The sequence below is a fragment of the Cohnella terricola genome (assembly GCF_007786475.1).
GTDB classification, from domain to species: domain Bacteria; phylum Bacillota; class Bacilli; order Paenibacillales; family Paenibacillaceae; genus Cohnella; species Cohnella terricola.
Genome location: NZ_VNJJ01000004.1, coordinates 65,058 through 180,400, shown reverse-complemented (window position 1 = coordinate 180,400; position 115,343 = coordinate 65,058). Strand labels below are relative to the sequence as shown.

The window sequence follows — 115,343 nt, the reverse complement described above, 5'->3', positions numbered from 1 at the left end:
GTGTTCGTCAAGGCGGATCGCGAGAAGCTGAAGCGAGTGCTTATTAATATATTGGAGAACGCGATGAAATACATGGACAAAACCGACGGATTCATCGGCATGCAGGTCGTCCGCCAAGACGGCGACGTTGTGATCGGCATCGCCGACAACGGCCAAGGTATCGCCGAGGAGGAGCTTCCGCACGTCTTCGACCGGTTCTACCGTGCGGATCCCTCGCGCAATTCTTCGACCGGCGGCAGCGGACTCGGCCTCTCGATCGCGAAGCAGATCGTGGAGGAGCACGGCGGTCGCATCCGGGCGGAGAGCGAATACGGCAAGGGCACGACGATCTACGTGGCGCTGCCGGAATGGGGCAAGGGCAAAAGGGAGGAGACGCGGGCATGAAACGGATCCTGATTATTGAGGACGAGCAAAGTATCGCAGAGTTGGAACGGGATTACTTGGAGATCAACGGCTTTGCCGCGGATATCGAGAATAGCGGGGATAAAGGGCTGCAGCGGGCGCTCTATTCCGATTACGATCTGATCGTGCTCGATCTGATGCTGCCGAAGGTGGACGGCTTCGAGATTTGCCGCCGCATCCGCGCCGAGAAGGACATCCCGATTCTGATGGTCTCCGCCAAGAAGGAGGACATCGACAAGATCCGCGGCTTGGGGCTCGGCGCCGACGATTACGTCATCAAGCCCTTCAGCCCGGGAGAGCTTGTCGCTCGCGTGAAGGCGCACTTGGCCCGATACGAGCGGCTCAGCGGGCGGAGGGAAGCGCGCAACGACGAGATCCGCATTCGCGGCTTGCTCGTGGACAAGACGGCCCGCCGCGTATTCGTGAACGACAAGGAGGTCGCTTTTACGACTAAGGAATTCGACCTCCTGTGTTATCTGGCCATGAATCCGAATCGAGTGTTCAGCAAGGAGCAGCTATTCGATCAGATCTGGGGGATGGACGCGATGGGCGACATCGCCACCGTGACCGTGCATATCAGCAAGCTGCGCGAGAAGGTCGAGATGGATCCATCCAATCCTCAATACATCGAGACGATCTGGGGCGCCGGCTACCGTTTCCGGATGTGATGAAGCGGGGTACATATACGAGTACCGCCACGCGAACCTATTCCCCCCCCCCACCGTCCTTTTCCACGATATCGTACCCTCACGCGGCCTTATCTCCACATTCCGAAACAGTCACCTCCTCGCGAGAAGTCGGGTTTGTTCCGAAAAGAATACCTCATTTCCTCTTCCAGTACTTGTGCCTTGGAGGACAACGCCCTATACTTTCCGAAGAGAGAGGCCCGGCGGGCTGATAGAGGGGGATGCGAATGAAGCGTTTCATGCCGAGACAGAAGTACATTCGTATATTTTTGGCGCTTTGCATCCTGTTCGCGTTGGTGTCCATTCCCTTCGTGTATTTGATTACGCACCAGTTCTCGGCGTACGCTTTGAAGCAGATCGATAAAGTCAACCGCATCGAAGTCGAGCACGCCCAAGAGAACGCGGGTTTCGTTTTCAAAAAAATGATCGGTTACGGCCTGAACATGTACCAGGACAAAAGTATCCAGCTATGGCTGACCGACCGGACCGAGACGCCGGAGCATCAGGTCGACGCCATGACGGCGGCGGCCAATTATATGACGACCGAGCCGTTCATCGAAAATATTTATCTGTTCAACATGCGCACCGAGCATGCTATTAACTTGAAATACGGGCTGTCGACGTTCTCGGGCTTCTCGGATCGGGCCGCCTTGGATATCGCGAGACAGCCCCGCAAGTCCTATCTGAATTTCACGACGTACGAGACGAACGGTCGCCAGAAGTTGGCGCTGGTCATTCCGACGGTGCCTTCGGGCCAGCAGTCCTTCGGTTATCTCGTCATGGTGATGGAGAGCAAGTTGATTCAGCAATACTTGCTCAAGGAGAACCGCCAATCAGGGATGAGCTCCTTCATTCTCGATAGCGACGGCAGGGTTATGCTAGGCTCGGACGCGGAGGAGAGCTGGTACGCCGATCTGGCCGCGAAAGCTTCCCGGGAGGCGGGGAGCTTCACGCACCGGTACAAGGGGGAGCTCTGGTCCGTCCAATACGCGAGGATCGCGCCGCAGGGGTGGACGTTGTTCAGCACGGCGAAGGTGGAGGAAATCCGGGCGGATTTCGATTCCTTCCGGAACAACATGCTGCTATTCGCCGTCTCCTTCGCCGTTCTGATGCTCGCCATCCTGTTCTGGAACTCGCGGCGAACGTACAAGCCGTTTTCCCAGTTGGCCGACCAGTTGGAGACGAAGCTCGGCTCCCGGCTCAACCGCGAGCCGAGCGAAGGGCCAAGAGAAGAGTACAACGTGCTTCGGTCCGGCATCGAGATTTTGGCGGATCAAGTCGATAAGCTGGATATGTCGATGCGGGAGCATAAGAGCGTAATCAAGACGGAATATTTGCGCCAATGGATCCTCCAAGGCAAGCTGATCGCCCCGATCGAGCAGGTTCTGCGCGAGCATACCGCGTTGCTCCGGGAAGGCAATCTCCACGTGGGCGTCCTGCGTATCAACGAATACAGCTTGTTCGAGGAGCGCTACAACTTCGCGTCGAGGAAGCTGATCAAATACGCGATCGGCAACATCGCCGAAGAGATCCTGGGCCGGAATTGGTCCGCGGAAGCGGTCGATCTCGGCGGCGATCATCTGGCCGTGCTGCTATCTGGCCGCGATATCGCGATGGAAGAGCTAGTCGAAGCGATGGAGGAGGCCGGCAAACACATCTCCAGATGGACGCGGATCGGCGTGACGATCGCCGTAAGCGGACCAAACGCGTACACCGACGACTTGAAGGGGATCTACGGACACATTCATGAGCTAACGATGCTGAAGTTCATCTCCGGGGAAGATAAAGTGTATTTGGAGCAAGACTTTGAGGCTTATATGGCGCGCGTGCAGCCGTTACCGGACGATCACCTGCTGGATGAGTTGATCCGGCGGATCCGCATGGGAAAACCGGAGGAAGTCGGCGAGAGCTTGGACCGCATCTTCGGACCGATGCAGACAATGCGTTACGCGGACAGCAAGTTCCAACTCTCCTTAATCCTCTATACGCTGTTCAAGACGTTTAACAAATTGCCTTCGGTCGAATCGGTCGAACGGATAGAGAGCATCCTGGAGCGGTTCGATACGCTGGCGGGAATCAAGGGCTGGCTAGAGCAAGAGCTTCTCGAGATCATGGGCGATCTCAGCAACAAGAAGGGTTCGAGCCGTCGCGACGAGATCGTGGCGGAGATCGTGGAATACGTCGGAACGCATCTTCACGATCCGATGCTGACCATCGAGGAAATCTCCGATCACGTTTCCTTGTCCACCCGGTACATCCGTCAGCTGTTTAAGGAAGTGTTCGAGACGACGCTGTCCGATTACATTCTGGAGCAACGGATCGGACGGGTGAAGGAACTGCTGGAGACGACCGACTGGACCGTGACGGATATCGGGGAGCGCTCCGGCTTCCAGACGAAGAGCAATTTTTTTACGACATTCAAAAAAGCGACGGGCATGACGCCTAGCCAGTACCGGGACAACCGGCCCTCTCGGCCGTCTTGAGCCCGAGGAGAAGAGAAGCGTTTCCGGCTCCCGCGCCGGAGCGCTTTTTCTTTGTTCGCGGGATTCGGAAGGTTTAAGGATTGGAAGGGCGCCGGCCGAATAGGGGTTTCCGGGTGGAAGTTCCGTTTCGGCAACCTCGGTTCCGCCGTTAGAACCTGCCGTTTTTCCCGATTCAGAACCGATTAACCGGTATCGGAACTATACGGACCGGAGACGCGCGTCCTATGATGGAGCCATGAGAAACGCATACCACCCCCATCGGAAGCAGGTGATTCAACATGAGTTTTATCCGGGAAATCGCGAAGAACAAATATTTATACTTGCTCGCGCTGCCGGGCTTGGCCTTCCTGATTGTCTTCGCCTACATCCCGCTGAATGGCCACTTGATCGCTTTTAAGAAGTACAGGCTGGCGGACGGCTTATGGGGAAGCAAATTCGTCGGTTTCGACAATTTCAAGTTTTTCTTCATGAACGGCGATTGGTACAAGGTCACGTTGAACACGTTGTATTTGAACGGGCTGTTCCTCGTGTTCGGTCTAGGGCTCGCGCTCGTTCTGGCGCTGTTCCTGAACGAGATCCGCCAGGCGCTGTTCAAGAAGCTCGCCCAGTCGTTTATCTTCATGCCTTACTTCATCTCCTGGCTGGTCGTCAGCATGATGGCGTTCTCGTTCCTGAATACGACCGACGGCATGGTGAACCGGACGATTGAATCGCTCGGAGGAGAAAAAATCAATTGGTACTTAAAAGCGGAAGTATGGCCGGCTTTCCTGACGCTAATCTACGTGTGGAAATTCGCGGGATATTATTCGATTATTTTCCTCGCGGCGATTACCGGCATCTCCGGCGAATATTACGAGAGCGCTAAGATCGACGGCGCGACCCGGTTCCAGCAGATTTTCCATATTACGCTGCCGCTCATCCGAAGCGTCGCCATCGTGCTCGGTTTGCTTGGTGTCGGCCGGATTTTCTATGGAGACTTCGGCATGATCTACGGTATCATCGGCGACAACAGCGCTTTGTACGCCACGACGGACGTCATCGATACGTACACGTTCCGGGCGCTCCGGGTGTTGGGAGACTTCAGCAAGTCGTCCGCGGTCGTCCTCTACCAATCGGTGATGGGCCTGATTACAATCATCGTGTTTAACCAAATCGCCAGAAAACTCGACAAGGATTCGGCCTTGTTCTAGAGGAGGGACATCCCCTATGACTACTCGCTTGAAGGAAGACAGATCCCTGCCGGAAAAAGGCTTCCTGTTCGCAGTCTACGTCTTCGTCGGCCTGTTCGCGCTGGTCAGCATCCTGCCGTTCTGGCTCGTCGTCGTGAACTCGTTCGCCTCGGAAAGCAGCATCAAAGCCTACGGCATGCAGCTCATCCCGAAGGAATTTTCGCTATACGCCTACCAATTCACGATGGCGGGCAAACAGATCGCGAGCAGTTACCTGGTCACGATCACGGTGACGGTCGTCGGAACGTGCCTGGCCGTGCTGATCACTTCGATGTACGCTTACACGTTGGCCCACCCGCGAGTGAAATACCGCCGGATCCTATCGTTTATGACGTATTTCACGATGGTGTTCGGAGCGGGATTGGTCGGATTCTATATTTTAATCGCCAATACGCTCGGATTAAAAGATTCCCTATGGGCGCTCATTCTTCCGTACATGCTTAACCCGTTCTTCGCTTTTATCATGGTGTCGTTTTTCCGGACGTTGCCCTATGAAATCAACGAGGCCGCGACGATCGACGGGGCGAACGATCTGAGCATTTTCTTCCGGATCATCCTCCCGATCTCGACTCCGGTCATCGCGACGGTAAGCTTGTTCTACGCGCTTCAATACTGGAATGATTTCTATCTCGCGCTGCTGTTCATCGACAATTACAAGCTGCATCCGCTGCAGATGATGATTCGCCAGATCATCTCCAACGTGAACATCAGCTCGTACGTCGGAGGAAGTTCGACGTTGTATTCTCAAGCGGTGCCGACTTACGGCGTACAACTGGCCACGGTGTGCTTGACCATCGGCCCGATCGTGTTCCTGTACCCGTTTATCCAGAGGTTTTTCGTCAAAGGCATTACGATCGGCGCGTTAAAAGGATAGGCTTCTACCGGAGCGATCCGGTTAAGCATAGACATTATATCTTCGGGAGGTTAAGCATCATGATGAAAAAGAAGCTCTTAACGGGGTTATCGGTTCTCTTGCTTACGACCGCCGTACTTGGGTGCAGCTCCAAAGAGAAGAACGAACCCACGTCCGCGGGGACGGCCAGCGCCGGCTCTTCAACGGAAAGCCAGGCGGCGGGCGCCGGAGGGAAGCTCGATCCGGTGACGCTGAAGATCATTCTGCCGGGAGACCGTCCAGCGGACATGGATCTGATCATCGAAGAGGCGGAGAAGCGGATGGCCGATACGATCAACGTGAAGCTGGATCTCGTGTTCGTGCCTTGGTCCGATCTCGCTTCGAAGACGCAAGTCATGCTCGCGTCCGGCGAGAACGTGGACTTGATTTTCGATGCGCCTTGGCTGCACATGGAGCAAATGATCGCCGCGGGTTATTACGAGCCTTTGGAGGATCTGCTGGCTAAGTATGGCCAAGACGCCGTCGCGGTCCGTTCCCAGCAAATGTTCGACGCCAACAAGTTCCAAGGCCAGATCTATGCTCTGCCGCTCGGCAACTCCCATCTTGACGGAAGAACGTACCTGATCCGCAAGGACATCCGCGAGAAGCTGGGCGTACCGCCGATCGAGACGTACGAGGATCTCGTCGCCTTCGCCTACAAGGTCAAGGAAAACGAGAAAGGCATGATTCCGATCTTGGCTCCCGGCCAGCCCGGAGCGAGGGACCAGACTTGGGGCGCCTTCCGCGCCTTCATGACCTACGGACCGGAGATTCTCCGCTCCGACGCGCTCGGGCAGAGCATCGTCCTGAACTATAAGAACAACGACGGTAAAGTCTACAATCTGTTCGACGAGATGGACCCGACCGTCTGGTCTTGGATCGAGGAAGCGCGCAAGCTGTACACGGACGGACTGATCCATCCGGACGTTCTCGCCATCAAGGACGTGAACACCGTCTTCGAATCGGGCAACGTCGCCATTCTAGTGTCCAACGGGTTCGGCGTGCCGTCGAATATGTTGGCTTCCGTACCGGCGAACGTTCCGGGAGCCGAAGTCGAAGCTGTCACGTTCATGTCTTTGGAGAAGGGCGTCGTCACGACGAACTTCAAGCAGGCGAATTTCCAAGCCATCCCGAAAGTCAGCAAGAACAAGGAACGCGCCATGATGTTCCTGAACTGGACGGCGCAGAAAGACAACTACGACTTGCTCGCTTACGGAATCGAAGGGCGCAACTACGAGAAGATCGGAGACGACCAATACAAGTCGCTTCCTGACAGCAAGTACGGGTACTTCCCGTTCGCCTGGGTCTGGAACCCGACGCTCGACCGCTTGAACGCCGGTTTTGATCCGGTCTCGATCGAGCATTACAAGTTCAACGCGAACGCGGACAACCTCATCGCCAGCGTGCTGACCGGTTTCTCGTTTAATCCCGAGCCGGTGGCGAACGAGCTGTCGCTCTACAACGCGATCGAGGACAAGTACTACTCCGCCCTGTTCAACGGCGTTTCGGATCCGACCGAGACGTGGAACAGGCTGAAGGCCGAAGGCGAAGGATACTTGAAGAAAATCCAGAACGAATTGCAGAAGCAGATCGACGAGTTTCTGAAGAAATAAAGACCAAGACGGGCAGGCGCTCGGCGTAACCGGCCGGGAGCTTGCCCGTCTTCGCGAGAGGGGAGCAGCCGATGGAGAAGAAGAGAATATCGGGTCGCGTATTGTACGGGGCGGATTATAATCCCGAGCAATGGCCGGAGGAGATCGTGGAGGAAGACATCAGGCTGATGAAGGAAGCGGGAGTCAACACCGTTACGCTGAACGTGTTCGGTTGGGGGACGATCCAGCCCGCGGAGGACGTCTACGACTTCTCCGGGCTGGACCGGACGTTCGACCTGCTGGAGCGCGAAGATATCGGCGTCGTCTTAGCCACGCCGACCGCGGCGCCGCCGTCCTGGATGTTCGCCAAAGACGCGACCTTGCTCAGAGTCGACGAGAACGGGCGGAGAGTCGCGCATTGGAGTCGCCAGGCGTATTGCCCGAACCATCCTCTGTACCGCAAGGAAATACGCCGCATCGCCGGAAAGCTTGCGGAGCGCTACGGGAAAAGAAGCAACTTGCTTCTGTGGCACATCAATAACGAGTGCATCGTCCACTGTTATTGCGATTATTGCGCCGAAGCGTTCAGAGAGTGGCTGAAGGCGGAATACGGAACGCTCGAGAGGTTGAACGATTGCTGGCAGCTTCGCCAATGGAGCCTGACGAAGACCGACTGGGCGCAGATCGCTCCGCCGCTCGGAGGGATGTCCCATACGAGCGTCAGCCTGGATTACCAGCGTTTTCTGTCAGATAGCAACCTGGAAGGCTTCTTGGCGGAAAAAGAGGAGATCGTTCGGATTTCTCCGGACGTTCCCGTTACGACGAATTTTTACTCGATCGACTTTCTGGGGCAGATTCATCCCCGATGGGCCCAGCATTTAGACGTCATTTCCTGGGATTCTTACCCGCCGCATAAGGACCATGGGGTATGGGCGGCCTTCCAGCACGATTATTTCCGCGGCTTGAAGAAGGCTCCATTCTTGCTGATGGAGCAGGCATCCAGCAACGTGAACTGGAAGCCGTACAACCCGGCTAAGCGGCCGGGCATGATGCGTCTGCAAAGCTTCCAGGCGCTGGCCCGCGGGGCGGAATCGATCTTGTTCTTCCAGTTCCGCCAGAGCCGGGGAGGCGTGGAGAAATACCACAGCTCGCTCGTCAGCCATGGCACGGAATCCGATAACCGCGTATTCCGGGAGATCAGCGGGCTAGGCCGGGAGTTGGAGAAGCTGGGCGGCGTGCTTCGCGGCCAAACGCGGGCGAGGACGGCCGTACTGTTCGACCTGACGCTCTTATGGCTGGTCGGATGGAACAGGACGAGCCGGGACGTCGATTACCGCGAAGCGGTCACGGCGTTCTATAGGCCGTTATACGAAGCGAACGTACCCGTAGACGTCGTGCACCCGCTCGACGACTTGTCCGGCTACGACGTGGTCGTCGCGCCGATGCTCTATATGTTCGAAGAGGGCGTTCCGGACCGGCTGCGCGCCTACGTGGAACGCGGGGGCAAGCTGGTCATGAGCTACAACAGCGGCATGGCGAACGGTTGCGACGTCGTGGAACACGGAGGGTTCCTGCGTCCGATCGCCGACGTGTTCGGCATCGTCGTCGAGGAAGCGGACGCGCTGGAGCCGGACATGTCCAACCGGGTGAAGTGGACGGACGGCGCCTGCGCGGGCTCCGGGGATCGGCCGGACGGTTACCGGACCGGCAAATGGGGAGAGGTCGTTCGCCTGGAGGGAGCCGAGGCGATCGCCACGTTCGAGGAAGATTATTACGCCGGCAGTCCGGCGGTTACTCGCAATCGCTACGGCAAGGGAGAGGCGTATTACGTCGCCGCTCATCCTGAGCCGGCATTCATCCGGGAATTGCTTCTCGAAGTGTGCCAGTCCGCCGGTGTCGGGCCATTGGTTCCGAACGCGCCGCATGGCGTGGAGATTGCCGCGCGCGAGACGGATGACCGGCTTTTCCTGTTCCTGATGAATCACCGTTCCTCATCGGTCGAGATCGATTTGGCCCTATTATCGGCAGGCGCTTGGACGGATGCGATCCGCGGAACCCCGGTGACGGGTAAAATCGCGCTGGACGCTTACGATGTGCTCGTGCTGGAGAAGCCGATCCGGGAATAGGGGGAGAGTGAAAATGGGGAGATGCGGTTGCGAGGCCGAGGAAACGTTCGTAGAAGGGATCCGCGCGGTCCGGCTGGAGAACGAACGGCTGCGGGCGGTCGTCCTCGTCGGTAAAGGCACGGACGTCTGGGAACTAGTCTACAAGCCGCTGGAGACGGAGTTGCTGATGCGGACGGCCGCCGGGTTGAGCGGCTTGAGAGGAAGGGACTTGGCGCAAGACAGGCTCGTCCATTACGCCGAGGCTTATCCCGGCGGATGGCAGGAGATTATCCCGAACCGGGCTTTGTTCGATCGTGGCCAGGAAGAAGTAGGGGCGGACAAAGAAGGAGAGTCGGCCGGACTGCCCTGGGCGTATCGCGTCGATCACGCCGACGAGCGGGAGGTCGTCCTGCACTGCTGGGTCTCTCTTCCTTACGTTCCGCTTGCGGTAGAGAAAACGTTCGTTTTAAGGGCGGGGGAAAGCGCGTTGCGCATTACGGAACGGGTGGCGAACACGGGGGAACAAGCCGTTCGGTTCATCTGGACGCATCACCCGGCTTTCGGAAGTCCGCTCGTCGGCGAGAGGACGGAGGTGCTGCTTCCGGATGGATCCGTCGCATTTAACGTCCATCGTTACGAAGCGAATCGGGGCGATCCGCTTGCCGACTACGAAGAAGAAACTTCTTCCGTGACGCTGCCCGGCGGCGGCAATAAGGATCTCCGCCGCGTCGGTCCCATGGAGAAGGAAGGCGCGGGTTGTTATATGCCGATCAAATGTCCCGCCGTCGGGGAGGTCGGGCTTTACCAACCAGATCTAAATTTGAAGGTGCTGCTGGAATGGGATCGCGAGGCGTTTCCATGCGTACGGTACTGGTCGAATACCGGGGAAGGGATGTATACGGTGGCCTTGGAGCCGTCCAGCTCCTGGTTCTCCGATATCCGGGACTGCATTCGCCACGGGAACTGCATCGTTCTCGAGCCGGGGGAAGACCGGCGATTCTGGATCAACGTTCGTGCGGAACGGCCCTAGCGGGGGCCAAAGCGTAGGCAAGCCGCTAAGAGTTGCCTGAAACTCAACTATCCATCCCATCACGGAGGTATGAAAACGATGCTCGTCACAGCTCAATCTGTTCGTTATCTCTATCGATTATCCGGCTCCGACGGTCGCTTTCGCGCGACCCTAAGCGCGGAGTCGCCCGAAGAAGGCATCGACCTTGTGCGCGTCCGGATCGTAGCGGACTCCCCGGAGACTCCTCCAGCTCTCAAGTTAAGCTGGGAGCATCCGATCGTCGACGTCCAGGGCGTATGGCATCCGAACGCGTACCGCGAGCGCGGACTATCGCCGGATTGGGCAGGGGGTTATACGAGCCGCTCGACCCGTTCCGCGCCGGTCGTCTGCCTGTTCGGCGGCGACAATCACAGCCGGATGACGTTCGCGTTCTCGGATACGCTTCACACGATCGTCTGCAAAGCGGGGGTGAACGAAGAGGCGGCCGAATTCCATTGCTCGGTCTCATTGTTCGGGGAGCCGGAAGCTCCGCTGACGGAATACGAAGCGATCTTGCGGGTGGACTACCGCGACAGGGCTTATTACGATTGTCTGAACGATGTGCAAGCGTGGTGGAGCGGATTGCCGGGCTTGACGCCGTCGCCGGTTCCTCCCTCCGCCCGGGAACCGATGTATTCGACCTGGTACAGCTTTCACCAACGTCTGGATCCGGCCGCGATCGAAGAGCAGTGCCGCCTGGCCCGCGACCTGGGCTGCGCGGCCGTCATCGTGGACGACGGCTGGCAGACGGACGACAACGCACGAGGCTACGCCCATTGCGGGGACTGGGAAGCCAGTGCGGACAAAATCCCCGATATGAAAGCCCATGTTGAACGCGTTCATGCGCTCGGGATGAAGTATCTGCTCTGGTATTCCGTTCCGTATGTCGGCATGCACAGCAAAGCCTGGGACCGATTCCGCGACCGGATGCTATACGTCCTTCACGATAGGGGTTGGGGCGTCGTCGACCCGCGGTTCCCCGAAGTGCGGGAATACTTGATCGGCATTTACGAGCGGGCGATGCGCGACTGGAATCTGGACGGCTTCAAGCTGGATTTCGTCGACAGCTTTAATCTGCCCGACGGTACCGAGCCGAAGTTCGGAGAAGGTCGGGATTACGTCTCGGTGCCGGAAGCGGTCGACCGGCTGCTGTCCGACGTCATGGCCCGGCTCAGCGTTGCCAAGCCGGACGTGCTGATCGAATTCCGCCAGAGCTATAACGGGCCTTATATGCGCAAGTACGGGAACATGTTCAGAGCCGCGGATTGTCCGAACGATTCCGTGGAGAACCGGGTGCGTACTCTCGATATCCGGCTATTGAGCGGCCATACGGCAGCTCATTCGGACATGCTCATGTGGCATCCGAACGAGCCCGCGGAGAGCGCGGCGTTACAGCTGATCAATGTGCTGTTCTCGGTGCCGCAGATTTCCGTGCGGCTCGACCGGCTGCCCGCCGTCCACGCGAGGATGGCGGCTTATTGGCTCGGCTTCTGGAACGAGTGCAAGAGCACGCTTCTGGACGGCCGGCTGGAGCCCCATCATCCCGAGCTGCTCTATCCGCTCGTTATGGCGAGCGATGCGGACAGGCTGATCGCGGCGGTCTATCACCGGACGATCGTGCGGCTGGACCGCGAGTTGCCGACGGAAGTTCTATTGGTCAACGGAACCCGGGAAGAGGGAGCGTATATCGAATCGGACATGGACCGCGGAAGCCGGACGATGACGGTTCGGGATTGCCTGGGAACCGTCGTGCTTCGTTCGGAGCTGCGCTTGCTTCCGGGCGTTCATCGCCTTCCCGTTCCTCCATCTGGCACGGTTTCCCTCACAAGGTAAGGGATGGCCGGAGCTCGGGTTGTCTAGTAGCCGGTAGAACCGGACTTGCGCCTTCGGCGTCCGATAAGGACGCCGAAGGCTTATTCGTAAGCTGCTTCGAATTCGGTCCAAAGCGTCTCAGTGTGCCCGGATTTCGAAAAAAAAGCGATGCCGTAGTGCTTTGATATTTGAGCTAAATGTATTTTCTACACTTATTTTCCATCTGAATGCTCTCGATTTCGAGAGTAAATGCAAATATGCAGTTAATTCCTCCCTTGAATCCCCTCCATCGGCTTATGGGGCCGAAATAAATGTATTTATGCAGGTAATTTCCATTTTCGGGGCGACTAGAAAAAAATAGATGCACTTTTGCAGGTATTTCTTGTTCGGATGTAATGGGTCTATCTGGAGCGAAGTAGCTACGGATAGCGACCGCCAAAAGAGCGATTGACTTCGCTCATTCCGGTTTTGGCGACTGCTCCCATCCCGTTTTTATGTCCCCGCACATGCTGGGCTTAGCGACTGCACGTTTTCCCGTTTTCGCGACTTTTGCCGGGGATTATCGGACTTCGCTCCTGTTTTCGCTGATCTCGATTTCCGATAAGCTTAGTTTTGTAAGCACTTACAATTCGGAACAAAGAGAGAGGGCAATCGGAAGGAGAGAGAGAATGGAACTGATCGTCGGAAAAAAGAAGTCCGAGCGGGAGACGATGCCCGGGAGGACGATGCGGCGAATATGGAAGTTCAAATTACTGTACGTGCTGCTGCTGCCCGCATTCCTATGGGTGTTCCTGTTCGATTATCTCCCGCTCTATGGAATCAGTATCGCCTTTATGGATTACAACGTCATCAAGGGCTTCCCCGGAAGCGAGTGGGCGGGATTGAAGCATTTTCAAGCGCTGTTCGATTCGGAGATGTTCCGGAATGCCTTCCGGAATACGCTGATCATCAGCCTGTACAAAATGATCAGCGGTTTCCTCTGCCCGATCCTGTTGGCGCTCGCGCTGAACGAGATCCGCCGGGCATGGTTCAAGAAGACGCTGCAGACGGCCGTCTACTTGCCCAGATTCGTATCCTGGGTCGTCTACGGCGGCATCATTACGATCCTGCTCTCCCCGGAGACGGGACTCGTGAATAAAGTCGTCGAGCTGTTCGGCGGCAACCCGGCGTATTTGCTCGTCGAGCCGGCGTACTTCAGAACGATCCTCGTCGTCACTGACGCGATGAAAGAGATGGGCTGGGCCGCCATTATCTACATCGCGGCGATCGCGGGCCTTAATCCCGAAGTGTACGAGGCGGCTATCGTCGACGGAGCGACGCGATTTAAGCGGATTATTCACGTGACGCTGCCGGGCATCGCAGGCACGATTGTCGTTCTATTTATTCTGAGAGTCGGTTACGTCATGAGCGCCGGCTTGGATCAGGTCATCAATTTGTACAATCCAATGGTGTTCGAAGTGGGCGATATCCTCGACACCTACATCTACCGAGTCGGGATCGAGCAATTCAACTTGAGCCTGGCCGCCGCTGCGGACGTCATCAAAGGCGTGATCGGACTGGCGCTGGTACTGACCGCCAACCGCATCGCCAAACGGATCGATCCGGAATCCGGCATTTTCTGAGAAAGGACGGCGGAACATGAAGCTTACGAGAGGCGAGAACGTCTTCGTCACGACCAACTATATTGTGCTGACTCTGCTGACCTTGATCATTATTTTGCCGTTTTGGTACGTCATCTCGGTATCGATCACGCCTTACTCCATCTTCAGCGAGAAAAACGGGCTCGTGCTTTTCCCGTCTTCCGTCAGTTTTCAATATTACGATTATCTGCTGCAGAAAGGCTCGCTCATCTACGCCGCGTACGGCAATACCGTGCGGAATACGGTCGTGGGGGTGGTGCTGGCGCTGTTCCTGACAGCGACCGTCGCTTATGCGCTTTCCGAGAAGAAGCTCCCGGGCCGAAAAATCATCATTTTTTACTTCGTGTTCACGATGCTCTTCAAGGGAGGGCTCATACCGACCTATATTACGGTTAAGGAACTGGGCCTGCTGAATACGAACTACGTCCTTATCCTGATCATGGCGTTCAGCGCCTTTAATATGATCATCATGAAATCGTTCTTCGAGAGTCTTCCGGAAAGCTTGCGGGAATCGGCCGCCATCGACGGGGCGTCGGAAATCCGGGTTCTGATGAACATCGTCCTGCCGATCTCGATGCCGGTTATCGCTTCGGTCGGACTGCTCTATATGGTGGTGTATTGGAACGATTTCTTTAACGCTCTGCTCTATGTTACGGATTGGAATAAAGCGCCGGTACAGCTCGTGCTGCGCTCCATTATCGTCAGTTCCAGCCTTCCGCCGGAGCTGCTCGAGACGGCCGGGACGACTCCGCCGCCGACCATCGGTATCCAGATGGCCGCGATCGTGATTGTCGCCCTGCCGATGCTGATCGTATATCCGTTCGTGCAGAAGTTTTTCGACCAGGGTATGATGGTTGGCTCGGTGAAAGGGTAGCGACACCGTATTCCTTCAGGTTTATCCCCAAAAGGGTAAATATAGCAAGTCACTTAGAGGAGGTCATTCGTTCATGTCTCATCCGACAAAAAAACGGTCTTTCGGTTTGCTTGCGGCTTTCCTAGCCGGCAGCGTCGCGATCGCGGGTTGCGGCAACGGTAATAACGGCAATAACGGCAACGAGGCGTCGGGAAGTCCTTCGCCAAGCGTTTCGGCTTCGCCGAGTGCGTCGCCGGCTGAGTCTCCGTCCGTCGCGGCGGAGCCGTACGAGCTGAAATGGCTTAAAGCGCAAGATATTTCCGTACCGTTCGATCCGGCTAAAGACGTTGTCAAGCAAGCGATAGAGAACAAGCTGAACGTGAAAATCAGCCCTGAGATGGTCGACGTCCAGCAGTATAAGACGAAGCTGAACCTGAAGATGTCCAGCGGAGACATTCCCGACGTCGTGCGGATCGATTTCGCGGACGACTTCCAGAAGTACGCCCCACTCGGCGCGTTCGTCGACCTGACTGACCTGATCAACGAGAAGGACACGCCGAACATCATGAGAGAAGTGCCGAAGGAAGTGTTCGAGCAGGCTAAGGTGAACGGCAAAATCTACGGGATCCCCTATCAAGGCGGCCCGGGAGCTGGCTACCGGTGGGACCTAGTCATGCGAACCGACTATCTTCAGGAGATCAGCGCGGACGTTCCGCAGACGCTCGACGAGTACTATGAAGCACTCAAGAAGATCAAAGCGGCGAAACCGGGGGTCATTCCTCTTGGCGGTTACACGGCGCAGATCGGTCAGGTGAAGTACGCGAACAACTCCTTCGACAACGTGTTCGGAGCGTTCGGGGTTACGCCGGGATTTTTTACGGAAAATGACGGTAAGTTCAGCAATTACGATATAGACCCGAGAATGAAGGAAGCGCTGTTGTTCCTGCAAAAAATGTATAAGGAAGGCTTGATCGACAAGGAGTTTGCCACGATCAAGGAAGAGCAGCTTCGCGCCAAGCTGTTCAGCGGGAAGCTGTTCTCCTGGATGGGCTGGTGGTCGACGGCGAACGACTACGATACGCAAGTGGAGACGAACGAGCTGATCAAGGCCAAGAAGCTTGGCGCCGATGATAAGCTGGCAGATCAATCCAACGATCCGTTCAAATATTTGACGTTAACCGGCTCTATGGTTGGATCGGACGGAACGGCCGTCGCGCCGATGGGCGCCCCGTTCTCCCAAATGACTGCGATTAGCGCGAAGACGAAAGATCCGAAGAAAGTGCTGGCGATCATCGAGGAGTCCCTGTCCCCGGAAAATCAAATGCTTACCGTCTGGGGCATCGAAGGGGAGGATTACTCGCTGGAGAACGGCAAGATGACGGTCGCGACCGATCTGCTCGATCCGAAAACGAAGCAGGACAAGAACGGCAACTACCGTGGCGTACAAAGCTACCTGTTCGCGCCGGGGTTGAAGGGCTGGCCTCGTTATCTGGAATCTTTGCCACTTCGTTTCTCGCAAGCGCTGGATGTCGCGATTAATAATAAGTTCCAGATTACGGACGCGTCCAATTACTTGGATTCGCCGACGAAGGTCGCCAAGCTGGTCGAACTGAACACGATGCGCGATTCCGTCTTTACGCAGATCATTATGGGCGGCGACATCTCCAAGTTCGACGAATTCGTAGAGAAGTGGAAATCGCAAGGCGGCAATCAAATTCTGAGCGAGCTTGAGGAATCGTTCAAGGTGAAAGCCGGCCGATAATCGAAGTCTATCTATAAGCCCCCGCCTCCGAATCAGCCGAGGCGGGGGTTCGGGCCTATCGAGGGGAAGGAGCGGGAAGCATGATCGCGCGAGCACGCAAAAAAAAGGAAAGTTCAAGGCTGTTGACCCGGCTCAGCGTTCCGGTTTTCGCACTGATCGTTGCGATCGTCGTGTTATTCTCGGCGGCGGCCAGTTACCTTCTCATTCGGCTCCAGAACGACCATACGCTCAAGATGGCGGACCAATCGCTCAAATTCGTACACCGGAACATCCGCTACCAATTCGAAACGATGAACAACGTGGCCGCTTACGTAATGTCCAACCCGTCGATCGACGGACTGCTGGAAAGCAAAACCCGCGAAGCCTACGAAGGAGTCGACGATTTTTTCGCTTTGCGGACGAATCTGGAAAATCTGTCGCTGCTCTCGCTTCTTAACGATTTTGGATCGGGCAACGCGGTCGCGACTTCTTACGCGGTCTCACTCGCATTAAGGCCGGCAAGCGGCCTCTACGGCATGGCGACGAGCCGCTTCGATCCGATTCCCGGTATTTATAAGGACGACGATTTGCAACAAGAGGTTTGGTACCGGAATCTGATCCAGGGGGATCGGAAAACCGTCTGGTGGGGGCAGAAAACGGGCAGCTCCGGCACGGCGATGATTTACTCCGCAAGAATGAAAACCAGCATCAAGGACGGCCGGGACGTTGGAATCGTCATCGTCGGCGCCAATACAGGTAGCATTCGAAGTGTTTTCGACAATGCGCCGATCGAGAATGGCTACCATTTGCTTCTGGACGAGAATGATCAGGTCATTTACAGCGAGAAATACGGCTTCCTCGATTTCGTCGGCGATTTGCCTTACGTCGAGCAACTGCAAGGGCAGAGAGGTTCTTCGGTCGAGAAAATCGACGGAGAGAAGCACCGGGTCATGTTCGAAACGTTCGAGAACGGATGGAAGCTGTTGACTGTCGTCCCCGAAAGCCACTTCAGCCAGTACACGTTCGCGATCTCGGCCATCGGCGCGGCGACCGCCATCGTCGCTTTGATGATCGCGGGTTTCGTTTTCCGGAGAATCGTCGTTCGGGTCACCGTGCCGCTGACGAGGCTCGTCTCGGCGATGCATCGGCCGGAAGTGTTAGAGTTCAAGGAGGCGTTGCCGGAGCAGAGATCGGGTATATACGAAGTGGATGAGCTCGGACTGAAATTCTCGACGATGCTCGTCGCGATGCGCGATTTGATCGAGAAGTCTTTCGCTGAGGAGATGGACCGCAAGCAGCTTCAACTGGATCTGCTTCAAGCCCGGATCAATCCCCATTTTCTATACAATACGCTGGATCTGATCAACTGCCGCGCGATAATGGCCGGAGACCGCGAAGCAAGCCAGATCGTCCGCTCATTGGCGAACGTGTTTCGTTACAACCTGAACCGGGGGGAGACGTGGATTACGTTGGAGGACGAGATCAAGCAGGTCGAAGCGTATCTGGGCATTCAGCAGATGATGATGGACCGGCTGGGAATGGAATTCCGGATTCCGGAGCCGCTTTTGTCCGCCTCGATCGTACATTTCTCGCTTCAGCCGCTTGTAGAGAACGCCATCGTCCATGGGTTTTCCGACAGCAGCGGAGACTGCAAGATCGAGATCAGCGCCGAGCGGGAGGAAGACGTGCTCGTTCTTCGCGTGCGGGACAACGGCAAAGGCTGCGACGCTGCAGAGAGGAATCAATGGCTGAACGAACATAACGGAAGCGGCGGGGAGCGGACGGAGGACGGACGTCGTTCGGGGTATGGAACGCTGAACGTGCACCGGCGAATCCAGCTTCATTGCGGCGAGGCCTATGGATTGAAGTACATCGATTCGATTGAAGGCGCTTGCGTGGAGGTGCGGCTGCCTTATCGGCAGGAAATCGGACAACGAAGCAAGGAGGCAGCGGCCTATGTATAAAATGCTGATCGCGGAAGATGTAAGAACGGTGCGGGAAACGCTCGTTCATGCTATCCCTTGGGCGAAGATGGGCGTTTCGCTGATCGGCGCCGTCGGCAACGGCGAGGAAGCGCTCGCCCGGCTCAAAGACGAAGACGCGGACTTGCTGCTGACCGATATCGGAATGCCCAAGATGAATGGACTTGAGCTGATCGAAGCCGCCCAAGCGGGCAATCCGGACATCCGTTGCATCATTTTGTCCGGCTTAAGCGAGTTCGAGCACGCGAGGAAGGCGATTCGGCTGCAGGTGACGGATTACGTCCTAAAGCCGGTGGACCCCGCCGAGATCGAACGCGTCGTGTCGAACGCCGTTAAGGAGATCGGACAGGAACGGCAATCCGCCGGGAGAGAGGACCATCCGTCGAGTCAGAATGAGGAGAAGCTTCCCCATCTGGCCGACCTGCTACCGCCCGGGGAAGAGGGCGGCAACTTGAAGAAGAAAAAACTGGTCGATCAGGCCGTCGGATACGTGCGCCGGAATTACGCGCGGAGAGAGCTGTCGTTATCGGACGTCGCCGCCGAGGTCGGACTCAGCGAGAAGTATATGAACCTGCTCGTCAAGGAAGTGACCGGTTCGACGATTAACCATTTAATCATTCGGTTTCGCATGGAAGAAGCGGCGAGGCTGCTGAAGGACCCTGCGGTCCGGATTTACGAAATCTGCGATTCGGTCGGTTATGCGGATTTGGACCATTTTCGGGAGAGCTTCAAGAAGCAGCACGGATTAACGCCGACGGAATACCGCAACCGTTATTCATGAGTCGGCGATAGAGAGAAAGACAGTTAAATCGCGGGAAGAAGGGAAAGAGATTGAATCGTAGCGAAGCCGCCGAGACGGCGAAACGGGTATACCGATATATGATGCATAGCGAGTCTAATGAATGGGGTCGTCACGAATGGGCCGATTGGGCGATGAACGTCGACCGCTGGGATTGGAACGCAGGAGTTGGCCTAATCGCTGCTGGGGAATATGGAACCGCTGCAAGCGAGGACGGAATCATGAGGGAAATCGCGGAATGGGTCGACAGAAACCGGAAACGGTCCGAGGGCGTCGAAGTAATCAACGAGATGGCTCCGTTCGCCGTGTTCCCTTCATTATACCGCGCCACGGGATTGGCGTATTATCGAGATGAAGCGGAGAGCGTAGCGCTCCGGATGATGGAACGCTCTCCGCGAACGAGAAACGGGGCATTCGAGCATACGGTGACGGAGAACGCGATCTTCCGCGAGCAGATTTGGGCGGACACAGTGTTCGTGGCCGTGCTTTTCTTGGCTCGCACGGCTCGGCTGCTGTCGGATCGACGAATGGCGGAAGAGGCTTTAAGGCAAGTTCGTCTTCACCTGAACGTTCTGCAGGATGAAGATACGGGGCTGTTGTATCACGGCTGGAACTGCGAGACCGAAGATTGGATGTCGGCGGCAAGATGGAATCGGGCGAACGCTTGGAACGTCTGCGCCGTGCCGATGATCTTGGAGGAAACGAAAGGGCTGTGCGAAAGCTCCGAGACGCTAGAGGAGATCGCCCGTCGATACGTCAGGCTGATCGAAGCGGTCGCCACCCGCCAGAATCCAAGCGGCCTGTGGCCGACCGTGCTCGACCGGCCGGATTTCTACGAGGAGACGTCAGGCTCCGCAGGTCTGGCTTGCGGAATCTACAAAGCGGTCCGGCTCGGACTCGTTCCGGCCGGAATGAAAGCTTGCGCCGATCGGGCGGTGCCGGCCGTCATCCGGAAAATCGCGGCCACCGGCGCCGTGGACGGCGTGTCCGGCGGCACCCCCGTACTCGAGAGCGTCGAAGCCTACGATCGGGTGCCGGTGTTCCCGACATTATACGGCCAGGGCTTGACCCTGATGCTGCTGGCGGAAGCGGCGGTCTCCGCTTAGCCCGCGGGCTCCTTTAGCCGCTCCCTGAATTGCTTAGGGGAGCAGCCGTTCATGCGGCGGAACATCTCATAGAAGTGGCCGAGGTTGGAGATGCCGACCGAATCGGCAATCTCGGCGATGCTGATATCGCTTGTCAGCAGCTGCTGCTCGGCTTTCTTGATCCGCTTGTAGACGACGAAGTCCGTGAAGGACATGCCGACGGCTTTTTTGAACATTTTGATAAAGTGGGTATAGCTCATATTGAGAAGTCTGCTGGCGTCCGCGACGGACAATTTCTCGCCCAGGTTCCGTTCCACGTAATCCATGGCGGGTTGAATGCGGTCAAGCAGACGATTGTCGGTATAGTTCAGTTGCAGTCGCGAATCATTCCGCAGGAGAAGCAGCAATATGCTTTTGATCCGCGAAGAGACGGCAAGCTCGTATCCGAGTTTGCCGTCGTTCATTTCCCGATAGATTTCGCGAATGAGGACGGCGGTTTGTTCCCGAACTTCCCGGTTTTCATGATATATATAATTCAGCGAGCTTAACGGACGAATCACTTCCGAGAAATGCTGCATGCTGCTCACCGTGCTGAGATCCCAATATTTGCGCAGATCGATCTGGAAGACGATCCGGGTAGCGTCGCCCTCCAACGTCTGCATGGTCATATGGGGTTCAGAAGATCCGAACAAGGCGATGTCGTCAGCGCGCAGCACGAACTGATCGTCGGGGCAGAACGCGGTAATCTCGCCTTGGAGAACGAGCAGAAATTCCACTTCCTCGTGGTAATGCCAATCGTGGAATTCTTTTTGCTTCCAATTCTGCTCGGCTTTCTGCAGCAATTCTCTGGGAGCGTGGCTCTCCGAATCGATCTGCCAGATGCGTATCGCCAAGAAGGGATTCTGATAGAAAACCTGCTCGTGCAGTATTTCCGGGTACATGAATCTTGCTCCTCATGATAAAAGATTGCGACAGGATCGCGTAAGATTATATTAGCATAGCTGTATGATTGAATATACTAGATGACAGAATACCGTAAGAAATGAATTCAATTGGGAATCGATTACAGGGTTTCTGTAGAATAGAATGAAGAGGAATTCAATGTAAGGGAGAATCTGGGATGAGCCAATCGATCAACGTTACAATTTGGAATGAATACCGACATGAGAAAACGAATGAAAAGGTCGCTTCCGTCTATCCGCAGGGCATGCATGCGGCGATTGCCGAAGGTCTCGACGTCGACGGAAAAGTAACGGTGGCTACGCTGGACGATCCGGAGCACGGCCTTACGGAAGAAGTATTGAACGGCACCGACGTCCTGATCTGGTGGGGGCACATGGCTCACGGCGAAGTCCGGGACGAGATCGTGGAACGGGTACATCAACGCGTTCTGCGCGGCATGGGGCTGATCGTGCTGCATTCGGGCCATTTTTCGAAAATATTCAAAAAACTGATGGGCACCTCCTGCGACCTGAAATGGCGCGAGGCGGACGAGAAGGAACGGATCTGGGTCGTGAATCCGGGCCATCCGATCGCCGACGGCATCGGCGAGTACATCGAGCTTCCGAAGGAAGAAATGTACGGCGAGCATTTCGATATCCCGCAGCCGGACGAGCTTGTCATGGTCAGTTGGTTCGAAGGCGGCGAAGTGTTCCGCAGCGGCTGCTGCTACACGCGCGGCATGGGCAAAATCTTCTACTTCCGTCCGGGTCACGAGACTTACCCGACGTATTATAACCCGCAGGTTCGCAAGGTGATTTCCAACGCGGTAAAATGGGCCGCGCCTGTCGACCGTGACTATCCGCGGTATGGAAACGCGAAACCTCTGGAGACGATCAAGGAGAAACAACAATGACCTTAAAAGTAGGCGTCGTCGGCACCGGCGGCATATTCAAAAACGCGCATCTGCCCGGCTGGCTGTCCTCTAACGAAGTGGAAATCGTCGCTTTCTGCGATGCGTTCCGCGCTTCCGCCGAGGCAGCGGCCAAAGATTTTCCGGGCACGAAGGTATACGACGATTACCGCGAGCTGATCGCGGACCCGTCGGTCGATATCATCGGCATCAGCACGCCGAACCTGTACCATTCGGAGATCGCCATCGCCGCGCTGCGGCAAGGCAAGCACGTCTTCTGCGAGAAGCCGGATGCGATCAATCCGCTCGAAGCGCAGAAAATGGCGGACGCCGCCCGCGAGTCGGGCAAGCTGCTGATGACGATGCGCAACAACCGGTTCAGCGAAGAAGCGAAGTTCGCCAAGCGAATCATCGACAAAGGGGAGCTAGGCGACCTGTACATGGGCCGCTGCGGCTGGATTCGCCGCCGGGGCATCCCTGGCCGCGGCGGATGGTTTACGACGAAGGCGTTGTCAGGCGGCGGACCGCTGATCGATCTCGGCGTGCATATGATCGATATGGCGATGTGGCTGGCGGGCAATCCGAAGCCGGTTACCGTCTCGGGTTCGACTTACCGCAAGTTCGCCGACCGTCCGGACGCTTCGGGCCGAGTTCCGGAAGGCACGTTCGACGTGGAAGATTTGGCAGCGGGATTCATTCGTTTCGATAACGGAGCGTCTCTGCAGATCGAGTTCAGTTGGGCTTCCAACGTAGAGGAAGAGAAGAAGTTCCTTGAATGGCGAGGCACTGAGGGCGGCTTTAGTCTCGTGAACGATAAGCTAAGTCTGTTCACCGAGAACGAAGGCGCGCTGATCGACCAGAAGCCGCATTTCACGGCAGCGAAGATTCCGCAGCATACCGCGAACATTCAGCATTTTATCGGTTGCGTGCTCGGCCGCGAGAAGCCGATCATTACGCCGGAGCACGGCGTCGATATGATCAAGATTTTGTGCGCGATCTACGAGTCCGCCGAACGCGGCAGGGAGATCGTGTTGGAATAGAAGACGGGGATTCCCCGGATTAAAGATGAGAAACCTCCTGTATCGGGAGGTTTCTTGGCGTTGCCGCCCGAAACAGGGAGCGAATTTAGGCAGATCTATTGTCTCCTGGGCGCCGTAGGAGTATAAATGTACTATTGAAAGATTCAACAACGATAAAGCGCGGGTGACCTCTGTGGAAGTTAATTATTGTTCGTCCTGCGGCGGCGAGATGGAGACGCGGGATGTTGACGGGACTCCGAGAAGAGCCTGCACGCAATGCAGTTTCGTACATTGGGGCAATTACAGTATCGGAGTGGGCGCGCTTGTCGTCAGAGAGGACAAGGTGCTGCTCGTTCGCCGGGCGCAAGAGCCGGGCAAAGGATATTGGACGAATCCGGGCGGTTACATCGAACAGTTGGAACCGATCGAAGAGACGATCGTACGGGAAGTGGCGGAGGAGAGTGGAATCGAGGCCAAGGTGAAAGGAATTGTGGCTTTGCGCGATCAACCGCGAAGCGTTCATAATGTATATGTCGCTTTCGAGATGGATTACGTGGGCGGAGAACCGGTCCCGGACGATAACGAGGTGGACGCCGCGGGGTTCTACACCCTCGAAGAGATGGCGGCGATGAACGTTGCGCCGTTTACGACATGGTTGGTTGACGTAGCGCTGCGCGGCAAGTCGGCCGGGCTTGCAGCCGATCGTGATCCCGTTGTTCCGCTTAACGGATACGGACTGTTCAGAGCGTGAATGTGGAATAAGAAGCCGTCATCCCTTGTAGTAGGGTGTCGGCTTCTATCATTTAGATTACTTGTGACAAAATATCCGTTTTGAATCCGGCGATCGCTTCGTCCGTGTCGATCGTATACCCGCATTCCAGGCCGACGAATCCGGTAAATCCGGTGTTCTTAATGGCGCGCAAAATATGGACGTAGTTCAGTTCGCCCGTTCCAGGCTGCATGCGTCCCGGATTGTCCGCGATATGGTAATGGTTGATTCGGTCGGCGTAACCCGTCGCGTTGCGGATAACGTTGCCTTCCGTAATCTGCTGATGATAGACGTCGAACACGAGCTTGACGTTCGGGCTCCCGACCTGATCGATGACTTCAACGGATTCATCCGACCGCTGCAGGAAGTGACCGGCGTGATCGACCAGCCCGTTGAGCGGCTCCACTTCCAACACGATGCCGGCTTCCTCGAACAAAGGCGCGCATTGTTTGAGCGTCTCGACCATCGTCTGCCGCTGCTTGTCCCGGGACAAGCCTTCGATCTCGTTGCCCGTCTGGGAAATGACCGAGCGCACTCCGAGAATTCGGCAAGCCTCGATCGTCTGACGAGCGCCTTCCAGATAAGCGTCGCGCAGCGATTCGTCGACGAGGCTAATGAACTTCGTGCAGACCGCGCTCAGGCCGACGCCGATTCTTTCTTGCTCCGCAGCCAACTTTTTCAGATCGCCCAGATCCCACCAGGCGTAATATTCAAGTCCTTGGAAACCGTGCTCTTTTACTTTTTCCAGATGATAGATGACGTCCTTGCCCGGATAGGCTCCGATGCACAAAGAAAATTTCATGCGGAATCAAGCTCCTTTCAGGTCGTCCCCATTGTAGTCCAAGACGAGGAAAAAATACATAGCCAAAATACGCGGGGTAAATGTGAAGTAGTTTACAGTTTGGGGATTTCGTTTATGATAGTCTTTGAAAGGATTATTCCAATATTAGGAGATGAGTAAAGTGACGATCAAGGACGAATTGAGAGGCAAAAATATCATCATCCCCGATAATCCGGTATCGAACTTTCTGTTTAACAACACGAGGTCGGGATTGCTGTGGCTGGTCATACGACTTTATCTGGGATACGCTTGGTTAAACGCCGGTTGGCACAAGGTCACGAGCGATGCATGGGTCGGCGAAAATGCGGGAGCGGGCTTGAGCGGATTCGTGAAGGGCGCGATCGGCAAAGCGGAGAGCGGGAAGGACGTAACGGGCTGGTACGCGTCGTTCTTGGAAAATACCGTACTACCGAACGCCAAAGTGTTTTCTTATGTGGTCGCTTTCGGGGAAGTGTTGGTCGGACTCGGTCTTATTCTCGGCTTATTGACAGGTATTGCCGCATTTTTCGGCGCATTCATGAACGCGAGCTTCCTGTTCGCGGGAACGTTGAGCACGAATCCGCTGCTCTTCATTCTCGCCACTTGGATCGTTCTGGGCTGGAAGGTCGCAGGCTGGTACGGATTGGATAGATGGGCGCTGCCGCTTCTCGGGACGCCTTGGGGCAAACGCAAGAACTCGACGGACCAGCCGATCGCCGGCTAACGCCGTTATCATTATAATGAAGAGAGCTCACTTAACGGGCTCTCTTCTTCGTTTATTAGGGATGAATCGCCGGGAGAGTGGAGATCTCGGTCGGTTAAAAGAAGAAGATCCGGTCAAAGCTGTTCGCAGGAGGTGCGGGTATGGAATTATGGTTTATGGGAACGGGCGCGGGCATGCCGATAAAGGAAAGAAACGTTACATCCGTGGCGCTGAGCTTGCAGAGGAGAAGAGGAACGTTCTGGTTGTTCGACTGCGGAGAGGGGACGCAGCATCGGCTGCTTCATTCTCCGCTTCGACTAAGCCGAATGGAGAAATTGTTCGTAACTCATCTGCACGGGGATCACGTATACGGCATTCCGGGACTGCTGAGCAGCCGCTCTTCCCTCGGCGGGACCGATCCGCTTCAGGTCTACGGTCCTCCGGGGCTGCGGGAGCTGATCGAAAGCTCGCTGAGAATTACCGGAACGCATTTGGATTATCCGCTTGAGATTAAGGAAATCGAACCCGGGCCAATTGTCGTGGACGGCGATTTCACCGTCGAGGCGGCGCACCTCGATCACCGAATCGAGTGTTTCGGATATCGCGTGTCCGAGCGTCCGCGCGGGGGGAAGTTAAACGTCGAGCTGCTTGCGGAGCTGGGCGTTCCGGCGGGACCTGCCTATGGAGAATTGAAGAAGGGCCGCGACATCGTGCTCGAGGACGGCAGAACGATCCGCTCCGTGGATGTGCTTGGCGCACCGCTCCCGGGGAGAATCGTGGCGATTATGGGCGATACCCGGCCGACCGCTGGCGCCGTTGCTTTAGCAAGAGGGGCGGATCTTCTCGTGCACGAAGCGACGTTCGGGGACGATTTGGCCGGGAAGGCGGAGCTTTACGGCCACTCCACTTCGGTGCAAGCGGCAGAGATCGCGTTTGCGGCGGGAGTGGAGAGGCTGCTTCTTACCCACTTCAGCTCCAGGTACAAGACGGAGGATCTAGCGGAATTGGAAGCGCAGGCGAGAGCCATCTTCCCGCATACGGATGCCGCGGTAGAACTTGTTCCCTATACAGTCTTCGGATTGCCGCGATAGGAGTAGGCCGCTTATTACGCGACGAGAAACGAGGAAAGCAAGGAACCGTAACTTGTTCCTCTTCGGCGCTGAGCCGAGACGGTTTGCAGCCTTCCGGAGTGGAGGATGCCGATAGCGGAAGCGGGTGCGGATTCGATCCGCAGGGCAAGCTCGATCATAGCTGTGATGTCCCCGGCTTGATACGCGGCCGCGATCGTTCGCAGGTAAGCCTTCAGTCCGGGCTCGTCGTCGGCAGAGGAACCGCCGGTCTCCAGCTCTTCCTTCACGAGCGGAAGGCTTTTTCTCGCCCGATGCAAGGCGGCCTTCACGGCGCCTTCCGTCGTGCTCAGCAGCGCCGCAGCATCCGCGCTGGAGTAGCCCAGCACTTCTCTGAGCAGAAATATGGCTCGCTGCAATGGCGGAAGATGAATCGCAAGCGCGCGGAAAGCCGCCTCGATCCCGAGAAGGCCGTGATCGGGCTTGTCGGCTTCCGGCAGCGTGTCGTTTAAGATTTGCGAAAGCTTGCCGGAACGCCGCCTGCGATCGATCCAGGCGTTTTTGGCGATTCTCAGCAAATAGGCTTCCGGATTCGGATGTTGGGCGAACCGTGAGCCGTCTAAAGCTTTCAGCCAAGCATCCTGAACCAAATCGTCGGCATCCCAGGCAGATTCGGCAAGCGTTAAGCAATACTTGCGCAGCGCTGCTTGGAGCCGTTCGAAGCTCCCGGCCGTAACGCTGTCTGCTGACTCCAAAGTATCCGCATAGTTGCTCATTGTCGACTTTCCCTCCTTCGGGCAAGAGATCTCCCTGCTATCGTAAACGAACGAACCGGACGAAAAGATACGCAGTTAAGTGAATATCGGAAATCGTAATTCGGGGTGTTGCTTTCCCTCAGTGTATTCGATAAACCGTTCGGGGGCAAAGGCGGTTTTGCGGAGACGATCATGATCAGATCAAGATTCTCCGCAGCCTTAACTTATTGTTGCAAAATGCGACAATGGAGGATGGGAAGTGAAGCAATGTTCGCTCATTGTTGCAAAAAACGGCAATGGTGGGGCGGTAGAGCAGCAAGGCCCTCTCATTGTCGCAAAAAGCGACAATAGGAGAAGGAATGGGGATCAGAGTTCGCTCATTGTTGCAAAATGCGACAATGGAGGGAAGGAAGGGATGGCTTTTCTCGCCCGTATCGTTTGGCGGCTTTCGTTCGTTTACTACGGGAGTCACTTAAAAACGAACAAGGAAGCGAGGAATCCAAAATGAGCAATTACATTCCGTACGTCGTAGAGCAATCGAACCGGGGGGAGAGGTCCTACGATATTTATTCCCGTCTGCTTAAGGATCGCATTATTTTTTTGGGTACCGCTATCGACGATCAAGTCGCCAATAGCATCGTAGCTCAATTGTTGTTTCTTGCGGCGGAGGATCCCGACAAAGAAATCAGTCTGTACATCAACTCTCCCGGGGGATCGACCTCTGCGGCATTTGCTATGTACGATACGATGCGTTACATTAAGCCGCAAGTTCATACGATCTGCATGGGCATGGCCGCATCGGCCGGAGCGTTCCTGCTGCTAGCGGGAGCCAAGGGCAAGAGGTTCGCGTTGCCCAACAGCGAGATCATGATCCACCAGCCAAGCGGCGGCGCGCAAGGGCAGGCGAGCGATATTGCGATCAGAGCCAAGCTTATTCTGCAGACCCGCGACAAGCTGAATCGGATTTTCGCGGAACATACTGGCCAGCCGGTAGAGAAAATCGAGAAAGACGTCGATCGCGACTATTATATGTCCGCCCAAGAAGCGCTCGAATACGGGATTATCGACCAGATCATCTTTTCCCCGGACGAGGCAGCGCAGGCATAACAAACGAAGACCAAAAAAGTAACTTGAATAGACGAGTCCCGGGACGACGTGCAAACGAGGGCTAAAAGTACCTTGAATAGACGAATCCCGGGACGACGTGCGAACGAGGGCTAAAGTACCTTGAATAGACGAGTCCCGGGACGACGTGCAAACGAAGGTCAAAAAAGTACCTTGAACAGACGAGTCCTGGGACAGCGAGCAAACGAAGGTCAAAAAAGTACCTTGAATAGACGAGTCTTGGGACGACGTGCCGATCGTCTTGCTGCCGACCGAAAACTCCTTGACGAATGTCGATCCGAGTGCCATAATGTACGCGTGTACATTAATTGAGATGACAGGATGTAGAGCCTTTGACGAACCGTAAAGAAGTAGCGAAGCTTGCCGGAGTATCCGAAGCGACCGTCTCGCGTGTCCTTAACGGCATCGGGCCAATCAAAGAATCGACCCGCCAGCGGGTGCAGGAGGCGGCCAGACAACTGAACTACGAGTTGAATGCCGTCGCTTCGAGCTTCGCCAGAGGCCGGAGCGGAAATCTGGGCGTCGTGGTTCCCCATGTGCCTAAAGTGCATCTGTTCTCCACGTATTATTTTTCTGAGCTGCTCGGCGGAATCGGGGATGCCGTACATGCCAAAGGTTACGGATTGCTACTGTTATTCCGTGATCCATCGGTTACGTATGATTATGTGTCCTTGTACCGCACACAAAGGGTGGACGCCTGCATCATACTCGGTTCGAGCGCCATCCCCTCGGAGACGGAAGCGATCGTTCGGCTGGCGGAAGAAGATCTGCCCTACTGCGTCATGGACCAAAGATTCGATCACCCGAGGCTGAACATCGTAGCTGCGGATCACGAACGGGGCAGCTACGACGCGGTCAAACACTTGATCGGACAAGGTTGCAGGAGAATCGGATTCCTGAACGGAGCGCCTCAATATTCGAATAGTTGGGATCGCATGACAGGTTATCGCAAAGCGCTGATCGAAGCAGGGATCGAGCCTGACGAATCGTTGATATACGAGGGCAATTACAGCCGTACGAGCGGGAGAATGGCGGCAAGCAGCGTCTATGCGAACTTGGAACGATTGGATGCGATATTCGTTGGCAACGACCGCATGGCGATCGGTCTTATGCAAGGATTAAGAGAATTGGGGTGCCGTATGCCCGAGGATCTCAAAATTTTCGCGTACGACAATTCCGATGCCGCAAGCTTTACGGAACCGCCGCTTTCGACCGTTAAAGTTCCGTTCTACGAGATGGGAAGATTGGCGGCGGATCGATTGCTCGATCTTCTGGCGAATAAGGATCAAGGAAATCCGGTCATTAACGAGAAGCTGCTGACTGATCTGGTTATTAGAAGATCAACCGGAAGCTGACGAGAACTCGGAGGATACAACGATGAAAAAAGCATTGATCGTATGGGGCGGTTGGGAAGGACATCAGCCGAAGGAAGTAGCGGAGATTTTCAGAGGTCAATTGGTTGGGGAAGGCTTCGAAGTTGAAGTCTCGAATACGCTCGAATCTTTCGCGGATGGCGAAAAGCTGAAAGAACTCGATTTGATCGTTCCGGTATGGACGATGAGCCGGATCGAGCAAGCTTGGGTAAACAACGTTTCGGCGGCCGTGCAGAGCGGCGTCGGGCTGGCCGGTTGCCATGGGGGGATGTGCGACGCGTTCCGCGAAAATACGGATTGGCAGTTTATGACCGGAGGGCAATGGATCGCGCACCCGGGTAACGACGGCGTCGAGTACAAGGTGGAGATCAAGGCAAGCTCGAGTCCATTGGTGGCGGGCATCGAAGATTTTACGGTTTCGACGGAGCAGTACTACCTGCATGTCGATCCGGCGAACGAAGTGCTGGCGACGACGCGTTTTCCGCTCGTTCACGGTCCTCATTCATCCAATAAGTCGGTCGATATGCCGGTCATCTGGACGAAGCGCTGGGGGCATGGGCGCGTGTATTACAATTCGCTCGGCCATCAGGCGAACATTATGGAAATTCCGGTCGTGATGGAACTGATGCGCCGTGGTTTTAATTGGAGCGCGGAAGGAAAATCTCTCACGCCTGCGGGCGAGACGTTGGAAGCTTACACGGGCATGGCGGACAATCAACTTTAACTGGGGAGAAGGAACTGTCGTGGAGAAAATCAAAGTCGGTATTATCGGTACGGGGAATATAAGCGGCATTTATTTTCAGAACGGAAAACGTTTCGAATCGATGGAAGTCGTCGCTTGCGCCGATCTGGACGTAGAGCGGGCTAAGGAGAAGGCGGCCGAACACGGTATCCGGGGCTGTTCGGTGGAGGAATTGCTTGCCGATCCAGACATTCAGATGGTCATCAACCTGACGATTCCGGTCGCACACGCTTCAGTATGCTTGAAAGTGCTTGAAGCCGGGAAACACGTCTACGTGGAGAAGCCGCTTGCGGTAACCCGGGAGGAAGGACTGCAGGTTCTGGAACTTGCAAAACGCAAAGGGTTGCTTGTCGGAAGCGCGCCCGATACGTTCCTCGGAGGCGGTATCCAGACGTCGATCAAGCTGCTCGAGGACGGTTGGATCGGCACGCCGATCGGCGCGACGGCATTCATGATGAGCGGCGGCCACGAGTCCTGGCATCCGTCGCCGGAGTTCTACTACCAGAAGGGCGGCGGCCCGATGTTCGATATGGGGCCTTACTATTTGACCGCCCTGATCGCGTTGCTCGGGCCGATCTCCCGGGTAACGGGTTCGGCGCGCGCCTCGTTCTCGGAACGGACGATCACGAGTCAGCCGAAATTCGGACAAAAGGTCAAAGTCGAGACGCCGACGCACGTCGCCGGCATTATGGAATTCGCTTCGGGGCCGATCGGCACGCTGCTGACGAGCTTCGATGTGAAAGGCGGCTCGACGCTGCCGCGTATCGAAGTGTACGGCAGCGAGGGCACTTTGCTCGTGCCGGATCCGAACAACTTCGGAGGTCAGATTAGCATTTGCCGCGCGGGTTCCAAAGAGTGGTCTACCCTTCCGCTTACGCACGGGAAAGCCGAAAATGCACGGGGCGTAGGCGCGGCCGACATGGCGCGCGCGATCTTGACCGGACGCAAACACCGCGCGAACGGAGAGCTTGCTTTCCATGTGCTGGAGACGATGCACGGATTCCATGACGCCGCCGAGCAAGGCGCGCACTATGTCATGAAAAGCACTTGCGAGAGACCAGCACCGCTGCCGCTCGGGCTGGCGGAGTACCAGTTGGATTAAGACGGCGGATGCCGGCGTAAAGCAGCATGTTTCATAGAAGAGAAAATAGAAGCCGTCCCGATTATGATAAGGGACGGCTTCTATTTTATTTCTTGTCGCCGAGCGCGATCGTCGTCACGGGAACGGGATCGATGTACTCGCCGTTCTTAATAACCGAGTAATGAAGCTTAGGGCCGGTGGACCCTCCCGTGCTTCCCAGAAGACCGATCGCGTCGCCGGCTTTCACCTCGTCGCCTTCTTTGACGGAAAGCTTGTCCAAGTGCCGGTATTCCGTGCTCCATATCTCATTATGCTCGATCGTTACGGTATTCCCCTTGGTGCGATCATATCCGGCATGCACGACTTTACCTCCGGCCGCGGCGGTAATGCCGCTTCCTTTTTTACCGGTGATATCGATGCCGTCGTTTAATGTTTTCTCTGAGGTAACCGGGTGAATACGGTAACCATAACGCGAGGAAATCTTGCTTCCGGTAGGCATAGCGAGCTTGAGCTCTACGGGGCTGTTTTCGCTCTGCTTCTCGGCAGGCGTTGCCGCGAACGCGGATGGCAGCATCAAGACTGCCGTTAATATTAGAATCGTGATCCCTACGAAAGAAGCTCTTTTCCCGGCGGGCCGATAATCGCGAATCATAACCATCCTCCTCTTGAGTTGTTTCATATTGCCGTAAAATCCGACGCCGACCGGAGCAGCTTTGCGCGGAACGCCGATTTCCAGCAGCTTAACGATGCTTGCCGCGTACGTCATCTTGAGTTCGGCGCCGGTGGTTCTTAGCACGTTCGCGTCACAGGCGGTTTCCTGGGCGATTCGCATCCGGCGTAGTCCGTACCAGACAGCCGGATTAAACCAATGAACGGAAGCCAGCAAGTAAGCCGCCAGATTAACCGGGATATCCCTCCGTTGCAAATGGGCTAGCTCATGCCGAAGGATACATTCCCACTCGGCTGCGTTCAGTTGCCCTAGCAGATTTTGCGGAATGAGCACGACCGGAGACATCATGCCGAACAAGGCAGGCGCCGATGCGTGCCGCGTAAGGCGAAGGCTTATGCCCGAGCGAATGCCTTTGTCCTCGCGAATTCGGGCGAATAAATCGGCTATTTCTCCGGGGACGGGGAGTTCCGCTTCCCGCCGAAGAGCCAATACCATCCTCGCATGCCCGGACAATAGAACGAGCCAAACGACGACCATCCCTGAGAGCCACGCCATCGCGATGATCTTCAGGGCGTTGTCCTGAAGCCGCCATCCGTCAACCTTTGGAAGTGGGGAGTCGTTACCGGCGATGCCGGCGGCCGATGGCGAACTGATCATGCCATCATCCGTCGCAGAGATGAATGCCCCGTCCTTGAGGAATCCTCCCCCGTATCCGGCTGTCATTCGATTTTCGATCTTATCCGGGAGAGGAATCCAACGCAGATGGCCGTCCAGGTCGCCCGGCAGCAGGGGCAGCGCTATTTTGGCCAGAAGGAGTATCCAGATGGCGTATTGCCAAGCGGGGGACAGCCTTTTTCCCAGAAACCGCGTCAAAGCCGCGATCAACACGACCAGCGCTGCAACTTCCAAAGACGTGACCAGCGTATCCGAGAATAGGCGGACGATCAGTTCCATCGCTTACTTCTCCTTTTCTTGAAGCAGCGCTTTTAACTCCTGAATATCTTCGGAGGAGAGCTTGCCCGATTCCAGAAAATGCACCATCATCGGCTTAAGCGAACCCCCGTAGATCCGATCGAGAAACGTGCGTCCGGCTTCACTAACGCATTCGTCCTCGTTCACCAGTGGGTAGTAGGCATACTCCCGTCCATCCTTTTGGAAGTCGAGCGCTTTCTTCTGTACGAGCCTTCCGATCAGCGTCTTTACCGTCTTCGGCTTCCACGATCTGCTGTCGCTGAGCCGAGCGATAATGTTGGCCGCCGTCAAGGGCGACTCGTGCCATACAACTCGCATAATATCCCATTCCGCGTCCGAAATGTTGGGCGATTCGGGCATGTCCATTCCTCCATTTTCGACAAAAATCCGGTACCGGCCGGTACATGTTGCAATAGATTACAATTGTAGTCCATGAGCAAAGATTACATGTGTAATCGTATCCTGTCAAGAATAATCGATTTTTGAGAGGACGGGGCGGCGTTACGGAAGATTCCGAAGCGCCTTTCTGTAGTCGGAAGGAGACTGTCCGCTCCATGCGCGGAACTTCTTCGAGAAATATAAAGCATCAGCGAATCCGACGGAGGAGGCGACCTGCTCGATCGGCATAGAGCCGGAGAGGAGCAGCTCTGCCCGCTGCATGCGAATCTGAAGCAAATATTGCATGGGCGACGCGCCGACCGACTGCTTGAACAGCTTGCAGAGGTATGTTCGATGATAGCCCAGCATTGAGGCCATGCGGGAGATGGAGATCGGTTGGGCATACTGCAACGTCAGGAACTGCAGCGCCCGCTTGACGACTTGTTCGGCTTCCGTCGCCGGGCCGTCGGGCTCCGCGCCCTCCTTCGCGCGGCCCGCGCCAAGCTGCCGAAGCAGCAGGCGAACCCAACCTTCGGCTTCGAGGTTGGACAACTCCGCGCTTAACGGCTCCGCGAGGCTGTTTCGGAGCCGATCGTAGTAATGGCGCGTCTGCGGGTTCAAACTGCCTTTAACGACGGGATTGCCCGGGGAAGCGCCAACCGCGGCCAACGCCGCTGCCGCTCCCGACCCGACGAAGGCGAACCAGGCGTATCTCCAGGGCTCGTGCTCGTCGGCCTGGTAAGAAAACAGTTCTCCCGGAAAAATAATGAACGAATCGCCTACGCTGCACCTGTAGCTTGCGCCGCCGATCGTAAAATCGCCATAACCGGAGAGCACCGTATGAATGAGATAATAATCGTGGATCGCCGGTCCCATTTTATGCAAGGGGACTGGCAGCGCTTCGCCGCTGAATAGAACGGCAATTTCACCGTTCGAGGGCGAGGGGTTCAAGCTGATCGAAAATTCGTCATGGTCGGGCGTCATCTACGGGTCACCTGCCTGTATGATCTTCTCCTATTACTGTAACAAACAAACTACAAATGTCCATATAGATGTTCGAACCTTCCATAGTTTTTCGGAAGCGCATGCATTAAATTGGGGATAGCGATTCCAATCATCCCAACTGGAGGTTATGTACTTGTCTAAAATTACATTTATCGGCGCTGGAAGTACGGTTTTCGCGAAAAATGTGCTAGGGGACGTCATGCTTACGCCTGCATTGCAAGGCTTCGAAATCGCGCTTTTCGATATCGATCAAGAGCGTTTGAAAGATTCCGAGAACATTCTCAATAACATCAAAAAGACATCCGGAAGTACCTGTACAATCAAATCCTTCAGCGATCGCAAAGAAGCGCTTCGCGGAGCGAAATACGTGGTCAACGCCATCCAAGTCGGAGGTTACGACCCTTGCACGATTACCGATTTCGAGGTGCCGAAGAAGTACGGCTTGCGCCAGACGATCGCGGACACGGTCGGCATCGGCGGCATTTTCCGCAATTTGCGTACGATTCCGGTCATGCTCGACTTCGCGAAGGACATTCGCGAGGTATGCCCGGATGCCTTGTTCTTGAACTATACTAACCCGATGGCGGTGCTGACGAACGTCATGAATACTTACGGGGGCGTAAATACTGTCGGACTGTGCCACAGCGTACAGGGATGCGTTCCGGATTTGTTCAAGCACTTGGAGCTTGACCAGACGGGTGTCAAATGGAAGATCGCCGGCATTAACCACATGGCATGGCTGCTTGAAGTAACGAAGGATGGCGTCGATCTGTACCCGGAAATTAAACGGCGGGCGGCCGAGAAACAGAAAGAGAAGCATCACGACATGGTCCGTTACGAAATGATGCTGAAATTCGGCTACTACATTACGGAATCGTCCGAGCATAATGCCGAGTATCATCCTTATTTTATTAAGCGTAACTATCCGGAGCTCATCGAACGCTTCAACATTCCGCTGGACGAATATCCGCGCCGCTGCATCTCGCAAATCGCCGATTGGAAAAAAATGCGCGAAGAACTGCTGAACGAATCGAACCTGGAGCACCATCGTTCGCACGAGTACGCTTCGTACATCTTCGAGGCGATGGAGACGGACGTGCCGTTCAAGATCGGCGGCAACGTCATGAACACGGGCGGGCTGATCGCGAACTTGCCGCGCGAAGCTTGCGTAGAGGTTCCTTGCCTCGTGGATCGTTCCGGCATCAACCCGACATACGTCGGCAACTTGCCGCCGCAGCTCGCCGCGCTGAACCGGACGAACATCAACACGCAATTGCTGACGATCGAAGCTGCGATCACTGGCAAGAAAGAGCACATTTACCATGCGGCGATGCTCGATCCGCATACGTCCGCGGAGCTCTCCATGGACGATATCGTTTCTCTGTGCGATGATTTGATCGAAGCGCACGGAGATTGGCTGCCGAAGTTTTCTGTGGTGTAATTACCGACAGTTTCGAATGAGATAAAACAAAAACAGGCGCCGCCTCTCCATAGGCGGCGCCTGTTCGTTACTTCGGTTTACCGAACGAGTGGGTTTTGGTCCAATGCTTGCCGCCATCCAAGGAAGTATACATGACAGATGGCTCGGCGTTGTCGGTGTTGACCCACCAGATATGGTCGGAGTCCGCCACGGCGATCTGCTGCGTTCCGTAGCCGGCAAATTCGCTTGGCAGGTTCACCCACGTTTTGCCGCCGTCGACCGTCTTGCCCATTGTGTTCGGAAGATCGCAAGCCATGCATTGACCGCCCATGAAGGCCGTTTGGGTATTCGCGACATAGAGTGTACCCGGGCCTGCACCGTTATTGCGCGGGACTTTGGACTCCTCGTTCATCTTGTAGCCGGGAGCCGGGCCGGAACCCGCTTGATTGTTGGCGAGGACGGGAATCCAACTCTTTCCGCCGTCCTTCGTGTGGAATAAGGAGTAGGAAGTTTGCGACATTCCGGAATCTCCGATCAGTTCCACCCAGGCGTCGTCCTTGCCCGCGGATCGGATGACTGTGCCCGTAACCTGAGCGGCCGTATCCCGAGTCAGCGCGATCTTCCAGCTCTTGCCTCCGTCCGTCGTGCGCATGATATTGAATTTGTTGTTGCCCTGCGTGACCGCCCATCCGTTGCTGCGATCATGGAAATAAACGTCTCCGACCGCGGAAGCGGGCACCTGCAGCTTCGTCCAGGTCTTGCCCCCATCCGTCGTATGGACGTTGCCGCTAAACGCTTCTTTGGAGGAAACGAAATGGAGAAAAGCCCGATTCGGCACGTTTCCGGCTCCCGTCCATTTTTTGCCCCCATCCGTCGTGTGCATCAGCAATACACTCTTGGCATCGCCAGTATCGAGCGCGGCCCATGCCTCTTTGCCGTTCAAAGCAAATAATTGAAGAACGATATACTTATGCTTCAGTTGAGTTTGCCACGTTTTTCCGCCATCGTCCGTCCGGGCGATCCATCCTGCTCCACCAGCCCAACCGGTTTTGAAATCGGCGAGCCGTAATGCCGTAACTTTGCCTTGCGGCGATTCTTTGGATATGGAGATCGGAGAGGCGGATGCAGATGGCGATGGTGTCGCGGATTGTTCGGGTTCGGCGGATGATGATGCGGGCGGCGGCAATTCGGGGGACGATATGGCGGGCGGCTGCGAGGTCGTACCAGGAGGACCCGAGGAATTTCCTTGATTCGAGCATCCGGCGAGCGCAACCGCGAGCAGGGCGACAACAACGAAATAAGCTGTTTGGCGAAGGCTTTTCATAATGATCAGCTCCCTTTCTTGCCTGAATAGACGATTCCCGACCGGTGATGGTTCAGTCTCGATCAAGCCCAAATTTCGGGAAAGGCAATGTCTATTACTGTACCCCAAAAAGGGTTCAGCGAATAAGGGAGCATATACGACGCCGGGTCAGATCCGGCAAATTTCTTTCGGACAAGTTGGGCAACTGTTGCAATGGCAGATGCTCTGCAAAGCTTTTATGCTGCGGATAATGATCTTGCCGTACCGGAAATCGAGAATTTCTTTTTCCTTAAACTCGTTTAGCATCCGGTTCACGCTCTCGCGCGTCGCCCCGATAAAGTCGGCCAGCTCGGCATGCGTCAGCTTCATATCGATACGGATCCCGTAAGCCTCCATAACGCCGAACGAATTGCTCAGACGGATTAAAGTCGAAGCTAACGCTCCGGGTTTTCCGAACAGCAGCAAGTCCCGGAACTTCGATTGGGTGACCCGGTGTTCATAGGCCAACCAGTTCATGAAATTGAAAGCAAATTCCCCGTCTTGCCGAATCAGCGCCTCCAGATCTTGACGGCAGATGACCCCGATCTCCGCGTTCTCCGTCACTTCGGCCGTAAACCCGTATTGAAGCGCGCTGCCGCCGAATTCGCAGATCAGGTCTCCGGCTTGAAGAATCGAGAGGATGTATTCTTTACCTTCCTCCGTCGATTTCCTCAGCTTCACTCTACCGCTGCGAATATAATAGAAATGTTCCGTTTCGTCGCCTTCCCAGAACAGAAATCCGCCCGCTGCGGCGCGCATAGGGACCATGACGTTATCCAACCGCTTGAATTGCTGAGGTGTGCAGAAGCTTGCGACCCCTTTATTTCCCGTGTTCTGCTGATACATGCCTTCCCGTTCGGCGACATTGACGAGGCAATTCGTGCACATTGTTGCCATCCCCTTTCGTTCTGTTAAATCCATCGTAACTTGAGAAGGTAAATAATGTTATCGGGGAATTCGCTGAAATGGCGAGGGGAATTCCCCTATTTTAATGTGAGGAAAATCACACTTTCCCTTAAAGATAGGTGTTTCTCCCCGAGTCTTTCAGGGTTTTCCCTGAATTACAATCGCGAGTCTAATCGATAAAATAGAAGAAGATAAGGCTTTGAACGGGGGATGGCCTATATGGAAGCGCTCGAGTGTCGGGTTATGGATAAGTTAAGCGAACTGAGGGCGGCGGTTGGAAGTGATTTCGCCTCGCTTGCCGTCGTCGATCGCCGGGAACGATATACGCGCTGGAAATGGGCTTCCGGCAATCTAAACGAACGTTACTTGAATATTAGCGTCCGCCACGGCCAGGGAATAGAAGGCCAGATCATTAAAGTGGGACGCGGATTAGCATGGGATTACGAGGAATCACGCAAACGGACCGATTCGATCCTGCTGACGGAACGGCTGCTGTCGGCCTATGCCGAACCGGTCATGTCGGGGCAAGAGATCGTCGGAATCCTTCTTGCGGGCGACCGGACGAGACGGGTGTACGAAACAGCGGAGCGCGACGCTGTGGCACAGGCTGCATCGGAGATAGCCGAATTCATCGGGGGTTTGATATGATAGAAGCAGAAGGAGGCGGAAAAATGATCCGAATACTGCTAGTCGACGATCATGCCGTCGTTCGTTCCGGACTGGCGATGCTGCTAAGCGCCAAATCGGACATGGAAGTGGTCGGGGAAGCGGCGGAAGGCGAGGAAGCGATCGCCAAGGCGATGCAGTGCCGTCCGGACATTGTGCTGATGGATTTAAGCATGCCCCACGGCAAAGACGGATTGAGCACGACGGCCGAATTAAAGAAGGTTTTGCCGGATACAGCCGTATTGATCTTAACGATGCACGACGACGAAGAATATTTGTTCCGGGCCATTCATCTTGGGGCGTCCGGTTATATTTTGAAAAGTTCTCCCCACGAGGAAATGATCAGCGCCATCCGCCACGTTGCCGAAGGCAACGCATATTTGCATCCGACGGCGACGAAGCGGCTGATGGGCGAATATTTGGATAAGCTGAAGCACGGCGGCGGCGATTCCGGAACGTACGAATCATTGTCGGAACGGGAGAAGGAAATTCTCGCGAAGGTAGCTCAAGGATATACGAACAAGGATATCGCGGAGCAGTTAGTCATCAGCGTCAAAACGGTGGAATCCCACAAAAGCAACCTTATGGACAAGCTCAACTTAAAAACGAGACCTGACTTGGTCAAATTCGCGATGAAGAAGGGGCTGCTGAATTTTGACGCTTGATTACGGATATTACGGATCGGATATCGGCGGCTCGTTGGAGCAGACGATCAAGCAGCTTTCGGATTTGAAATACGCGTTGGACGAAGCTTCGATCGTCGCCGTAACCGACCGGACGGGGAAAATCCAATACGTCAACGACAGGTTCTGCGAGATCTCCCGTTACCCAAGGGACGAACTGATCGGTCAGGATCATCGGATCATAAATTCCGGGCAACACGACAAAGCGTTCATGAAGGAACTGTGGCGTACGATCGGAAGCGGTAAAGTATGGCGGGGAGAGATCAAAAACCGCAGCAAAGACGGCGACTTCTACTGGGTCGACACGACGATCGTTCCGTTCTTGAACGATGAAGGCAAGCCTTATCAGTATTTATCGATTCGGCATGAAGTGACCGCCCGTAAGCAAGCGGAGGAAGAGCTACAGCTGCTGCTCGCGCAAATGATGCGCATTCAGGAGGAAGAGAGAAGGCGCTTCTCCCGAGATCTGCACGACGGAATCGGACAAAGCTTGTTCTCTCTTCTCATCTCGGTCGATACGATTATTTCCGGAGAAGCTTACGACAAGCTGCCGATGATGAGAGAGCAGATCGCCAATCTGATGGCGGACGTCAGGGGACTTGCCTGGGAATTGCGGCCGTCGGTGCTGGACGATCTGGGCGTCATTCCGGCGCTCCGCACTTATTTGGATACGTACTCGAAGCATTACGGCATACAGGTGAGCTTCGCGTCGGACTTGCGAAGAAGGCTGAGCATTCAAGAAGAAACGACGATCTACAGGATCATTCAGGAGGCGCTGACGAACGCGGGCCGTTACGCAGACGTATCCGAAGCAGAGGTCGGCGTGCACGACTACGGTTCGCACGTAGAGGTCGCGATCGAAGATCGGGGCAAAGGGTTCTCCAGGGACGGCAGCAAAGAAGGCGTTGGCCTGTTCAGCATGGAGGAGCGCGCGAGGTCGATCGGCGGCCAGCTTCATATCCGATCCGCGCCGGGAGAAGGCACCCGCGTCGTTCTGACGATACCGCAGAAGCAGCAAGAATAGAAGGAAGACCCGCTCTATCGAGGGCGGGTCTTCTTGCGTTCCGTTGGGGTGTCGAGCGTACGTGGTTTTGGTGGTTGTAACGGTCTGCGGGACCGTTACAGAGCATGCGGACGTGGTTTTGGTGGTTGTAACGGTCTGCGGGACCGTTACAGAGCGTGCGGACGGAGTTTTGGTGGTTGTAACGGTCTGCGAGACCGTTACAGAGTGTGCGGACGTGGTTTTGGTGGTTGTAACGGTCTGCGAGACCGTTACAGAGTGTGCGGACGTGGTTTTGGTGGTTGTAACGGTCTGCGGGACCGTTACAGAGCATGCGGACGTGGTTTTGGTGGTTGTAACGGTCTGCGAGACCGTTACAGAGCGTGCGGACTTGGTTTTGGTGGTTGTAACGGTCTGCGAGACCGTTGGAGTGCTAGTGGAAAATTGGTATGGGGCATGTATCTCCTTTCCGGCAGAATCAATTCTCCGGGAGGTACATGCCCTTTATGGACTGTCGGCTACATCAGTTCCTTGATGCGCTGAGCGATCAGGTTGCCGTGATGGCGTCCGCTCTCGATGAAGATTTCATTTGCTTCGCGGCCTGCCGCGATGACGCCGGCGATGAACAGTCCGGGCACGTTCGTTTCCATCGTCTCGGGATGGAAGGAAGGGACTGTCGTCTCGGCGTTGACGATCGCGCCTGCGTCCGTAAGCAGCGTTCGCTCGGGACGGAAACCGGTTAGCGCGAGAACAAAATCGTTCTCGATCTCGTATGGCGCGGTGTTCTCACCCTCAGGCTGAACCGTGACGGTACGTTCGCCGATACCAACGACGCGCGAGGAGAACAGCATCTTAATCTGGCCATTCTTAACGCTGCCTTCGAATAGCGGTCTGACCCAAGGTTTGATGCTGGACGAATATTCCTCGCCCCGATAGACGACGGTAATGTCGGCTCCTACCCGAAGCAGTTCCATCGCCGCGTCGACGGCGGAGTTATTGCCGCCGATGATCGCGACTTTCATGCCGGTATACGGATGCGCTTCTCCGAAGAAGTGGGTTACTTTCGGCAAATCCTCGCCCGGTATGCCCAGCATGTTTGGATGGTCGAAATATCCAGTGGCGACGATTACGAAACGCGTCGCATATACGCTTATGCCGCCGAATCGGTCGGCGGTCTCGACCCGGAACGACCCGTCTGGCTGCGGGACAATGGCGGTCGCGGCCTCGTAAGCACGAATCCGCAGCTTCCGCCGCAGCGCGACGTCACGGTAATATTGCAGCGCCTCGCGGCGGGAAGGTTTGTCGTTCGGGCTCGTAAACGGAATTCCTCCGATTTCGAGTCGCTCCGCCGTGCTGAAAAAGTTCATATAAGTCGGATATTGATAGATGGAATGGACGACCGCGTTTTTCTCGATCAACAACGGTTCGATGCCGACGGCTTGAAGTTCGAGCGCCGCGGACAAACCGCACGGGCCGGCTCCGATGATGATGGCTTGCTCCTGCTGGACGTTGATGGGTTCAGTCATGGTTCCTCTCCAATTCATTCTTTTGCTTTCTATTGTAGCACGAATGAGCCATTGGGCCGTAATTTGGTCGATTATTTGTGATTTATTTCACATTCTTTTCGAGGAAACCGCGTCATACTGAAGATGCAACCAAAACATAAGCGATAAGAAGAATGGAGATGGCTGCTATGGTAGTCAAGTTTCTGAGAGAAAACGTCTGGGCAGCGGTGGCAATGACCTTTCTGCGCATATATCTGGGATGGCAATGGATCGAAGCCGGTTGGCACAAGCTGAGCGGGAGCGGTTTTGATGCCGGAGGATTCCTGAAAAATGCGATCAATAATCCGGTCGCGGACAAAACGACTCATGAAGCGATCTTTCCGACTTATACGGCTTTCCTCGAGCACTTCGCTTTGCCGAACGTCAAGCTGATCAACTTCCTCATCCCCTTAGGGGAATTCCTGGTCGGTCTCGGATTGATCGTCGGCGGATTAACCGCCGCGGCCGCCTTCTTCGGCGTCATGATGAACTTCCTGTTCCTGTTCGCCGGTACGGTATCGACTAACCCATGGCTGACGCTGCTCGGCGTGATCGTGTTCCTCGCCGGAGCGAATGCCGGCAAGTTCGGCCTCGACTATTACTTGCTTCCTTGGATTCGCAAAGGTTGGGCGAAGCTGACGGGAAGACGCAGAACGGAAAGCTTGGATCCCCGAATCGTATAGAAATGGTGTGAACGCGGCAACGGCCGGCTCTTCCCATGACGGGAACGGGCCGGCCGTTTGATATGCGGAACGTTATTCGACGGATGCTTCTTCGACGGGAATCACCGCTAGCACCCATTCGCACCACTCGATGTTCGTCCGGCAGCTCATAAGAGCTTTATTTAACATAATATATGCTCCGAAGTAGGGAGATTGATAAGAGGGCATTTGATCCTCTTCCAGTTCGTCCACTTGGCGAACACTTTTTATTTTCTGGCACAAGCGCTCGAGTTTGTTCCGATAATGCTCCAAGCGAGCCGCGAACAGCTCGCGGGAGACCGCAGGATCGACGTGCGACATGCAGAACGCCTTCAGCATGAGCTCGTCGCGCATGACCGGATCGGAAGCCGGGACCGTCAACCATTCCTGCAGGGCGGCGATGCCTTTGTCGTTGATGGAATAAACTTTCTTGTCGGGCTTGTCGCTTTGTTGAACCAACTCGCAGGAAACCATGCCGTTCCGCTCCAACCGCGCGAGCAGAGGATAGATTTGGCTGTGCTTGGCCGGCCAGAATGGTTGGATCCTCAGCATCAGATCGTAACCGGATAAGGACGAGTGGGATAACAAGCTTAATAAGCCGTACGCTAACGTATTCATTGCGAAGCCTCCAGATTGGATACTTTGACAGCCGGGGGATTAGACGGTATTATTTTTGTTGCCATTCTATATGTAAAAAAATACATAAATAAAAAGGACGTGGAGTAAGAACAAATGGGAGAGAACCACAATCAAGAAATACGTTTCGTTCCGGTAATGGTTGCAATATTTATCGGTTCGTTTCTATGCATTCTGGCGTCTAGTTCGATCAATATCGCGCTAGAGATTTTGAAGGATCATTTTCACACCAGCTTGGACTCTGTTACGTGGACGCTTACGGGATTCATGCTGGCTATGGGTACGACGGCACCGATCGTCGGCTACTTGGGAGAGAAGTTCAGCTACAAGAGGTTGTACTTATTCTCGCTTATCGGATTTACGTTTAGTTCGGCGCTGTGCGCGGCGGCCTGGGATGAAGCTTCCCTGATCGCGTTCCGCGTGCTGCAAGGAGCGTTCAGCGGACTGATCATTCCGGCTACGATGTCGATCATCTATCAGATCGTTCCTCGCGAGAAACAAGCGATGGCCGTTGCTTTATGGGGGCTTGCTTCCATGATGGCTCCGGCGTTCGGACCGACGCTGAGCGGGTGGCTGCTGGAAAATTACGATTGGCAGTGGTTGTTCCTCATGAACGTGCCGATCGGACTGATCGCCATCTGGTGCGTCGCGGCCTACATTCCTTATTATCGGCTTAGCGTACCTAAGAGTTTTGATCTGATCGGGTTCGTCACCGTTATCGTCAGCAGCTCGTCGCTGCTGCTCGCTCTCGGACAGGGACACAAATGGGGATGGGGTTCGTGGCAGACGTTGTCTCTGCTCATTGGAGGATCTATCGTTCTGCTTCTATTCATATGGAGAGAGCTGACGGCGCAAACCCCGCTGCTAAACCTGCGCGTATTTCGCAACGGCAGATATACGCTGAATCTGCTTATCGCCACGATTCTGACGATCAGCTTATACTCGGGGACATTCTTGACTCCGGTGTTCCTACAAAGAATCCAGCACGTGTCCGCGATGGATACGGGACTTATCCTGCTGCCGGCTTCCCTCGCCATGGCGCTCGTCATGCCGATTGTCGGCAAGCTGTACGGCATCGTCGGTCCGCGATGGCTCATGGCCGCGGGGATTGTCCTGCTCACGATCGGAACGCTCACGTTAAGCTGGCTGAGCATCGACGTGTCGCATAGCTATATTTTGTTCTGGATGATCGTCCGCAACCTCGGGATCGCGCTCGTCATGATGCCGTCGAGCAACGCCGGCATGGAGCTGGTGCCGCGCGAGCTGTCCGGCCACGCATCCGCGATCATGAACTGGACCCGCAACGTATTTGGCTCATTCGCCATCGCCGTCTTTACGACGCTGCTCGCGACGAGGACGACGCATCACGGCAAAGCGCTCGCCATGGCCGGAGATACCGACATGACGCATATTACCATGATGTCGTTCACGATGAGCGTGAACGATGTTTACCTGATCGCGACGTTCATCGCCGTAGCCGCGCTCCCGCTGAGCCTGCTTGTCGGCAAGGTGAACCATCCCAAGGAAGAGACCCCGAAGAGCGAAGCGGCGTAATCGGGAATTCCGAAGCCGGATGAAGAAACGGAAAAACATTCCGTCCTTCATCCGGTTTTTTCGTGTTATAATGAGTCGTTTGCTCCGAAGACGGGGCCGCGGTTCGTAACCATCCCGCGTTATCAAAACTAGGAGGATGATTCATATGTTTAATTTCGGTTGGGGCGCTTTATTCGTCCTGGTCAACTTCGCGCTGTTCCTGATCTGCTTCAGGCTGTTCGGGAAGCAAGGGCTGTACGCCTGGATCGCTGCTGCGGTCGTGCTCGCCAACATTCAGGTGGTCAAGACGATTGGCATGTTTGGCTTTGTCATGACGCTTGGCAATACGATGTACGGCACGATCTATCTCACGACGGATTTACTGAACGAGAAGTATGGGGAGAAGGAAGCCAAGAAGGCGGTATGGTTCGGGTTTTTCTTCCTGATCGCGTCGACAGCCATCATGCAGATGGTGCTGGTGTTCGAGCCGCAGGAGACGGATTTCGGAGATTCAGCCCTGCACGCGATATTCGGTTTGGCTCCACGGATCGCGCTAGGCAGCTTGACCGCCTACTTCGTAAGCCAATTTCTCGACGTGAAAATTTTCAGCAAGCTAAGGGCCAATTTCCCGTCACGCAACCAGCTTTGGATCCGCGTGAACGGAAGCATCGGGGTTAGCCAACTGGTGGATACGCTCGTCTTCTGCACGATCGCGTTCGCAGGAGAATACACATGGGACGTTTGGTGGGAGATTGCCATTACGACTTATTTGCTCAAATTCGTTATCTCTGTCGCGTCCACTCCCGTCATTTACTTGGCGCGTAATTTTAAGTTCAAGGATGAACCTGCGACGACGCCGACAAAAGCATAAACCGCAACTTTTCAAGCCATCCGGGGGCGCAACCTCGGGTGGTTTTTTGATTTTCCGGGCGCATGGGGAGAAAAAGATTGCAACCTGATCGATTCGGGGCGCATCTTAGTGTATAGGAGAGGAGGGGCCGATCTGGACGTCGTCGGAAAACTGATAGAGAAAGACGAAGCTGCGCTCCGGGAGCTCATGTCCCGGCACGGCGACGAGCTGTTACGAACCGCCTATTTGCTCTTGAAGGATCGGCAGGCGGCGGAGGAAGCGACGATGGACGCGTTCGTGCAAGCCTATCGTAAGATCCATCAATTGAAGGACCCGGGTAAGCTGAGGGGATGGCTGCTGACGATCGTCGCGAATCGCTGCCGCATGACAATAAGGACGCGGAGCTGGCGGAGTCTGCTGCCGTTCGCGAAGATGGAGAGTATGATCGAGGAGACCGAACCCGGTCCCGAAGAGCTGCTGCAGGCGCAGTGGCGCAATGAGCGGTTGAGCGAAGCTGTCCATAAGCTGGATTATCCCTATCGGGAAGCGATCGCTTTATATTATTACAACGAGTTGAGCGTGCAGGAAATCGCCGAGCAGTTGCGGTGCAACGAGAATACGATCAAAGCGAGATTATCCAGAGGGAGATCGAAGCTAAGGCAACTGTTGGAGGAAAAGGGGGATGAAAATGAATCGCGAACGTGAGCGGATTAAAAATAGATTGGACGAAGAGCTCGGCGGACTGCAGTTCGGCGGGCAGGAAGAGACGTTGCGGCGGACTCATCCCCGGTCTTGGCGCGATCGGCTGCGGGCGTTCTGGAACAAGGAAATCGAGGTGTCGCTTCTGCCGCTCGGAGCGAGCCTAGCGGTCATCCTGGCCGTAGCGGCTATCTATCAACTTAGCGATGCGAAGAACGATAGCGGCGATACGGATTGGCGGGACGGAAGGCAATTAGTCGAAGCCGGCGGAAATACGTACTGGAAGGACGATTACGAGAGGGCGGTGGCTTCAATTGAAGGTAACGATTAAAGTGAAGCATCTCGCGATCGGCGTGCTGGCGATCGGCCTCGCGTTGACGCTGCTGCAGTTCGTCGTTATCCCCAAGCTTCAGGTTCGCGCGGCGATAAAACATTTCGAAGCGGGCAACGTTGAAGGGAAAAGAGAAATGCTAGCATTGATCGACAACGCCGCCTCGCCGGGAAAGAGGTGGGAGTTGATTCGCCAATATATGATCGGGCCGGGCGGATTATCGATCGCTAACCGTTACGACGTATACGTGGGGCCTTCGTCGACGATGGGCGGCGGCTCCGGCTCCTCGGTGCGGGACTACCGGGAATGGGGCTGGGAAGAGAAGCTTCCTTATTTGCTGGAATATGTATCCGATGCGCCGGTAGGCATGGACTGGTTTGAAGCCGCCAAGCAAATAGCTGAGTATTACTTGAGCGAAGGCCGGACGAACGAGGCGCTTTCGATGCTGGAATTAGCCGAAGGTCGAAGGGGAGACGCTTGGGGAGCGAGGCTCAAGCTTGAGCGTGCGAAGATCTATGCCGCCCGGGGAGATACGGAGGCGGCAGGGCGGTTGGTCGACGAAATGGAAGCCGCAAAACCGTCGGAGAGTCTCGACCTAGACGGAGACATCGTTCAATTCAAGGCGCGGCTTCTTGTCGCGGAAGGCAAGGCACGGGACGCGCTGCAAGAGATCGACCGGGAGATCGAGACGACCCGCGAGTGGATGGAAGCGGAGAAAAAGAAATTTCCCGACATGCAAGAATTTACACCGGCCAAGCTGGAGCGCTTGAAGACGTTTAGGCAGCTATTAAGGCAGGCCGTGGATGATGGAGCGGACAAGGACGCTGCCGTCTCCGGAACCGTCAAGAGGAGCGACGGCACTCCATTGGCTCGCGTCGGCGTTTTCCTCAGAAGCGAGCAGGACGTCAATCATAGCGTCATCGATGGGGAACCCTATCAGACACTGACGGATGCCCAAGGACGTTATGAATTCAAGAATGTCATTCCCGGGAACTATCAACTGTATCTTGGGCTGCAATTCGACCAGATCGACGGCTGGACGTGGCCGACGATGTACGGCGATTGGATCGTTGTCGAAGGAGGCAAGGCGATCCATCAGGATGTCGCTCTCCAACGCCTTATCGAGATCCAGTCTCCGTCTGACGAAGAAGTCTTAGCCGATTCTAAAGTGAAATTTAGTTGGCAAGCGGTGGAAGGAGCAGTCCATTATTCGCTTTACGGTCAACTGCCGATCGAGCATGGCGTTTCAAGCGTTCTCATTCGGGATCGTATCCTGGGTCATTCGACGGAACTGCCCGTCGAGACGCTCTACGAAGCTTCGGGAGGAGGTTATTCCTACCAAGAAGTGAATGGAGAAATGGTACTTGAAACGAGGCAACTGCTCGGTTTCGCCGATCCGAACTCACGATATTCCTGGTATGTGGAAGCTTACGACGAGCGAGGCAGGCTAATTACGAGAAGCAACGGTTATAGGCTTAACGAGGACACGATGGGGCCATTGCCTTTTTTCTATCTGAAGGAAAGGTCGCTCAATGCCGCGGACGAATTGCTGCTGAGCGGTCGGTTGGACGAGGCGCTGGCGGAGTATAAAAAAAGCTTCGAGGCCGACCGTTCCGATCGATACAGCCTGAATCAGATCATACGAATCTTGGGCGGGCAGGCGGCAATGGCCAGACACAGCAAAACGTCTGACGAAGCGATTCCGTATCTTGAGAGGATGATGGAGCTAGCGCCCGGGAAGAGCGATACGTTATTTAACTTATTCGACTATTACGAAGGCAAAAGAGATTGGGCCAAAGTCGATACCTATTACCGGCAGTATTTGTCTGCTAGAGAAGGTGTTCTGGACGGCTACGCTCAATCCCGGTATGCAACCGCGTTAATGAAGCAGAAAAGATTGGACGAAGCGTCCGCACAGTTCCGCGAAGCGTTGGAGAACGATACGTCGCATCGGTTTGTTGGCAATTTTCTGGCGGTCGAGCTGTATAAGAGCGGTTCGATCGAGTTGGTGGCGAAGCTGGCGGAGACGTATCCGCAGCGGGCAAGTTATGATTATTCCGACTGGAGCAGGCTTATTCGGGGGCTTGCGCAGGAAAGCCGGAATTACGAAAGCGAAACTTACGGGAAAACGCTGAAGGAGGCGCTGGAGGCGTACTTCGACGGGAACGAGAGCGTCATGGACGGAATCCGGCAGCCGGCTTTGAAAGCTTTCGTGGAGGCATTGCGGAAAGTGAGCTAATACTTGGCGGAGGGGGCGACCCCTCCGCTTTAACGTTCTGCGAGACCGTTAAATCACCTCACCCCCGTCAATCCAGCGCTGTAACGGTCCGAGAGGCCGTTACAACACCTCACCCCTGCCAATCCGTCGCTGTAACGGTCCGAGAGACCGTTCCATCACCTCACCCCTGCCAATCCGTCGCTGTAACGGTCCGAGAGACCGTTCCATCACCTCACCCCCGCCAATCCGTCGCTGTAACGGTCCGGGAGACCGTTAAATCACCTCACCCCCGCCAAACCGCCTCTGTAACGGTCTGTGAGACCGTTAAATGAATTCTTGACTTCCCGAAAATGCAATTTTACACTTGATAGTCATAGTGCACGCGCATCGGAGGGGGAAAAATGGCTTCAATCGCAAGTCCGCAACGGGCGTCCAACCCGGGCACGAAGACGGTTATGCCCGTGCTGTTTGCCATCAGTCTCGTCCATATGCTGAACGACTCGATGCAGGCGGTCGTTCCGGCTTTGTACGCGATATTGGAAGAGTCGTTGAATTTGTCGATGGTGCAAGTTGGTCTTATCGGTTTCATGTTGAATATGACGTCGTCCGTCATGCAGCCCGTCGTTGGCGCTTATTCGGATAAAAGAACGTTACCTAACATGTTGCCGATGGGCATGGGGCTGAGCCTCATAGGTATGGTCGGCCTGGCGTTCGCGCCTCATTTTTGGGTACTGCTAGTGGCAGTCGTGTTTATCGGCCTGGGTTCGGCGATCTTCCACCCGGAAGGCTCGCGCGTCGTATATTTCGCGGCTGGAGAGCGGAGAGGCTTCGCGCAATCGGTCTACCAGGTCGGAGGAAACGCGGGCAGCACGCTCGGGCCGTTAATGACAGCGCTCGTGTTCGTCCATCTTGGGCAGATCGGCGCGATCTGGGGGACGCTGTTCGCGGGTCTTGCGATCGCGGTGCTGTTTGGCCTGCTGCCCTGGTATAAGCGCAAGCTCGCGGAATGGGAAGCCGAAAGATCCAGGACGGCTTCCAGCAGAGCAGGAGCTGCTTTCGTCGAGAAAGCGAGCCACCCGAGGGTTAAATTCGCAATGGGCATGCTCGTGTTTCTCGTATTCGCTCGTTCTTGGTACCACTCCGGGATCGGCAGCTTCTATCAATTCTACTTGAAGTACGATTACGGTCTGACAACGCAGCAAGCGCAAATTCCCGTGTTCGTTTTTCTGGCCGCGGGCGTGCTCGGAACGTTCTTCGGAGGCGTGCTAGCCGATAGGTTCGGGCTAAAGAACATGATCGTATTCTCGATCGCGGGGGCAGCGCCTCTGGCGCTGATTTTGCCGCATCTTTCGCTCTTCTGGGCTTATCCGGTTATTGCGTTGCTTGGTTTCGTCATCCTATCCGGCTTCTCGGTTACCGTCGTGTACGCGCAATTCCTGATGCCGTCGAACGTAGGCATGGCATCGGGCTTGACGACCGGTCTCGCCTTCGGGATGGGGGCTATCGGTGGCGTCGCTCTCGGGCAAGCCATCGACATGTTCGGCATCAGCAACGTGATGTTCGTCATAAGCTTCTTCCCGCTCGTAGGCCTGCTCGCCATCCTTCTGCCATCGGATCGCCCTTTGCGTCTCTCTAGGTATTGAAAGTGACGTATCGGCTAGACACTTTAAAACTTTTTCCAATTTACTCCCGTCTAGGAGGGCGAGGTGAATGGAAATGGGAAAAAGACGATATAGGACTGTACTCGGGGCGGCTTTGTTGCTCCTTGCCGGTTGTTCGGCAGCGGCGTCGGATAAGGAACGTTCGGCAGGTAACCCGGCAAGCTTCAGCGCGCAACCGGCAGATTCCGGGCAGACGCGAACGGTGGAGCCTCGCACATTCAAGGATACGGACGTCCAGATCGGGAAAAAAACGATAAAGCTCACGAAAGATTTGCTGAAGACGACGCTGGCAACAGAGACGGATAGTGAGGAAGTAAAGCTTCGCTTCTCTCTCGCGAACGTATCCGGTCGAGATTTGAAGATATCGCATGCTTCCGGGTACCGGTACGACTTTGTCGTCTACAATGGAAGCGACCAAGAAAATTACACGTGGTCGAACGGTAAAGCTTTTACAGAAGCTTTAATCATGAGAGTACTCCAAAACAACGAGTCCCTGGACTTCTCGGAAACATGGAACTTAACGGACAACGACGGAAATCCGGTTCCGAACGGGGAATATCGTATCGTGCTAACGATAATTGCGAAGGTCGAGCTAGCGGACGGGGAGCAAGCGGATCCCGAACAATTCTCGGCGGAAGCTATCGTGCGAATCGAAAGATAATTGGAGAAATGCAGAAGCCCCTGCCGGCAACCGCAACCGCTGGCAGGGGCTTCTATATGCAAGATTCGTGTTACAGATCCCGGCGTAACGCCCGAAGCACGTCTACGCGCGTGGCCCGCCTTGCCGGACGCGAGCCGGACAGCAAGGCGACCGCAAGGGAGATCAAAGCGGCCAGCGCGGCGAGATAAGCGGGAATCCAGGAGAAGCGGAATCCTTCGGGTACCTTCTCGTTCATGAAGCCTTGAACGACGAGCGGAAGGCCGGCATTGACGGCGAACGAGACGACATACGCGACGACCGTTCCAATCAGCGCGCCCAGTATGCCGATCATCGCGCTCTCTAGCAAGAAAATGCGTCTGATCGCCGAAGGGTGCGCGCCGATCGCTTTCATGATGCCGATATCTTGCGCCCGTTCGGTAACGGCCATCGTCATCGTGTTGTAGATGCCGATAGAGGCGATCAGAACGGCGATCGTCCCTACGAATACGAGACCGATCTTCATGATCAGGAAGACGAGATTGACTTGCTCCAATTCGTCGGCGATCGAGTGGATGAAATAACCTTGCTTGCGAATTACCTCGCCGATCCCTTTGACGCGGTTCGCTCCGTCCGCGATGACCTGAACTCCATTATAAAAGCGCGGATCCTGCAATCCGGGAGGCTCGTATCCTTCGGGATTCTTTTTATCAGGTACAATCCGCTGTTCTCCCCATTGCGTCTGGGTAAAATCCTCTATTTTGGCGATCAGGCCGTTTCCGATATAAATGTTCGTATCGATCCTCCATTCCCGGCTCGGTTTCTCGGCGACGCCCACGATCTTGACGGGAATCGTCGTTTTCCTCTCCGATCCGTCTGTCTGGGTCTGGCTGACCTCCAGATTGATCGTCTTGCCCAACCATTCATCGGCCGCAGGAGGTTCCTCGTTAGGTTTCGTACCCGGCGGGATGCGGATATGATAACCGATCACGACTTCGTCGTCCGCTTTCGGAAGCGTGCCGGCGCTCAGGGCGAAACCTGCTTTCGTCTCGGCCGCGAAATCGACGTTGACGGCGCCTTGGCTGTTGACGGCGCTGCCGTCTAAGGAAGGGCTCAGCTGTTGGCGCACTTGGTTCCGATAAGTAACCGCTTTGACATGGTCGACGGAACGCAAATATTCAATCTGGCTGAGTCCGAGCTGCCGCTCGATGGAATCATGGGCTTCGATCCCGTAGATGTCGATGGCGGTCACGAGCCGGTCGCCGACGATTTTGTCGACGATGCTCTTCTGCAAGCCGAAGCCGACGGAAGCAAGTACGATCAAGAACGAACAGCCCATCGCCGTCGCGAGCACGGTCATGAACAAACGGGTTTTGTTTTTCTTCATATTTTGCCGGACGAACCGGATTTGGTCTTTAAGCTTCATAGGAATATTCCGCCCCCTTCCCGTAAGCGTTCAACAAGTACCCGTCCTTCAGCGTTACCGTGCGGTGGGCGGTAGCAGCGACTTGATCGTCGTGAGTAATGAGGACGAAAGTAATACCAAGGTCCCGATTCAACTCTCGAATCAAAGCGAGCAACTGGCGCTCGTTGTCGGTGTCCAGGCTTCCGGTCGGCTCGTCCGCTAGCACGATAGGCGGGTTCAGCATAAGCGATCTCGCGATCGACACCCGCTGCTGCTGTCCGCCCGACAGCTCGCCCGGATAGTGGCCGGCGTATTCGGCGACACCCATCTGTTCGAGCAGCTCCATGACGCGTTTTTTGCGCTCCGATAGAGCGATGCCTTTCAGCACAAGCGGCAACTCGGCATTCTCGAAGGCGGTCATGCTCGGGATGAGTTGAAAGCTTTGGAATATAAACCCTAGATGGGCCAGACGGAAATTCGCCCAATCCCCCTCGCTCAGGCCGGTTACATCTTGTTCCGCGACCCGAATGGTCCCGGATGTCGGCCGGATATAACCAGAGATCAAATTCAGCAGCGTAGATTTGCCGGAACCGCTTCTCCCGACGATGGCGACGATCTCGCCTTTTTTGACATGCAGGTCGATATGGTGCAGCACGGGAACGACTCGTTCCTTGCCTTTTTTGCCGATGGCGAATTGGTGGTTCACCTGAATCAGTTCGATCATCATCGATTCCTCCGTTCTGGTTCGATTATACCGTTCCAAATCTTAACGAATCGGCAACAACATCTGAAGATTTTCTTAAGATTCGAGAAATGGAAAAGGAGAAAGGTTCTAGAAACGTTCAGCTATCTTTCAGCGCCCTCTTAGGTTTCATTAAGGTTGGCTTCATCCCTCTTTCAGGATGCGCGGCAATAATAGAAAAGGTAAGGCCAATCCAGGAAACAAGGAGGACATGCAATGAAGAACACGGTAAGGACGCTCGGTATCACGGCGGCGCTGGCGGTGATGATCCCGCTGTCGGCTTATGCGGCGGCAACTTCCGGGATTTCGTCCGGGAATGCGGACGCGAAGACGGAGGCGGTGGACAGAGTTTTCAAAGGCGGAGATCGGATGCATCGCGGAGGCTTCGAGTTCCGCGGCGGAGCGATCGTCGGAGATGATGTGCTCAAGTTACTTAAGCTAGATAAGGAAACATATAAAGAGAAGCTCGATGCGGGCCTGACGCTGGCACAAATCGCCGAGGAACAGGGCGTGAGCAGGGAGAGCCTGAAGAGCGCGATGACCGAGAGCTACAACAAGAAGCTGGAAGAGCAGAAACAGAAATTCGCCGACAATCTGGACAGCTTGATCGATTCCAAGCCGCAAGCGGACAAGCGCGGAGGTTTTATGGCGGGCGGAAAAGGATTGACGGCGGTCGCGGATACGCTCGGGCTGACCGAAGAGGAGCTCATGAAGCAGCTTAAAGCCGGGAAGACGCTTGCCGACTTGGCCGCCGACAAAGGCGTGGACGTTCAAAAGCTGATCGACGCCCAGAAGGCGGCGATCGAGAGCGACCTCAACGTGGCGGTGCAAGCGGGAACGCTGACGCAAGAACAAGCGGACAAGCGCCTGGGGGACGTGGAGAAAATGGCCCAAGACTTCGTGAACGGCAAAGGCTTCGGCTTCGGCGGAGAACGCCACCATGGCGGCTTCAAGGCTCCGCGCATAGACGGAGCAAAGCCGTCGGCGACCCCGGAAACGTCGGGATCGGCTGCGAAATAACAACGTAAACGCAAAAAGGCTTGCCCCAGTCTCCATGACGTGGGGCAAGCCTTTTTGATCAGCGCGCCGCACCTCCTGCCATCGTCGCAAAAAGCAACAATGGCGGACGGACTCGCGCGGCATCCTCTCTCATCGTCGCAAAAAGCAACAATGGCGGACGAACACGCGCCGCATCCTCTCTCATCGTCGCAAAATGCAACAATGGTGGAAGGACACGCGCCGCATCCTCTCTCATTGTCGCAAAAAGCGACAATGGCGGAAGGACACGCGCGGCATCCCCTCTCATTGTCGCAAAAAGCAACAATGGCGGACGGACACGCGCCGCATCCTCTCTCATTGTCGCAAAAAGCAACAATGGCGTATGAACACGCGCCGCATCCTCTCTCATTGTCGCAAAAGCAACAATGGCGTACGGACTCGCGCCGGATCCTCTCTCATTGTCGCAAAAAGCAACAATGGCGTACGGACTCGCGCGGCATCCTCTCTCATTGTCGCAAAAAGCAACAATGGCGGACGGACACGCGCCGCATCCTCTCTCATCGTCGCAAAAAGCGACAATGGCGGACGGACTCGCGCCATAAAGCTCCCCCACCATCGCCAAAACAAAAATACCCGCAAAGTCGCGAGGACTTGCGGGTAGTCATATGCGGATTATTGGCGCTGCGTAGCCTTGGCGAAACGTTCCTGAATGAAGGAATTGGTTAGTTTCCAAGCGGATAAATCCTCGTGAACGAGCTCAGCCGACGACTTCTTGGAAGGAGCGAACAGAAGCGCATCTTTCGGCTGCTCCCCGATTGCGAGGCTGATTTTGCCGTTTTTGGACACGTATACGCTCATCTCAGATAACCTCCCAATATCGTTTTGATCAAGACGACCAAGTAAGGATTTTTATTTATTATAGCATCGTTTACGCTTTCCTGGTAGAGCACGTACTTCCGGTTATCCCAGTCCGGATCGGCTGGAAAGTGCAAGGTGAGTACGAAGCTTCCGTACTTGAAGCAGCAGTAGAACATTTGCTTCGCTTGAGTATAATGAACGGTATCTTTGTCCAAATGGAAGGTCAGGGCAACGTACGAACTTTTATCGTCCAGCCGGAACGACCGGTTCCAGGCGACGTCCGCGTACTTGGCGACGAATTTCATTTTTTCGTTCTCGTGGACGTATAGCGTTGCCCCTATGCACGCTTTGTACGAGCCGATCGTTTCGGCCATATACTGTCCGTAGCGCTGCTCGATTATCCCTCCGCCCATTTTATGCATAATCGCCTTTAGAATTGCTTCGTAATCGATGCCCTCGGATGTCTGCATAAACGCCGAAAGCTCCGATAGCAATCGGAAAGCCTCTTCAGATTGCTCCAATCGTTTGCCGTTCTCGATTATCGAATACTGCAGCGGAAGGAGCATCGAACCCCGGCGCAGCAAGTCGCTGAAATACGATTTCCAATCGATCGTGACCCCTAGGGAGAGGTCGTCCAAATAGACGTTGCGAATACTCAGATCATGGAGCAGAAACCAGACGTAAGGGTCGATATGGCCGGGGATGCCGGGAATTTGCTTGAGCGCCGACATCATCGCGTCGGGAGACGGAGGATGGTTCGATTCGTCTATGTATTGCTCAAGAAACTCGTCCATCCATCGTTTAATTCCGCCGAAAAAAGCGGCTTTCACGTTCGTATCGACGAAAATCAGTATCGTTTTGCCTTTGTCGTACGCCTTGATGAATTCCATGTGGGTGACGGTTCGCTGTACGTTCTTGTAGTAGGTGCCTCCGCGCTGCCCGACGAAGAGCAGGAAAATATCGGCTTCGTCGACCGCCTCTAAGCATTTCACGACCGGGTCGGTGCCCGCCGGCCAGGGTCCGAGGTTTTCCTCCCACATCATCGGCTCGTGCCCGAGCGCCCGCAATTCGGAGAACGCTTCCTTGCGCAGGCGTTTAAGTCCGTCTTCGTTGACTGAACTAATAAAAATTTTCGCCTTGGCCAATCGTCAACACGCCCCCGTTTCGTTTGGGATATTCCCATTATAACCCAACCCCGCCCCGCTCGGTATTCATTTCGCAACCACAGCAATTTTGCATTTTCCGGAAAATCGAAATACACTAAAAAGAGGACTGGGTTTGCCTTGGATAGACTGCCCGGGCAATGAAGTGAAGGGAGACTGATTTATGTCATTCGTAAGCGACATCTTGGAATTCAACGAACGTTTCGTAGAGGAAAAACAGTACGAGCAATATTTAACGGACAAATTCCCGGAGAAAAAAGTGGCCATTCTGACCTGCATGGATACACGACTCGTCGAGCTGCTTCCCAAAGCGCTGAACCTGCGCAACGGAGACGCGAAGTTTATCAAGAATGCCGGCGCCATTCTGACCCAACCGTTCGGGAGCGCCATGCGAAGCATTTTAGTCGCGATTCACGAGTTGGGCGCCAAAGAAGTGCTCGTCATCGGCCACCATGGGTGCGGCATGACGAAGCTCGATTCCGACGCGCTCGTCGCGAAGTTCAAGAAAAACGGAATTTCCGATGCTGTGTTGACCACTCTGGAAAACTCCGGAATTCGTATGGAACGTTTTCTTAAAGGCTTCGACAAGCCCGAGGACGGGGTTAGACACAGCGCCGAGATGATTCGCAAGCATCCTCTGATCCCGTCGTTCGTGCCCGTGCATGGTTTCTTGATCCATCCTGAGACGGGCAAGCTGGAGTTGATTATTAACGGATACGATGAGTTAGAAGAGGAGAGATCCGAATGAAACGTTCTCTGATCCCATGGATAGTCGTATTGGCAATCGCGTTGATCGTGATTTTCTCGGCGGTGGGGTCCTACAACGGGCTTGTTTCGTCCGAGACGGCCGTAGACAATAAAGCGGCGCAGATCGATACGCAGCTTCAGCGACGGGAGGACGTGATTCCGAACCTCGTCAATACGGTCAAAGGTTATGCGGCTCACGAGAAGGAAGTATTCCAGGCCATCGCCGACGCGCGGAGCAAGCTTGCGGGAGCGGGGACAACGGCGGAGAAGTCGGCAGCCAACGCGGAGCTGGAGGGAGCGCTCTCCCGCTTGCTCGTCGTCGTGGAGAACTATCCGAACCTGAAGGCGGACGCGCAGTTCACTCGACTTATGGATGAGCTGTCCGGCACGGAGAACCGCATCGCGGTCGCCCGCCAGGATTACAATGACGCCGTAACCACCTATAACACGAAGATCAAGAAGTTTCCGGCGGCCCTATATGCTTCGATGTTCGGCTTCGAGAAAAAAGATTTGTTCAAGGCGGCGCCGGGCGCGGAAACCGTGCCTGAAGTCCAATTCTGACCATGGCTCGCCATCGCTGGAGAGCCGCGGTCGGATTATGGATGCTGTTGCTTGGCCTATTCGCCGTTTCCTCGGGGGCTTCGGCCCAGATGGACTACGGCGTTTACGTCCAAGACGGGGGCAACGTTCTTTCCTCGTCTACGAAAAACGAACTGTACAACCGGGCTGTCTGGCTGAAACAAGCGACGGGGACGGCGCAAGTCGGCATCGTCACCGTCGCCTCTCTGAAGGGCAGGACGATCGAAGAGACGGCGGTCGCTACGTTTCGCAAGCTGGGACTTGGTGGCAAGGAGCGGAACGACGGCGTACTGCTGCTATATTCCGCGGACGACGGGCATGTTCGCATCGAAGTCGGCTACGGGCTGGAAGGCCGAATTCCCGACGGCAAAGCGGGAGCGATTCTGGATCAATATTTCGTACCTAACCGGGATTCCGGAAGGCTTGGTCTGGCTTTCTCCCAGACGCAAAGCGCGATCGTTCAGCAGGTCGCCGACGAATATGGGGTTGATGCATCGGGCGTAACGGACGAGGATATGCCTCCTCTGTACGAAGAAGACGGCAACAATCTTTTCGCAAGCATTCCGGGCTATATGAAGGTTGCGATCGGACTCGTTATCGTGTTCCTGATCTTTCTCGACTTCAAGCTGACGGGCGGCGCCATCACCTTCGCGTTCCTTAATATGCTGGGACGAAGAGGCGGCGGATCGGGCGGCGGGTTCGGCGGCGGAAAAGGCGGGGGCGGATCGTCCGGCGGAGGCGGGGCAAGCAGATAAAGGCGGTCGGGACTGCCAGAGAACGTTGCGCGCGCGGTTCGCCGCGTTGTTCAGAATTTGTTTAGACGTCACGAGTATGATGTAAATGAAGCATTATGCTCGGGAGGTCTAGCGAATGGCAAAAATTATGGTAGTCGACGACGCCGCGTTTCTGAGAGCCATGCTGAAGGACATATTGATCAAAGCTGGTCACGAAGTCGTCTTCGAGGCGGAGAACGGCCTTGAAGCGGTTGAAAAATATAAGGCGGTCAGACCCGATCTGGTGACGATGGACATTACGATGCCCGTCATGGAAGGCGTCGAGGCCGTGAAGGAAATCCGCAAGCTCGATCCGGGTGCCAGTATCGTGATGTGCTCCGCGATGGGGCAGAAAAACCTGATTATCGAGGCGATCCAAAGCGGAGCCAAAGATTTTATCGTAAAGCCGTTTCAATCGAACCGCGTTCTGGAAGCGATCAATAAGGCGATCGGCTAAGCAGGAATTCGATAAGAGGACGCTGAAGGTATTCCTTCAGCGTTTTTTTGCATGCGATGTCGAAGTGCGTCTGGCGGGTGCCCGGATAGTCATAAGAGGAGGCGTTGGTTGACATGCAAGGAATCTACAAAACGAAGCTACCCGATAACCAGCTACGAGAGGTCGTCCGCGAGACGTTCGGTTGCGGGCTTCTCGGCAGCGCCGAGATGCACGATGGATGGGCGAACAGTGCATACGTCCTGGAACTGGATGACGGGCGGAAAACGGTACTGAAGGCGAGTCCGTCCTCGGAAGTGAAGCTCATGCGCTGCGAAATTGGATTGATGAAGTCCGAAGTGGAGGCCATGAGGCGGTTCGACAAGATGGAGGACGTTCCCGTTCCCCGTATTTACGCTTACGACACGTCCAAGGGACTGATCCCGGTCGATTATTTCATAATGGATTTTATCGAAGGTAAACCATTAAATCAGATCAGAGAAACGATGCCCGCCGAACAGCTGGACGGGATCTACCGTCGCCTGGGGGAGATCAACCGCCGCATCAACGAGGTTTCCGGCACCCTGTTCGGTTTCTATGCCCGGCCGTCGGACGGTTCTTGGCGGGACGCCTTCGCCGAGATGATCGGCGGCGTGATCGCAGACGGCCGCGACGCGGGTGTAGAATGGCCGATCGACCTTGCCGAGCTGGAGAGACGAATCGAGGCCCGGCTTGACGTCCTGAAGGAAGTCACCGAACCGCGGCTGCTTCATTGGGATCTATGGGACGGCAATATATTCGTGAAGGACGGACAAGTATCCGGTATTGTCGATTTCGAGCGGGCGATCTGGGGCGACCCGCTAATGGAGTTTTACTTCGGCCACTTCCACGGTTCGGACGCGTTCATGGCGGGTTACGGGATGCCGCCCTTCACCCCGGCGCAGATCGAGAGAAGGAAACTTTACGATCTCTACTTGGACCTCATCATGCATGTCGAGTGCACGTATCGGCAGTACGGAAACCAAGACCACGTTCGCTGGGCCCGCGACAATCTCGTCCAGAGCCTGGCTCGATTCGGCGAAGCCTGAGCGGAACGAAGGTCGCCAAGGATGCACTCGATTGTTTAAAATCGTCTCATTGTTCCCCGTCTTAGTGAAAGATAAGATAAAGTCTTGCAAGTATGGAATGGAGGGACGTACATAAGATGAATAAGATCGCGCTCACGGGAGGCAGCGGCAAGCTCGGGACATGGGTCGCCGAACAACTCCAGCGAAGGGGATACGAGGTAACGTCTCTGGATACGAGACGGTCGGATCGATTAAAGTGCAGGCAATTGCAAGTCGACCTGTCCGACCTTGGCCAAGTGACGGGAGCTCTTCGCGGGTCCGATGCGGTCGTCCATCTGGCGGCGATTCCCGCGCCGCTCGGCTACTCGTTCGATAGGATTTTCGCCAATAATACGATTTCGACCTATAACGTGTTGGAGGCGGCTTCACTGCTCGACATCGGCAAGGTCGTGACCGGATCGAGCGAATCGGCCTACGGCTTCGCATGGGCTCCCGCGCCCTCCTCTCCTCTTTATTTTCCATTGGACGAGAATCATCCTCTGCTGCCTCAAGAATGTTATGGCTTATCGAAGTCCGTCTGCGAGCAGACAGCCGCTATGTTCTCCAGAAGAAGCGGCCTTCAAGCCATCGCGCTCCGTTATTCCATGATCGTGGCTCCATCGGAGTATGAACGGCACGCCATCGGCAAACCTCAACAATACAAGCACATATTATGGAGCTATGTCGACATCCGGGACGCCGTCTCCGCGACGCTGGCCGCACTGGAGTCCGATAGCGGAGAATTCCGTGCGTTAAACGTGACGAGCGATGATACGTTTAGCGATATTCCCTCGGAGAGCTTGCTTGACCGGTTCTATCCCGACGTAGAGGATAGGCGCAAGACGTTCGCGGGAAGGGAAGCGATCGTCTCCAACGGTCTGGCCAAGAGCCTGCTCGGATGGGCGCCCGTCCACTCCTGGAAGCAAGTTATAAATTAACAAGAAAGTTTGCAATCGCCCCCGTGCAATCTTGTTCGTGATTCGGTTATGATGTGAATGTAAGCGGTTACTGATAACATAAAAACCGAGAGAAACGACTCGGGCATACCGGTGGACACTAACTCTGCGGACGGAAAGGCGATGGTCGCGTTGAGAGTGCTAATCGTGGACGATGAATTCGAGATTAGGGAAGGATTGCGCAAGCGGATTCCTTGGCAGGATTACGGAGTCGAGGAAGTGTTCGCGGCGGACGACGGGGACACGGCCTTATTGTTGGCATTAGACCGGAAGCCTGATCTCATCTTGACCGACATCAAGATGAGCCGGATGTCCGGCCTTGAGTTTCTGGCTTCTCTTTGCCATACGATCGACGATCCGTGGAAAGCGGTCGTCATCAGCGGATACGACGATTTCGAGCTCGTCAAGCAGGCCATGCGTCTGGGGGCGATGGATTATATCCTGAAGCCGATCAACACGGACGAACTTAACGGTATCGTACGCCGGGCGGCGGATCAGATTGCGCTGGAGAGAACGGAGAAGATGAACCAGTCGCAGATGCGAAGCCAGATGCAGCTAGCCGAGCCGAAGCTGCGCGAAGAGCTGCTGCGGGAGTTGGTCGAGCACGAATACGACCCTTACAAGGAGACGCGTTTCGCCCATCGGCTGCAAGCATTGAAGCTGGAATGGATGGGGGCGAACCCTCATCTGCTTATGATCGTAGAGGCCGACGATCTGAAAGCGATCGCGAACCGGCGAACTTTCGCCAACGAGAAGGAGCTCGTCCTGTTCGGCATCGGCAATGTCGTCAACCAGACGATCGGCGAGGAATTCGTCGAGCCGTTCGCGTTGTTCCGCGATTCTTTATCCCGTTGGGTCGCGGTCTTCTCTTGCGGGCAGCCGGACAGCGTACAACGGGTAAAATCGCTGGCGGACGTCATCTTGAGAAGGATCAACGAATTCGTCAAGGTCAAAGCCAGTATCGGCATCGCCAGTGCGCCCAAGATGCTTAAGTTGATCCATGAGTTGTACATGGAATCGGGGGAAATGCTGGAGCAGAAAATCATTTACGGAGGAAACCGGGTTTTCTCCAAACATGGAGGGGGAGCGGATAACGAACGCATGGAGCCGTCCCTATACGAGCCGGGCGAAGTGATCGACCTCGTCCGGTACGGCTCCGACGAGGAGATCGTCGCATCTATGAACGGTTTCGTCGACATGGTCCAGAGCTGGGGGTACGGACCATTGAAGGACATCCAACAGCAAATCTTCAAGTGGCTGATGGGTATTTTCCGTCAAGCCTCGGCGGCGGGGTGGCCGGACCGGAGCTGGGAGCGGAATCCGATTCTCATCTGGGATAGGCTGGAGCAATACGACCAGCTAGAGTCTCTCCGGGAGCAAGCGGAAGAGTACTTGCTCGCCATGGCCGCGGACTTTCGCAAGCTTCCGTCAACGCCGAGCCAGATCGTGCGTGTAGCTGAGAAGATCATCCGCGCCAGGTACGCGGAGAACCTTTCCCTGCAGATCGTCGCCGATGAGGTGCACGTCACGCCGGTATGGCTGAGCAAACTGTTCAAAAAAGAGAAAAAACGGACGTTCCTCGATGACTTGACCGACGTGCGAATCGCGAAAGCGAAGGAGATGCTGGGCGACATTCAGCACAAAATCTATCAAATTTCCTATTTGGTCGGCTATAAGGATCCCGTTCATTTCACGAAGCTGTTCAAGAAGCAAACCGGCATCACGCCGAAGGAATATCGGAGACAGAGGGGAATCACCGATGAATAAAGGTTCCTTGAATCTGGCTTCTTCTTTTCGGAACAAGATGATCCTCATCTTCTTCGCGATTACGATCGTTCCGTTTTTCGTCTTCGCGTATTACTCCTACATGAAATCGGTCGAAGGGATTCAGATCGCCAACGCTACGTTCTCGATGACTTATCTGCAGCAGACAAAAGAGAATTTCGAGACTTATCTCGGGCAGCTTAACGATCAGGTCAACGATGTCATTGGCAATAAATTCGTGCAGCAATGGCTCGAACGAGAGCCTCGCAACCCGGAAGAAGAAGAGACATTCGCGGAGAATATGCTTGCGCTTGTGTACATGAAAATCCCGCAAGTGGACGCGCTTCGTTTTCGGGTATTCCCGATGAAGCCGTCCCTCTATCCGACCTATATGAATACGATGGGAGAATCGACATCGATCGAGGACGAAAGTTGGTTCCGAAGGTCGAGCGCCAGCGTCGTGCCGACCTGGCACTTGACCATGCCGAAAGAGGGGCTGTACGGGAGGCCCCTTCTTTCTTATGTGAAGCGGTTTACGGGACTGTACGATAGAGTTCCGAGAGGATTGATCGTAACGGATCTGGCCGAAGACCATCTTCGCCGGTTTTTCTCGCCGTCCAAAAGGATGGAAGGACAGAAATTCTTGATCGTCGATCGCGACGGCACCGTGCTGTTCGATTCCAAGGAGAACGAATGGACAGGGAGGCTCATTCCGTCGGAGGACTACATGAAGCTGCGAAGCCGGGTGTCCGAAGGCGCGGAAACGCTCAAGATGGACGGCGAGAACAAGCTGGTGACCTTCATGAAAATGGATAACGAACCGTGGACGATCGTCAGCATGACTTCGCTGCATGCGTTAACGCAGCCGATCAAGGCCATGAACAACCTGCTTGTCGTGTTCATGGGCGTCTATCTCGTTTGCTCCGTCGGCGTCGTCATATATATTACCTTGAACTTCACGCAGCCGGTCGCTAGGCTCGTGCGGTTGATGCGCAAGCTCGAAAATGGGGATTTCGAGCATAAAGTCCCGCTCTCCGCGCGCAAGGACGAGATCGGCTGGCTGTATCGAGGGTATGAAAGCATGGTCCGGAAGATCGAAGCGTTGATCGAGCAGACCACCCGTTCCGAACGGAAAAAGAAGGAACTGGAGCTTCAGGTGCTCAGCCACCAGATCAACCCTCACTTCCTGTACAATACGCTGGAATCGATCCGCTGGAAAGCCGAAAATCACGGTCGCAGCGACATCGGTGAGATGGTGTCCGCGCTTGGCAACCTACTGCGGCTCAGCCTGAATCAAGGCAAGGACATTACGACGGTCGGGCGCGAGGTCGAGCAGGTCAAGGCATACATTCAAATCGAGCAGGCGCGGATGGGAATGCCGCTGCGTTTTCTGTATTTCTTCGACGACGAGATGCTGTCGCTGCCTTTTATGAGGCTTCTGCTGCAGCCGCTCGTGGAGAATGCGATCCAGCATAGCATTCGCGACAATTTTGAGAAAGGGAAAGTCATTATGTCCGGTTACGTCGAGGGCCAAGATATCGTCATCGAGATTACGGATAACGGCAAGGGCATCCCGGAGACCGTGCTGCGGCAGTTGAACGCGGAGAAGACTTCAGGGCAGGGCAACCGCCGCCAAGGTGTCGGACTGCGCAACGTCAATGAAAGACTTAAGCTGAATTTCGGCAACTCGTATAAGCTGCAGATCGAATCGGGGGCGGATATAGGAACGAAAATTACGCTCCGCCATCCGATTCTGGTGATGTCCGGAGAAGACGAGAGCGATGGCGAGGAGAGCCGGTCGATCGCCAAGTAAGCGCGGCAAGCGGATAAATATTTCATGGAAAATGACTAGATTGCCTCCTACTTTTCGGTCGTCCGGTGGTGTACGATTAGGGCGAGGCGGCGAACCGTGCATGGCAGTCGCGATCAAGACGGAGCCCCTCCATTCCAAAGATTAAAGGAGGAATTAATGATGTTTTATCGGTTTCAAGCGGGAAGAGGCGCCATCGCCATTCTCGCGCTTGTCGCGATTCTGATCGCCGGTTCCCTCTCGCTTGCCCCTGCCCGGGCGTTAGCGGCATCGGCTTTCACGCAGACCGCGGCTTCTGGCTTCACGAGCCAATCTGGCATTCAATTGGAAGCTTCCAGCGAAGGCGGCCAGAATGTCGCGTTTATCGACAACGGCGACTACATCGCCTTTGCCGGGATGGACTTCGGCAGTGGAGCGTCGTCGTTCCAGGCGCGGGTGGCCAGCAATGCCGGAGGCGGCAACATCGAGATCCGGTTGGACAGCTTGAATGGCACGCTAATAGGTACATGTGTCGTGCCGGGGACCGGCGGCTGGCAGAATTGGACGACCGTAAGCTGCGGAATAACCGGCAACCCGAGCGGAACGCATACGCTCTACCTGAAGTTTACGGGAGGCGCGGGCAATCTGTTTAACGTCCTCTGGTTCAAGTTCGGAGGAGCGTCGGGCCTATCCGCGTTCACGCAGATCGAAGCGGCGTCGTACAGCGCGCAATCGGGCATTCAGACGGAAGCTTCCAGCGAGGGAGGCCAGAACGTCGGTTTCATCGATAACGGCGACTACCTGGTATTCAACGGCGTCGATTTTGGCAGCGGCGCGTCTTCGATGCAAGCCCGAGTGGCGAGCAATGCGTCGGGCGGCAACATCGAGATTCGCTTGGACAGCCTGAACGGCACGCTTGCGGGCACGTGTGTCGTGCCGGGAACGGGCGGCTGGCAGAATTGGACGACGGTGACGTGCGCCGTGAGCAACGCGGCGGGTGTGCATGATCTTTACTTGAAATTTACGGGCGGCACGGGTAATCTATTTAACCTCAAATGGTTTAAGTTCGGCGCATCTGCCCCACCGACCGGAGGCGATGTCGTAGGCAAGCTATTTGCGGGCTACCAAGGCTGGTTCAATGCGAGCGGGGACGGTTCCCCTAACGGGGGATGGATACACTGGTCCAAGAACAGCAGCGCGCCGACCGCCGGGTCCAACGTCAACTTCGAGCTGTACCCCGATCTTCGGGAATATTCGAAGCTCTATCAGACGAATCTGGCGAATCTCGGCAACGGCACCCAGGCGAAGCTGTTCTCGTCCTACAATCAGGAGACGGTCAACAAGCACTTCGAATGGATGCGTACTTACAACATCGACGGTGCCGCGCTGCAGCGGTTTGGAGCAGATGAGAGCGACGCGCCGAACAACTGGAGGACGAACCGGGACAGCGTTGCTGTCAAGGTTAAGAACGCAGCCGAGGCGTACGACCGCAAATTCTACGTTATGTACGACATAACGGGCATGAACGCGAGCAATTGGGCGAAGGCCGTTAAGCACGACTGGACGACGAACGTCGTGAATGCCATGCATCTGACCTCTTCGTCCGCTTACGCCAAGCAGAACGGCAAGCTTGTCGTCTGCATCTGGGGAATCGGCTTCACCGACCGTCCGGGAACAGCGGCGGAGCATGCCGACCTCATCAGCTGGTTCAAAAATCAGGGCATCTACGTCATCGGCGGCGTTCCGACTTATTGGCGGACGGGGAATAACGACTCCAAGCCGGGATTCCAGAGCGTATACGATTCGCTCGATATGTTATCCCCGTGGTTCGTCGGCCGTTTCGGAAAACTCGCGGACGCCGATTCCTTTAAGACGAACCAATGGGCTCCGGATTTCGCGTATACGCAGCAGCGCAACATCGCCTACCAGCCGGTCATCTGGCCCGGCTTCGCGTGGTCGAACATGACCGGCGGACCGAAGAACGAGATTCCGCGAGTTCACGGGGATTTCATGTGGAGGCAAGCGTACAATATGAAGACGCTCGGCATCTCCACCGGTTACGTCGCGATGTTCGACGAATACGACGAAGGCACGGCCATCGCCAAGGCCGCCGAGAACAGTTCGATGATTCCGACGAACCAATACTTCCTCGCGTTGGATGCGGACGGCGTGGCCGTCTCGTCGGACTTCTATCTACGACTCACGGGCGACATCAATCGGATGTTCAAGGGGGAAATCCCGACGACGGCCAATCATCCGACGAGCCATCAATAGCCATTTTGCGGAAGGTGCAAGTTTGAAGGGGAGATCCCCCTCAGAGCTTGCACCTTTGCTTGATTTCTATTTTTCTCTGTCGAGTAGCCCAAGCCGAGAGTCTGGCAGACCGTAACAGCCGCCGGAATCCGCGTTAATGGGCGTTCTAAGGGTCTACCAGACCGTTACAGCGAGCCAAACCCGGTAACGCGCCTCTTTTGCGGTCTGCCAGACCGTTATAGCGCGCGAAACCCGGTAACGCGCCTCTCAAACGGTCTGCCAGACCGTTACAGCGTACCAAACCCGGCAACTCGCCTCTGTTACGGTCTGCCAGACCGTAACAGCGTGCGAAACCAAGTAACTCGGCTCTCTAACAGTCTGCCGGACCGTAACAGCGTGCCAAATCAAGTAACTTGCCTCTCTTACAGTCTGCCAGACCGTAACAGCGTGCCAAATCAAGTAACTTGCCTCTCTTACAGTCTGCCAGACCGTAACAGCGTGCCAAACCAGGTAACTCGCTTCTCTTACAGTCTGCCGGACCGTTACAGCGTACCAAACCCGGCAACTTGCCTCTCTTACAGTCTGCCAGACCGTTAGAGCGTGCCAAACCAAGTAACTCGCCTCTCATACGGTCTGCCAGACCGTTAGAGCGTGCCAAACCAGGTAACTTGCTTCTCTTACGGTCTGTCAGACCGTTAGAGCGTGCCAAACCAGGTAACTCGCTTCTCTTACAGTCTGCGAGACCGTTACAGCGAGCCCAACCCGTCAACTCGCCTCTCATACAGTCTGCCAGACCGTTAGAGCGTGCCAAACCCGGAAACCCGCCTCTCTTACAGTCTGCCAGACCGTAACAGCGTGCCAAACCCGGCAACTTGCCTCTCTTACAGTCTGCGAGACCGTTACAGCGTGCCAAACCCGGTAACTCGCCTCTCAAACGGTCTGCCAGACCGTTACAGTCACCGAATCCACGTTGGTGAGCAATAGAGGATAGCCACATACAGGAAAATTTAAGATCGCCTCATATGATTTTTATGTCGGAAAAGATAGGATTAAGAAATCAACAAGACGTTGGCGGATAAAGGAATTCTATTTTGTAAGCACTTACATTACGGCATGATAGTGACAGGAGGTGAAAATGAGTTCGAATAGGTTTCGGTATTCGGTTCGAAGACGGTCCAAATCCAAAGGAGGCATGTTTATGAACGCGGTTATGCAAAGAAGAGCGGCCCGCGCGGCTGCATCGTTCGTCCTGGCGGCGACGCTGGTCTTAAGCGCTTTGCCGGCAGGAATAGTGAAAGCCAGCCCGAATGGCCATTCCTTCAATACGGGCACCGGCACGTTAAACGTGGATTATGCTTCGTATCTTTCCCAGCACGACATCGTGTACAACGCTCCGACGACCGAGCCGAAAAGCGGGCTGACTGTAGGCAACGGACGGGTCGGGGCGATGGTCTGGAACCGAACGGGCGGGCTAACGATGCAGGTGTCGGGAGTCGACGCGTCGCAGGAAGGGTTCGCGTCCCAAGGCTTGATCGACCTGTATACGAATCCGGGGTTGGATGCGTCGTATTCGTCCTATCAACAGCGGCTTAACCTCTACGACGGCACGGTGACGACGAAATACGGCTCTGATCGTACCGTGACGATCATGGGATCGCCGAATTCCGAGGTAATCGGCATCCATGTCGAGGATTCCCGGTCCGGCGTATCGAGCGTCTCTCTCGATCTCAGCCTATGGGACGTAAGCAACTTCAGCGGCGGAGACGTGCCGGACATCAACACCTGGCGGACCGTCTCGACCTTCGCCGATCCGACCGTGGCCGGGTTCAGCCGGGGGCAGACCGACGCGAACAAGTTCGGCTATACGCTCGCGGCGACGGTCGAGGGAGCGAGCTTCACGACCCAGACCGTCGACTCTCGGAAAGTGCGGCTGAACATCGCGCCTTCGTCCGCGTATACGATCTGGATCGCCAGTGCCAGCAGGCTGAACGCGCCAGGCAACGACTCCGTCAATCGGGCGAAAGCGTTGCTGAACGATGTCAAGGGCACTGGATATAACTCCACGTTCACTCAATATAAAAATTGGTGGCACGACTTCTGGTCCAGATCGTTCGTCCGTTACTCCAATGCCGCGGGGGACGCGAATTATCTGGAAAACTTCTATTATCTCGGCACATATATGATCGCGGCGGGCGGGTTCGCCAACTATCCGTTCCATTTCATTAACGGAGCGTTCAGCGCGGTCCGCGACGACGACAGCAACAAGTGGAGCTATGCATACTGGTATTGGAATCAGCGTGACGTATACCACTCCTTCCTCGCGTCCAACCATGCAGAGATGGTCAACATCTTCAACAACTTGTACAGCCGCAATTTTAACGTCTTGAAATCTTACACGATGACCCGTTACGGGATCGACGGCATTTGGGTGCCCGAGACGATGGGATGGGACGGCAACGCGCGCGGCACAATCAACAGCGATTACACGAAAAATACGTTATCCACGGCGGCCGAAGCGGCCTTGAACATGTACGCGCAGTACAAATACACGAACGATTCGTCGTATTTGAGCGGTACAGCTTATCCGTTCATGAAGGAGGCCGCGAAGTTCTACGCGGGCATGCTGTCTTACGACTCGGGAACCGGGAAATATTTCATGGCCTCGTCCAACGTTCACGAGCAGCATTGGAACGTGAGGAACGCGATCACCGATCTCGCCGCGATCCGGGCGTTGTTCCCGGTGACGATCCAGACGAGCCAGGCGCTCGGGCTGGACGCTTCGTTGCGGACGCAATGGCAAAATATATTGAACAACCTCGTCGCTTATCCCGTCGATCCTGCTGATCCGGGCAAATATTATCCGCACTCCCCGCCACTGTCGCAGAACCGCAATAACGAGAACGTCATATTGGAGCTCGCCTGGCCTTATTCGGTCTCCGGAATCGGTGCGCCCGATCAACAAATGCTGGTCAATAACTACAATTCCCGTCCGTATCCGTACGGAGGCAACAATGTTTGGGACCCGGCGCCGATCCAGGCCGCCAGGCTCGGGCTCGGGAACGAAGCGAACCTCGGGATGAAAATGATGCTGCAACGGTATCAGGACTATCCGAACGGCAGAACGACCAATACGAACGGGGAGTTCGAATACGTCGGCGTTCACTTGCTTGCGATGAACGAATCGCTGCTGCAAAGCTATAACGACAAGATCCGGGTGTTCCCAGCCGTGCCGAGCGATTCGTCGTTCGACGGCAAGTTTACGCTGCTTGCGAGCGGCGGGTTCCTCGTCAGTTCGGAGAAGGAGAACGGCGAGATCAAATATGTCGGGGTCAAAAGCCTGTACGGCAACGCGGCCAAAGTCGTCAATCCGTGGGGGACGCAGGAAGCGCAAGTGCGCAGAGCGACCGACAACGCGATCGTGCTGACTTCGTCTGCAGGCGAGCTATCGTTCTCTACGACTCCGAACGCAACGTACGTCGTCGAGCGCACGGCGAAAAAGCTAAGCGCCTACGGATTCGAGACGTTAACCGGGACGAGGAACGAAGGACCGAAGACGGCGACGTTTAACGGCGCGGTCAGGACGCTCGGCAAGGCTGGTGCATATATCGGTCCGATGCCGACTTTCTACCCGGACGCCAACTACGGAGGAAAGGGCGTATCTCTGCCTCCCGGAAGCTACAACATAACGCAGATGCAGGCCGCGGGGATCGCCAACGATTCGATCTCCTCGATCCGGGTCCCAGCCGGCGTGACGGTCGTGGCGTACGCGGACGGCGCATTCGACGGGCAGTCCTGGACGTTCACGGCGGACAACCCGAACTTGGCGGCGACGGGCAATGACAAGGTGATCTCGTCGTTCATCATCACGGCGGGAGGCGGGGGCAACCCTCCTGGCGGATCGGCGCCGATCGGCTCGACGATTGTCTTTAAGGCGACGGTGAACGGACAGTTCGTGACCGCCGAGAACGCGGGAGCGTCCGCGCTGATCGCGAACCGGGCGGCCGCGGGCAGTTGGGAGCAGTTCGCGGTCGTGGACGCCGGGGGCGGAACGATTGCCTTGAAGGCGCAGATCAACGGGAAATACGTGTCGGCGGCGAACGCTGGCGCGGGCAGTCTGATCGCCCAGGCGAACGCGATCGGGCAATGGGAGAAGTTCCGCTGGATCGATAACGGAGACGGCACGTTCTCGCTGCAGGCGGTCGTCAACAATCAATACGTATGCTCGGAAAACGCGGGGGGCGCGGCTCTGATCGCCAATCGGAACGCGATCGGGCCGTGGGAGAAATTCCAGCGGTCTTGAAGGATCGTGAGTACCTCGCGTGAAGCTGCATCGACAACTAAAGCCGCCTTCGGGCGGCTTTTCCGCGTTTTGGACGGCCCAAGCGACACCGGGGCAACAGGCTAAAACAGCACGGTAAAGTTTAAGTTTGACTCATGGAAGCCCCCTAACCTCGACGATATGATTAAACCATCCGAAAGCGAGAAAGGAGATTCGCCATGAAACTCACGACCCGGGCGCCTTCGCGGCTGTACGGCGTCTACCGGGAGCTCGCGCGCAACTGGATGCTGCTTTTGATGTTTATGCCGGTCGCGACCTTGCTGCTTCTGTTCAACTATTTCCCGCTGGCGGGCCTGGTCATCGCCTTCAAAAATTTCGACTTCCAGGAAGGCATTCTCGGAAGCGGATGGGCGAAGCCGATTTTGAACAATTTCGACTACTTGCTATCCTCGGATTCGGCATATCGCGCGATGCGTAACACGATTCTGTTGAATGCCATGTTCATTGTTGTCGGGCTCATCTTCGAAGTCGGATTGGCGCTCATGCTCAACGAGCTTCGCAACAAGTATTTTAAGCGGGTCGCGCAGTCGATCACTTTTCTGCCTTTTTTTATCTCGTGGATCGTCGTCGGTGTCTTCGCTTTTAACTTGATGAATTACGAAAGCGGCGCCGTTAACCGTTTCCTCGAATATATCGGTTTGTCGAGAATCGATTTCTACAGCGCGGCGGGACTATGGCCGGCGATTCTGGCGATCGCGGTCCGCTGGAAGGTGACGGGTTACGGCACGATCATCTACTTGGCCGCCTTGACGAATATCGACAATTCCTATTACGAGGCGGCCGCCATCGATGGCGCGTCGCGCTGGCAACAAACCCGTTACATCAGCATTCCGATGCTGAGACCGACGATCATGATTCTGACTTTGCTCGCGGTCGGGCGGATCATGAACGCGGACTTCGGGATGTTCTACGCGATGGTGGGCGACGCGGCGCTGTTGTTCCCGACGACCGATGTCATAGATACGTTCGTCTACCGAAGCCTCCGCAAGTCGGGCGATATCGGCATGGCTTCGGCGGCGGGATTTACGCAGTCGATCGTGGCGTTCGTGCTTGTGCTGGGAAGCAATTATATCGCCCGCAAGGTCGATAGAGATTCCGCGATTTTCTAAACATTTGCCGCAAGTTTCAGATATCTCAGACCGGAGGGAAGAAAATTGCTATCCAAGAGGATTACGCTAGGCCAGGCGGTTATCATCGCGCTAGTTACGCTTTTCAGCCTATCTTGCCTGTTTCCGTTCGTCATGGTCATCTCCGGCTCGATCAGTTCGGAAAGCGATATCGTGCAGCACGGATACTCGATCATTCCGAGAAGCCTGAATTTCGATTCTTATCGTATTCTGTTGCTTGGCTCCAACCGGATCGTGAACGCCTACGTTGTTAGTGCGACCGTCACGGTCGTCGGTACGGGACTGTCGCTGCTCGTGACGAGCATGGGCGCGTACGCGATGGCCCGGCGCTCGTTCCGCTACCGCAACGTGTTGTCGATCTACGCGATCATCACTATTTTGTTCAACGGCGGCTTAGTTCCGTGGTATATCATCTGCGTCCGCTATTTGGAGCTCAAGAATACGATGTGGGCGATGATCCTGCCGCCGCTGGCCAACGCGTTCAACATGTTCCTCATTCGCAACTTCATGTTGTCGATGCCGGATGACCTGCACGAATCCGCCAAGATCGACGGTGCTGGAGAGCTTCGGATCTACGCGCGGTTGATCGTTCCGCTCGCGAAGCCGGTGCTGGCGACGATAGGCTTGTTTATTTCGCTGAGCTACTGGAACGACTGGTTCTTGGGCCTGATGTTCATCGACAAGCAAGAACTTCAACCGCTCCAGCTCCTTCTTCGAACGTTGATCTCCAACGTCGAATTCCTGAAAACCTCAAACAACGCGATGGATATTCAGCGGATCGCTTCCCAATTACCGTCGCAATCGATCAAGATGGCGCTAACCGTCGTGACGATCGGGCCAATCGTATTCCTCTATCCGTTCCTGCAGCGTTATTTCGTCAAAGGGCTAATGGTCGGCGCGGTCAAAGGATGACAATGTCAGCTTCGGCTGTATTGTATATAATTCGTCAAGGGGAGAGAATGCAAATGATGCTTAAGCAACGCAAACCGTTTCTAGTAGCGCTCGTTCTGCTTATGGCTTGGACGCTCGCAGCGTGCAGCGGGGGCAATAATAGCAAGGGGGAGGCTTCTTCTCCACCGCCGAGCGAGGGAGGCTCGTCGCCATCCGCTTCCGAGCCGGCTTCGCCGTCACCTTCCAAAGAGGAAGAGGTAACGCTGAAGTTTTATTTCGGCGGCGACAAAAAAGCGGCGACCGACGAGGTGTGGGGAAAAGTCAGCGAGTACCTTAAAGCCAAAGGGCTCAACGTCAAGTTCGACGTTAATTTCATCCCGTTCGGCGACTTCAAAGACAAGATGCTCGTCATGGCGGCGTCGGGGGACAAATGGGACCTGAACTTCGACGGTGACTGGCTCTCATATAAACTCATGGCAGCTAAGGGCTCCTACATGGCGCTGAACGACCTGCTGCCGCAATACGCTCCGAACTTAACGAAGAAGTACCAAGAGCAAGGCACGCTGGAAGCGGCTACCGTGAACGGGGAGATCGTAGGCTTGCCGTGGACGATGAAAATGAACCAGAGGTACTTCGTGGGCTGGAGGCAGGATTTGGCGGAGAAGGCGGGCATCATCCGCGAACCGGACTCGGTCAAGACGATCGAAGACGTCGACAAATTCCTGCACGAGCTGAGACAAGCGTACCCGAACGAGAAGTTATCGAGGACACCCGCCCAAGCACTCTTTATGACGCGTGACGAATGGGTCGATCTCGGCTTCCATCAGATGGGCTTCTACCTGAACGATCCCGAGGTAAAAATCCAGGCGGTCGAGGAGCAGCCTTTTTACAAGGAAGCTTCTCTTTTGACCAAGAAGTGGTACGACGACAAAATCATCAACCGCGACGCGATGTACGACAAGGAAGGCGCGGAAGATCAATGGCGGAACGGCAAGCTGCTGTTCACGATGACGTCCCACGAGTGGGCGTTCGCTAATCCGGGCTTCTCCGATCCTTCTTTCAAACAGCAGATGTTCCTGCTGTATCCGGACAAGAAATTCGTGAACCGGACCGCTCTGGCGAACGTGCTCGCCATCAACCGCAACTCGGAGCATCCTGACCGCGTTCTCCGCTTCCTCGACATGATGGAGACCGACAAGACGCTGTACGATCTCGTCCAATACGGCATCGAAGGCAAGACGTACGTGCTGGACGGAGACGTGGCCGTCTACCCGGAAGGCATGACGTTCACGACGAGTAACTACATGGAATGGGGCGGCCAATGGGCGTTCTGGAAGCCGCAGTTCATGCGCCCGAACCAAACGTACGAGAAAGACTTCTGGGTGAAGGAAGCGGAGTTCGCCAGCCTTCCGATCAACGTTAACTCTCCGGTCGACGGTCTGTTCATCGCCGAGGACAACATCAAGAACGAGATCGCCAAACGCGATCAGCTCTACGAAGAGCTTGGCAAACCGATCGAATACGGCGTCGCCAAGGATGTCGACGGCGCGATCGCGGATTACACCAAGAAGCAGAAAAACGCCGGACGCGATAAAATCATCGCGGAAGCGCAGAAACAGATCGACGCGTATCTCGCATCGAAGAAACAATAATGCCGAAGGAGAAGCCGACCTTGCTCACGAGGTCGGCTTCTCCTCAGGTCGTATCCCGGCTTAGATCAACGGCGTCGTCTTGTTCGTTCCTGCGGGCAATACAAAATTATGGGTAGCCTGACAGTGCCGATAGGGTTACGATAAGAGAGGATTGGAATCTGTCGATCTGGAGAGTTCGTCCAGATTCAAGCGTTGTCGGCCGTCTAGGCGGCACTGACGGCGGTCAAGCAACGGATCATCCCGCTTAGGATAGCATGCGCTAGCTTCCGTCGAGTGCGACCCGCGGATGACATACATCGAGAGAGGGATGGGCGCAACGGCTGCAGTCCGGCCGCTGCGGCCGTCCCTTGACTAAAGGAGCTTGGACATGGCAAAGATCAAGAAGGTAGAATGCATTCGTACGAGAAAAGACGGAGTATGGACGATCGTTAAGGTGACGACGGACCAGGACGGTCTCTACGGAATCGGCTCCGTGTCTGACATGTACAATCCGGAGGCGGTCGTGCAGATCGTCGAGCAGCTTCTCGCCCCGGTCATCGTCGGCAAGGACGCCGCCAACATCGAGGACCTGTGGAATACGATGAGCCTAAGCGGATATTGGCGAAATGGCGCCTTGCTCCAGACGGCGATCGGTGGAATCGATATGGCGCTGTGGGACATTAAGGGCAAAGAGGCGGGCCTTCCCGTCTACATGCTGCTCGGCGGGGCATGCCGTTCCGCGGTTCCGTGTTACGGCCACGCCGGAGGACGGGACATTGCGGAATTGAAAGAGGATGTGTATCGTTTCATCGAGGAAGGCTATACGGTCGTTCGCTGCCAACTCGGTGGCTACGGCGGCGGAGGATTCCTGACCGGCCCGGAGGCGAAGCTTCCTGTCAACGCCTGGAAAACCGACGGGGTGTTCGACGAGCACGTCTACCTGAACGCCATCCCCCATATGTTCGAGCAGCTTCGGATGACGTTCGGCCCGGAAGTCAAGTTCACGCACGACGTGCACGAGCACGTCTCACCGATCGTTGCCATTCAGTTGGCCAAGCGGTTGGAACCTTACGGCCTATTTTATTTGGAGGACGCGCTGCCGCCCGAGCAGATCGGATGGTACCGGCAGATGCGCCAACAGGCCGCGACTCCACAAGCGGTCGGAGAGCTGTTCTCGAATCCGCACGAATGGACGCAGCTCGTCTCGGAGCGTCTGATCGACTTCATCCGCGTTCGCGTATCCAAGGCGGGCGGCATCAGCGCCTGCCGCAAGATCGCGGCCTTGTGCGAAGCGTTCGGCGTTCGTACCGCTTGGCAGGAGGGCGGGGAGAACGATCCTGTCAACCAGGCGGCGGGTGTCCATCTGGACATGGCGATCTGGAACTTCGGCATCCAAGAGATCAACCACTTCCGACCGGAAGAGCGGGAGGCGTTCCCGGGCGCGATCGAGCGCAAGGGCGGGTACCTGTACGTCAACGATAAGCCGGGCCTCGGCATTGACCTGGACGAAGCGAAGGCCGCGCAGTTACTCGGGGACGGCTGGTCCCGCAAGAGCTACCACCAACCGTACAAGCTGGACCGCAAAGCCGACGGTACTCTCGTTAGACCGTAGCGATGAAAGCAGAGGGATAGAATAGCGATATCATCTTCGCCTTCATGAAACCTTCATATAATTTTCATCATACCTTCATGATGCTTCGGCGCATGAATGGTATGATTTTTTATATTAGGCCATCTATAAGGAGAAGATCGATATGCATAAAACGATTATTATCGGTACCGGCCCTGCCGGATTGACCGCCGCAATCTACTTGGCTCGCGCCAACCTGAACCCGCTCGTGATCGAAGGACCGGAACCGGGCGGACAATTGACGACGACGACGGAAGTCGAGAACTTCCCGGGTTTCCCGGAAGGAATCATGGGTCCGGAACTGATGGCGAACATGCGCAAGCAAGCCGAACGGTTCGGCGCAGAATTCCGTTCCGGCTGGGTTAACAGCGTGGACATGTCCGAGCGTCCGTTTAAGCTTTCCGTGGAAGGGTTGGGCGAATTGACGGCAGAGACGCTGATTATTTCGACGGGCGCATCGGCTAAATATCTCGGCATTCCGGGGGAAAAGGATAACGTCGGACGTGGCGTCAGCACTTGCGCGACCTGCGACGGATTTTTCTTCCGCAACAAAAAAATTATCGTGGTGGGCGGGGGAGACTCCGCGATGGAGGAAGCGCATTTCTTGACGCGTTTCGCGTCGGAAGTCGTTCTCGTCAACCGCCGAAACGAGCTGCGCGCTTCGAAAATCATGCAGGACCGCGCGCGGAGCAATCCGAAAATCAGCTGGAGCCTCAACCGGACGCCGCTTGAAGTCGCTAGCGGACCGCTTGGCGTCACCGGCTTGAAAGTAAGAAACAACGAAACGGGCGAGGAAGAAACGATCGCTACGGACGGCCTGTTCGTCGCGATCGGCCATACGCCGAACACGAAGTTTCTCGGCGGACAACTCGAAACCGACGAAACCGGCTATTTGATCGTCAAGCCGGGATCGACGGAGACGAACGTTCCGGGCGTCTTCGCTTGCGGAGACGTGCAAGACAACAAATATCGCCAAGCGATCAGCGCGGCGGGAACGGGCTGCATGGCCGCGCTCGATTGCGAACGGTTCCTCGAGAACGCGGGAGGGCACTAAGTCGCCCATCTACGCTTAATGGCGCTAACGGATCCCACAGCCCTTAATTTCATGCAAAAGGCTGATCTGAAATTCTAACGGACTCCATAGCCTCTATTTCCCGAAATCGGCAGCAAAAGTAATGTTTTTCCGGGAATAGCGTCATCTGTGTCCGTAAAAAATGAAAGAACCCATTTTACAATGAATAGCGTCTGTGAAGTCCGTTAGGGAGTTTGCAGTTGGAATCGTCGTTCAAATATAATCCCCGTCTCTAAGGCATGGCAATAAGCCGCCTGAGCGACGGGGATTTATTTTTTAGTGATCCGGTTCTTCGGCGGTTTCGCACGCTTGTTCCAATGCAGATTGAAACTCCTCTTCGTTCTCCGAAGCGAGCTTGTCTCCGAATTGACCAAGCTGGCTAGGGCTGCTGGCTGGTCCGTCGTTGTCCGGCTTATTGTTCCGTCCTGCCATCTCGATCATCCCCTCCTTGTCTATTTCTTTCCGGAGCTATGGTTGCCCTTTTTGTCGGAAGTTTTCGTTCGGGTATTCTGGGTTGCATGGCCTTGCTGCTTGGACATCGTTCAAGCCTCCTTTTGCTATGGAATAGGTTTACTTTGCGCGCGTTTGCGCATCACGATTCAAGTTTTTTCGATTTTTTCGTTTGACGTTGTCACAAAACCGTTCCCCTTCACGACTTAAGTTCGAAAACTCATATCACGGAGGTTGAGGGGAATGAAACTTTACGATGCGGCTATTATCGGCGGCGGGTTGGCGGGATTGATCGCGACGATCGAACTGGCCGAAGCGGGCAAATCCGTCGTCTTATTGGAGAAATCGGGAAGTTCGTTGGGCGGAAGGGCGGCGACTCAAAATAAGGACGGCGTTCTGTTTAATCTTGGCGGGCATGCGCTTTATCTTGGCGGGGTTGCCGACCGGTTATTCGAACGATACAGCTTGGCATTGACGGGGAGCAAACCGTCGACGAAAGGTTTGGCCATATGGAACGGGAAGCTGGCTTCGTTGCCCGGCGATCCGAAGAGCTTGCTGTCTTCGGAACTTCTCGGCTGGTCGAGCAAAGCCAAGCTGATCTCTTTATTTGCCAAGCTATATAGATTAAATCCGGTCGAAATTCCGCGCGGAAGCTTAAGGGAATGGGCGGAAGCCGAGATTCGAGACCCGATGGTTCGCCATATTTTCTACGCTCTGTGCCGCACCGCGACGTACTCGCAAGACCCCGACGGCCAACTGGCCGGGCCGACCTTGGGAATGGTTCAACGCGCTCTGAAATCTGGGGTGAAATACTTGGACGGCGGCTGGCAGACGATCGTCGATCGGCTGCGGGACAAAGCCATTCGTTCTGGCGCGGAGATACGAACCGGCCGTTTCGTCCAAGAGATCGTGTATGTAGAAGGAGAGGTAAAGGGCGTTGTATGCGCGGACGGAGAACGGGTAGAGGCTAGGAATGTCGTCAGCACGGCTTCTCCGGCTCTGACGTACGGGATGGTCGCGGGTGCGGAAAATACCGTTCTGCGCAGGTGGAAGGAAGAGGCCAAGCCGTCGCTGGTCGCGAGCTTGGATCTCGCTTTGCGACGCTTGCCATCGGCTGACCGTCATTTGGCCATCGGCATAGATCAACCTGTATTTTTCTCGAATCATTCAAGGGCCGCTAGACTTAGCGATAATGGTACAATAGTGATGCATCTGACGAAATACAGCGGGGCGTCCCAGCAAGATCCGAAGGCGGACGAGAAGCTGCTGGAACAAACAATGAGCTTGCTGCATCCGGGTTGGGAGAAGGAAGTCGTTTCCCGCCGGTTCTTGCCCAATATGACCGTTGTCCACGACTACCCGCATATGGGAAGATCGACTTTCGAAGTCGGGCCGGTCGTGCCGGAGATCAAGGGATTGTACGTAGCCGGCGATTGGGCCGGGCATGGGGAGATGCTGGTCGACGCCGCGGCGGCAAGCGCCATAAGAGCGGCCGAGCAGATCGTCGCAGCCGATCGGATTGCGGGTGCGCGCGAGCCGGCGGCGTTCGTACGGGCATGATAGAACCGAAACCGATGGGAGGCGACTCTATTGGAACAGGCGACGGAACCGCTCTATTTGAAATACAAGCCGCTCATGTTCTCGATAGCTTACCGTATGCTGGGCAACGTCGAGGATGCGGAAGATATCGTTCAGGAAGCGTTCTTGGCCTGGAGCGAGGGACAACGGGAGCAGATTCGCAACAGCAAAGCGTACTTATGCAAAATAGTCGCGAATCGCTGCATTGACCGTATTCGGGCTTCCATTAAGACCAGGGAATCCTATGTCGGCCCATGGCTCCCTTCACCGTTCTTGGAGGAGGAGTCTAGTTTATTCGACGGACCCGCGGAGTCTTATCTTCATAAAGAGTCGCTATCGACGGCCTACTTGCTGCTTCTGCAACAGCTGACTTGGGCGGAAAGGGCCGTATTTATCCTTAGGGAAGTTCTGCAATTCGACTACGACGAGATAGCCGACATTGTGGGCAAGAGCAGCGCCAATTGCCGCCAGATCTTCCGCCGCGCGCGCGGAGCGATCTCCGGGCTGGCGGGCTCCGCGGCATCGGCGCCGCTCAAGCCGGAAGCGTTGCGGGAGAAGGTCGAACAATTCGTGAACGCGATCATGTCGGGGAATACCGGGCAATTGGTCGGAATGCTGAAGGCGGACGCGACCATGTATTCCGACGGCGGAGGGAAAGTTACGGCCGCCGTCCGCCCCATCCAGGGAGTGGAACGCGTCGTTCCGTTCCTGCTCGGGGTTGCCGGCAAAATTCCGCCCGGTTTTGCTTATCGGATTGCCGCCGTTAACGGGCAGACGGGTATCGTCTGTTATTCCGAGGGGGTCCCGATCAACGTCTTTACATTCCGGGCGGAGGGGGATTTGATCTCCGAAATCTATATCGTATTGAATCCGGATAAGATTAGCCACATTCGGAAGCTATAAAGCATAATGTAAGGACTCCGCTTGATTTTGAACATGAGTAGCCAAATCGAAAGCCCGTCGGGATGTCCGGCGGGCTTTCCTCAATCGTCGGCAAGGCGATAACCGGCGCCTCTTACGGTCGCGATATAACGCGGCTGCTTCGGATCGTCGTTCAATTTGCTGCGCAAGCTGCGGATGTGCACGTCGATCGCGTTGCTGCCTCCGAAATACGATTCTCCCCAGACTTCGTTCATCAGTTCTTGACGGGTCATCACTTTGCCGTCTCCAGCTAAGATCGCCCTGAGCAGGTCGTATTCCGTCTTCGTCAAGTCGACTCTCGTGCCGCCGCGAGTAACGGTCATACGATCAGGATCGAGCACGATATCCTTGAACGATAGATTCCGCAATACCTCGGGGAGTGGAGGATACTGGATCGACAGCTGCTGGATTTTGGCGATCACGTCATTGATCGGACCCGGCCACTTCACGGTTTCCTCTCCCGGACGAGAACCGGAGGCTGTATCGTTCACGAGCGCGAGAACGGGCGAAGAACCGTCCGCCTGCCATGCGGTGGCGGAGGAAACGGGATGCTCAACCGTCCGGTCTATGACCACGATCGTTCCTTGAATCATGCTAAGCAGCGGATCGTCGGCGTGGTGCAGCAACAGAACGTCGTAACATCTTTGGGCGAGCTCGGCAACCAACGTTCTCAGAGCGGCGGGGCGAGGGCTGACGATCAGAATACGGTTCGTGATTTCGCAGAAATCCCCAGGGCCGGGCATTGGCGCGGACGGAACGAAGTCGTTAGGCGTCATGGTGTCATCGGTTATCGAGCGGACTTGTTCGCGCTGCTGCATGACTTGCACACTCCTTTGAACAGATACTGCTCTTCTGTAATGTCGTAACCCGTCTGCCTCGAGATGGTTTGCAGCCATTCAGGCGGCGTTTCGACGAACACTTCGTCGACTTTGCCGCAGGAGGTGCAGACGATATGCTGGTGGTCATCGGTCCGTGCGTCGTATCGGCTGGCGTCTCCTTCGAGTTTTAGCTCATGAATGAGACCTTCCTCCGTCAAATATTTTAGCGTATTATATACGGTCGCATAAGCGAAATTGTGTCCCGCGGCTTTCAGTCTCTCGATTATATCGGATGCCGTAGGATGATCGTCGGTCGCCGTAAGAAGATCGTAGATCGTCTTGCGCTGTACGGTCATGGCGCCCGCTTTTCTCATAACGATCATCCTCCTTTTATTTAGAATTAGTTTAAGTTTAATGATATTCTGCTCAAGTGTCAATGTTGCCCAAGGTGATCGGGCTCGCCATTTTATTTGGGTAAATCGAAACAAATCGGGAACCTTTTGCGCGATTCTTTGTCTAATTAATTGAGGTGAGCGGAATGGCGCACGATTATTTGAAGTACGTTTCCAGTATACAGTCCGCTTCTCTGCACGATTTGATGCAGGAGCATGGGCAGGAGGTATGGAATTACGCATACCTGTTAACCAAGAACAGTCATGTCTCCGACGACATCGCTCAGGAAGTATTTTTGCAGGCTTTCCTGCACATTTCCTCGTTCCGCGGACAATCATCAGTTCGAACCTGGCTGTTCTCCATTGCACGAAATGCGGCTTTCAACTACAAAAAATCCGCATTCATACGCAAGGTAACGCTGCTTGATTTCCTATACCCGGTCGCCAGCCTTCCATCGGCGGAAGAGCAGTACTTGAATCGGGCTTATACGGACTCCATATGGGAGCTTGTGATGAAGCTTCCCCCGAAATTCCGGGAGGTTTTGATTCTCGACGCTTGCTATGAAATGCCTCTAGCAGAGATTGCGTTGTTGCTGCGCCTATCGATCGGGACCGTAAAGTCTAGGCTGCACAGGGCCAGAGCCAAAATGAAGACGTATTTAAAGGAGGTGGAGAACCGTGAAGGATCGTAAACCGGATTGGTACGAAAGATTGAAAAACGGTCCTTTCAGGGAAGACGCCTTCGGCTCAGACCAACAGCGGGAAGTGGAAGTCCGAGCGCAGTCGGGCGGGAAATTAAAGCGTAGAAGGCGTTTGAACGGAAAGGCAGCGGCGCTGATGGCCGCCTGCCTGATCGTCGCGCTCGTGGCAATTGCTGCGCTGAGTCAGCCGTTTAGTTCTGACCGCCAAGCGAGCGTCGGAGGGGGGAGCGAGGAAGAGCAGATGATGACGGGCCAATTTGCGATGGATCATCTGCAGGTCGGAATGTCGCAGGAGGAGGTCCTGCAGCTGTACGGCGACGATAACGAAGGTCAGTCTGTCAACCGGGATTTTCAGCAGGGGCACAAGGAAGATCCAAACGACATGTCGACCTGGAACGCCGTCGATCTGTGGCGCTACGATTACGGCGTCCGCAACGGGTATCAAGTAAAGCGGGGGGACGGGACCCAGGATCCGGAAGGGGGATTCGATCTCTACGGCATCCGCAACGGTGAGATCCAATCGCAGTTGATTATCTATTGGAGAGACAGGAAGTTGGAGCGCGCCATCGTCAAAATGAATGCCGGAGATGGGGCCATCGGCACGATGCAGATCGGGCCGGCCGTCGCGGAAGCGCCGCCCACGGACCCGCCGCCCGCCGACGATCCTCCGGCCGAACCGGATTTGCCTATTCCTAACGAGGGAGTGCGGGCCGTCGGGGACGCCTCCAGCGGACAATTCCAACTGCGGCCCCGGAAGGACGGGGAAGAGAAAATACAGATGTTGGGCGCGCCGAGCTGTCTCGGCCAGGAGACGGATGTCCAGTTATTGGGGGACTACGATCTGTTCCTCGTTCGCCCATCCGGAGAAGAGACGCTCGTGCAGAGATTCGAGCAGTTGGAGATGATTCGGCGTGGGAACGATGCCGCTGAGTTTACGAAGCTGGATTTTCCGAATATCGAAATGTTTTTGTTCTTCCCGCGCTATACGGACTGCCATGGCTTGGAATTCTACGCTTATGGCATTGACAAAGTAACCGGCGAAGCGTCGAACTATACGTTCAGGGACGGCGAGACGGACTTTCCCAATTGGGTGACGTCAACGGTGGACTTGCCTCGGGCTTCCGAAGGCAAGCTGATTGTCGAAGGGGGCAGATGGGCCGGGCAAGATAACGCAACCCGATCTATTTTCGTACCGGATTCGGGAAAACATGAGTGGGTTTTGGAAAGCGAAGAGCGGATTCCTTGATCGTCAAGGAGTCCGTTTTGCTTTGTCCGGTTTTTGTGCTGAAGTCGCGCTCTAACGGACCGGCAGACCGTAAGAGAGGTGAGTTGCCGGGTTTGGTGCGCTCTAACGGTCAGGCAGACCGTAAGGGAGGCGAGTTACCGGGTTTGGCGCGCTCTAACGGTCCGGCAGACCGTAAGAGAGGCGAGTTGCTGGGTTTTGGCACGCTCTAACGGTCTGGCAGACCGTAAGGGAGAAGAGTTGCCGGGTTTGGCATGCTCTAACGGTCCGGCAGACCGTATGAGAGGCGAGTTGCTGGGTTTGGCGCGCTCTAACGGTCAGGCAGACCGTAAGAGAGACGAGTTACCGGGTTTGGTGCGCTCTAACGGTCTAGCAGACCGTATGAGAGGCGAGTTGCTGGGTTTGGCGCGCTCTAACGGTCAGGCAGACCGTAAGAGAGACGAGTTACCGGGTTTGGCGCGCACTAACGGTCCGGCAGACCGTAAGGGAGGCGAGTTACCGGGTTTGGCGCGCTCTAACGGTCTAGCAGACCGTAAGAGAGGCGAGTTACCGGGTTTGGCGCGCTCTAACGGTCCGGCAGACCGTAAGGGAGGTGAGTTGCCGGGTTTGGCGCGCTCTAACGGTCCGGCAGACCGTAAGAGAGGCGAGTTACCGGGTTTGGAGCGCTCTAACGGTCCGGCAGACCGTTAGAGAGACGAGTTACCGGGTTTGGTGCGCTCTAACGGTCTAGCAGACCGTATGAGAGGCGAGTTGCCATTTCTATCCGCGTCTGGGCATAATGGACGAAAGAGGTGAGGCTATTGCTGCGGGTTTTGGCGGTTACGGACGATCGGGAATTGTTGACGGACGTTCCTTTGCATAACTTGACGGACCTCAACATCAAGTGGTTCTGGGTCGATTTCGAATGTCCGAATGAAGATGAGATCAAACTTTTGGACAGCTACTTTCATTTTCACCCTCTCGCAATCGAAGACTGCTTGCACCTTCTTCAACGGCCTAAAGTCGATCATTATGAGGATACGCACTTTTTCGTCCTTCATGCTCTTCATCCGGAAACACTCAAAGCCGATGAAGTGGACATTTTTCTCGGCCCGAGAGGGATCGTCACGTTTCACTTGGCGCCTTCGCAGGAGGTCGACGAGTCTTGGAGAAAGATGCAGGATCGGAATCTCCACCAAAACAAGGACCATAACTATGTCGCTTACCTGATCGTGGACAAGCTCGTCGACAATTATTTTCCGACATTGTATAAGATCGAAGACCAATTGAATGATATCGAGGATCAAGAAGAGGAGCGCAGGGATTTGCAGGAGATGACGGAGCAAATCTACGACATCCGGCACGATCTGCTGCGAATTCGGCGCACGGTCATCCCGATGCGGGATTTGCTGTACAGAATGATCAATTCGGATAAAATCCCCGGCGTCAAAGAGGAGCACGCATACTTCATGGATATCTACGATCATCTGCTTAAACTGTCCGAGATGATCGAATCGAACCGGGAAATGACCGCCGATCTCAGGGATAGTTACGATTCCTTGCGCTCCAACAGAATGAACTCGATTATGAAAACATTGACGGTCATGACGACGATCTTCATGCCTCTGACTTTTATCGCGGGCGTATACGGAATGAATTTCGTCAACATGCCGGAATTAGAATGGCATCCGGCGTATTACGTCGTTCTCGGCATCATGCTGTCGCTTGGTGTCGGGATGTATGTGTGGTTTAAACGCAAGGGGTGGTTTGATTGAAGAGGCAAAAAAACAAGCCGTCTCCCGGACCAATTCTTTTCGGTCGGTAGACGGCTTGTTTGGCATACTTTGTCGATGGATTATCGGATGAGCCCTTGGCGAATCGGGCGATGTCGGCTGGCGATCTCCCTGAATCGTTCTTCCTGGGCTTTATCGGCAAACTGGTCTTTCGGTGCGACCCAGAATTGGTCGTTGTCCAGGAACAAATAGTAGAATCTGTTTGTCTCCCATACTTTCCGGATATCGCTCCACGCGGCTTGAGAATCGAGGTCTTCGGATTTCAGGCGAAGATCCGTCTCCCCGATGGACAAGGTAAACGGTTTGTTATACCTGGAGTCGCTCGCGAACCTTGCGGGCTGCACGACACAAGTGAGGTAGTAGGTGACGGCGAGAAGGAGCAGCACGATCAGGGCGATCCACAGCAACTTGGCGTTGGAAGAGTTGAAGTACAGAATCAGTTCCGCCAAAGCGATAGCCGCTCCGAGCCCGTTCGAGATCCAAAATTTCAAAGAATTGTGATGGAAGCCCCTAATGGCTTTCGTCATGTATTCGCTGTATTTATAAGTGATGTCGATCAATGGGGGAGTTCCTCCTTGGATGATTCATAATAACAAACTATATCATATTTTGAACGGGTCATAACTACAAGTTGTCCCCTATGGTATAGTTATGAAAATACCTATAGGAACGATTAAAATATGCAATTATAAATCCTTCCGGAATCAGGAGGCGTATAGGCATGAGCCAGAAGTATGCTATCGGGGTCGATTACGGAACGCAATCAGGTCGCGCCGTTCTTGTGGATTTGTCGAATGGGAACGAGATCGCCGACCACGTGACGCCTTATCCTCATGGAGTCATCGACGAAACGCTGCCGACGTCCGGACAACCGCTCGGGCACGATTGGGCGCTGCAGCATCCGGACGATTACATCGAGGTGCTTCGTCGTTCGATTCCTGCCGTGCTTCGGCAATCCGGCGTCGATCCGTCCAATGTTATCGGGCTGGGAATCGACTTTACCGCATGCACGATATTACCCGTCGACGCTCAGGGAGTTCCGCTATGCTTCAACCCGGAATGGAAACATAATCCCCACGGTTGGGTTAAGCTGTGGAAACACCACGCCGCGCAGGACGAGGCGGATCGGCTGAATGCGATCGCGGCTGAACGCGGAGAGAAGTTCTTGCCCCGCTATGGCGGGAAAATTTCTTCCGAGTGGATGGTCGCGAAAATATGGCAAATCGTCGACGAAGCGCCCGAAGTATTCGAATCGGCGGATTTGTTTACGGAAGCGGCTGATTGGGTCGTCTGGCAGCTGACCGGGGAATTCGTTCGCAATAGCTGTACGGCAGGATATAAGGCAATCTGGCACAAGCAGGACGGCTATCCGGACAAGGCATTTTTCCGCGCGCTCGATCCGCTGCTCGAGAATCTGACGGAGACGAAGCTCCGCGGAGAGATTGTTCCTCTCGGAACGAAAGCCGGAGAATTAACGGAAGAGATGGCGAAATTGACGGGCCTGAATGCGGGTACGGCGATCGCAGTCGGCAACGTGGACGCGCATGTGGCCGTTCCGGCCGTCGGCGTCGTGACTCCGGGCAAGTTGGTTATGGCGATGGGGACATCGATTTGCCATATGCTGCTTGGCGAAGAGGAAGTACACGTCGAGGGAATGTGTGGTGTCGTCGAGGACGGCATCATCCCGGGTTATCTCGGTTACGAGGCAGGGCAATCCGCCGTCGGCGACATTTTCGAATGGTTCGTTGAGGAAGCGGTACCCGCGTACGTGAAGGTAGCCGCCGAGAATGCAGGCGTCGGCGTTCACCAATGGTTGACGGAACGGGCGGCGGAGTATAAACCGGGAGAAACCGGATTGCTCGCGCTCGATTGGTGGAACGGCAACCGTTCGGTGCTCGTGAACGCGAATCTGACGGGGTTGATCGTCGGCTACACGCTGCTCACGAAGCCGGAAGAGGTGTATCGCACATTACTGGAAGCTACGGCGTTCGGCACGCGCAAAATTATCGACGCGTTCCACCAGAGCGGGGTACCGGTAGAAGAAGTATATGCCTGCGGCGGGCTGCCACAGCACAACTCGCTTCTAATGCAGATCTACGCGGATGTCACGAACAGGGAGATCAAAGTGGCGGACTCGAAGCAGACGCCGGCCGTCGGCGCGGCGATGTTCGGCGCAGTCGCCGCCGGAAGCGCTAGAGGCGGATACGATAGCATCGTAGACGCGGCGCTGGCGATGGCGCGCGTGCGCGAAGAGACGTTTAAGCCGGTTCCCGAGAACGTGGCAGTCTACGAGAAGCTCTATCAAGAGTACAGCCTGCTGCACGATTATTTCGGACGGGGAGGAAGCGGCGTCATGAAGCGGCTGAAGGAGCTGAAAGACGAAGTTTCACGCGAAGACTGATCCGTAGAATGCAAAATGAAGAAAACCGCTATTTCATAAATGGTTGCTCGTTGCTTCCGTTTTCGAAATAGCGGTTTATTTTTGCGAATTTTTGTTAAAGTGGTCTACAACGGTCTGGCAGACCGTTAAATCCGCCGAAACCTCGTTCGCGAGCTCTGCAACGGTCTGGCAGACCGTTACACCCGCCGAAACCTCGTTCGCGAGCTCTGTAACGGTCCGGCAGACCGTTACACCCGCCGAAACCTCGTTCGCGAGTTCTACAACGGTCTGGGAGACCGTTACACCCGCCGAAACCTCGTTCGCGAGTTCTACAACGGTCCGGCAGACCGTTAAATCCGCCGAAACCTCGTTCGCGAGCTCTGTAACGGTCTGGGAGACCGTTACACCCGCCGAAACCTCGTTCGAGAGTTCTATAACGGTCTGGCAGACCGTTACACCCGCCGAAACCTCGTTCGCGAGCTCTGTAACGGTCCGGCAGACCGTTACACCCGCCGAAACCTCGTTCGCGAGTTCTACAACGGTCTGGGAGACCGTAGCAGCCGTCAAAACCCCGACCACAGACACTCTAACGGCCTAGCAGACCGTTACACCCGCCCCCTCGTCGAAAAAATTTAAAAAAACTCGAAATTTGTTGCAACCTTTTCCAATCTCGCGTGTGTTTATAGTGAACAACAATGAAAGAGGAAGGTTGATGACTCTATGAGAAGAAATAAAATCGTAAAAACGGTCTTGGGTTTAGTAGCGATAATCGCGATGGCTGGTACCGCGTTCGGGTATTCCGGGAGCGTCGCCCGCGCTGAGGACGCCCAACCGACTGCAGCGCAGCCGTTCGCGCTGACCCCCGCTCCGTCGAACGCTCCGTTCAGCGCTTTTGATCCGAAGCACAAGTTTTTAGGTAACGGGCTGAGTTCGATAACGGCAAGCAAAGGAAAAGTCACCGTTAACGCAACGACGACCGCAAACCAGGTCGTAGATTCGATCGGCATTACTTTTTACGTCCAGAAGTGGAACGGAAGCTCATGGGATAACGTAGGTTCGGGATCTACGAGTGGGGACAATTCCATCTCCTATTATTCGACGACTTTCAGCAAAACGGTAGATGCGGGTTACTATTATCGTGCCAGGACGATCCATTGGATCATCCATAACGGGGTGTACGAAGACGGAGAAGTGATTACAAGCTCAGTTCTGGGAATATAATGCTCGGAGTAAGCGATTGGATCAAAGAGGCGCATCCTCAACCTGATGTGATGGGTTTTCCTGCGGCCACGCTGACTTCGATTACGTTTCACAAGCAAATCAACCGGAATACGTTAACTGAGAGGAATATTCTAATTCTGGATGGAAACAACGGCGGCAGATTAATCTCCAGCCGGTTTTTGTACCGTTACGAAGCGGATACGAAGACATTGATTATCTACTTGAAGGAAGATTCCGATCGTCTCGATTCTAACCATATGATCGAGATCATTATGACGGGCAGAATCTCGGACGTTCGCAATCGGAAAATGGAAGTCCCGTACCATCTCCGTATTACGACCCGCTGATTCTCAGGAACAAACAAGGTTGGCCGACATACATCGGCCAACCTTGTTTTGTAGAGGTGAGAGGTTACTCGTGACGCATGCTTACTCGCAGCTTTTCGAGAATGTCGATCAGTTCGTCGCTGTTCATAGATCCGTTTATGGAAATCAGAATATCGTTCGAGACGCTTTCAATCGTGCTGCTATTGTCCGCCTCCATGACGAGCGTCGCGGAGCTACCGTCTACCAATTGTTTGACGGTTACCCCATCTCTGGTATTTTTGGCACCAAATCCACTGTCGCGGTTCATTCTTTGCATGACGAGCATCAACATCGATCGGCGGTCGGACGCGAAGGCAAAGATGACTTGATCCGCTTTTTCCCGATTGTCATAGAAGTATAACGTCGCTTTATCTAATGAGTAGCCATCGGGCAAGAAGCCGAAAGCGGGCGCTCGAAACGAAAGCAGGCTGCGCGCTTGAGCTTCCGTGACGGTTGCCTTCAGAGTCGTTTCGTTTATTCTCTCGTAAGACAACCCTTCCAAATATCCGGGCGGAGCTTCGGTTTTCGCCTTGGCGGCGTGGCCGTCATCGTTCCGGCCGAAGAAAAAGCTAACGATACCCGAAGGATATTCTATTAAGGATGCATATATAGGTTCAATGGCTCTGGCTGCCCTGTCGTTGCCGAAAATAACAGCCCCAAGAATAAGAGCCGACGCGATCGTCGCGAACTTGGCTAATCTGGAGCGAATGATCTTGCTCCTCCGTTGCGCCGACAAGCGCTTACGAACCCGAAGCCAAGAAGGACGGTGGTCGATCGCATAATCGCTTCGGCCCTGCTGGCGGGAGGTTTCGGCCTCTTCGAACGCGGCGTCGAACAATTGATCGAACTGCGCGTTATTCATCTCGATTCCCCCATTCCTTGAACAGCTTTTTTTTCAAAAAACTTCGGGCCCTGTGCAGTTTATGTTTAACCGCCACTTCGGTCTCTTGAATCTCGACGGCGATTTCTTTGTAGGACAAACCTTTTTTCCACTTGAGTTCGATTAACGCACGTTGCTCGGGGGGCATGCCCATCAGATGGCGGGAAATTTGCTCTTCCAAAGATTTGGCCACGACCTCCTGCTCAACCGATGCGGTGGCGGCCTGCATGCCCGTAGTTCCGTCCAAGACGTGCTCGATGCTGATGTCGTTGCGGCTTCTTTTCGTTTTGCGTATGTAATTAATCGTTAGGTTTCTGGCAACAACTTTAATCCAGGCTTTCATATGTTCTTCGTTCTGAGCGGCAGGGCTTTTGCTTAACGTGGTCATGAACGCTTCCTGAATGATATCTTCCGTAGCCGAGTGATCGTTCAGCATATACATGACCGGTTTATAAAGAAAATGGAAAAACTCCCGGTATATTTCTTCCTGAAGAGTTTGATTAAGCGTATGGAAGTTGGAACCGAGCAATAGCAGCAAATTCGGTTGCATACGAAAGATTCACCCTATTCCGCAGGCATGTGATCAATGAAGTAAAACAATGGTTTTCTCTTCCAGTGTAGTCGAAATGCGCGGCCTAGAGAAGCTTATTTTATTTGCAAATCGTTTAACGAGCAAAATGAAGCGAAAACAGGACATTTTGTCATGCGTAAGACGATCTTGTATGATATGGATAAAGATGGTAGCCAAAGGAAGGGGCTTGTTCGCTTGCGTCGTTCGACCCTATGGAAAATAGCAGCTATCGTCGTGGTCGTGGCAGCATTGCTTTGGTTCGATTTTAAGTACTTGAAGATCCATCCGGAAACGATCCGTAACTGGGTGTTATCTTTCGGATGGGTGGCGCCAGTGCTTTATATTGCTGTATATATCGTGCGCCCGTTTATATTGTTTCCGGCATCCGTGATGTCGATGGCCGGCGGGCTGGCTTTCGGAACAGGGTTCGGCATGCTGTATACGTTGATCGGCGCCGTAACGGGGGCGGTATTGTCATTCCTTCTGGCCGAGAAGATCGGGAGGGGATTTTTCAAAAGCAGAGATGACCCGAGATTCATGAAATTAGAGCGGGCGATGGATAAGCGGGGCTTTACGATGGTGTTGCTACTCCGAATCGCACCTTTCGTGCCGTTCGATCTGGTGAGTTATGCGGCAGGCCTTGCCCGGGTGCGGCTGCGGGCATTTCTGCCCGCGACCGTAATCGGCATGTTGCCCGGAACATTCGCGTACAACTTCCTCGGCGCGAGCTTGACAGAGGGAAGCTGGCGGGAATTTCTCATCTCGGGCTGCGTCTTTGCCGTTGCCCTTGCGATTCCGTTCCTGTTCCGCCGGAAAGTGGAGCGCGAAGTCGAAGAGAGTCAGGAAGATTAGAGGGGAACGGGAATCGCGTCCGTCGAGGAGTAATAAAGCTCCAAACCGACGATGCCACCCGGCTCGGCGGACGCGTCAAGCACCGTCTGTGGAACGACCCGTCCGTTGTAGCGAAGGGAAACGCCTACCGCATCGGCGATCGGAATGCCGGCCACGTTATGAATGAACCCTTTCGGACCGAAGTCGACCAATCCGGTCGCGACGAGCGTTTGCCGTATTGTCATTCCCGGTGAGAACGGAACGTAGTTCGTATAGTTGGCTCTAGGAAAAGCGTCGCTTCCGGTAATTCTGACCGTGACGAAAGCCGGAGTCACTGGCAACGGCTGCTCCTGCGGTCTGGGAACCGCTACCGGTACGGGGACCGGCACTGGCACTGGAAACGGCCCGGGGAAGAACGATCCGGGGAAGAATGGCCCAGGGAAAAAAGGTCCGGGGAAAAACGGTCCGGGAAAAAACTGCCCGGGAAACGGCCCAGGGAACGGTCCGGGAAAATGGCCGTGTCCTGGGAAGGGCGGCGAAGGCGGGAAAGGACCATGTCCATGTCCGCCCGGTCCACCTCCCAGTCCACCGCCGTGCCCACCGTGTCCCCCAAGCCCATGACCTCCATGCCCGTGTAATCCACGTTCTAGCCCTTGTGGGAATACCCACCAAGGGATGGGACGAATGACGTTTGGCGATTGCTCCTCATTTTGATGCAGATGCACGACTTCGTCCTTGTTTGTTTCTTTTTTGCTTGTTTTATTTTCCGCGATTTTCGCGGCGGGTTGAATTTGTCGGGCCGAGAGCTTGGCCTTAGGATCGGCGGCTGCTTTACGCAATAACGGCTTCACTTCCGTAATTCGTGGCTTCGCCATAACGATATCCTCCTTTGCTTGCCAATAGGCGTTTAACGATTAATGCAGGATATGCGCCCATGCCAACGTGGGTGCCAGAACCGTTATCGCCTACGGGAGGAACTTGGAGTTGCGAGAACAAGTGTGTGGTGCGGGCTTATTTGGTGGGAAAGTCGCCGAAATTCGCTCGCCCGCACACTGTAACGTTCCCGCAGACCGTTAGACTACCGTTCATGTCACATATTTTTGCTTGTGGCCGTCTTTTTTTCATCGAACAATGGGAGAGAATAAAAGGAAAACAAAAAGCAGAAAACGGGGGAGGATCACGATGTCTGCGCTTATATGGGTAGTAGGAGGAGCCGGGATATTCACCGGAAGCTCGGCGGCAGCGCTATACGGATTTACCGTAAAGGCCCAGCGGCCCCGTCTCGTCCCGAACGATAACGTGCCGCCAGTCCCTTACGAAGAGGCGGAATGGCATAGCGAAGGGAAAAAGGTGAAAGGCTGGTTTCTCGTTCACTCACATCCGGACGGAGGGTCGGATCCCGGACCGGTCGTCGTCATCGCGCATGGATGGGGTTCCAACCGTTCCCGGGTGCTTAGATATGCGCTGCCCCTTTACGAAGAAGGCTACTCCATTCTGATGTACGATGCCCGCAGCCACGGGGAAAGCGACTATTACAGAACGCCTACAGGTTTGCAATTCCGCGACGATCTGATGGCCGCGATCGAATGGCTGAGACAGCGTCCGGAAACGGACCCGACCCGGATCGGCGTCGTCGGCCACTCGCTTGGCGGGTTCGGCGCCGTTCTTGCCCTTGACGTTGGCGCCCCGATAGCGGCCCTCGTTACAGATTCGATGCCGGTAAGGCTCTCTACGATGATCGGAGCCGAGCTCAAGCGCAGGAAACTCCCGCAATTTCCGCTCGCCCGCATCATCCCCAAGATCATGGTATGGAGAAGCGGCATTTCGCAGTCGATGTTAAGACGGGCGAATCCCGTCCGAATCCTTCATGATAACACCAGGAATCGGAAGACGCCGGTACTGCTCGTCCATTCCCGCAACGATCGGTTTATTCCGGCAAGCGAGTTAAAGCTTATCCTTGCCCGAACGCCGGAGCTGCCTCATCTTTTCGTCGATGCCGAAGGACATAGCGCTTCGGACCGCGATCCGGCTTTCTGGCCCGCGGTGACGGCATTTTTCCAACACTCGCTGCAAAAAAAGTAGGCTAACGGCAACGGGCCGCTAGCCTCAAGGGTTATATTATTGAAAAGGGGGGTCATGTTGTTATTGTAACCCCCTAACATGAATAACAGATGAAAGCTATATTACGGTTCGATTACAAAATGTCCGATTAGCTTAAAAAAAACCTTGATTTTCTAAATACTTCCCCCCGCTCGGTTTTCTACAATAGGGATCATGACCGAGGAACGAGGTGGGAAGATGGAAACGGGCTATATTTTGAAGGCGAGAGGAATCACGAAATCGTTTCCGGGCGTCAAAGCGCTGGCCGATGTCGATTTTTCCTTGCGTAAAGGGGAAATCCACGCCTTAATGGGCGAGAACGGGGCGGGAAAATCGACGCTGATCAAGGCGTTGACGGGCGTATTCCCGAAAGACGCCGGACAAATCTGGCTGAACGGCGCGGAAATATCGCCGAGAACCCCTTTGGAAGCTCAGCAGATCGGCATTAGCACGGTTTATCAGGAAGTGAATCTATGCGATAACCTTACGGTCGCTGAAAACATTTTCAGCGGGCGATACCCGCGAAAATTCGGATTGATCGATTGGGATAAAGTCTACCGCCGCAGCGAGGAAATGCTGGCGGCTCTTGAGCTGCGCATCGACGTCCGTCAGCCGCTATCGCATTATTCCGTAGCCGTCCAGCAGATGGTCGCCATCGCGCGGGCCGTGGACATCTCCAATGGCATACTGATTCTGGACGAGCCGACTTCAAGCCTGGATGCGAACGAAGTGAAGCAGCTGTTCAATGTCATGCGCAAGCTTAAGGACAAAGGAATGGGGATCGTATTCGTCACCCATTTCCTGGATCAGGTCTACGAGGTCACCGACAGGATCACGGTGCTTCGGAACGGCAGCTTGATCGGGGAATACGCCACGAAGGATTTGCCGAAAACAGAGCTTGTCTCCCGCATGATCGGCAGGGAGTGGACCGAAAGCCAAGAATCGAAGACGGCCGCTGACACGGTGGACGACGTTTTCTTGCAGGCGTCCGGTTTGGGGAAGAAGGGCAGTGTCGAGCGAATCGATCTGACCGTAAACAAAGGCGAAGTGCTCGGATTGGCAGGCCTGCTAGGCTCCGGAAGGACGGAAACCGCCAAACTCCTCTTTGGCATCGACAAAGCCGACTCGGGCGTCTTGACGATCGGCGGCGAGGAGTTCGCTCTCATGAACCCGAAGAAAGCCATTACCAAAGGCATCGGTTTTACCCCGGAAGACCGGAAAGTCGCGGGCATCGTAGGCGAATTGACGATTCGGGAAAATATCGCTCTGGCGCTGCAGGCGCAGAGGGGATTGTTCTCCTTTATTTCCGTCCGCAAGCAGAAGGAGATCGCGCAGAAATATATCGAGATGCTGCAGATCAAAACGCCGGGCACGGAACAGAAAGTCGAAAACCTGAGCGGCGGCAATCAGCAGAAGGTCATTCTGGCGCGCTGGCTTGCGACGCGGCCGAAGCTGCTCATTCTGGATGAGCCCACCCGCGGGATCGACGTCGGATCGAAATCGGAGATTCGAAGATTGATTCGCGAACTGGCGGCGGACGGCATGTCAATTGTGTTCATCTCCGCGGAATTGGAAGAGATGGTGCAATGCTGCGATCGGATTATCGTGCTTCGGGATCGCATGAAGATCGGCGAAGTCCGGGGGGCGGACATGGAGGAAAACAACATTATGCGGCTAATCGCGGAAGGAGCGAATGGGTATGGCGAATCTAACGGCCTCGGTGCGTAATATCGGCAGAAATCCGATCATATGGCCGCTATTGGCGCTGGCCCTGCTCATGATTTTCAACTTGATCGCCATTCCCGGATTTTTCTCGATCGAATTCCATGACGGCCGGTTGTTCGGCAGCGTGGTCGATATTCTGAAGAACGCCTCGCCGCTTGCGATCATCGCGCTTGGAATGACGCTCGTCATCGCGCTCGAGGGGATCGATATCTCCGTCGGTTCCGTGCTTGCGATCGCGGGGGCGATGGGCATTTTCATGTTGGACGGTTATCCGACGTGGATCGCGATTCTGGCAGCTTTGGGGATCGGGGTGCTGTGCGGCCTATGGAACGGAATGCTCATATCCATATTGGGCATTCAGCCGATGGTCGCGACTTTGATCTTGCTTACGATCGGCCGCGGAATCGCCCAATTGATTACGGGCGGACGGATCATCGACACGACGTCGGCTTCTTATACGTTTCTGGGCAAAGGCTATTTCCTCGGCTTGCCGATTCAAGCATTCCTGATTCTGATCGTCTTCGCGTTACTGTACGTTCTGAAAACGAGAACCGCCTTCGGGTTATTCGTCGAATCGGTGGGCGGAAGCAAGACGGCGAGCAGATATGCAGGCATTCGGCCGCGTTCGATCATGATGATCTCTTATGCGATCGTCGGCGCATGCGCTTCCGTCGCGGGGATAATCGTCAGCGCGAACCTGGGGAGCGCCGACGCGAACAACGCGGGTTTATGGATCGAACTCGATGCGATTCTGGCCGTAGTGATTGGCGGGACGTCGATGCGGGGAGGCCGGTTTTACTTGGGCGGCACTGTTATCGGGGCGCTTTTCATCCAATCGCTCACGACGACGATCTATTCTCTTGGCGTGCCGGCCGAAAGCATCCTCCTCGTCAAAGCGATCGTCGTTATCCTCGTATGCCTCATTCAATCGGAAGCATTCCGCAAGCTGTTTGTTCCTGTAGGAAAGAAGGCGATTATCGAATGAATCGGCTAACACCGCGAATCAGCCACAACAATATCGTTATTCTCGCCACCTTGTTATTGCTCATTGTGCTCTATGGCGCAGGTTCGGTTCAATACACGGGATTTTTCTCCCTGCAAGTGTTCTTGAATTTGTTCATCGATAACGCTTATTTGATTATCGTGGCTACGGGAATGGCCTTCGTCATTATTTCCGGCGGCATCGATCTGTCTGTCGCCTCCCTCGTCGCGCTCGTCAGCATGGTATCAGGAGATTTGTTCGCTCATGGAGCGAATGCCGGGACGGTCGTGGCCGCATCGCTTGCTCTGGGCATCGCGTTCGGGGCGGGACAAGGTTACTTGATCTACAGATTTCAGTTGCATCCGTGGATCGTGACGCTTGCCGGGATGTTCCTAGCCCGAGGCATCAGCTTTCTTATCAGCTCGGAGAGCATCGTCATTACGAACGAGACTTACGTTAAGCTGTCCCAGCACAAAATTCACGTATGGGGGCAAAATTTCGTATCGGTCAGCGTCTTGATCGCTTTGGCTGTCGTCATCGCCGTGCTGCTCGTTGCCAAGTTTACTTTTTTCGGGCGTGCCGTATACGCGATGGGCGGAAACGAGAAGTCCGCCGCCCTGATGGGACTTCCGATCGCGCGAACGACAGTGCTCGTATATACATTAAGCGGCTTCTGCTCTGCGCTCGGAGGGATCGTATTTACTTTGTATACGTTGTCCGGCTACTCCTTGCACCTGATGGGGATGGAGATGGAAGCGATCGCGGCTTGTGTCATCGGCGGCATTTTGCTGACGGGAGGATTCGGTTACTTGATCGGTCCCATGCTCGGCGTGTTATGCACGGGAATCATTCAGACGATCATCATGTTTCAGGGGACGCTTAGCTCATGGTGGACGAAGATCGCGATCGGTTTACTGCTCTTCCTGTTCATGGCCTTGCAGCGGGTTATCGTCATGAGAAAGGAAAAATCGCGGAATCCGGTCTCGTCTATGAATTCTCCGAATAGTGAAAACAAAATCGTTAATTTGTAAATACAGAGAAAATTATCCTATTTATACTGTAACTGTACAAAATCATTTTACCTAATCCAGGGAGGCAACGAAGATGAAGAGACAAAGAAAGCCGTTATTGGCCTTAATCGCGCTGCTCGTAATGACGATGTTGGCAACGGCATGCGGGGGCAACAACAATGGCGGTAACAAAGGAAGCAGCCCCGCCCCAGCTTCCGCGGAGACTCCTAGCAGTTCGAAAGCTTCCGAGGAACCGAGCCCGAGCGCCTCGAACGGGAAGCTGGTCGTCGGTTTCGCGCAGATCGGTCAAGAGAGCGGATGGCGCGACGCCGAGACTGCGTCCGTGAAGGAAACGTTCGAGGGCGATCCGGGCTTTGAACTGAAGTTCTCCGACGCGCAGCAGAAGCAAGAGAATCAGATCAAAGCGATCCGCACGTTTATCGCCCAGAAGGTCGACGCGATCGCGCTCGCCCCCGTCGTCGAGTCCGGCTGGGAGACGGTGCTGAAAGAAGCGAAAGACGCCGGCATCCCCGTGTTCCTGCTCGACCGCGGTATTACGAAAGGCAATGAGGACCTGTACGTGTCGTTTATCGGCTCGGATTTTATTCTCGAAGGCCAGAATGCGGCGAAATGGATGATCGACGAGCTCGGAGCGGACGCCCAGGTGAACATCGTTCAACTGGAGGGCACGGTCGGCGCCAGCGCGGCCAACGATCGCAAAAAAGGCTTCGAAGACGCGATCAAAGACCATGCCGGCTATAAAATCGTCTATTCCCAAACGGGCGACTTTACGCGGGCGAAAGGCAAAGAGGTCATGGAAGCTTACTTAAAGAAGGACAAGAACATTCAAGCCGTGTACGCGCATAACGACGATATGGCGCTCGGGGCGATTCAAGCGATCGAAGAAGCGGGTCTCAAACCGGGCACGGACATCAAGATTATCGGCGTTGACGGCATCAAGCCGGCATTCGAAGCGATCGCGGCAGGAAAAATGAACGTCACCGTCGAATGTAATCCACTCTTGGGACCGCAATTAAAACAAGCGATTCTCGATACGAAAGCGGGCACGAAGCTCGAGAAATGGATCAAATCGGACGAAGACGTCTATTCCGGCCAGAAAGCCATCGACGCCTTGCCGAACCGTAAATATTAAAAGGCCGAATTCGGCGCCATAGGGTTATGAAGCGGAACTGCGGAAGAGAGAACGACTCTTCCGCGGTTTCGCTTTCCACATTTGACGAAGAAACGGAATGACGTCCATGCGGAACGGATTATTCCCCAATCGGAGTATCCGATTCAAGCTTCTATTCTACTTCGTGATCATCATTTCGTTCTCGATTCTGGCGATCGGTCTGCTAGGAAGCACGCTCTATCAAAATTCGATCAAAGACGAGATGAACACGCATACGACGCAGATGATGAACCAGGTCAAGAGCCATGTTCAAGTGTATATGGAAGAGATGGATAACATCGCTTATTACTTGTCGCGGAACGAAACGGTGCTGGATTTCGTTCGCACGCCGCCTTCGTCGGCCGGGGAATCGCAGGAATCGGAGAACAAGGTCAAGGCGGTTCAGTCCATGTATCTCGACAAGCATGCCGAGATCGCGGGCACCATCGTCGTCAGCCGCAACGGCCGGTTCGCGGGTTCGAAGCTGGAGCGGATCACGCGAGATCCGCTGACCGCGGAATCGTGGTATCGGGCGGGGGTCGAGGAGCCGGATCGGCTGCACCTGATCAGCCATCCGATCGGGAGGAATATCCGGACGGCGGAGGAGAACATCAGCGCCGACCAGATTCTTTCGTTCGTGCGCGCGATTAAAGATCCGGACTCGGGACGCGTTCTCGGAGCGATCCTGATCGACATGAAGCTCGACATCATTCAGGATCTGATCGATGCCGCATCGCTCGGCAAGAGCGGGTTTATTTTCATCATGGACGAATCCGGAGGGATCGTCTACTCGCCGGTAAATCCGATCGTCTACCGGATTCCCGGAGAATGGTTCGCCGATCCGACCGGCAGCTCGGTGAAGACGATCCGCTCCGCCGATTATCAGATTTTCCATCATACGTTTTCCGGCATCGGTTGGCGTATTGTCGGCGTATTCCCGCTCGACGAATCGCTGAAGGTCGTGAAGGAAATCCGGCTTTTTACCGCGCTTATCGCGGTGGTGACCTTATTTCTCGCGTTTGTCGCTTCCGTCTACTTTACCAACTCCATCGTCCTGCCGCTAGGCAAGCTTAGAAGCCTGATGAAACGCGTGGAGGCGGGGGATTTAAGCCTGAGATTCCGCAGCAAGTCGAAGGACGAGATCGGTCAACTCGGCAATAGCTTCAACAACATGGTGGACGAAATCGACAATCTGATCGCGCTCGTCTATCAAGAGCAGAAGGCCAAGCGAGAGGCGGAATTGAAAACGCTTCAAGCGCAGATCAAGCCCCATTTTCTGTACAACACGCTCGATACGATCCAGTGGATGGCGCTTGATCGCGAAGCCGACGATATCGCCGAGATCGTGATCGCCTTAACGCATTTGTTCCGCATCAGCCTTAGCAAGGGACAAGAGATCATTCCACTGAGGGATGAGCTGCAGCATGTCGTCAGTTACTTAAAGATTCAGATGGCCAGGTATGAAGGGAAACTGGATTATGTCATCGACGTGCCGGAGTCTCTGCTGAGCACGCCGATTCTAAAAATATTGTTGCAGCCTCTGGTCGAGAACGCGATCTATCACGGAATCAAGCCAAAAACCGAGAAAGGTTTAATCACGATCAGAGGACGGAAAGAAGCCTATATGCTCGTCTTGGTCGTGGAAGATAACGGCATCGGGATTCCGGGGGATGTCATGTCGCGAATAAACGAGCTGCTGCAAAGCGAGCATCAAGTCGGCGAGGAACGGGGGTACGGCTTGTTCAATGTTAACGAACGGATCAAGCTCTCCCACGGAAAAGCTTACGGCCTGACCCTGGAGAGCGAATACGGGCGAGGCACGAAAGCGATTCTTCATTTGCCGTTAAACGGCTGACAAGGAGGGAATGAAGATGTGGAAGCTCGTAATCGCGGACGACGAGCCGAAAATACGCAGGGGGCTGTCCAAGGCGCTTCCCTGGGCAGAGCTTAACATCGAGGTGGCGGGAGAAGCCGAGGACGGCGCGCAGGCGCTCGAGCTCGCGCAGCGACTGCGGCCGGATATTCTGTTCGTGGACATCTGTATGCCGAACATGGACGGACTGGAATTCATCGCGAAGCTTCGCGAGCATGCAAGCCATTGCGTCATCATCGTGATCTCGGGACACGACGAGTTCCGTTACGCTCAGCAAGCGTTGCAGCTAAACGTATTCGATTATCTGCTTAAGCCCGTCGAGCGCGACAAGCTCGAACAAGTCGTCGTTCAAGCGATCGATCGGTTGAAGGGAGCGCGGGAGAAGGAACGGGAAGAGGCATGGAGAAGTCGTCAGCTCAGAATGAACGAGGACGCGTTGCGCGACGTTTTCCTGATCAAGTGGGTGAACGGGCTGCACTCCGAGGAGGAAATCCATCGGAACCTGGCGTTTTTTGAACTCGGATTCGACGGACCCGGTTGGTTGATCGCGCTTAAGGTCGCCCAACGTCTGGATACGGGAAAAGAGCGGCGCGTCTGGGATCCGAATCTGCTCGAATTCGCCGTGGCGAATATCGCCGGGGATGTATTGCGCGATATGTTCGACCAAGTCTCCTGCGTTTTTAACGATAAGAAAGGACGGCTCGTTCTTTTCGGGAAATCGGCCGGTTCCGTTCATTGGGCGGACATCGGGGATAAGCTGCAGGACAAAATCGAGAAGCTCTTGGAGAAGCCCGTCATGATGGAGCTCCAGCCGATTCCCGACGGAATAGCCGGTCTCCCCGGGGCTTACCGCGAGCTCGTCAAGGAACTGGACGCCAAGGGAAGGCTCTCGCCGATCATCGCGCTGTCCAAGAAGTATATCGATAAGCATTACGATCGATCTACATTAACGCTAGGGGACGTCGCGGACAGCATTCAAGTCAGCCCGACGTATTTAAGCAAGCAATTGAAGCGGGAGCTCGGCTTGTCCTTCATCGATTACCTGACCGAGATTCGCATTCGCAAAGCGATCCATTGGATGAACGATCCCCATATCAAAGTGTACGAGATCGCGGAGAAAGTCGGCTACAGCAGCCAGCATTACTTTAGCAGCGCGTTCAAAAAAGTGACGGGAGCGTCGCCGATCGCGTATAGGAAAGGGATTCACGAATGACGGAAAAAGTCCATAGGCTTGGCTTGCTGTCCATGTTCGTTTTTCTGCTGATCGTGCTTCTCGGAGCGTGGTTTGCCGGGCGAGATAAGTCCGATTCGGAGGGCGGGACGCGCTTTCTGATCGGCATCTCGCAGCCGAACCTGAGCGATCCTTGGCATGTAGCCTTGAACGAGGAAGTCAAGGAAGAAGTCGATAAGCACAATGACATTCGCGTGATCTTCACCGACGCGGCGCAGAGCAGCGCCCAACAAAAGGAGGACATTCGCCATCTTGTCGGCTATGGCGTCGATCTGTTGGTCGTGTCGCTCGACGATCCGGCGGCTCTGACCGCTACGGTTGCCGAGGTATACCGCAAAATTCCCGTCATCGTGCTCGGCCGGGGAGTGACCGGTTATGATTATACGTTGTACATCGGAACGGATAACGAGGTCGTCGGGCAGAAGGCGGGCGAGTTCGCAGCGGAGACGCTTAAAGGACGTAAAGGAACGATCGTCGAGGTTCAGGGATTCGGCGATTCTCCTACCGTGCAGGAAAGGAGCCTTGGTTTCCGGGAAGCGATCGCGGGATCGAACTTGGAAGTGACGCATGTCGTGAACTCGGATTGGCAAAGGGACAGGGCCGAGGATCAGTTAACGGATTTGCTTGCGAAGGACGGGAACGTGGACTTGATCTTCGCCCATAGCGAGTCGATGGCTCTCGGCGCTTACCGCGCCTTGAAAAATACCGGCCGCATGAACATCGACATTATCGGAATCGACGGGGTGACGACGAAGACGGGCGGGTCGCCTTACGTCTCCGAACGCCAGTTGATCGGCATGGTCAGGAGTCCGACCGGAGGAAGGGAAGCGATTCAATACGCCTTGGACATCCTGAACAAGGAAAAGGGCATTCCCAAGAAAGTCATTCTCCGGAGCAGGCTCGTCACCTCCGATACCGAGAGCGGGGACGGGGCAGACGGCAAAGCGGCGCCTCCCGATAGGAACGGCAAAGAAACGCTGAAGCTGGGGTTCGCGCAGGTCGGCAGCGAGAGCGGTTGGCGGATCGCGCATACGAATTCCGTGATCGGCGCGGCCAAGGACGCGGGGATCGAACTGCTCTTCCGCAATGCGGACCAATCGCAAGAGCGGCAGTTCGAGAGCATCCGGGAATTTATCCGGCAGCGGGTGGACGTGATCGCCTTCTCTCCCAAGACCGAAACCGGTTGGGAGGAGGTGCTGTCCGAAGCAAAGGATGCGGGGATTCCCGTCATTTTGTCGGACCGGGAAGTGAAAGTCAAGGACGATTCGTTGTGGACGGCCTACATCGGCTCCGACTTCCGGGAAGAGGGACGACGCGCGGCCCGATGGTTAACGGAACAAGCGGATCGGGAGCCGGATCGCGTTTACCGGATCGTCGAACTCCAGGGAACCCCCGACTCCGCGCCCGCGCTGGGAAGGAAAAAAGGTTTCGAGGAGCTGATCCGGGATGATGACCGTTTCGCGTATGCGGCTTCCTTGGAAGGGGATTTCACGAAACGGTCGGGTAAAGAGTTGATGGCGGAAGCTTTGGAGAAATTCGGAAAATCGATCGATGTCGTCTACGCACATAACGACGACATGGCGCTTGGAGCGATCGAAGCGATCGAAGCCTACGGATTAAAGCCGGGCAAGGACATCCTGCTGATCTCGGTTGACGCGACGAAGTCCGCCATGGACGCCTTAAGCATCGGCAAGCTGAATCTGGTCGTGGAGTGCAACCCTCTGTTAGGGCCGCAACTGATGAAGGCGGTCAAGGACGTGTCCCAAGGGAAGGATCTGCCGATGAAGATTATAACTTCCGAGGGCGTGTTCACCCAGGAGTTGGTTAAGCAGGTGAAGAGGAACCGGGAATATTGACCGGCAAAAAAAAAGGAGGCTTGCGGCAACGGGCCGCAAGCCTCAAGTTTTATATTTCAAAGGGGGGTCATGTGTTTATATTAACGGTTGAACATGAAAATAAGATGAAAGAAACATTACGTTCTGATTACAAAGTGTAAAGGGAGTGTAACGCGCTGTCCTAAAGGTCCGAAACTTTTGATAATTCACGATACGATAGAGTAACTCTGCCGTAAATCTACGTTTCCCAGAACGCCGACCCTCATTAACCAATAAAATCCAATTTGTCATATGACAAAAGTCATGACAACGCTCACTAAAAGTCGTGGGCCGAATGGGCTATAGTGGGGAAATGTCCGGGATTCCGTCGAATGCCGGCATAGTCAGTGAGGACAAAGGAGACGTTTGAATGGGTTGGAAAAAAAGTTTAAGGAAGAGTCTTTTCGTATTTTTGTCATTCGCGTTGATCGCGAGTTGGGCTTCGGCTTGGGGGACAGGTTCGGCTCGGGCGGCCGATTCTTCATTCGGTCCGTTGGGACAACCGACCGAGCAGGTATTCGAAGGGACGCAAGTCGAGTTTGATGATAACGACGATGGTATATCTTACGATGCGGGTGAATTCGTTCCCGTTCCAATCGGATTCGATTTTGACTTCTATGGTGCGACCCATTCTTCTGTATACGCCACGACGAACGGTCTGCTGATGTTCGAGTATCCGAGTGATAGATGCTGCGCTGCGGGCGATACGCTGCCAATCGGGAATCCGGATCACTATATCACAGCTTTTTACGATGATCTGTACATGGGACCCGACAGCAAAGTCCTCTATCGGACAATAGGAGAAATCGGGGATCGGAAATTCATCATTCAATATACGAATATGAGGACTTATTGGAATAGAGACAACGAATCGTTCGGAACCTTTCAAGTCATACTTTACGAGAGGGACAACGAGATTCAATTCCAATATCCTTCTCTCGCGGATCTTCCGATTTACGGAGACACCGCGTTCGGTTCTAATGCCCTAATCGGCGTTCAAAGTCCGGATGGGGATTACTCTATTTACTCTCAAAAAGAGAAAAGCTTGACGGAGAAACAGGCGATTCGCTTTACTCACGATACGGATTCCCCGGGGCTATATGCCTTACCCGTGCCTGGAAACTATGAGCCTATCCTGTTGACGCATTCGATCGATACGGGTGCATCGATGAATCAGCCGGTAGACATCGTCGCAATCGGAACGGAGTTGTCCGATCCCGCTACTTGGGAAAACGGCAAATCAGAGGCTATACCTTTCGGGCAGGACTTCAAGTTTAAGCTTTACGGACATGAAGTCGACAGCGTTTACGCCACGACTAACGGAATGCTGTATTTGGGCAACGGAGGAATCATCACGCCTCATTTCGGCCTTTCATTGACAAAAAATAGCAGAGTTTTGCATGCGACGTTAGGGACTGCACCGAATCGGAAACTCGTCGTTCAATTCACGAATCTGATCGCGAACGACGTTCCGGTTGGGACCACCCAAGTCATTTTCAGCGAAACGACGAATGAAATTCAATTCCAATATCCGTATCTGGTCTCGTTGGATCCAAGCAATGGCGATCTCCCGTTCGGAAGCGGCGCGGTAATTGGCATACAGTGGTACGGTGCCGGAGGCGGAGGCACTACTTATTCTTATTACAAGAAAAGCTTGACCGAAAAGCAGGCCATTCGCTTTACGCCGGTTACGGCGGAACAACTGGAGTACACGATTACTAGGGAAGCCCAATACGAGCCGACTCTGCTGATCCCGGATTCGTTCCCGGCGCAGCCGACTCCGGTGAGTCCGGCGGACGGAGCGACCTCGTCGGCCATGGTCGACTTCGCATGGACGGGGGCGGGAGCGGGAGCGGGAGGTTATCTGCTTTTAGTCTCTGCGGATCGGCATTTTTATGCGGATACGATCGTCCTGCAAGAAGAGTTGGGGGATGAAAATACTTTCTCCTTGACCGATGTTAGTCTGTTGGAGGAAGGGACGCGGTATTACTGGAAGATCGTGTCCTTTAACGATAACGGACTTACCTTCTCGAATACGTATAGCTTCTACGTTTTTTCCAACCCGCCGGCTTCCGTCGTTACCGGCAGCGCAAGTTCGATTACGTCGCTGACGGCGACCGTGGGAGGCAGCGTCACCCCGAACGGTAACGCTTCGATCCAAGAGCGTGGAATTGTCTATTCCTTAAATGCGAATCCGACCATTAGCGATCTTAAAGCCGCAGCCGCGACGAACGGAGCGGGAGCTTATACGGTAAGCCTCTCGGGCCTTCAAGCGGATTCGAATTATCATGCGAGAGCCTATGCGACAAGCGACGGATATATTTTGTACGGACAAGACATTTCGTTTAGAACGCTCGGTTCTAACGCCAGCTTGAGCGCTTTGAGCCTAAGCGGCATTACGTTAAACGAATCCGTAAGCAGCGGCGTCTACGCCTATACGGCGAGCGTGCCGAATTCGGTATCAAGCACAAGGGTAACGGCGACGGTAAGTGAGGCGGTCTACGGCAGCATCCAGACGAGCGTCTACAACGCGGCGAATACGTTGACTTATGGACCTGTATCGCTGGCGAGCGGTCAGACGAGCGGCGATCTTCCGCTTAACGTAGGAGCCAATAGGATCGAAGTGATCGTGCTGGCGGGGGACGGCAGCGGAACGACCTATAATGTAACCGTCACGAGAGCCGCTGCGCCTATTGTTAATAATACTAGCGGCGGTGGCGGCGGAGTGAACACGGTCACCTCCAAGAACGGCAAGATCACTGTTCCGGTCGGCAGTGCCGGCGAAGTGAGTCTGGACGGAGATATCGAGATTAAGATTCCTGCCAAGGCTTCCAGCAAGCAACTGGAGCTGACGATCGAGAAGCTGCTTAGCACGCAAGGCTTGCTCGGTAACAAAGAGATTCTGGCAAGCGCGGTGTACGAAGTGCTGAAGAACTTCCCGGAAAACTTCGGCAAACCGGTTACACTGTCGTTGAAATTCGACGCATCGAAGGTGAAGAGCGGCCAAACCGTGGCCATCTTCTACTTCGATGAAGCGAAGAAGGTTTGGGTGAAGGTTGAAGGCGGCAGGATCCAGGGCGACCGCATCAGCGCGGAAGTCGACCACTTCACGAAGTTCGCGGTTCTCGTCGTGGACGAGAAGACGGGCAAGCCGGTAGCGGAGCAATCGACGACGGTTGAGACTCCGGAGACGACGATCGACGTGAAGTTGGGCGACATCGCCGGCCACTGGGCGGAAGCTAGCATCAAGGATGCCGTAAAGAAAGGCATCGTGAAAGGCTATACGGACGGGACGTTCAAGCCGAACGCGACGGTAACGCGGGCGGAGTTCGCGGTGATGTTGATCAATGCGCTCAAGCCTGCAGGAACGGGAGCCGAACTCCGCTTTGCGGACAATGCGAAGATCGGCGGATGGGCGCGCGAAGCGATTGCGCAAGCAGTGCAGGCAAGCATCATTAAAGGCTTCTCCGACGGCACGTTCCGTCCGAACGCGGAGCTGACTCGCGCCGAGATGGCGTCGATCGTGGCGAACGCGCTGAAGCTGACCGCAGAGAAAGGCGCTACAACAAGCTTCTCCGACGACAAGAGCATCCCGGCGTGGGCGAAGGGCGCAATTGCGGAGTTGACCAAACTCGGCATCATGCAAGGCAAGAGCGGAAACAAATTCGACGCTGTGGCTACGGCAACGAGAGCAGAAGCGGTCACGGTTCTGCTGAAGATGCTGGCGCAAGCGGGCAAGTAAATTTACGTCTAGATGTACAAGCAGGCTTGCCCTTAGGGCGGCCTGTTTTTTATTTTGCGAGAGATTCGTCCTATCCAATAAAATCCACTTTGTCACATGACAAAAGTGATGACAACGCTCACTACTCCTCATTGGGAAAATCTATTAATGTGTTAGCAGATGAATATCTTAGAGCAGTCAGATGCAGATCTACTAAAGGAGAAACGAATATGAATAATCATTATGGAGGGCATAGGATGAGAAGTTTCAGAAAATCGATGGCCTTATTAGTTGCAATGGTATTGCTGATGAGTGTGTGGGCTCCCTCGAAAAGCCAAGCGGCAGGGGGGAACGGGACTGATAATCTTTTTGACGTGTATTCCCACGGGGGTTATAGCATAGCAGGATTTGCAATAGACAGCCAAAATAACATTTATTTTTCATCTGGCCCTACGATTCAGAAGTTTGACCCGATTACGAGGACTGTGTCACATATCGCAGGCAAATATGGTGGTAGTGTATATAGCGGCACACCGGCTAAAGATGCAGATTTAGGTGTTCCCGGTGGATTAGCGATTGATAGTCTCGGTAATTTATATATCGCGGATAACGGTAGTCATCGTATTCTTAAGCTCACTTTTAATGGTGGTAACGATACGATCGAGAAGATTGCAGGGACTTATCAGAATGCCGTTGCTGTTTGTCAGAATGGTCCTGTGGCAAAAATCTCATATCCTTATGACTTAGCGATTGGAATGGAAGGTGGAGAAGAGATTTTATACATCTCAGGATATCCCAATTGCGTTCAATCATTGAATCTTAAAACTGGTCCTTCCACTAACTGGCCAGTAACGCTCGTCCTGGGTCCGGAATCTTTGAATAAACCGACAGGATTAGCTGTTGGTCCCAATAAAGATGTTTACATTGTCGATTCTGGGGATCGCACGGTTAAGCGTTATATTCCTTCAACCAAAGCTCTCACCGTGGTTGCGGGGGTAAGTGGATTGGAAGGAACTAGTCCATATTCGGGAGACGGCGAGCAGGCGAAAGCTGTTGCTTTAAAAAACCCAGTGGGCGTAGCGGTAGATAATACCGGAAATCTATATATTACCGATTCGGCGTATCACATGATCTTTAAGGTAAACACTAGCGGACAGATTAGCAGATTCGCGGGAACCGGAACGGCTGGAAAGGCTGGCAATGATGGTCCGGCGATTGACGCTCAATTGAATGCGCCTAAAGGATTGGAATTCGGAAGAAACGGTGAGCTCTACGTCATTTCTTCGCAGAATACGGAAATCAAGGTCGTTCAAAAGGGTTTTAAAGTCCTGTATAACGGAAACGGCAATACTGGAGGAAGTGCACCGGAGCCTAAAATTTATAATCACGGTACGGTGGTAAAGGCATCGGATAAAGGGAGTCTTGTAAGACAGAATTCTACTTTCGAAAGCTGGAATACTCAGGCGGATGGTAACGGAGCAACCTATAAGGCAGGAGATCAGCTGCTTGCGCCAGAGAGTACTTTGACGCTGTATGCTAAATGGAAACTCAACGAGTATTCGCTGAATTACGTCGAGGGGGCGGGTGGGACGATCACGGGCAACCTCTCCCAAGTTATTACTCATGGAGGAAGCGGAACTGCGGTAACCGCAAAAGCGAATACGGGATATGTTTTCGACAAGTGGTCTGACGGGAAGACGAACGCGACCCGTACCGACATTAACGTAACGGGTAATCTCAATTTTACTGCCCAGTTCAAGGAACTCAAATATAAGGTCACCTATAACGTTAACGGAGGTGTTGCAATACCCGCTGAAGATGTTGGGGTTAACAATTATGCTCCCAATCCGATACCTACTAGAGAGGGCCATACGTTCAAAGGTTGGTTCTCGAATGTCGGACTGACAGATGCAATAAATTTGTCGACCACGCCGATCGTAAAAGATACGACGGTATACGCGAAATGGGAAATTAACCAGTACATACTGAATTATGGGGCGGGTTCAAACGGAACGCTTACGGGGATCACGTATCAGAATGTGACTTACGGCGGCAATGGGACTGCTGTAACCGCAGTGCCGGATTTGGGCTATGCATTCGATAAATGGTCCGATGGTAAAACAGAAGCAACGCGTAGTGAAGTGAGCGTATCGAAAAATGTTGCCGTAACCGCAAGTTTCGTTAAATTGCATGACGTGTCTTTTGTTGTCAACGGGGGTACCTCGATTCCGCCACAGCAAGTTAAATACTATAGCAAAGTAGCGGTTCCGACGACAACAAGAGACGGCTATGAGTTAGTTGGCTGGTACTCGGACAATGCCATGACTATTCCGTTCGACCTTGCGAATAATTTAGTTTTAAGGGATCTCACTTTGTATGCCAAATGGAAGATTAAATCCTATACGTTAACCTACACGGCGGGACCAAATGGCAAGGTGAACGGTGCGCCATCCGTTACACAGAACGTGAATCATGGTGCAAACGGCCCGGTTGTAACGGCTGAGCCGGATCAGGGGTACGTGTTCGTCAAGTGGGACGATAACAAGGCGCAGGCTTCCCGTACAGATCTGAACGTGATGGCGAATATTAACGTTACTGCTATTTTTGATCTACTCAAATACAGGGTGAATTTCGAAAGTAACGGGGGCACGCCTATCGCTTATCAGGATGTCGTTGCGAACGGAACTGTCGTATTGCCGACGCCTCCCAGTAAAGCAGGCCATACTTTCGAGGGCTGGTATGCGGATATCGATCTGAAAAACGCATTTGTCGCATCTACGCCGATTACGAGTGCTAGGACCTTATACGCCAAATGGAAGATTATCCAATACACGCTGAACTATACGGCGGATGTAAACGGAACAGTTATCGGAAATGTGGCTCAGACCGTGGATTACGGTAATAACGGAACACCAGTAACTGCGGTGCCGAATTCCGGATATGCATTCGAGAAGTGGTCCGACGGAAACATCAACGCGACGCGAACGGACACGAATATCCCGGGGACTATCAATGTTACGGCGCAATTCGTTAAGCTGCACACCGTGACGTTTACGGTGGACGGAGGCGATCTAGTTCCGTCTCAGAGCGTAAAACACAATCAATTGGCAACGGTGCCGACGACAACGAAAGAAGGGTTCGGATTCGTGGGCTGGTTCTCGGACAGCGCGGGGATTAACGCGTTTGACATTGCGAACACGCCAATCACCGACGACATCACCTTGTATGCCAAGTGGGCGCTTAATACCTATACGTTGACCTATTCGACGGATGGAAACGGAATTATAGAAGGCATAGCCTCACAACTGAACATGGGTTACGGAACGGATGGAACCGAGGTTACGGCAAAACCGAATCCGGGTTACATTTTCTTGAGATGGGATGATGGTAAGACAGAGGCTACCCGCAAAGATACGAATGTAACGGGTGATATCGATGCTAAGGCTCTCTTTTCCAAGCTGCACACGGTTAACTTCGTAACCGATGGCGGAAGCCCGATTGACGGTCAAATCGTAATGGACAACAAGTTTGCCGATGCGTCGGTAACGACGAAGGATGGATTTACTTTTGCGGGCTGGTACTTGGAGCCGACGTTGGACACGCTGTTTAACATTGTGAATACTCCGATTACCGCAGATACGATCCTGTACGCGAAGTGGGTCATTCTGCCACCGGGCGCGCCGGCTCTACAATCGGCAATCCCTGGAGACGGAACGGTAACGATTGAATGGACAAGCGTCGCACATGCCGACGACTATCAAGTATTCATGAGTTCGACATCCGGCAATTATGATCCGCAGTCGGCCGTCTCCGTGACGGGTTCGGTTTACAGCTATCAGGCGACAGGTTTGACGAACGGCACGACTTACTACTTTATCGTGAAGGCGATCAATGCCGGCGGCGGCATCGCTTCGAATGAAGTGAGCGCGACGCCGAGAACCGTACCGGGGGCACCGACGGACGTCGTTGCGACGGCAGGAAACGGTCAAGCTACGATTAGCTTTAAGGAACCGACGAATTCGGGAGGCAGCCCGATCACCGGATATAAAGTGATCTCTTCAATAGGTAATCTGTCGGTTACGGGACCCGCGAGTCCGATTACGATAAGTGGTTTAACTAACGGTACTTCCTATACGTTTACTGTTGAAGCGATCAATATCGCGGGGAACGGTATCGCATCGATCATATCGAATGCGGTAACGCCGACAGCACCTATCGCTCCACCAGCTGGCGGCGGAGGTGGCGGAGTCAGCCCGGTCACCTCCTATAACGGCAAGATTACGATTCCAATCGGCAATGCGGGCGTAGTGAGCTTGGGTAACGAAATCGAGATCGCGATTCCGTCCAATGCTTCCAGCAAGCAATTGGAGCTGACGATCGAGAAATTACTGAATACGCAGGGATTAATGGTAAACAAAGAAGTACTAGCGAGTACAGTCTACGAGGTGCTGAAGAATTTCCCGGAAAACTTCGGCAAGCCGGTCACGTTGACGTTGAAATTCGATGCTACGAAAATAAAGAACGGCCAAACGGTCGAGATCTTCTATTTTGACGAAGCGAAGAAGGTATGGGTGAAGGTGGAAGGCGGCAAAATTAACGGCGACCGAATTAGCGTCAATGTCGACCATTTTACGAAATTTGCCGTGTTGGTCGTAGATGCAAAAACTGGACTTCCAGTAACGGAAGGGGTCGCGACAGCGCCGGAAACTACGGAGACGCCTACGAACGACGTGAAACTCAGCGACATCGCCGGGCACTGGGCGGCAGCGAACATTCGTGAAGCTGTGAAGCAGGGCATCGTTCAAGGCTACGCGGACGGCACGTTTAAGCCGAACGCGACGGTTACGCGCGCGGAGTTCGCGGTAATGTTGATCAATGCGTTGAAACCTGCAAGCACGGGAGCTGAACTCCGCTTTGCGGACAATGTGAAGATCGGCGGATGGGCGCGCGAAGCCATTGCGCAAGCGGTGCAGGAGAACATCATTAAAGGCTTCTCCGATGGCACATTCCGTCCAAGCGCGAACCTGACGCGCGCCGAGATGGCGTCGATCGTGGCGAATGCGCTGAAGCTAGCCGCAGAGAAAGGCACTGCCACAAGCTTCTCCGACGACAAGAGTATCCCGACGTGGGCGAAGGGATCGATTGCAGAGTTGACCAAACTCGGAATCATGCAGGGCAAGAGCGGCAACAAGTTCGACGCCGCAGCTACGGCGACGAGAGCGGAAGCGGTCACGATTCTGCTGAAGATGCTGGCGCATGCGGGTAAGTAAATTTACGTCTGGATGTACAGGCAGGCTGCCCTTTGGGCGGCCTGTTTTCATTTTTCGAGAGATTGCTCCAAAAATAACCACTTTGTCACATGACAAAAGTGATGACAACGCTCACTACAAAGCCTTAATAAAAACGACTACATTGATTGGAGCGGGTGCTAAATCATTTACAAACGAAAGCAATAGGAGGAGTTAACAATTGGATAGACGTTTCGAAAGCACGAAAAAGAATATCACGAGAAGAATAGCTGCGGTTGTTATCGCAACGATGATGCTGCTTCAAGGATGGTTTCCGTCGCAGGCTTACGCGGCTGCGGGGAACGGCCCCAATATCTTTACGGTCGTGACGGCTAAGTTCAATTCTCCGACGGGTGTCGGTGGCGTGGCGGTGGCCGGCAATACGGTGTTCTATACGCAACACCACTCTAATTTTAACGGTTGCATTAAAAGTAATGCTGCTTTTTTCAACGGACAGTGCGGCGGGGGCGCTAATAATGCCGAATTTATTTCTCCGCAAGCGATGATAGCGAGCAACGACGGTAGATATCTCTATGTTGTCGATTCGTATCCTAGAAATCAAGTCAAAAGAATTAACCTGAGCACTGAACAGGTTTCATTGGTCGCGGGTAACGGTACGACCGCTTATTCAGGAGACGGCGGACCTGCGACAAGTGCGGGGTTAAATCCGAGAGCGATCGCGTTGGATAGCTTGGGAAATCTCTATATCGCGGAATTTGAAGGCCACCGAATCAGGAAAGTCGACATCGACAGCAATGGAAATATTGGAAATATCAGTACGGTAGCAGGTAACGGCAGTGACAGTGTTAGTATACCTGTTGATGGAGTAGATGCGATAAGCACTCCGATAGCTTATCCGCAGGCTATTGCCTTGGTCGGCAATGATCTTTATATCGTGGCAGGTATCACTTACAACACTAGACTTTATAAAGTATCCGGAGGCAAAATATTCAACGAATGGGATATAATTAGTACAGTGTCCGGTCTAGCGGCAGACTCCGCAGGGAATATTTATGTCACAAACAATCATAGAATCCTCAAACGCGATACGAACGGAAATATCAGCAACATTGCGGGTACCTTTAATTCACCGGGCACGGACGGAGACAACGGTCCTGCGGTAGATGCAAAATTGAGTAATCCTACACATATCGCAATTAATGAGTCGAATGGGAAAGTCAAAATTTATTTTACGGAAGCTGGAACGAAGAGTGTACGAGTGATTCAGGAAGGCTATAAGGTGACCTACAATAAAAATGAGACGGGGGGCGCTGATGAGATTTCGAATATCTATGACTTGGATGATTCGGTTAGTGCCCAAGTCAGTAGCTTTATCAAAGCCGGCCACACCTTTGACAGCTGGAATACGCAAGCGGATGGTTTAGGCGTCACCTACAAGCCTGGCGACGCGTTGCCTAAGGAAACGGCGACTTTGTATGCGCAATGGACGGTTGATAGCTATACGCTGACGTATACGGCAGGCTCGAACGGGATAATCGACGGGCAGTTGTCGCAAAACGTTACCTATGGCGCGAACGGCGGCACCGTAACGGCGATCCCGAATCCGGGATACGGCTTCGCGGGATGGAGCGACGGCAAGGCGGAAGCGACGCGTACGGATCTTAACGTGACAAGCGGGCTTAGCGTTACGGCGAACTTTGCTCCTGTGTATACGGTAAGCTTCGATAGCAATGGTGGCAGCGCAGTTCAGGACGTAAACGTAATTGAAAATCGTCAGGTTGCAGCTCCGACAGCGACCCGAGAGGGACACACTTTTGTCGGCTGGTATAAGGATTTGGCTTCGACAACCCCGTTTAATTTCAGTACGGCCATTACCGCGAATACTTCCTTGATTGCGAAATGGGACATTAACAGCTATACGTTGACCTATATCGCGGGCACGAATGGGTCGATCAGCGGAAATCAAACGCAGACCGTTACTTATGGATCGGATGGAACCGAGGTGACGGCGGTACCAAATACGGGCTTCGGCTTTGCCGGATGGAACGATGGCAAGACGGAAGCGACTCGCACCGATCTGAACGTTTCGAACCATCTTAACGTTACGGCAAACTTCGGTCCGATCAATACAGTAAGCTTCGATAGTAACGGGGGCAGCGCGGTTCAACCTCTAAGCGTTGTCGAAAATACTTTTGCAACAGCACCGACGGAGCCGACGCTTGACGGATTTACTTTTGCGGGCTGGTACACGGACACGGGGCTGAAAGACCGATTTGATTTTGCAACGACTCCGATCACCGGGAGCATAACGCTCTATGCGAAATGGACGATGCTTCCGCCGGGCGCGCCGGCTCTACAATCGGCAATCCCTGGAGACGGAACGGTAACGATTCAATGGACAAGCGTCGCACATGCCGACGACTATCAAGTATTCATGAGTTCGACATCCGGCAATTATGATCCGCAGTCGGCCGTCTCCGTGACGGGTTCGGTTTACAGCTATCAGGCGACAGGTTTGAT

At 54.7% G+C, this 115,343-nt stretch carries 98 protein-coding genes and 1 pseudogene (1 of these 99 only partly in view); 76 read left to right on the top strand and 23 right to left on the bottom strand.

The window, feature by feature from the left end; translation table 11 throughout:
- The 15 genes from FPZ45_RS08790 to FPZ45_RS08720 all read left to right on the top strand — a co-directional run.
- Positions 1 to 384: the 3' end of a sensor histidine kinase gene (locus FPZ45_RS08790; protein ID WP_144700363.1), read on the top strand. The gene continues 1,062 nt to the left of window position 1, outside the view; only the last 384 of its 1,446 coding nucleotides appear in the window; its start codon lies beyond the left edge, outside the window; its stop codon occupies positions 382 to 384.
- Entirely contained in the window at positions 381 to 1,070 is a 690-nt protein-coding gene (locus tag FPZ45_RS08785; protein ID WP_144700361.1) for a response regulator transcription factor, read from the top strand. Before FPZ45_RS08790 ends, FPZ45_RS08785 begins: the two co-directional genes overlap by 4 nt.
- Positions 1,071 to 1,315: 245 nt before the next feature.
- Positions 1,316 to 3,571, top strand: a complete 2,256-nt coding sequence (locus FPZ45_RS08780) for a helix-turn-helix domain-containing protein (protein WP_186438302.1) — start codon at positions 1,316 to 1,318, stop codon at positions 3,569 to 3,571.
- 278 nt (positions 3,572 to 3,849) lie between these two features.
- The gene (locus FPZ45_RS08775; protein ID WP_144700357.1) at positions 3,850 to 4,761 is read left to right on the top strand and encodes an ABC transporter permease; all 912 of its coding nucleotides are present in this window, start codon (positions 3,850 to 3,852) and stop codon (positions 4,759 to 4,761) included.
- Between the two features lie 16 nt (positions 4,762 to 4,777).
- The gene (locus FPZ45_RS08770; protein ID WP_246120385.1) at positions 4,778 to 5,674 is read left to right on the top strand and encodes a carbohydrate ABC transporter permease; all 897 of its coding nucleotides are present in this window, start codon (positions 4,778 to 4,780) and stop codon (positions 5,672 to 5,674) included.
- A gap of 59 nt (positions 5,675 to 5,733) precedes the next feature.
- A complete protein-coding gene (locus FPZ45_RS08765) occupies positions 5,734 to 7,305 on the top strand; it encodes an extracellular solute-binding protein (RefSeq protein ID WP_246120384.1) in 1,572 nt (523 codons plus the stop codon).
- Positions 7,306 to 7,376: 71 nt separating this feature from the next.
- Entirely contained in the window at positions 7,377 to 9,410 is a 2,034-nt protein-coding gene (locus FPZ45_RS08760; protein WP_144700355.1) for a beta-galactosidase, read from the top strand.
- A gap of 13 nt (positions 9,411 to 9,423) precedes the next feature.
- Positions 9,424 to 10,419, top strand: a complete 996-nt coding sequence (locus tag FPZ45_RS08755; RefSeq protein ID WP_186438301.1) for a DUF4432 family protein — start codon at positions 9,424 to 9,426, stop codon at positions 10,417 to 10,419.
- A gap of 78 nt (positions 10,420 to 10,497) precedes the next feature.
- Positions 10,498 to 12,270, top strand: coding sequence for a glycoside hydrolase family 36 protein (locus FPZ45_RS08750; RefSeq protein ID WP_246120383.1), 1,773 nt, complete (start codon positions 10,498 to 10,500; stop codon positions 12,268 to 12,270).
- A 647-nt stretch (positions 12,271 to 12,917) separates the two neighbouring features.
- Positions 12,918 to 13,871, top strand: a complete 954-nt coding sequence (locus FPZ45_RS08745; RefSeq protein WP_144700348.1) for an ABC transporter permease — start codon at positions 12,918 to 12,920, stop codon at positions 13,869 to 13,871.
- A 16-nt stretch (positions 13,872 to 13,887) separates the two neighbouring features.
- On the top strand, positions 13,888 to 14,763 hold the full coding sequence (locus FPZ45_RS08740; protein ID WP_144700346.1) for a carbohydrate ABC transporter permease: 876 nt from the start codon (positions 13,888 to 13,890) through the stop codon (positions 14,761 to 14,763).
- A 73-nt stretch (positions 14,764 to 14,836) separates the two neighbouring features.
- Positions 14,837 to 16,504 carry an extracellular solute-binding protein gene (locus FPZ45_RS08735; protein WP_144700344.1) on the top strand — a complete coding sequence of 556 codons (1,668 nt, stop codon included), beginning with the start codon at positions 14,837 to 14,839 and terminating at the stop codon, positions 16,502 to 16,504.
- Positions 16,505 to 16,584: 80 nt separating this feature from the next.
- Positions 16,585 to 18,447, top strand: a complete 1,863-nt coding sequence (locus FPZ45_RS08730; protein WP_144700342.1) for a cache domain-containing sensor histidine kinase — start codon at positions 16,585 to 16,587, stop codon at positions 18,445 to 18,447.
- Positions 18,440 to 19,246 carry a response regulator transcription factor gene (locus FPZ45_RS08725; RefSeq protein ID WP_144700340.1) on the top strand — a complete coding sequence of 269 codons (807 nt, stop codon included), beginning with the start codon at positions 18,440 to 18,442 and terminating at the stop codon, positions 19,244 to 19,246. Before FPZ45_RS08730 ends, FPZ45_RS08725 begins: the two co-directional genes overlap by 8 nt.
- A gap of 50 nt (positions 19,247 to 19,296) precedes the next feature.
- Positions 19,297 to 20,370: a glycoside hydrolase family 88 protein gene (locus tag FPZ45_RS08720; RefSeq protein ID WP_144700338.1), complete on the top strand. Its 1,074-nt coding sequence runs from the start codon at positions 19,297 to 19,299 to the stop codon at positions 20,368 to 20,370.
- On the opposite strand, the gene FPZ45_RS08715 is transcribed toward FPZ45_RS08720, so the two are convergent.
- The gene (locus tag FPZ45_RS08715) at positions 20,367 to 21,290 is read right to left on the bottom strand and encodes an AraC family transcriptional regulator (RefSeq protein ID WP_144700336.1); all 924 of its coding nucleotides are present in this window, start codon (positions 21,288 to 21,290) and stop codon (positions 20,367 to 20,369) included. The genes FPZ45_RS08720 and FPZ45_RS08715 overlap by 4 nt on opposite strands.
- A 179-nt stretch (positions 21,291 to 21,469) precedes the next feature.
- Between FPZ45_RS08715 and FPZ45_RS08710 the strand changes: the two genes are divergently transcribed.
- From FPZ45_RS08710 to FPZ45_RS08700, 3 genes are all read left to right on the top strand, one after another.
- On the top strand, positions 21,470 to 22,204 hold the full coding sequence (locus FPZ45_RS08710; protein ID WP_144700334.1) for a ThuA domain-containing protein: 735 nt from the start codon (positions 21,470 to 21,472) through the stop codon (positions 22,202 to 22,204).
- On the top strand, positions 22,201 to 23,241 hold the full coding sequence (locus FPZ45_RS08705) for a Gfo/Idh/MocA family protein (RefSeq protein ID WP_144700331.1): 1,041 nt from the start codon (positions 22,201 to 22,203) through the stop codon (positions 23,239 to 23,241). The genes FPZ45_RS08710 and FPZ45_RS08705 overlap by 4 nt, the downstream gene beginning before the upstream one ends.
- 172 nt (positions 23,242 to 23,413) lie before the next feature.
- Positions 23,414 to 23,971: an NUDIX hydrolase gene (locus FPZ45_RS08700; RefSeq protein WP_144700329.1), complete on the top strand. Its 558-nt coding sequence runs from the start codon at positions 23,414 to 23,416 to the stop codon at positions 23,969 to 23,971.
- Between the two features lie 52 nt (positions 23,972 to 24,023).
- On the opposite strand, the gene FPZ45_RS08695 is transcribed toward FPZ45_RS08700, so the two are convergent.
- Positions 24,024 to 24,791 carry a TIM barrel protein gene (locus FPZ45_RS08695; RefSeq protein ID WP_144700327.1) on the bottom strand — a complete coding sequence of 256 codons (768 nt, stop codon included), beginning with the start codon at positions 24,789 to 24,791 and terminating at the stop codon, positions 24,024 to 24,026.
- A 151-nt stretch (positions 24,792 to 24,942) separates the two neighbouring features.
- Between FPZ45_RS08695 and FPZ45_RS08690 the strand changes: the two genes are divergently transcribed.
- Positions 24,943 to 25,533 carry a DoxX family membrane protein gene (locus FPZ45_RS08690; RefSeq protein WP_144700325.1) on the top strand — a complete coding sequence of 197 codons (591 nt, stop codon included), beginning with the start codon at positions 24,943 to 24,945 and terminating at the stop codon, positions 25,531 to 25,533.
- 140 nt (positions 25,534 to 25,673) lie between these two features.
- Complete coding sequence (rnz, locus tag FPZ45_RS08685) at positions 25,674 to 26,603, top strand: ribonuclease Z (RefSeq protein ID WP_144700323.1); 930 nt, start codon at positions 25,674 to 25,676, stop codon at positions 26,601 to 26,603.
- A 14-nt stretch (positions 26,604 to 26,617) separates the two neighbouring features.
- On the opposite strand, the gene FPZ45_RS08680 is transcribed toward rnz, so the two are convergent.
- Positions 26,618 to 27,355, bottom strand: coding sequence for an RNA polymerase sigma factor (locus tag FPZ45_RS08680; protein ID WP_144700321.1), 738 nt, complete (start codon positions 27,353 to 27,355; stop codon positions 26,618 to 26,620).
- A 369-nt stretch (positions 27,356 to 27,724) separates the two neighbouring features.
- On the opposite strand from FPZ45_RS08680, the gene clpP reads away from it, so the two are divergent.
- The 4 genes from clpP (at position 27,725) to FPZ45_RS08660 (ending at position 31,676) form a co-directional block, all read left to right on the top strand.
- The gene (gene clpP / locus FPZ45_RS08675) at positions 27,725 to 28,441 is read left to right on the top strand and encodes an ATP-dependent Clp endopeptidase proteolytic subunit ClpP (RefSeq protein ID WP_281284890.1); all 717 of its coding nucleotides are present in this window, start codon (positions 27,725 to 27,727) and stop codon (positions 28,439 to 28,441) included.
- Between the two features lie 350 nt (positions 28,442 to 28,791).
- Positions 28,792 to 29,814, top strand: coding sequence for a LacI family DNA-binding transcriptional regulator (locus FPZ45_RS08670; protein ID WP_144700317.1), 1,023 nt, complete (start codon positions 28,792 to 28,794; stop codon positions 29,812 to 29,814).
- Between the two features lie 22 nt (positions 29,815 to 29,836).
- On the top strand, positions 29,837 to 30,556 hold the full coding sequence (locus FPZ45_RS08665) for a ThuA domain-containing protein (RefSeq protein ID WP_144700315.1): 720 nt from the start codon (positions 29,837 to 29,839) through the stop codon (positions 30,554 to 30,556).
- 19 nt (positions 30,557 to 30,575) lie between these two features.
- Positions 30,576 to 31,676, top strand: coding sequence for a Gfo/Idh/MocA family protein (locus FPZ45_RS08660; protein ID WP_144700313.1), 1,101 nt, complete (start codon positions 30,576 to 30,578; stop codon positions 31,674 to 31,676).
- An 85-nt stretch (positions 31,677 to 31,761) separates the two neighbouring features.
- Here the strand turns inward: FPZ45_RS08660 and FPZ45_RS08655 are convergent, their stop codons facing one another.
- From FPZ45_RS08655 to FPZ45_RS08645, 3 genes are all read right to left on the bottom strand, one after another.
- Positions 31,762 to 33,279, bottom strand: coding sequence for a M56 family metallopeptidase (locus tag FPZ45_RS08655; RefSeq protein ID WP_144700311.1), 1,518 nt, complete (start codon positions 33,277 to 33,279; stop codon positions 31,762 to 31,764).
- 3 nt (positions 33,280 to 33,282) lie between these two features.
- Positions 33,283 to 33,657, bottom strand: coding sequence for a BlaI/MecI/CopY family transcriptional regulator (locus FPZ45_RS08650; RefSeq protein ID WP_144700309.1), 375 nt, complete (start codon positions 33,655 to 33,657; stop codon positions 33,283 to 33,285).
- Positions 33,658 to 33,798: 141 nt separating this feature from the next.
- Positions 33,799 to 34,659 (bottom strand): helix-turn-helix transcriptional regulator, encoded by an 861-nt coding sequence (locus FPZ45_RS08645; RefSeq protein WP_144700307.1) that lies wholly within the window; start codon positions 34,657 to 34,659, stop codon positions 33,799 to 33,801.
- Between the two features lie 154 nt (positions 34,660 to 34,813).
- Here FPZ45_RS08645 and melA point away from each other — a divergent pair, with 154 nt between their 5' ends.
- Entirely contained in the window at positions 34,814 to 36,121 is a 1,308-nt protein-coding gene (melA, locus tag FPZ45_RS08640; RefSeq protein WP_144700305.1) for an alpha-glucosidase/alpha-galactosidase, read from the top strand.
- Between the two features lie 67 nt (positions 36,122 to 36,188).
- Here melA and FPZ45_RS08635 read toward each other — a convergent pair whose 3' ends face one another.
- Both FPZ45_RS08635 and FPZ45_RS08630 read right to left on the bottom strand, forming a co-directional pair.
- Positions 36,189 to 37,424, bottom strand: a complete 1,236-nt coding sequence (locus tag FPZ45_RS08635) for a WD40/YVTN/BNR-like repeat-containing protein (protein WP_144700303.1) — start codon at positions 37,422 to 37,424, stop codon at positions 36,189 to 36,191.
- A gap of 147 nt (positions 37,425 to 37,571) precedes the next feature.
- A complete protein-coding gene (locus FPZ45_RS08630; protein WP_186438299.1) occupies positions 37,572 to 38,330 on the bottom strand; it encodes a Crp/Fnr family transcriptional regulator in 759 nt (252 codons plus the stop codon).
- A gap of 261 nt (positions 38,331 to 38,591) precedes the next feature.
- On the opposite strand from FPZ45_RS08630, the gene FPZ45_RS08625 reads away from it, so the two are divergent.
- The 4 genes from FPZ45_RS08625 (at position 38,592) to FPZ45_RS08610 (ending at position 41,232) form a co-directional block, all read left to right on the top strand.
- Positions 38,592 to 38,996 (top strand): GAF domain-containing protein, encoded by a 405-nt coding sequence (locus tag FPZ45_RS08625; protein ID WP_144700299.1) that lies wholly within the window; start codon positions 38,592 to 38,594, stop codon positions 38,994 to 38,996.
- A gap of 23 nt (positions 38,997 to 39,019) precedes the next feature.
- Positions 39,020 to 39,679 (top strand): response regulator, encoded by a 660-nt coding sequence (locus tag FPZ45_RS08620; RefSeq protein WP_144700297.1) that lies wholly within the window; start codon positions 39,020 to 39,022, stop codon positions 39,677 to 39,679.
- Positions 39,669 to 40,721, top strand: a complete 1,053-nt coding sequence (locus tag FPZ45_RS08615; RefSeq protein ID WP_246120381.1) for a sensor histidine kinase — start codon at positions 39,669 to 39,671, stop codon at positions 40,719 to 40,721. The genes FPZ45_RS08620 and FPZ45_RS08615 overlap by 11 nt, the downstream gene beginning before the upstream one ends.
- A gap of 61 nt (positions 40,722 to 40,782) precedes the next feature.
- On the top strand, positions 40,783 to 41,232 hold the full coding sequence (locus tag FPZ45_RS08610) for a hypothetical protein (RefSeq protein ID WP_144700293.1): 450 nt from the start codon (positions 40,783 to 40,785) through the stop codon (positions 41,230 to 41,232).
- Here the strand turns inward: FPZ45_RS08610 and FPZ45_RS08605 are convergent.
- Positions 41,216 to 42,223 carry a YpdA family putative bacillithiol disulfide reductase gene (locus FPZ45_RS08605; protein WP_144700290.1) on the bottom strand — a complete coding sequence of 336 codons (1,008 nt, stop codon included), beginning with the start codon at positions 42,221 to 42,223 and terminating at the stop codon, positions 41,216 to 41,218. The two genes, FPZ45_RS08610 and FPZ45_RS08605, sit on opposite strands and share 17 nt — an antisense overlap.
- Positions 42,224 to 42,390: 167 nt before the next feature.
- On the opposite strand from FPZ45_RS08605, the gene FPZ45_RS08600 reads away from it, so the two are divergent.
- The gene (locus FPZ45_RS08600) at positions 42,391 to 42,924 is read left to right on the top strand and encodes a DoxX family protein (protein WP_144700804.1); all 534 of its coding nucleotides are present in this window, start codon (positions 42,391 to 42,393) and stop codon (positions 42,922 to 42,924) included.
- Positions 42,925 to 42,996: 72 nt separating this feature from the next.
- Here FPZ45_RS08600 and FPZ45_RS08595 read toward each other — a convergent pair whose 3' ends face one another.
- Positions 42,997 to 43,560, bottom strand: coding sequence for a PadR family transcriptional regulator (locus tag FPZ45_RS08595; protein WP_144700288.1), 564 nt, complete (start codon positions 43,558 to 43,560; stop codon positions 42,997 to 42,999).
- 114 nt (positions 43,561 to 43,674) lie between these two features.
- Between FPZ45_RS08595 and FPZ45_RS08590 the strand changes: the two genes are divergently transcribed.
- The 7 genes from FPZ45_RS08590 to FPZ45_RS08560 all read left to right on the top strand — a co-directional run bounded on the left by FPZ45_RS08590 (position 43,675) and on the right by FPZ45_RS08560 (position 51,531).
- The gene (locus FPZ45_RS08590) at positions 43,675 to 45,132 is read left to right on the top strand and encodes an MDR family MFS transporter (protein WP_144700286.1); all 1,458 of its coding nucleotides are present in this window, start codon (positions 43,675 to 43,677) and stop codon (positions 45,130 to 45,132) included.
- A 145-nt stretch (positions 45,133 to 45,277) separates the two neighbouring features.
- Complete coding sequence (locus tag FPZ45_RS08585) at positions 45,278 to 45,982, top strand: queuosine precursor transporter (RefSeq protein ID WP_144700284.1); 705 nt, start codon at positions 45,278 to 45,280, stop codon at positions 45,980 to 45,982.
- 108 nt (positions 45,983 to 46,090) lie between these two features.
- Positions 46,091 to 46,666, top strand: a complete 576-nt coding sequence (locus tag FPZ45_RS08580) for an RNA polymerase sigma factor (protein ID WP_246120380.1) — start codon at positions 46,091 to 46,093, stop codon at positions 46,664 to 46,666.
- On the top strand, positions 46,650 to 46,991 hold the full coding sequence (locus FPZ45_RS08575; RefSeq protein WP_144700282.1) for a hypothetical protein: 342 nt from the start codon (positions 46,650 to 46,652) through the stop codon (positions 46,989 to 46,991). The genes FPZ45_RS08580 and FPZ45_RS08575 overlap by 17 nt, the downstream gene beginning before the upstream one ends.
- Positions 46,975 to 49,230 carry a carboxypeptidase regulatory-like domain-containing protein gene (locus FPZ45_RS08570; RefSeq protein WP_144700280.1) on the top strand — a complete coding sequence of 752 codons (2,256 nt, stop codon included), beginning with the start codon at positions 46,975 to 46,977 and terminating at the stop codon, positions 49,228 to 49,230. The genes FPZ45_RS08575 and FPZ45_RS08570 overlap by 17 nt, the downstream gene beginning before the upstream one ends.
- A 380-nt stretch (positions 49,231 to 49,610) precedes the next feature.
- Positions 49,611 to 50,852, top strand: coding sequence for an MFS transporter (locus FPZ45_RS08565; protein WP_144700278.1), 1,242 nt, complete (start codon positions 49,611 to 49,613; stop codon positions 50,850 to 50,852).
- Positions 50,853 to 50,919: 67 nt separating this feature from the next.
- Positions 50,920 to 51,531 (top strand): BsuPI-related putative proteinase inhibitor, encoded by a 612-nt coding sequence (locus FPZ45_RS08560; protein ID WP_144700276.1) that lies wholly within the window; start codon positions 50,920 to 50,922, stop codon positions 51,529 to 51,531.
- Positions 51,532 to 51,601: 70 nt separating this feature from the next.
- On the opposite strand, the gene FPZ45_RS08555 is transcribed toward FPZ45_RS08560, so the two are convergent.
- Together FPZ45_RS08555 and FPZ45_RS08550 are read right to left on the bottom strand one after the other, a co-directional pair.
- Complete coding sequence (locus FPZ45_RS08555; protein WP_144700274.1) at positions 51,602 to 52,933, bottom strand: ABC transporter permease; 1,332 nt, start codon at positions 52,931 to 52,933, stop codon at positions 51,602 to 51,604.
- Positions 52,923 to 53,636, bottom strand: a complete 714-nt coding sequence (locus FPZ45_RS08550; RefSeq protein WP_144700800.1) for an ABC transporter ATP-binding protein — start codon at positions 53,634 to 53,636, stop codon at positions 52,923 to 52,925. The genes FPZ45_RS08555 and FPZ45_RS08550 overlap by 11 nt, the downstream gene beginning before the upstream one ends.
- A 234-nt stretch (positions 53,637 to 53,870) precedes the next feature.
- Here FPZ45_RS08550 and FPZ45_RS08545 point away from each other — a divergent pair, with 234 nt between their 5' ends.
- A complete protein-coding gene (locus FPZ45_RS08545) occupies positions 53,871 to 54,674 on the top strand; it encodes a hypothetical protein (RefSeq protein WP_144700272.1) in 804 nt (267 codons plus the stop codon).
- A 651-nt stretch (positions 54,675 to 55,325) separates the two neighbouring features.
- Here the strand turns inward: FPZ45_RS08545 and FPZ45_RS08540 are convergent.
- A complete protein-coding gene (locus tag FPZ45_RS08540; RefSeq protein ID WP_144700270.1) occupies positions 55,326 to 55,511 on the bottom strand; it encodes a hypothetical protein in 186 nt (61 codons plus the stop codon).
- Positions 55,508 to 56,656: a DUF4062 domain-containing protein gene (locus tag FPZ45_RS08535; RefSeq protein WP_144700268.1), complete on the bottom strand. Its 1,149-nt coding sequence runs from the start codon at positions 56,654 to 56,656 to the stop codon at positions 55,508 to 55,510. Before FPZ45_RS08535 ends, FPZ45_RS08540 begins: the two co-directional genes overlap by 4 nt.
- Before the next feature lie 181 nt (positions 56,657 to 56,837).
- On the opposite strand from FPZ45_RS08535, the gene FPZ45_RS08530 reads away from it, so the two are divergent.
- The 9 genes from FPZ45_RS08530 (at position 56,838) to FPZ45_RS08490 (ending at position 67,095) form a co-directional block, all read left to right on the top strand.
- On the top strand, positions 56,838 to 57,422 hold the full coding sequence (locus FPZ45_RS08530) for a beta-class carbonic anhydrase (RefSeq protein ID WP_144700266.1): 585 nt from the start codon (positions 56,838 to 56,840) through the stop codon (positions 57,420 to 57,422).
- The gene (locus FPZ45_RS08525; protein ID WP_144700264.1) at positions 57,419 to 57,982 is read left to right on the top strand and encodes a LemA family protein; all 564 of its coding nucleotides are present in this window, start codon (positions 57,419 to 57,421) and stop codon (positions 57,980 to 57,982) included. The genes FPZ45_RS08530 and FPZ45_RS08525 overlap by 4 nt, the downstream gene beginning before the upstream one ends.
- Positions 57,983 to 57,984: 2 nt before the next feature.
- The gene (locus FPZ45_RS08520) at positions 57,985 to 58,755 is read left to right on the top strand and encodes a TPM domain-containing protein (RefSeq protein WP_144700262.1); all 771 of its coding nucleotides are present in this window, start codon (positions 57,985 to 57,987) and stop codon (positions 58,753 to 58,755) included.
- 115 nt (positions 58,756 to 58,870) lie between these two features.
- Entirely contained in the window at positions 58,871 to 59,230 is a 360-nt protein-coding gene (locus tag FPZ45_RS08515) for a response regulator (RefSeq protein WP_144700260.1), read from the top strand.
- Between the two features lie 113 nt (positions 59,231 to 59,343).
- Positions 59,344 to 60,294, top strand: a complete 951-nt coding sequence (locus FPZ45_RS08510; protein ID WP_144700258.1) for a phosphotransferase family protein — start codon at positions 59,344 to 59,346, stop codon at positions 60,292 to 60,294.
- A 116-nt stretch (positions 60,295 to 60,410) separates the two neighbouring features.
- The gene (locus FPZ45_RS08505; RefSeq protein WP_144700256.1) at positions 60,411 to 61,250 is read left to right on the top strand and encodes an NAD-dependent epimerase/dehydratase family protein; all 840 of its coding nucleotides are present in this window, start codon (positions 60,411 to 60,413) and stop codon (positions 61,248 to 61,250) included.
- A gap of 156 nt (positions 61,251 to 61,406) precedes the next feature.
- Positions 61,407 to 63,035: a response regulator transcription factor gene (locus tag FPZ45_RS08500; protein ID WP_246120396.1), complete on the top strand. Its 1,629-nt coding sequence runs from the start codon at positions 61,407 to 61,409 to the stop codon at positions 63,033 to 63,035.
- Complete coding sequence (locus tag FPZ45_RS08495; protein WP_144700252.1) at positions 63,028 to 64,845, top strand: cache domain-containing sensor histidine kinase; 1,818 nt, start codon at positions 63,028 to 63,030, stop codon at positions 64,843 to 64,845. The genes FPZ45_RS08500 and FPZ45_RS08495 overlap by 8 nt, the downstream gene beginning before the upstream one ends.
- Before the next feature lie 156 nt (positions 64,846 to 65,001).
- The gene (locus FPZ45_RS08490; protein WP_144700250.1) at positions 65,002 to 67,095 is read left to right on the top strand and encodes a carbohydrate-binding protein; all 2,094 of its coding nucleotides are present in this window, start codon (positions 65,002 to 65,004) and stop codon (positions 67,093 to 67,095) included.
- 246 nt (positions 67,096 to 67,341) lie between these two features.
- Here the strand turns inward: FPZ45_RS08490 and FPZ45_RS08485 are convergent, their stop codons facing one another.
- A complete protein-coding gene (locus tag FPZ45_RS08485; RefSeq protein WP_144700248.1) occupies positions 67,342 to 67,686 on the bottom strand; it encodes a hypothetical protein in 345 nt (114 codons plus the stop codon).
- Positions 67,687 to 68,272: 586 nt separating this feature from the next.
- Here FPZ45_RS08485 and FPZ45_RS08480 point away from each other — a divergent pair.
- The 6 genes from FPZ45_RS08480 to trxB all read left to right on the top strand — a co-directional run bounded on the left by FPZ45_RS08480 (position 68,273) and on the right by trxB (position 77,746).
- On the top strand, positions 68,273 to 71,374 hold the full coding sequence (locus FPZ45_RS08480; protein ID WP_222430767.1) for a glycosyl hydrolase family 95 catalytic domain-containing protein: 3,102 nt from the start codon (positions 68,273 to 68,275) through the stop codon (positions 71,372 to 71,374).
- A gap of 197 nt (positions 71,375 to 71,571) precedes the next feature.
- Positions 71,572 to 72,522, top strand: a complete 951-nt coding sequence (locus tag FPZ45_RS08475; RefSeq protein ID WP_144700246.1) for an ABC transporter permease — start codon at positions 71,572 to 71,574, stop codon at positions 72,520 to 72,522.
- A 45-nt stretch (positions 72,523 to 72,567) separates the two neighbouring features.
- Positions 72,568 to 73,452 (top strand): carbohydrate ABC transporter permease, encoded by an 885-nt coding sequence (locus FPZ45_RS08470; RefSeq protein WP_246120379.1) that lies wholly within the window; start codon positions 72,568 to 72,570, stop codon positions 73,450 to 73,452.
- Positions 73,453 to 73,505: 53 nt separating this feature from the next.
- Positions 73,506 to 75,083, top strand: a complete 1,578-nt coding sequence (locus FPZ45_RS08465; protein WP_246120378.1) for an extracellular solute-binding protein — start codon at positions 73,506 to 73,508, stop codon at positions 75,081 to 75,083.
- 367 nt (positions 75,084 to 75,450) lie between these two features.
- On the top strand, positions 75,451 to 76,674 hold the full coding sequence (locus tag FPZ45_RS08460) for an enolase C-terminal domain-like protein (RefSeq protein WP_144700244.1): 1,224 nt from the start codon (positions 75,451 to 75,453) through the stop codon (positions 76,672 to 76,674).
- 142 nt (positions 76,675 to 76,816) lie between these two features.
- Positions 76,817 to 77,746 carry a thioredoxin-disulfide reductase gene (trxB, locus tag FPZ45_RS08455; RefSeq protein WP_144700242.1) on the top strand — a complete coding sequence of 310 codons (930 nt, stop codon included), beginning with the start codon at positions 76,817 to 76,819 and terminating at the stop codon, positions 77,744 to 77,746.
- Positions 77,747 to 78,040: 294 nt separating this feature from the next.
- On the opposite strand, the gene FPZ45_RS25270 is transcribed toward trxB, so the two are convergent.
- Complete coding sequence (locus FPZ45_RS25270; RefSeq protein WP_186438298.1) at positions 78,041 to 78,196, bottom strand: hypothetical protein; 156 nt, start codon at positions 78,194 to 78,196, stop codon at positions 78,041 to 78,043.
- 261 nt (positions 78,197 to 78,457) lie between these two features.
- On the opposite strand from FPZ45_RS25270, the gene FPZ45_RS08450 reads away from it, so the two are divergent.
- Positions 78,458 to 79,774, top strand: a complete 1,317-nt coding sequence (locus FPZ45_RS08450) for a phytoene desaturase family protein (RefSeq protein WP_144700240.1) — start codon at positions 78,458 to 78,460, stop codon at positions 79,772 to 79,774.
- A 30-nt stretch (positions 79,775 to 79,804) separates the two neighbouring features.
- Positions 79,805 to 80,695 (top strand): RNA polymerase sigma-70 factor, encoded by an 891-nt coding sequence (locus FPZ45_RS08445; RefSeq protein ID WP_246120377.1) that lies wholly within the window; start codon positions 79,805 to 79,807, stop codon positions 80,693 to 80,695.
- Positions 80,696 to 80,775: 80 nt separating this feature from the next.
- On the opposite strand, the gene FPZ45_RS08440 is transcribed toward FPZ45_RS08445, so the two are convergent.
- Together FPZ45_RS08440 and FPZ45_RS08435 are read right to left on the bottom strand one after the other, a co-directional pair.
- Positions 80,776 to 81,531, bottom strand: a complete 756-nt coding sequence (locus FPZ45_RS08440; protein ID WP_186438297.1) for a winged helix-turn-helix transcriptional regulator — start codon at positions 81,529 to 81,531, stop codon at positions 80,776 to 80,778.
- Positions 81,501 to 81,905 (bottom strand): Fur family transcriptional regulator, encoded by a 405-nt coding sequence (locus tag FPZ45_RS08435; protein ID WP_144700236.1) that lies wholly within the window; start codon positions 81,903 to 81,905, stop codon positions 81,501 to 81,503. Before FPZ45_RS08435 ends, FPZ45_RS08440 begins: the two co-directional genes overlap by 31 nt.
- A gap of 164 nt (positions 81,906 to 82,069) precedes the next feature.
- Between FPZ45_RS08435 and FPZ45_RS08430 the strand changes: the two genes are divergently transcribed.
- The 5 genes from FPZ45_RS08430 to corA all read left to right on the top strand — a co-directional run bounded on the left by FPZ45_RS08430 (position 82,070) and on the right by corA (position 85,621).
- On the top strand, positions 82,070 to 82,615 hold the full coding sequence (locus tag FPZ45_RS08430; RefSeq protein ID WP_144700234.1) for an RNA polymerase sigma factor: 546 nt from the start codon (positions 82,070 to 82,072) through the stop codon (positions 82,613 to 82,615).
- The gene (locus tag FPZ45_RS08425; protein ID WP_144700232.1) at positions 82,602 to 83,870 is read left to right on the top strand and encodes a hypothetical protein; all 1,269 of its coding nucleotides are present in this window, start codon (positions 82,602 to 82,604) and stop codon (positions 83,868 to 83,870) included. The genes FPZ45_RS08430 and FPZ45_RS08425 overlap by 14 nt, the downstream gene beginning before the upstream one ends.
- Complete coding sequence (locus FPZ45_RS08420) at positions 83,867 to 84,079, top strand: hypothetical protein (RefSeq protein WP_186438296.1); 213 nt, start codon at positions 83,867 to 83,869, stop codon at positions 84,077 to 84,079. The genes FPZ45_RS08425 and FPZ45_RS08420 overlap by 4 nt, the downstream gene beginning before the upstream one ends.
- Positions 84,066 to 84,557, top strand: coding sequence for a hypothetical protein (locus FPZ45_RS08415; RefSeq protein WP_144700228.1), 492 nt, complete (start codon positions 84,066 to 84,068; stop codon positions 84,555 to 84,557). Before FPZ45_RS08420 ends, FPZ45_RS08415 begins: the two co-directional genes overlap by 14 nt.
- Positions 84,558 to 84,667: 110 nt before the next feature.
- A complete protein-coding gene (corA, locus tag FPZ45_RS08410) occupies positions 84,668 to 85,621 on the top strand; it encodes a magnesium/cobalt transporter CorA (RefSeq protein WP_144700226.1) in 954 nt (317 codons plus the stop codon).
- An 80-nt stretch (positions 85,622 to 85,701) separates the two neighbouring features.
- On the opposite strand, the gene FPZ45_RS08405 is transcribed toward corA, so the two are convergent.
- Positions 85,702 to 86,199 (bottom strand): YcxB family protein, encoded by a 498-nt coding sequence (locus FPZ45_RS08405; RefSeq protein ID WP_144700224.1) that lies wholly within the window; start codon positions 86,197 to 86,199, stop codon positions 85,702 to 85,704.
- Positions 86,200 to 86,360: 161 nt separating this feature from the next.
- On the opposite strand from FPZ45_RS08405, the gene FPZ45_RS08400 reads away from it, so the two are divergent.
- On the top strand, positions 86,361 to 88,040 hold the full coding sequence (locus tag FPZ45_RS08400; RefSeq protein WP_144700222.1) for a ribulokinase: 1,680 nt from the start codon (positions 86,361 to 86,363) through the stop codon (positions 88,038 to 88,040).
- A 75-nt stretch (positions 88,041 to 88,115) separates the two neighbouring features.
- Here FPZ45_RS08400 and FPZ45_RS08395 read toward each other — a convergent pair whose 3' ends face one another.
- Positions 88,116 to 88,604 carry a hypothetical protein gene (locus FPZ45_RS08395; RefSeq protein WP_186438295.1) on the bottom strand — a complete coding sequence of 163 codons (489 nt, stop codon included), beginning with the start codon at positions 88,602 to 88,604 and terminating at the stop codon, positions 88,116 to 88,118.
- Between the two features lie 135 nt (positions 88,605 to 88,739).
- On the opposite strand from FPZ45_RS08395, the gene FPZ45_RS08390 reads away from it, so the two are divergent.
- Positions 88,740 to 89,240 carry a hypothetical protein gene (locus FPZ45_RS08390; protein ID WP_144700218.1) on the top strand — a complete coding sequence of 167 codons (501 nt, stop codon included), beginning with the start codon at positions 88,740 to 88,742 and terminating at the stop codon, positions 89,238 to 89,240.
- Entirely contained in the window at positions 89,240 to 89,587 is a 348-nt protein-coding gene (locus FPZ45_RS08385; protein ID WP_144700216.1) for a hypothetical protein, read from the top strand. Before FPZ45_RS08390 ends, FPZ45_RS08385 begins: the two co-directional genes overlap by 1 nt.
- Before the next feature lie 64 nt (positions 89,588 to 89,651).
- Here the strand turns inward: FPZ45_RS08385 and FPZ45_RS08380 are convergent, their stop codons facing one another.
- Together FPZ45_RS08380 and FPZ45_RS08375 are read right to left on the bottom strand one after the other, a co-directional pair.
- Entirely contained in the window at positions 89,652 to 90,467 is an 816-nt protein-coding gene (locus FPZ45_RS08380) for a DUF4367 domain-containing protein (protein WP_144700215.1), read from the bottom strand.
- Positions 90,460 to 91,035: an RNA polymerase sigma factor gene (locus FPZ45_RS08375; RefSeq protein ID WP_144700213.1), complete on the bottom strand. Its 576-nt coding sequence runs from the start codon at positions 91,033 to 91,035 to the stop codon at positions 90,460 to 90,462. The genes FPZ45_RS08380 and FPZ45_RS08375 overlap by 8 nt, the downstream gene beginning before the upstream one ends.
- A 216-nt stretch (positions 91,036 to 91,251) precedes the next feature.
- Between FPZ45_RS08375 and FPZ45_RS08370 the strand changes: the two genes are divergently transcribed.
- Positions 91,252 to 91,908 (top strand): TVP38/TMEM64 family protein, encoded by a 657-nt coding sequence (locus FPZ45_RS08370; protein WP_186438294.1) that lies wholly within the window; start codon positions 91,252 to 91,254, stop codon positions 91,906 to 91,908.
- On the opposite strand, the gene FPZ45_RS08365 is transcribed toward FPZ45_RS08370, so the two are convergent.
- Positions 91,905 to 92,762, bottom strand: a complete 858-nt coding sequence (locus FPZ45_RS08365; protein ID WP_144700209.1) for a hypothetical protein — start codon at positions 92,760 to 92,762, stop codon at positions 91,905 to 91,907. The genes FPZ45_RS08370 and FPZ45_RS08365 overlap by 4 nt on opposite strands.
- Before the next feature lie 307 nt (positions 92,763 to 93,069).
- On the opposite strand from FPZ45_RS08365, the gene FPZ45_RS08360 reads away from it, so the two are divergent.
- From FPZ45_RS08360 to FPZ45_RS08310, 12 genes and pseudogenes are all read left to right on the top strand, one after another.
- Positions 93,070 to 93,969, top strand: coding sequence for an alpha/beta hydrolase (locus tag FPZ45_RS08360; RefSeq protein WP_186438293.1), 900 nt, complete (start codon positions 93,070 to 93,072; stop codon positions 93,967 to 93,969).
- 216 nt (positions 93,970 to 94,185) lie between these two features.
- Positions 94,186 to 95,715 carry a sugar ABC transporter ATP-binding protein gene (locus FPZ45_RS08355; protein WP_144700205.1) on the top strand — a complete coding sequence of 510 codons (1,530 nt, stop codon included), beginning with the start codon at positions 94,186 to 94,188 and terminating at the stop codon, positions 95,713 to 95,715.
- Entirely contained in the window at positions 95,687 to 96,697 is a 1,011-nt protein-coding gene (locus FPZ45_RS08350) for an ABC transporter permease (RefSeq protein WP_222430766.1), read from the top strand. Before FPZ45_RS08355 ends, FPZ45_RS08350 begins: the two co-directional genes overlap by 29 nt.
- Positions 96,694 to 97,725, top strand: coding sequence for a galactofuranose ABC transporter, permease protein YjfF (yjfF, locus tag FPZ45_RS08345; RefSeq protein WP_144700201.1), 1,032 nt, complete (start codon positions 96,694 to 96,696; stop codon positions 97,723 to 97,725). The genes FPZ45_RS08350 and yjfF overlap by 4 nt, the downstream gene beginning before the upstream one ends.
- Before the next feature lie 73 nt (positions 97,726 to 97,798).
- Entirely contained in the window at positions 97,799 to 98,857 is a 1,059-nt protein-coding gene (locus FPZ45_RS08340) for an ABC transporter substrate-binding protein (RefSeq protein ID WP_144700199.1), read from the top strand.
- Positions 98,858 to 98,954: 97 nt separating this feature from the next.
- Entirely contained in the window at positions 98,955 to 100,730 is a 1,776-nt protein-coding gene (locus FPZ45_RS08335; protein WP_222430765.1) for a cache domain-containing sensor histidine kinase, read from the top strand.
- A gap of 16 nt (positions 100,731 to 100,746) precedes the next feature.
- A complete protein-coding gene (locus FPZ45_RS08330; protein ID WP_186438292.1) occupies positions 100,747 to 101,961 on the top strand; it encodes a response regulator transcription factor in 1,215 nt (404 codons plus the stop codon).
- Positions 101,958 to 103,835 carry a substrate-binding domain-containing protein gene (locus tag FPZ45_RS25265; RefSeq protein WP_186438291.1) on the top strand — a complete coding sequence of 626 codons (1,878 nt, stop codon included), beginning with the start codon at positions 101,958 to 101,960 and terminating at the stop codon, positions 103,833 to 103,835. The genes FPZ45_RS08330 and FPZ45_RS25265 overlap by 4 nt, the downstream gene beginning before the upstream one ends.
- A 388-nt stretch (positions 103,836 to 104,223) precedes the next feature.
- Positions 104,224 to 107,595, top strand: coding sequence for an S-layer homology domain-containing protein (locus FPZ45_RS08320; RefSeq protein WP_144700195.1), 3,372 nt, complete (start codon positions 104,224 to 104,226; stop codon positions 107,593 to 107,595).
- 209 nt (positions 107,596 to 107,804) lie between these two features.
- Positions 107,805 to 108,197: pseudogene (locus tag FPZ45_RS26010) on the top strand (hypothetical protein); the annotation flags it as partial.
- A 381-nt stretch (positions 108,198 to 108,578) separates the two neighbouring features.
- Positions 108,579 to 112,844 (top strand): InlB B-repeat-containing protein, encoded by a 4,266-nt coding sequence (locus tag FPZ45_RS08315; RefSeq protein ID WP_246120376.1) that lies wholly within the window; start codon positions 108,579 to 108,581, stop codon positions 112,842 to 112,844.
- 199 nt (positions 112,845 to 113,043) lie between these two features.
- Positions 113,044 to 115,343 (top strand): InlB B-repeat-containing protein (locus tag FPZ45_RS08310; protein WP_186438289.1); only part of this gene is annotated, 2,300 nt, incomplete at its 3' end.

Excerpts from the sequence above, each read along its gene's own strand:
- FPZ45_RS08680 (WP_144700321.1), bottom strand. The coding sequence starts at position 27,355 with ATGAGCAACTATGCGGATACTTTGGAGTCAGCAGACAGCGTTACGGCC.
- FPZ45_RS08760 (WP_144700355.1), top strand. The coding sequence starts at position 7,377 with ATGGAGAAGAAGAGAATATCGGGTCGCGTATTGTACGGGGCGGATTAT.
- FPZ45_RS08520 (WP_144700262.1), top strand. The coding sequence starts at position 57,985 with ATGGCTCGCCATCGCTGGAGAGCCGCGGTCGGATTATGGATGCTGTTG.
- FPZ45_RS08725 (WP_144700340.1), top strand. The coding sequence starts at position 18,440 with ATGTATAAAATGCTGATCGCGGAAGATGTAAGAACGGTGCGGGAAACG.
- FPZ45_RS08540 (WP_144700270.1), bottom strand. The coding sequence starts at position 55,511 with ATGAGCGTATACGTGTCCAAAAACGGCAAAATCAGCCTCGCAATCGGG.
- FPZ45_RS08655 (WP_144700311.1), bottom strand. The coding sequence starts at position 33,279 with ATGGAACTGATCGTCCGCCTATTCTCGGATACGCTGGTCACGTCTTTG.
- FPZ45_RS08475 (WP_144700246.1), top strand. The coding sequence starts at position 71,572 with ATGAAACTCACGACCCGGGCGCCTTCGCGGCTGTACGGCGTCTACCGG.
- FPZ45_RS08625 (WP_144700299.1), top strand. The coding sequence starts at position 38,592 with ATGGATAAGTTAAGCGAACTGAGGGCGGCGGTTGGAAGTGATTTCGCC.
- FPZ45_RS08490 (WP_144700250.1), top strand. The coding sequence starts at position 65,002 with ATGATGTTTTATCGGTTTCAAGCGGGAAGAGGCGCCATCGCCATTCTC.
- FPZ45_RS08450 (WP_144700240.1), top strand. The coding sequence starts at position 78,458 with ATGAAACTTTACGATGCGGCTATTATCGGCGGCGGGTTGGCGGGATTG.
- FPZ45_RS08435 (WP_144700236.1), bottom strand. The coding sequence starts at position 81,905 with ATGAGAAAAGCGGGCGCCATGACCGTACAGCGCAAGACGATCTACGAT.
- FPZ45_RS08525 (WP_144700264.1), top strand. The coding sequence starts at position 57,419 with ATGAAACGTTCTCTGATCCCATGGATAGTCGTATTGGCAATCGCGTTG.
- FPZ45_RS08330 (WP_186438292.1), top strand. The coding sequence starts at position 100,747 with ATGTGGAAGCTCGTAATCGCGGACGACGAGCCGAAAATACGCAGGGGG.
- FPZ45_RS08775 (WP_144700357.1), top strand. The coding sequence starts at position 3,850 with ATGAGTTTTATCCGGGAAATCGCGAAGAACAAATATTTATACTTGCTC.
- FPZ45_RS08430 (WP_144700234.1), top strand. The coding sequence starts at position 82,070 with ATGGCGCACGATTATTTGAAGTACGTTTCCAGTATACAGTCCGCTTCT.
- FPZ45_RS08635 (WP_144700303.1), bottom strand. The coding sequence starts at position 37,424 with ATGAAAAGCCTTCGCCAAACAGCTTATTTCGTTGTTGTCGCCCTGCTC.
- FPZ45_RS08645 (WP_144700307.1), bottom strand. The coding sequence starts at position 34,659 with ATGACGCCCGACCATGACGAATTTTCGATCAGCTTGAACCCCTCGCCC.
- FPZ45_RS08380 (WP_144700215.1), bottom strand. The coding sequence starts at position 90,467 with ATGAATAACGCGCAGTTCGATCAATTGTTCGACGCCGCGTTCGAAGAG.
- FPZ45_RS08465 (WP_246120378.1), top strand. The coding sequence starts at position 73,506 with ATGATGCTTAAGCAACGCAAACCGTTTCTAGTAGCGCTCGTTCTGCTT.
- FPZ45_RS08495 (WP_144700252.1), top strand. The coding sequence starts at position 63,028 with ATGAATAAAGGTTCCTTGAATCTGGCTTCTTCTTTTCGGAACAAGATG.
- FPZ45_RS25270 (WP_186438298.1), bottom strand. The coding sequence starts at position 78,196 with ATGGCAGGACGGAACAATAAGCCGGACAACGACGGACCAGCCAGCAGC.
- FPZ45_RS08750 (WP_246120383.1), top strand. The coding sequence starts at position 10,498 with ATGCTCGTCACAGCTCAATCTGTTCGTTATCTCTATCGATTATCCGGC.
- FPZ45_RS08505 (WP_144700256.1), top strand. The coding sequence starts at position 60,411 with ATGAATAAGATCGCGCTCACGGGAGGCAGCGGCAAGCTCGGGACATGG.
- FPZ45_RS08480 (WP_222430767.1), top strand. The coding sequence starts at position 68,273 with ATGAACGCGGTTATGCAAAGAAGAGCGGCCCGCGCGGCTGCATCGTTC.
- FPZ45_RS08440 (WP_186438297.1), bottom strand. The coding sequence starts at position 81,531 with ATGCAGCAGCGCGAACAAGTCCGCTCGATAACCGATGACACCATGACG.
- trxB (WP_144700242.1), top strand. The coding sequence starts at position 76,817 with ATGCATAAAACGATTATTATCGGTACCGGCCCTGCCGGATTGACCGCC.
- FPZ45_RS08620 (WP_144700297.1), top strand. The coding sequence starts at position 39,020 with ATGATCCGAATACTGCTAGTCGACGATCATGCCGTCGTTCGTTCCGGA.
- FPZ45_RS08545 (WP_144700272.1), top strand. The coding sequence starts at position 53,871 with ATGAAGAACACGGTAAGGACGCTCGGTATCACGGCGGCGCTGGCGGTG.
- FPZ45_RS08385 (WP_144700216.1), top strand. The coding sequence starts at position 89,240 with ATGCTCGGAGTAAGCGATTGGATCAAAGAGGCGCATCCTCAACCTGAT.
- FPZ45_RS08600 (WP_144700804.1), top strand. The coding sequence starts at position 42,391 with ATGGTAGTCAAGTTTCTGAGAGAAAACGTCTGGGCAGCGGTGGCAATG.
- FPZ45_RS08740 (WP_144700346.1), top strand. The coding sequence starts at position 13,888 with ATGAAGCTTACGAGAGGCGAGAACGTCTTCGTCACGACCAACTATATT.
- FPZ45_RS08735 (WP_144700344.1), top strand. The coding sequence starts at position 14,837 with ATGTCTCATCCGACAAAAAAACGGTCTTTCGGTTTGCTTGCGGCTTTC.
- FPZ45_RS08560 (WP_144700276.1), top strand. The coding sequence starts at position 50,920 with ATGGAAATGGGAAAAAGACGATATAGGACTGTACTCGGGGCGGCTTTG.
- FPZ45_RS08565 (WP_144700278.1), top strand. The coding sequence starts at position 49,611 with ATGGCTTCAATCGCAAGTCCGCAACGGGCGTCCAACCCGGGCACGAAG.
- FPZ45_RS08320 (WP_144700195.1), top strand. The coding sequence starts at position 104,224 with ATGGGTTGGAAAAAAAGTTTAAGGAAGAGTCTTTTCGTATTTTTGTCA.
- FPZ45_RS08650 (WP_144700309.1), bottom strand. The coding sequence starts at position 33,657 with ATGCCCGAATCGCCCAACATTTCGGACGCGGAATGGGATATTATGCGA.
- FPZ45_RS08770 (WP_246120385.1), top strand. The coding sequence starts at position 4,778 with ATGACTACTCGCTTGAAGGAAGACAGATCCCTGCCGGAAAAAGGCTTC.
- FPZ45_RS08665 (WP_144700315.1), top strand. The coding sequence starts at position 29,837 with ATGAAAAAAGCATTGATCGTATGGGGCGGTTGGGAAGGACATCAGCCG.
- FPZ45_RS08710 (WP_144700334.1), top strand. The coding sequence starts at position 21,470 with ATGAGCCAATCGATCAACGTTACAATTTGGAATGAATACCGACATGAG.
- FPZ45_RS08355 (WP_144700205.1), top strand. The coding sequence starts at position 94,186 with ATGGAAACGGGCTATATTTTGAAGGCGAGAGGAATCACGAAATCGTTT.
- FPZ45_RS08390 (WP_144700218.1), top strand. The coding sequence starts at position 88,740 with ATGAGAAGAAATAAAATCGTAAAAACGGTCTTGGGTTTAGTAGCGATA.
- FPZ45_RS25265 (WP_186438291.1), top strand. The coding sequence starts at position 101,958 with ATGACGGAAAAAGTCCATAGGCTTGGCTTGCTGTCCATGTTCGTTTTT.
- FPZ45_RS08530 (WP_144700266.1), top strand. The coding sequence starts at position 56,838 with ATGTCATTCGTAAGCGACATCTTGGAATTCAACGAACGTTTCGTAGAG.
- FPZ45_RS08745 (WP_144700348.1), top strand. The coding sequence starts at position 12,918 with ATGGAACTGATCGTCGGAAAAAAGAAGTCCGAGCGGGAGACGATGCCC.
- FPZ45_RS08515 (WP_144700260.1), top strand. The coding sequence starts at position 58,871 with ATGGCAAAAATTATGGTAGTCGACGACGCCGCGTTTCTGAGAGCCATG.
- FPZ45_RS08375 (WP_144700213.1), bottom strand. The coding sequence starts at position 91,035 with ATGCAACCGAATTTGCTGCTATTGCTCGGTTCCAACTTCCATACGCTT.
- FPZ45_RS08350 (WP_222430766.1), top strand. The coding sequence starts at position 95,687 with ATGGCGAATCTAACGGCCTCGGTGCGTAATATCGGCAGAAATCCGATC.
- FPZ45_RS08400 (WP_144700222.1), top strand. The coding sequence starts at position 86,361 with ATGAGCCAGAAGTATGCTATCGGGGTCGATTACGGAACGCAATCAGGT.
- FPZ45_RS08365 (WP_144700209.1), bottom strand. The coding sequence starts at position 92,762 with ATGGCGAAGCCACGAATTACGGAAGTGAAGCCGTTATTGCGTAAAGCA.
- FPZ45_RS08575 (WP_144700282.1), top strand. The coding sequence starts at position 46,650 with ATGAATCGCGAACGTGAGCGGATTAAAAATAGATTGGACGAAGAGCTC.
- FPZ45_RS08755 (WP_186438301.1), top strand. The coding sequence starts at position 9,424 with ATGGGGAGATGCGGTTGCGAGGCCGAGGAAACGTTCGTAGAAGGGATC.
- FPZ45_RS08595 (WP_144700288.1), bottom strand. The coding sequence starts at position 43,560 with ATGAATACGTTAGCGTACGGCTTATTAAGCTTGTTATCCCACTCGTCC.
- yjfF (WP_144700201.1), top strand. The coding sequence starts at position 96,694 with ATGAATCGGCTAACACCGCGAATCAGCCACAACAATATCGTTATTCTC.
- FPZ45_RS08585 (WP_144700284.1), top strand. The coding sequence starts at position 45,278 with ATGTTTAATTTCGGTTGGGGCGCTTTATTCGTCCTGGTCAACTTCGCG.
- FPZ45_RS08705 (WP_144700331.1), top strand. The coding sequence starts at position 22,201 with ATGACCTTAAAAGTAGGCGTCGTCGGCACCGGCGGCATATTCAAAAAC.
- FPZ45_RS08335 (WP_222430765.1), top strand. The coding sequence starts at position 98,955 with ATGACGTCCATGCGGAACGGATTATTCCCCAATCGGAGTATCCGATTC.
- FPZ45_RS08630 (WP_186438299.1), bottom strand. The coding sequence starts at position 38,330 with ATGTGCACGAATTGCCTCGTCAATGTCGCCGAACGGGAAGGCATGTAT.
- FPZ45_RS08780 (WP_186438302.1), top strand. The coding sequence starts at position 1,316 with ATGAAGCGTTTCATGCCGAGACAGAAGTACATTCGTATATTTTTGGCG.
- FPZ45_RS08590 (WP_144700286.1), top strand. The coding sequence starts at position 43,675 with ATGGGAGAGAACCACAATCAAGAAATACGTTTCGTTCCGGTAATGGTT.
- FPZ45_RS08460 (WP_144700244.1), top strand. The coding sequence starts at position 75,451 with ATGGCAAAGATCAAGAAGGTAGAATGCATTCGTACGAGAAAAGACGGA.
- FPZ45_RS08605 (WP_144700290.1), bottom strand. The coding sequence starts at position 42,223 with ATGACTGAACCCATCAACGTCCAGCAGGAGCAAGCCATCATCATCGGA.
- FPZ45_RS08690 (WP_144700325.1), top strand. The coding sequence starts at position 24,943 with ATGAGTAAAGTGACGATCAAGGACGAATTGAGAGGCAAAAATATCATC.
- FPZ45_RS08730 (WP_144700342.1), top strand. The coding sequence starts at position 16,585 with ATGATCGCGCGAGCACGCAAAAAAAAGGAAAGTTCAAGGCTGTTGACC.
- FPZ45_RS08785 (WP_144700361.1), top strand. The coding sequence starts at position 381 with ATGAAACGGATCCTGATTATTGAGGACGAGCAAAGTATCGCAGAGTTG.
- rnz (WP_144700323.1), top strand. The coding sequence starts at position 25,674 with ATGGAATTATGGTTTATGGGAACGGGCGCGGGCATGCCGATAAAGGAA.
- FPZ45_RS08360 (WP_186438293.1), top strand. The coding sequence starts at position 93,070 with ATGTCTGCGCTTATATGGGTAGTAGGAGGAGCCGGGATATTCACCGGA.
- FPZ45_RS08550 (WP_144700800.1), bottom strand. The coding sequence starts at position 53,636 with ATGATCGAACTGATTCAGGTGAACCACCAATTCGCCATCGGCAAAAAA.
- FPZ45_RS08510 (WP_144700258.1), top strand. The coding sequence starts at position 59,344 with ATGCAAGGAATCTACAAAACGAAGCTACCCGATAACCAGCTACGAGAG.
- FPZ45_RS08340 (WP_144700199.1), top strand. The coding sequence starts at position 97,799 with ATGAAGAGACAAAGAAAGCCGTTATTGGCCTTAATCGCGCTGCTCGTA.
- FPZ45_RS08555 (WP_144700274.1), bottom strand. The coding sequence starts at position 52,933 with ATGAAGCTTAAAGACCAAATCCGGTTCGTCCGGCAAAATATGAAGAAA.
- FPZ45_RS08695 (WP_144700327.1), bottom strand. The coding sequence starts at position 24,791 with ATGAAATTTTCTTTGTGCATCGGAGCCTATCCGGGCAAGGACGTCATC.
- clpP (WP_281284890.1), top strand. The coding sequence starts at position 27,725 with ATGCGACAATGGAGGGAAGGAAGGGATGGCTTTTCTCGCCCGTATCGT.
- FPZ45_RS08765 (WP_246120384.1), top strand. The coding sequence starts at position 5,734 with ATGATGAAAAAGAAGCTCTTAACGGGGTTATCGGTTCTCTTGCTTACG.
- FPZ45_RS08715 (WP_144700336.1), bottom strand. The coding sequence starts at position 21,290 with ATGTACCCGGAAATACTGCACGAGCAGGTTTTCTATCAGAATCCCTTC.